Source organism: Paenarthrobacter sp. 10L412, from assembly GCF_056395565.1.
This window is the reverse complement of record NZ_JBFTJT010000016.1, coordinates 1-112983: the sequence shown is the minus strand read 5'-3', so window position 1 is coordinate 112983 and position 112983 is coordinate 1. Positions and strand designations below refer to the sequence as shown.

109 protein-coding genes, 7 tRNA genes, 1 other RNA gene and 1 riboswitch (1 of these 118 only partly in view) are annotated in these 112983 nt (G+C 61.3%); of the genes, 35 read left to right on the top strand and 82 right to left on the bottom strand.

Annotation, left to right across the window (positions count from 1 at the left end):
* The 3 genes from AC1DD7_RS20515 to AC1DD7_RS20505 all read right to left on the bottom strand — a co-directional run.
* Nucleotides 1-2000, bottom strand: the 5' portion of a protein-coding gene (locus tag AC1DD7_RS20515) for a DNA polymerase III subunit alpha (protein ID WP_477516367.1). It extends 1534 nt beyond the left edge of the window; the window shows 2000 of its 3534 coding nt (coding positions 1-2000); it begins with the start codon at nucleotides 1998-2000; its stop codon lies beyond the left edge, outside the window.
* A 3-nt stretch (nucleotides 2001-2003) separates the two neighbouring features.
* Nucleotides 2004-2354, bottom strand: coding sequence for a DUF6504 family protein (locus AC1DD7_RS20510; RefSeq protein ID WP_477516366.1), 351 nt, complete (start codon nucleotides 2352-2354; stop codon nucleotides 2004-2006).
* 109 nt (nucleotides 2355-2463) lie between these two features.
* Nucleotides 2464-3519 (bottom strand): FAD-dependent monooxygenase, encoded by a 1056-nt coding sequence (locus tag AC1DD7_RS20505; RefSeq protein ID WP_477516365.1) that lies wholly within the window; start codon nucleotides 3517-3519, stop codon nucleotides 2464-2466.
* A gap of 58 nt (nucleotides 3520-3577) precedes the next feature.
* Between AC1DD7_RS20505 and AC1DD7_RS20500 the strand changes: the two genes are divergently transcribed.
* Both AC1DD7_RS20500 and AC1DD7_RS20495 read left to right on the top strand, forming a co-directional pair.
* Complete coding sequence (locus AC1DD7_RS20500) at nucleotides 3578-4117, top strand: TetR/AcrR family transcriptional regulator (RefSeq protein ID WP_477516364.1); 540 nt, start codon at nucleotides 3578-3580, stop codon at nucleotides 4115-4117.
* Between the two features lie 45 nt (nucleotides 4118-4162).
* Nucleotides 4163-4552 carry a hypothetical protein gene (locus AC1DD7_RS20495; RefSeq protein ID WP_431115413.1) on the top strand — a complete coding sequence of 130 codons (390 nt, stop codon included), beginning with the start codon at nucleotides 4163-4165 and terminating at the stop codon, nucleotides 4550-4552.
* Here the strand turns inward: AC1DD7_RS20495 and AC1DD7_RS20490 are convergent, their stop codons facing one another.
* The gene (locus AC1DD7_RS20490) at nucleotides 4553-5299 is read right to left on the bottom strand and encodes an SOS response-associated peptidase (RefSeq protein ID WP_477516374.1); all 747 of its coding nucleotides are present in this window, start codon (nucleotides 5297-5299) and stop codon (nucleotides 4553-4555) included.
* Between the two features lie 166 nt (nucleotides 5300-5465).
* Here AC1DD7_RS20490 and AC1DD7_RS20485 point away from each other — a divergent pair, with 166 nt between their 5' ends.
* Nucleotides 5466-5723 (top strand): mycoredoxin, encoded by a 258-nt coding sequence (locus tag AC1DD7_RS20485; protein ID WP_017197512.1) that lies wholly within the window; start codon nucleotides 5466-5468, stop codon nucleotides 5721-5723.
* A 41-nt stretch (nucleotides 5724-5764) separates the two neighbouring features.
* Here the strand turns inward: AC1DD7_RS20485 and AC1DD7_RS20480 are convergent, their stop codons facing one another.
* The 4 genes from AC1DD7_RS20480 to AC1DD7_RS20465 all read right to left on the bottom strand — a co-directional run bounded on the left by AC1DD7_RS20480 (nucleotide 5765) and on the right by AC1DD7_RS20465 (nucleotide 10277).
* A complete protein-coding gene (locus AC1DD7_RS20480; protein WP_477516373.1) occupies nucleotides 5765-8092 on the bottom strand; it encodes an FdhF/YdeP family oxidoreductase in 2328 nt (775 codons plus the stop codon).
* 91 nt (nucleotides 8093-8183) lie between these two features.
* On the bottom strand, nucleotides 8184-8954 hold the full coding sequence (locus AC1DD7_RS20475) for a lipoate--protein ligase family protein (protein ID WP_477516363.1): 771 nt from the start codon (nucleotides 8952-8954) through the stop codon (nucleotides 8184-8186).
* Nucleotides 8954-9757, bottom strand: a complete 804-nt coding sequence (locus tag AC1DD7_RS20470) for a thioesterase family protein (RefSeq protein ID WP_477516362.1) — start codon at nucleotides 9755-9757, stop codon at nucleotides 8954-8956. The genes AC1DD7_RS20475 and AC1DD7_RS20470 overlap by 1 nt, the downstream gene beginning before the upstream one ends.
* A 31-nt stretch (nucleotides 9758-9788) precedes the next feature.
* Nucleotides 9789-10277 (bottom strand): DedA family protein, encoded by a 489-nt coding sequence (locus AC1DD7_RS20465; RefSeq protein WP_477516361.1) that lies wholly within the window; start codon nucleotides 10275-10277, stop codon nucleotides 9789-9791.
* 107 nt (nucleotides 10278-10384) lie between these two features.
* Here AC1DD7_RS20465 and AC1DD7_RS20460 point away from each other — a divergent pair, with 107 nt between their 5' ends.
* A complete protein-coding gene (locus tag AC1DD7_RS20460) occupies nucleotides 10385-11347 on the top strand; it encodes a hypothetical protein (RefSeq protein WP_477516360.1) in 963 nt (320 codons plus the stop codon).
* On the opposite strand, the gene AC1DD7_RS20455 is transcribed toward AC1DD7_RS20460, so the two are convergent.
* Together AC1DD7_RS20455 and AC1DD7_RS20450 are read right to left on the bottom strand one after the other, a co-directional pair.
* Nucleotides 11348-12856, bottom strand: a complete 1509-nt coding sequence (locus tag AC1DD7_RS20455; protein ID WP_477516359.1) for an FAD-dependent oxidoreductase — start codon at nucleotides 12854-12856, stop codon at nucleotides 11348-11350. It lies immediately after the preceding gene.
* A gap of 78 nt (nucleotides 12857-12934) precedes the next feature.
* On the bottom strand, nucleotides 12935-13423 hold the full coding sequence (locus AC1DD7_RS20450; RefSeq protein ID WP_477516358.1) for a DNA alkylation repair protein: 489 nt from the start codon (nucleotides 13421-13423) through the stop codon (nucleotides 12935-12937).
* A 61-nt stretch (nucleotides 13424-13484) separates the two neighbouring features.
* On the opposite strand from AC1DD7_RS20450, the gene AC1DD7_RS20445 reads away from it, so the two are divergent.
* Nucleotides 13485-14588, top strand: a complete 1104-nt coding sequence (locus AC1DD7_RS20445) for a PDDEXK nuclease domain-containing protein (RefSeq protein ID WP_477516357.1) — start codon at nucleotides 13485-13487, stop codon at nucleotides 14586-14588.
* Between the two features lie 2 nt (nucleotides 14589-14590).
* On the opposite strand, the gene AC1DD7_RS20440 is transcribed toward AC1DD7_RS20445, so the two are convergent.
* Nucleotides 14591-15622, bottom strand: coding sequence for a dienelactone hydrolase family protein (locus AC1DD7_RS20440; protein WP_477516356.1), 1032 nt, complete (start codon nucleotides 15620-15622; stop codon nucleotides 14591-14593).
* 69 nt (nucleotides 15623-15691) lie between these two features.
* Here AC1DD7_RS20440 and AC1DD7_RS20435 point away from each other — a divergent pair, with 69 nt between their 5' ends.
* The gene (locus AC1DD7_RS20435; RefSeq protein ID WP_477516355.1) at nucleotides 15692-16969 is read left to right on the top strand and encodes an HNH endonuclease; all 1278 of its coding nucleotides are present in this window, start codon (nucleotides 15692-15694) and stop codon (nucleotides 16967-16969) included.
* Nucleotides 16970-17136: 167 nt separating this feature from the next.
* Here AC1DD7_RS20435 and nrdF read toward each other — a convergent pair whose 3' ends face one another.
* The 4 genes from nrdF to nrdH form a co-directional block, all read right to left on the bottom strand.
* Nucleotides 17137-18111 carry a class 1b ribonucleoside-diphosphate reductase subunit beta gene (gene nrdF / locus AC1DD7_RS20430; RefSeq protein ID WP_431115430.1) on the bottom strand — a complete coding sequence of 325 codons (975 nt, stop codon included), beginning with the start codon at nucleotides 18109-18111 and terminating at the stop codon, nucleotides 17137-17139.
* 121 nt (nucleotides 18112-18232) lie between these two features.
* Nucleotides 18233-20374: a class 1b ribonucleoside-diphosphate reductase subunit alpha gene (nrdE, locus tag AC1DD7_RS20425; RefSeq protein ID WP_442018947.1), complete on the bottom strand. Its 2142-nt coding sequence runs from the start codon at nucleotides 20372-20374 to the stop codon at nucleotides 18233-18235.
* 11 nt (nucleotides 20375-20385) lie between these two features.
* A complete protein-coding gene (gene nrdI / locus AC1DD7_RS20420) occupies nucleotides 20386-20856 on the bottom strand; it encodes a class Ib ribonucleoside-diphosphate reductase assembly flavoprotein NrdI (protein ID WP_477516354.1) in 471 nt (156 codons plus the stop codon).
* 62 nt (nucleotides 20857-20918) lie between these two features.
* Nucleotides 20919-21161, bottom strand: coding sequence for a glutaredoxin-like protein NrdH (gene nrdH, locus AC1DD7_RS20415; protein ID WP_011775022.1), 243 nt, complete (start codon nucleotides 21159-21161; stop codon nucleotides 20919-20921).
* Nucleotides 21162-21555: 394 nt separating this feature from the next.
* On the opposite strand from nrdH, the gene AC1DD7_RS20410 reads away from it, so the two are divergent.
* Together AC1DD7_RS20410 and AC1DD7_RS20405 are read left to right on the top strand one after the other, a co-directional pair.
* A complete protein-coding gene (locus AC1DD7_RS20410; RefSeq protein WP_431115432.1) occupies nucleotides 21556-22521 on the top strand; it encodes a LysR family transcriptional regulator in 966 nt (321 codons plus the stop codon).
* Between the two features lie 50 nt (nucleotides 22522-22571).
* A complete protein-coding gene (locus AC1DD7_RS20405) occupies nucleotides 22572-23078 on the top strand; it encodes a DUF2004 domain-containing protein (protein ID WP_477516353.1) in 507 nt (168 codons plus the stop codon).
* A 72-nt stretch (nucleotides 23079-23150) separates the two neighbouring features.
* Here AC1DD7_RS20405 and metE read toward each other — a convergent pair whose 3' ends face one another.
* The 8 genes from metE to AC1DD7_RS20365 form a co-directional block, all read right to left on the bottom strand.
* The gene (metE, locus tag AC1DD7_RS20400) at nucleotides 23151-25490 is read right to left on the bottom strand and encodes a 5-methyltetrahydropteroyltriglutamate--homocysteine S-methyltransferase (RefSeq protein WP_477516352.1); all 2340 of its coding nucleotides are present in this window, start codon (nucleotides 25488-25490) and stop codon (nucleotides 23151-23153) included.
* A 79-nt stretch (nucleotides 25491-25569) separates the two neighbouring features.
* Entirely contained in the window at nucleotides 25570-26538 is a 969-nt protein-coding gene (locus tag AC1DD7_RS20395; RefSeq protein WP_477516351.1) for a methylenetetrahydrofolate reductase, read from the bottom strand.
* 369 nt (nucleotides 26539-26907) lie between these two features.
* Complete coding sequence (locus AC1DD7_RS20390; protein WP_477516350.1) at nucleotides 26908-27618, bottom strand: hypothetical protein; 711 nt, start codon at nucleotides 27616-27618, stop codon at nucleotides 26908-26910.
* Nucleotides 27615-28637, bottom strand: a complete 1023-nt coding sequence (locus AC1DD7_RS20385; protein WP_477516349.1) for a vWA domain-containing protein — start codon at nucleotides 28635-28637, stop codon at nucleotides 27615-27617. The genes AC1DD7_RS20390 and AC1DD7_RS20385 overlap by 4 nt, the downstream gene beginning before the upstream one ends.
* Nucleotides 28634-29617, bottom strand: coding sequence for a vWA domain-containing protein (locus tag AC1DD7_RS20380; protein ID WP_477516348.1), 984 nt, complete (start codon nucleotides 29615-29617; stop codon nucleotides 28634-28636). Before AC1DD7_RS20380 ends, AC1DD7_RS20385 begins: the two co-directional genes overlap by 4 nt.
* Nucleotides 29608-30078, bottom strand: a complete 471-nt coding sequence (locus AC1DD7_RS20375; protein ID WP_477516347.1) for a hypothetical protein — start codon at nucleotides 30076-30078, stop codon at nucleotides 29608-29610. Before AC1DD7_RS20375 ends, AC1DD7_RS20380 begins: the two co-directional genes overlap by 10 nt.
* Entirely contained in the window at nucleotides 30068-30994 is a 927-nt protein-coding gene (locus AC1DD7_RS20370; RefSeq protein ID WP_477516346.1) for a DUF58 domain-containing protein, read from the bottom strand. The genes AC1DD7_RS20375 and AC1DD7_RS20370 overlap by 11 nt, the downstream gene beginning before the upstream one ends.
* Before the next feature lie 10 nt (nucleotides 30995-31004).
* A complete protein-coding gene (locus tag AC1DD7_RS20365; protein ID WP_477516345.1) occupies nucleotides 31005-32012 on the bottom strand; it encodes an AAA family ATPase in 1008 nt (335 codons plus the stop codon).
* A gap of 105 nt (nucleotides 32013-32117) precedes the next feature.
* Here AC1DD7_RS20365 and AC1DD7_RS20360 point away from each other — a divergent pair, with 105 nt between their 5' ends.
* Nucleotides 32118-32321: a hypothetical protein gene (locus AC1DD7_RS20360; RefSeq protein ID WP_431115441.1), complete on the top strand. Its 204-nt coding sequence runs from the start codon at nucleotides 32118-32120 to the stop codon at nucleotides 32319-32321.
* On the opposite strand, the gene AC1DD7_RS20355 is transcribed toward AC1DD7_RS20360, so the two are convergent.
* The 5 genes from AC1DD7_RS20355 to AC1DD7_RS20335 all read right to left on the bottom strand — a co-directional run bounded on the left by AC1DD7_RS20355 (nucleotide 32318) and on the right by AC1DD7_RS20335 (nucleotide 37965).
* Nucleotides 32318-33136 (bottom strand): carbohydrate ABC transporter permease, encoded by an 819-nt coding sequence (locus tag AC1DD7_RS20355; RefSeq protein ID WP_477516344.1) that lies wholly within the window; start codon nucleotides 33134-33136, stop codon nucleotides 32318-32320. The genes AC1DD7_RS20360 and AC1DD7_RS20355 overlap by 4 nt on opposite strands.
* Nucleotides 33133-34002, bottom strand: a complete 870-nt coding sequence (locus AC1DD7_RS20350; RefSeq protein ID WP_477516343.1) for a carbohydrate ABC transporter permease — start codon at nucleotides 34000-34002, stop codon at nucleotides 33133-33135. The genes AC1DD7_RS20355 and AC1DD7_RS20350 overlap by 4 nt, the downstream gene beginning before the upstream one ends.
* Before the next feature lie 38 nt (nucleotides 34003-34040).
* Complete coding sequence (locus AC1DD7_RS20345; protein ID WP_477516342.1) at nucleotides 34041-35396, bottom strand: extracellular solute-binding protein; 1356 nt, start codon at nucleotides 35394-35396, stop codon at nucleotides 34041-34043.
* A 33-nt stretch (nucleotides 35397-35429) separates the two neighbouring features.
* Nucleotides 35430-36629, bottom strand: a complete 1200-nt coding sequence (locus AC1DD7_RS20340; protein WP_431115445.1) for an ROK family transcriptional regulator — start codon at nucleotides 36627-36629, stop codon at nucleotides 35430-35432.
* 208 nt (nucleotides 36630-36837) lie between these two features.
* Nucleotides 36838-37965 (bottom strand): class I SAM-dependent methyltransferase, encoded by a 1128-nt coding sequence (locus AC1DD7_RS20335; protein ID WP_477516372.1) that lies wholly within the window; start codon nucleotides 37963-37965, stop codon nucleotides 36838-36840.
* A gap of 211 nt (nucleotides 37966-38176) precedes the next feature.
* Here AC1DD7_RS20335 and AC1DD7_RS20330 point away from each other — a divergent pair, with 211 nt between their 5' ends.
* A complete protein-coding gene (locus tag AC1DD7_RS20330; protein ID WP_431115447.1) occupies nucleotides 38177-38554 on the top strand; it encodes a cupin domain-containing protein in 378 nt (125 codons plus the stop codon).
* 94 nt (nucleotides 38555-38648) lie between these two features.
* On the opposite strand, the gene AC1DD7_RS20325 is transcribed toward AC1DD7_RS20330, so the two are convergent.
* Nucleotides 38649-38721: transfer RNA gene (locus AC1DD7_RS20325), tRNA-Ala, on the bottom strand.
* 384 nt (nucleotides 38722-39105) lie between these two features.
* Between AC1DD7_RS20325 and AC1DD7_RS20320 the strand changes: the two genes are divergently transcribed.
* A complete protein-coding gene (locus tag AC1DD7_RS20320; protein WP_431115448.1) occupies nucleotides 39106-39696 on the top strand; it encodes a ScbR family autoregulator-binding transcription factor in 591 nt (196 codons plus the stop codon).
* Nucleotides 39697-39779: 83 nt separating this feature from the next.
* Here the strand turns inward: AC1DD7_RS20320 and AC1DD7_RS20315 are convergent.
* The 13 genes from AC1DD7_RS20315 to AC1DD7_RS20255 all read right to left on the bottom strand — a co-directional run bounded on the left by AC1DD7_RS20315 (nucleotide 39780) and on the right by AC1DD7_RS20255 (nucleotide 53088).
* Nucleotides 39780-39852, bottom strand: a tRNA-Ala gene (locus tag AC1DD7_RS20315).
* Nucleotides 39853-39968: 116 nt separating this feature from the next.
* Nucleotides 39969-40373: a ribosome silencing factor gene (gene rsfS / locus AC1DD7_RS20310; RefSeq protein WP_216925495.1), complete on the bottom strand. Its 405-nt coding sequence runs from the start codon at nucleotides 40371-40373 to the stop codon at nucleotides 39969-39971.
* Nucleotides 40374-40430: 57 nt separating this feature from the next.
* Nucleotides 40431-41591 (bottom strand): hypothetical protein, encoded by a 1161-nt coding sequence (locus AC1DD7_RS20305; protein WP_477516341.1) that lies wholly within the window; start codon nucleotides 41589-41591, stop codon nucleotides 40431-40433.
* Between the two features lie 7 nt (nucleotides 41592-41598).
* Nucleotides 41599-42300, bottom strand: coding sequence for a nicotinate-nucleotide adenylyltransferase (gene nadD, locus AC1DD7_RS20300; protein WP_477516371.1), 702 nt, complete (start codon nucleotides 42298-42300; stop codon nucleotides 41599-41601).
* 4 nt (nucleotides 42301-42304) lie between these two features.
* Nucleotides 42305-42544 (bottom strand): hypothetical protein, encoded by a 240-nt coding sequence (locus AC1DD7_RS20295; RefSeq protein ID WP_224090660.1) that lies wholly within the window; start codon nucleotides 42542-42544, stop codon nucleotides 42305-42307.
* An 82-nt stretch (nucleotides 42545-42626) separates the two neighbouring features.
* The gene (locus tag AC1DD7_RS20290) at nucleotides 42627-43991 is read right to left on the bottom strand and encodes a glutamate-5-semialdehyde dehydrogenase (protein ID WP_477516340.1); all 1365 of its coding nucleotides are present in this window, start codon (nucleotides 43989-43991) and stop codon (nucleotides 42627-42629) included.
* A complete protein-coding gene (proB, locus tag AC1DD7_RS20285) occupies nucleotides 43988-45166 on the bottom strand; it encodes a glutamate 5-kinase (protein ID WP_477516339.1) in 1179 nt (392 codons plus the stop codon). The genes AC1DD7_RS20290 and proB overlap by 4 nt, the downstream gene beginning before the upstream one ends.
* Nucleotides 45156-46742, bottom strand: coding sequence for a GTPase ObgE (obgE, locus tag AC1DD7_RS20280; RefSeq protein ID WP_431115452.1), 1587 nt, complete (start codon nucleotides 46740-46742; stop codon nucleotides 45156-45158). Before obgE ends, proB begins: the two co-directional genes overlap by 11 nt.
* A 133-nt stretch (nucleotides 46743-46875) precedes the next feature.
* The gene (gene rpmA / locus AC1DD7_RS20275; RefSeq protein ID WP_021470683.1) at nucleotides 46876-47139 is read right to left on the bottom strand and encodes a 50S ribosomal protein L27; all 264 of its coding nucleotides are present in this window, start codon (nucleotides 47137-47139) and stop codon (nucleotides 46876-46878) included.
* 59 nt (nucleotides 47140-47198) lie between these two features.
* Nucleotides 47199-47507 (bottom strand): 50S ribosomal protein L21, encoded by a 309-nt coding sequence (gene rplU / locus AC1DD7_RS20270; RefSeq protein WP_477516370.1) that lies wholly within the window; start codon nucleotides 47505-47507, stop codon nucleotides 47199-47201.
* Nucleotides 47508-47885: 378 nt separating this feature from the next.
* On the bottom strand, nucleotides 47886-49436 hold the full coding sequence (locus AC1DD7_RS20265) for a bifunctional hydroxymethylpyrimidine kinase/phosphomethylpyrimidine kinase (protein WP_477516338.1): 1551 nt from the start codon (nucleotides 49434-49436) through the stop codon (nucleotides 47886-47888).
* A riboswitch (TPP riboswitch) is annotated at nucleotides 49428-49526 on the bottom strand. It overlaps the preceding gene by 9 nt.
* A gap of 125 nt (nucleotides 49527-49651) precedes the next feature.
* Nucleotides 49652-52837, bottom strand: a complete 3186-nt coding sequence (locus AC1DD7_RS20260) for an Rne/Rng family ribonuclease (RefSeq protein WP_477516337.1) — start codon at nucleotides 52835-52837, stop codon at nucleotides 49652-49654.
* 56 nt (nucleotides 52838-52893) lie between these two features.
* Nucleotides 52894-53088, bottom strand: a complete 195-nt coding sequence (locus tag AC1DD7_RS20255; protein WP_431115456.1) for a hypothetical protein — start codon at nucleotides 53086-53088, stop codon at nucleotides 52894-52896.
* Between the two features lie 228 nt (nucleotides 53089-53316).
* On the opposite strand from AC1DD7_RS20255, the gene AC1DD7_RS20250 reads away from it, so the two are divergent.
* A complete protein-coding gene (locus AC1DD7_RS20250; RefSeq protein ID WP_431115457.1) occupies nucleotides 53317-54036 on the top strand; it encodes a vitamin K epoxide reductase family protein in 720 nt (239 codons plus the stop codon).
* Between the two features lie 78 nt (nucleotides 54037-54114).
* Here AC1DD7_RS20250 and ndk read toward each other — a convergent pair whose 3' ends face one another.
* The 4 genes from ndk to ileS are packed head-to-tail and all read right to left on the bottom strand — an operon-like array spanning nucleotide 54115 to nucleotide 59716.
* The gene (gene ndk / locus AC1DD7_RS20245; RefSeq protein ID WP_431115458.1) at nucleotides 54115-54534 is read right to left on the bottom strand and encodes a nucleoside-diphosphate kinase; all 420 of its coding nucleotides are present in this window, start codon (nucleotides 54532-54534) and stop codon (nucleotides 54115-54117) included.
* A 41-nt stretch (nucleotides 54535-54575) separates the two neighbouring features.
* Nucleotides 54576-55028, bottom strand: coding sequence for a DUF4233 domain-containing protein (locus AC1DD7_RS20240; RefSeq protein ID WP_477516336.1), 453 nt, complete (start codon nucleotides 55026-55028; stop codon nucleotides 54576-54578).
* A gap of 2 nt (nucleotides 55029-55030) precedes the next feature.
* Nucleotides 55031-56392 carry a bifunctional folylpolyglutamate synthase/dihydrofolate synthase gene (locus tag AC1DD7_RS20235; RefSeq protein WP_477516335.1) on the bottom strand — a complete coding sequence of 454 codons (1362 nt, stop codon included), beginning with the start codon at nucleotides 56390-56392 and terminating at the stop codon, nucleotides 55031-55033.
* 3 nt (nucleotides 56393-56395) lie between these two features.
* A complete protein-coding gene (gene ileS / locus AC1DD7_RS20230; protein WP_477516334.1) occupies nucleotides 56396-59716 on the bottom strand; it encodes an isoleucine--tRNA ligase in 3321 nt (1106 codons plus the stop codon).
* A 341-nt stretch (nucleotides 59717-60057) separates the two neighbouring features.
* On the opposite strand from ileS, the gene AC1DD7_RS20225 reads away from it, so the two are divergent.
* Complete coding sequence (locus tag AC1DD7_RS20225; protein WP_477516333.1) at nucleotides 60058-61116, top strand: endonuclease/exonuclease/phosphatase family protein; 1059 nt, start codon at nucleotides 60058-60060, stop codon at nucleotides 61114-61116.
* 19 nt (nucleotides 61117-61135) lie between these two features.
* Here the strand turns inward: AC1DD7_RS20225 and AC1DD7_RS20220 are convergent, their stop codons facing one another.
* Nucleotides 61136-61915, bottom strand: a complete 780-nt coding sequence (locus tag AC1DD7_RS20220; RefSeq protein ID WP_431115463.1) for an SDR family oxidoreductase — start codon at nucleotides 61913-61915, stop codon at nucleotides 61136-61138.
* A gap of 22 nt (nucleotides 61916-61937) precedes the next feature.
* On the bottom strand, nucleotides 61938-62309 hold the full coding sequence (locus tag AC1DD7_RS20215; protein WP_477516332.1) for a DUF488 domain-containing protein: 372 nt from the start codon (nucleotides 62307-62309) through the stop codon (nucleotides 61938-61940).
* Nucleotides 62310-62359: 50 nt separating this feature from the next.
* On the opposite strand from AC1DD7_RS20215, the gene valS reads away from it, so the two are divergent.
* Nucleotides 62360-64981, top strand: a complete 2622-nt coding sequence (gene valS / locus AC1DD7_RS20210) for a valine--tRNA ligase (protein ID WP_477516331.1) — start codon at nucleotides 62360-62362, stop codon at nucleotides 64979-64981.
* Nucleotides 64982-65367: 386 nt separating this feature from the next.
* Nucleotides 65368-66243: an Fpg/Nei family DNA glycosylase gene (locus AC1DD7_RS20205; RefSeq protein ID WP_431115467.1), complete on the top strand. Its 876-nt coding sequence runs from the start codon at nucleotides 65368-65370 to the stop codon at nucleotides 66241-66243.
* A gap of 52 nt (nucleotides 66244-66295) precedes the next feature.
* On the opposite strand, the gene AC1DD7_RS20200 is transcribed toward AC1DD7_RS20205, so the two are convergent.
* From AC1DD7_RS20200 to AC1DD7_RS20175, 6 genes are all read right to left on the bottom strand, one after another.
* Complete coding sequence (locus tag AC1DD7_RS20200) at nucleotides 66296-66925, bottom strand: mycothiol-dependent nitroreductase Rv2466c family protein (protein WP_477516330.1); 630 nt, start codon at nucleotides 66923-66925, stop codon at nucleotides 66296-66298.
* A gap of 82 nt (nucleotides 66926-67007) precedes the next feature.
* Nucleotides 67008-68297, bottom strand: a complete 1290-nt coding sequence (gene clpX, locus AC1DD7_RS20195) for an ATP-dependent Clp protease ATP-binding subunit ClpX (protein WP_431115469.1) — start codon at nucleotides 68295-68297, stop codon at nucleotides 67008-67010.
* 182 nt (nucleotides 68298-68479) lie between these two features.
* A complete protein-coding gene (locus AC1DD7_RS20190) occupies nucleotides 68480-69139 on the bottom strand; it encodes an ATP-dependent Clp protease proteolytic subunit (RefSeq protein WP_431115470.1) in 660 nt (219 codons plus the stop codon).
* A gap of 39 nt (nucleotides 69140-69178) precedes the next feature.
* Nucleotides 69179-69802: an ATP-dependent Clp protease proteolytic subunit gene (locus AC1DD7_RS20185; protein WP_275964122.1), complete on the bottom strand. Its 624-nt coding sequence runs from the start codon at nucleotides 69800-69802 to the stop codon at nucleotides 69179-69181.
* A 254-nt stretch (nucleotides 69803-70056) separates the two neighbouring features.
* Entirely contained in the window at nucleotides 70057-71439 is a 1383-nt protein-coding gene (gene tig, locus AC1DD7_RS20180; protein ID WP_477516329.1) for a trigger factor, read from the bottom strand.
* 70 nt (nucleotides 71440-71509) lie between these two features.
* Nucleotides 71510-71584, bottom strand: a tRNA-Pro gene (locus AC1DD7_RS20175).
* Nucleotides 71585-71734: 150 nt separating this feature from the next.
* Here AC1DD7_RS20175 and AC1DD7_RS20170 point away from each other — a divergent pair.
* Nucleotides 71735-71808 (top strand) — tRNA-Gly (locus tag AC1DD7_RS20170).
* A 117-nt stretch (nucleotides 71809-71925) separates the two neighbouring features.
* Here AC1DD7_RS20170 and AC1DD7_RS20165 read toward each other — a convergent pair.
* The 3 genes from AC1DD7_RS20165 to AC1DD7_RS20155 form a co-directional block, all read right to left on the bottom strand.
* The gene (locus AC1DD7_RS20165; protein ID WP_431115473.1) at nucleotides 71926-72828 is read right to left on the bottom strand and encodes an Fpg/Nei family DNA glycosylase; all 903 of its coding nucleotides are present in this window, start codon (nucleotides 72826-72828) and stop codon (nucleotides 71926-71928) included.
* On the bottom strand, nucleotides 72828-73310 hold the full coding sequence (locus AC1DD7_RS20160; RefSeq protein WP_223933158.1) for a ribose-5-phosphate isomerase: 483 nt from the start codon (nucleotides 73308-73310) through the stop codon (nucleotides 72828-72830). Before AC1DD7_RS20160 ends, AC1DD7_RS20165 begins: the two co-directional genes overlap by 1 nt.
* 73 nt (nucleotides 73311-73383) lie before the next feature.
* Nucleotides 73384-74394: a hypothetical protein gene (locus AC1DD7_RS20155; protein ID WP_477516328.1), complete on the bottom strand. Its 1011-nt coding sequence runs from the start codon at nucleotides 74392-74394 to the stop codon at nucleotides 73384-73386.
* Between the two features lie 132 nt (nucleotides 74395-74526).
* Here AC1DD7_RS20155 and pepN point away from each other — a divergent pair, with 132 nt between their 5' ends.
* Nucleotides 74527-77106 carry an aminopeptidase N gene (gene pepN, locus AC1DD7_RS20150; protein WP_477516327.1) on the top strand — a complete coding sequence of 860 codons (2580 nt, stop codon included), beginning with the start codon at nucleotides 74527-74529 and terminating at the stop codon, nucleotides 77104-77106.
* A 54-nt stretch (nucleotides 77107-77160) separates the two neighbouring features.
* Nucleotides 77161-77640, top strand: a complete 480-nt coding sequence (locus tag AC1DD7_RS20145; protein ID WP_477516326.1) for an OsmC family protein — start codon at nucleotides 77161-77163, stop codon at nucleotides 77638-77640.
* A 16-nt stretch (nucleotides 77641-77656) separates the two neighbouring features.
* On the opposite strand, the gene AC1DD7_RS20140 is transcribed toward AC1DD7_RS20145, so the two are convergent.
* Entirely contained in the window at nucleotides 77657-78649 is a 993-nt protein-coding gene (locus AC1DD7_RS20140; RefSeq protein ID WP_477516325.1) for an NAD-dependent epimerase/dehydratase family protein, read from the bottom strand.
* 87 nt (nucleotides 78650-78736) lie between these two features.
* Between AC1DD7_RS20140 and AC1DD7_RS20135 the strand changes: the two genes are divergently transcribed.
* A complete protein-coding gene (locus AC1DD7_RS20135; RefSeq protein WP_309929868.1) occupies nucleotides 78737-79399 on the top strand; it encodes a mechanosensitive ion channel family protein in 663 nt (220 codons plus the stop codon).
* Between the two features lie 34 nt (nucleotides 79400-79433).
* Nucleotides 79434-79847 carry a globin gene (locus AC1DD7_RS20130; protein WP_477516369.1) on the top strand — a complete coding sequence of 138 codons (414 nt, stop codon included), beginning with the start codon at nucleotides 79434-79436 and terminating at the stop codon, nucleotides 79845-79847.
* A gap of 2 nt (nucleotides 79848-79849) precedes the next feature.
* Here the strand turns inward: AC1DD7_RS20130 and AC1DD7_RS20125 are convergent, their stop codons facing one another.
* A complete protein-coding gene (locus tag AC1DD7_RS20125; RefSeq protein WP_477516324.1) occupies nucleotides 79850-80521 on the bottom strand; it encodes a DUF8185 domain-containing protein in 672 nt (223 codons plus the stop codon).
* Between the two features lie 63 nt (nucleotides 80522-80584).
* Between AC1DD7_RS20125 and AC1DD7_RS20120 the strand changes: the two genes are divergently transcribed.
* Nucleotides 80585-81490 (top strand): acyl-CoA thioesterase, encoded by a 906-nt coding sequence (locus tag AC1DD7_RS20120; protein WP_477516323.1) that lies wholly within the window; start codon nucleotides 80585-80587, stop codon nucleotides 81488-81490.
* 108 nt (nucleotides 81491-81598) lie between these two features.
* Here AC1DD7_RS20120 and ettA read toward each other — a convergent pair whose 3' ends face one another.
* Together ettA and AC1DD7_RS20110 are read right to left on the bottom strand one after the other, a co-directional pair.
* A complete protein-coding gene (ettA, locus tag AC1DD7_RS20115; protein ID WP_224164549.1) occupies nucleotides 81599-83281 on the bottom strand; it encodes an energy-dependent translational throttle protein EttA in 1683 nt (560 codons plus the stop codon).
* Nucleotides 83282-83363: 82 nt separating this feature from the next.
* Nucleotides 83364-83807, bottom strand: a complete 444-nt coding sequence (locus AC1DD7_RS20110; RefSeq protein ID WP_477516322.1) for a DUF6993 domain-containing protein — start codon at nucleotides 83805-83807, stop codon at nucleotides 83364-83366.
* 148 nt (nucleotides 83808-83955) lie between these two features.
* On the opposite strand from AC1DD7_RS20110, the gene AC1DD7_RS20105 reads away from it, so the two are divergent.
* The gene (locus AC1DD7_RS20105) at nucleotides 83956-84402 is read left to right on the top strand and encodes an SRPBCC family protein (protein ID WP_477516321.1); all 447 of its coding nucleotides are present in this window, start codon (nucleotides 83956-83958) and stop codon (nucleotides 84400-84402) included.
* 70 nt (nucleotides 84403-84472) lie between these two features.
* On the opposite strand, the gene AC1DD7_RS20100 is transcribed toward AC1DD7_RS20105, so the two are convergent.
* A tRNA-Arg gene (locus tag AC1DD7_RS20100) sits at nucleotides 84473-84545 on the bottom strand.
* Nucleotides 84546-84766: 221 nt separating this feature from the next.
* Here AC1DD7_RS20100 and AC1DD7_RS20095 point away from each other — a divergent pair.
* On the top strand, nucleotides 84767-85324 hold the full coding sequence (locus AC1DD7_RS20095; protein ID WP_477516320.1) for a single-stranded DNA-binding protein: 558 nt from the start codon (nucleotides 84767-84769) through the stop codon (nucleotides 85322-85324).
* A 69-nt stretch (nucleotides 85325-85393) separates the two neighbouring features.
* Nucleotides 85394-85993, top strand: a complete 600-nt coding sequence (locus AC1DD7_RS20090; protein ID WP_477516319.1) for a GNAT family N-acetyltransferase — start codon at nucleotides 85394-85396, stop codon at nucleotides 85991-85993.
* Nucleotides 85994-86062: 69 nt separating this feature from the next.
* Here AC1DD7_RS20090 and map read toward each other — a convergent pair whose 3' ends face one another.
* Nucleotides 86063-86830 (bottom strand): type I methionyl aminopeptidase, encoded by a 768-nt coding sequence (gene map / locus AC1DD7_RS20085; protein ID WP_477516318.1) that lies wholly within the window; start codon nucleotides 86828-86830, stop codon nucleotides 86063-86065.
* 185 nt (nucleotides 86831-87015) lie between these two features.
* On the opposite strand from map, the gene AC1DD7_RS20080 reads away from it, so the two are divergent.
* Nucleotides 87016-87702, top strand: coding sequence for a DNA alkylation repair protein (locus AC1DD7_RS20080; protein WP_431115487.1), 687 nt, complete (start codon nucleotides 87016-87018; stop codon nucleotides 87700-87702).
* A gap of 38 nt (nucleotides 87703-87740) precedes the next feature.
* Here AC1DD7_RS20080 and mptB read toward each other — a convergent pair whose 3' ends face one another.
* Nucleotides 87741-89297, bottom strand: coding sequence for a polyprenol phosphomannose-dependent alpha 1,6 mannosyltransferase MptB (gene mptB / locus AC1DD7_RS20075; RefSeq protein ID WP_431115488.1), 1557 nt, complete (start codon nucleotides 89295-89297; stop codon nucleotides 87741-87743).
* Nucleotides 89298-89446: 149 nt separating this feature from the next.
* Here mptB and orn point away from each other — a divergent pair, with 149 nt between their 5' ends.
* The 4 genes from orn to AC1DD7_RS20055 all read left to right on the top strand — a co-directional run bounded on the left by orn (nucleotide 89447) and on the right by AC1DD7_RS20055 (nucleotide 91870).
* A complete protein-coding gene (orn, locus tag AC1DD7_RS20070; RefSeq protein WP_224090726.1) occupies nucleotides 89447-90082 on the top strand; it encodes an oligoribonuclease in 636 nt (211 codons plus the stop codon).
* A gap of 132 nt (nucleotides 90083-90214) precedes the next feature.
* Nucleotides 90215-90287 (top strand) — tRNA-His (locus tag AC1DD7_RS20065).
* A gap of 136 nt (nucleotides 90288-90423) precedes the next feature.
* Nucleotides 90424-90996: a peptide deformylase gene (gene def, locus AC1DD7_RS20060; RefSeq protein WP_477516317.1), complete on the top strand. Its 573-nt coding sequence runs from the start codon at nucleotides 90424-90426 to the stop codon at nucleotides 90994-90996.
* A 4-nt stretch (nucleotides 90997-91000) separates the two neighbouring features.
* Nucleotides 91001-91870 carry an acyltransferase domain-containing protein gene (locus AC1DD7_RS20055; protein ID WP_477516316.1) on the top strand — a complete coding sequence of 290 codons (870 nt, stop codon included), beginning with the start codon at nucleotides 91001-91003 and terminating at the stop codon, nucleotides 91868-91870.
* On the opposite strand, the gene AC1DD7_RS20050 is transcribed toward AC1DD7_RS20055, so the two are convergent.
* The 4 genes from AC1DD7_RS20050 to rnpB form a co-directional block, all read right to left on the bottom strand.
* Nucleotides 91855-92655, bottom strand: coding sequence for an HNH endonuclease family protein (locus AC1DD7_RS20050; RefSeq protein ID WP_477516315.1), 801 nt, complete (start codon nucleotides 92653-92655; stop codon nucleotides 91855-91857). The genes AC1DD7_RS20055 and AC1DD7_RS20050 overlap by 16 nt on opposite strands.
* A gap of 122 nt (nucleotides 92656-92777) precedes the next feature.
* On the bottom strand, nucleotides 92778-92987 hold the full coding sequence (locus tag AC1DD7_RS20045) for a hypothetical protein (RefSeq protein WP_477516314.1): 210 nt from the start codon (nucleotides 92985-92987) through the stop codon (nucleotides 92778-92780).
* A 71-nt stretch (nucleotides 92988-93058) separates the two neighbouring features.
* Complete coding sequence (locus tag AC1DD7_RS20040; protein ID WP_431115493.1) at nucleotides 93059-94546, bottom strand: glyceraldehyde-3-phosphate dehydrogenase; 1488 nt, start codon at nucleotides 94544-94546, stop codon at nucleotides 93059-93061.
* Nucleotides 94547-94830: 284 nt separating this feature from the next.
* Nucleotides 94831-95222: RNase P RNA component class A (gene rnpB, locus AC1DD7_RS20035), an RNA gene on the bottom strand.
* 57 nt (nucleotides 95223-95279) lie between these two features.
* On the opposite strand from rnpB, the gene AC1DD7_RS20030 reads away from it, so the two are divergent.
* A complete protein-coding gene (locus tag AC1DD7_RS20030) occupies nucleotides 95280-96044 on the top strand; it encodes a YaaA family protein (protein ID WP_477516313.1) in 765 nt (254 codons plus the stop codon).
* A 1-nt stretch (nucleotide 96045) separates the two neighbouring features.
* Here AC1DD7_RS20030 and AC1DD7_RS20025 read toward each other — a convergent pair whose 3' ends face one another.
* Both AC1DD7_RS20025 and AC1DD7_RS20020 read right to left on the bottom strand, forming a co-directional pair.
* On the bottom strand, nucleotides 96046-96783 hold the full coding sequence (locus AC1DD7_RS20025; RefSeq protein WP_477516312.1) for a zinc ribbon domain-containing protein: 738 nt from the start codon (nucleotides 96781-96783) through the stop codon (nucleotides 96046-96048).
* 90 nt (nucleotides 96784-96873) lie between these two features.
* Nucleotides 96874-97785, bottom strand: a complete 912-nt coding sequence (locus AC1DD7_RS20020) for a Nif3-like dinuclear metal center hexameric protein (RefSeq protein WP_431115498.1) — start codon at nucleotides 97783-97785, stop codon at nucleotides 96874-96876.
* A gap of 124 nt (nucleotides 97786-97909) precedes the next feature.
* Between AC1DD7_RS20020 and msrA the strand changes: the two genes are divergently transcribed.
* From msrA to epsC, 3 genes are all read left to right on the top strand, one after another.
* Complete coding sequence (gene msrA, locus AC1DD7_RS20015; RefSeq protein ID WP_477516311.1) at nucleotides 97910-98434, top strand: peptide-methionine (S)-S-oxide reductase MsrA; 525 nt, start codon at nucleotides 97910-97912, stop codon at nucleotides 98432-98434.
* A 66-nt stretch (nucleotides 98435-98500) separates the two neighbouring features.
* Complete coding sequence (gene cysK / locus AC1DD7_RS20010) at nucleotides 98501-99436, top strand: cysteine synthase A (protein ID WP_431115500.1); 936 nt, start codon at nucleotides 98501-98503, stop codon at nucleotides 99434-99436.
* A gap of 41 nt (nucleotides 99437-99477) precedes the next feature.
* Nucleotides 99478-100062, top strand: coding sequence for a serine O-acetyltransferase EpsC (gene epsC / locus AC1DD7_RS20005; RefSeq protein WP_223933212.1), 585 nt, complete (start codon nucleotides 99478-99480; stop codon nucleotides 100060-100062).
* Between the two features lie 5 nt (nucleotides 100063-100067).
* Here the strand turns inward: epsC and AC1DD7_RS20000 are convergent, their stop codons facing one another.
* Together AC1DD7_RS20000 and gndA are read right to left on the bottom strand one after the other, a co-directional pair.
* Nucleotides 100068-100901 carry an oxidoreductase gene (locus AC1DD7_RS20000; protein ID WP_477516310.1) on the bottom strand — a complete coding sequence of 278 codons (834 nt, stop codon included), beginning with the start codon at nucleotides 100899-100901 and terminating at the stop codon, nucleotides 100068-100070.
* 112 nt (nucleotides 100902-101013) lie between these two features.
* A complete protein-coding gene (gene gndA / locus AC1DD7_RS19995; protein ID WP_477516309.1) occupies nucleotides 101014-102450 on the bottom strand; it encodes an NADP-dependent phosphogluconate dehydrogenase in 1437 nt (478 codons plus the stop codon).
* A gap of 250 nt (nucleotides 102451-102700) precedes the next feature.
* On the opposite strand from gndA, the gene AC1DD7_RS19990 reads away from it, so the two are divergent.
* A complete protein-coding gene (locus AC1DD7_RS19990) occupies nucleotides 102701-103429 on the top strand; it encodes a FadR/GntR family transcriptional regulator (protein WP_216925444.1) in 729 nt (242 codons plus the stop codon).
* Here the strand turns inward: AC1DD7_RS19990 and AC1DD7_RS19985 are convergent.
* From AC1DD7_RS19985 to AC1DD7_RS19975, 3 genes are read right to left on the bottom strand one after another with little or no spacing between them, the layout of a single operon-like run.
* Nucleotides 103426-104475, bottom strand: coding sequence for an L-idonate 5-dehydrogenase (locus AC1DD7_RS19985; RefSeq protein WP_431115503.1), 1050 nt, complete (start codon nucleotides 104473-104475; stop codon nucleotides 103426-103428). The two genes, AC1DD7_RS19990 and AC1DD7_RS19985, sit on opposite strands and share 4 nt — an antisense overlap.
* Nucleotides 104475-105245 carry an SDR family oxidoreductase gene (locus tag AC1DD7_RS19980; RefSeq protein WP_431115504.1) on the bottom strand — a complete coding sequence of 257 codons (771 nt, stop codon included), beginning with the start codon at nucleotides 105243-105245 and terminating at the stop codon, nucleotides 104475-104477. The genes AC1DD7_RS19985 and AC1DD7_RS19980 overlap by 1 nt, the downstream gene beginning before the upstream one ends.
* A 48-nt stretch (nucleotides 105246-105293) precedes the next feature.
* A complete protein-coding gene (locus AC1DD7_RS19975; protein WP_477516308.1) occupies nucleotides 105294-106193 on the bottom strand; it encodes an NAD(P)-dependent oxidoreductase in 900 nt (299 codons plus the stop codon).
* An 85-nt stretch (nucleotides 106194-106278) separates the two neighbouring features.
* On the opposite strand from AC1DD7_RS19975, the gene AC1DD7_RS19970 reads away from it, so the two are divergent.
* A complete protein-coding gene (locus tag AC1DD7_RS19970; protein ID WP_477516307.1) occupies nucleotides 106279-107346 on the top strand; it encodes a D-2-hydroxyacid dehydrogenase in 1068 nt (355 codons plus the stop codon).
* A 99-nt stretch (nucleotides 107347-107445) separates the two neighbouring features.
* Here the strand turns inward: AC1DD7_RS19970 and AC1DD7_RS19965 are convergent, their stop codons facing one another.
* The 7 genes from AC1DD7_RS19965 to AC1DD7_RS19935 all read right to left on the bottom strand — a co-directional run bounded on the left by AC1DD7_RS19965 (nucleotide 107446) and on the right by AC1DD7_RS19935 (nucleotide 112435).
* A complete protein-coding gene (locus AC1DD7_RS19965; RefSeq protein WP_477516306.1) occupies nucleotides 107446-108804 on the bottom strand; it encodes an MFS transporter in 1359 nt (452 codons plus the stop codon).
* A 158-nt stretch (nucleotides 108805-108962) separates the two neighbouring features.
* Complete coding sequence (locus AC1DD7_RS19960) at nucleotides 108963-109757, bottom strand: IclR family transcriptional regulator (protein WP_431115508.1); 795 nt, start codon at nucleotides 109755-109757, stop codon at nucleotides 108963-108965.
* A gap of 248 nt (nucleotides 109758-110005) precedes the next feature.
* Nucleotides 110006-110296, bottom strand: coding sequence for a hypothetical protein (locus AC1DD7_RS19955; RefSeq protein WP_477516305.1), 291 nt, complete (start codon nucleotides 110294-110296; stop codon nucleotides 110006-110008).
* Between the two features lie 135 nt (nucleotides 110297-110431).
* Nucleotides 110432-110507 (bottom strand) — tRNA-Val (locus tag AC1DD7_RS19950).
* A gap of 55 nt (nucleotides 110508-110562) precedes the next feature.
* A complete protein-coding gene (locus AC1DD7_RS19945; RefSeq protein ID WP_477516304.1) occupies nucleotides 110563-111492 on the bottom strand; it encodes an NAD-dependent protein deacetylase in 930 nt (309 codons plus the stop codon).
* 23 nt (nucleotides 111493-111515) lie between these two features.
* Nucleotides 111516-112019, bottom strand: a complete 504-nt coding sequence (locus tag AC1DD7_RS19940; RefSeq protein WP_477516303.1) for a peroxiredoxin — start codon at nucleotides 112017-112019, stop codon at nucleotides 111516-111518.
* Nucleotides 112016-112435 (bottom strand): DUF3052 domain-containing protein, encoded by a 420-nt coding sequence (locus AC1DD7_RS19935; RefSeq protein WP_431115512.1) that lies wholly within the window; start codon nucleotides 112433-112435, stop codon nucleotides 112016-112018. The genes AC1DD7_RS19940 and AC1DD7_RS19935 overlap by 4 nt, the downstream gene beginning before the upstream one ends.
* Nucleotides 112436-112983 lie beyond the last annotated feature (548 nt).

The window sequence follows — 112983 nt, the reverse complement described above, 5'->3', positions numbered from 1 at the left end:
TAGGTGGGCTCGTCGTCGAAAGGCACCGCATTGAGATCAATCCTGCCGTCCTGGGCAATATAGTCCGGACCAGCGCCTCCCGCCTCCACCGGATGGTGTCCAGCAGCCACTACCTCCGCTTTGGACGGATGAAGGCGGATAACCTCCCGCACCGCAAACGCCATGGCACTTTGCATCCGCACACCCAGGACATCCAGTTTGAGCATGCCCATGGGATCCATGTCGTGTTTGTCGAACTGGCTCATGGGCAGACCCAACCCGCTGGGCTGTACCGGGGTTCTGTCCAGGAGCGTGGCATCGCCAAGGATCACACCGCACGGGTGCATGGAAATGTGCCGGGGAAGGCGGTCCAACCTTTCAGTGAGATCCACCAGCAGGTCCAACTGCTGGTTTTCCTCCATGCCCCCAGGCCCTTCACGGCCAGCCTCCACCCGTCCGGCAAATTCACGAAGTTCAGGTTTTTCAACCAATGCCTCCCTGAATTTACGTGCGGAGAAGCGCCACAACTGCTTGGCAATTTCGCCGATTTCACCGTCGTCCATGCCAAGGGCCATGCCGGCATCGCGGACAGCACCACGGGCCCGGTAACCGTTTTGCATGCTCATCAGGGTCACCCGTTCGGCTCCGAAGCGCTCGAAGATCTTCCGGTAGACGTTGTGCCTTTCGGCGCTTTCGACGTCGATGTCAATATCGGGAAGGGTGGATCGGCGACCCGAGAGGAACCGTTCAAAAATAAGGTCATGGCGGATGGGATCCACTTGGCTGATGTCGATCAGATAGTTGACCAAGCTGGAAGCCCCGGAACCTCTGGCAGCTACCCGGACGCCCATCTCGATGATCATTCTGGATACTTCCGCAACAGTGAGGAAGTAGGAGGCAAAGCCGAGTTTGTCGATGATCCCCAGCTCATGCTGCAACCGCGAGCGCATCTGCATTTCCGCATCGCCGTTGATGCCGGGGAAGCGCCGGGTGATTCCTGCCTCGCATCGTTGGGTGAGTTCCACCATGGGGTCACGGTCGATGCCGATGATGGAAGCTTCGGGAACAACGGGCTTTTTCCATCCCATGTCCAGGACGGGATCGATGCGGCATTTGTCGGCGAGCGCTTCTGTGTTGGAGAGCAGCTTGTTCAGCCCTGCTGCTCCTTGACCTGCGGCGCCCATGATTTCCTTGCCGAGTTGGAGCATTTGTTGGGCGTTTTTCAACCAACCCTGCCCGGTTGGTTGGAGCAGGCCCGTTGGTTGCAGCAGTGGGGCCGATGAGAGTTCGGGGAGGGATTTTAGTGTGCGTGCAGAGTCCAGGACGTCTGCGGTGGGGGCGCCATCCTGGGCGCAGTAGCGGACGGCGTTGCTGAGGATGGCGGGGATGTTGTATTCAAGGGCGAGTTTGAGCATGCGTACAGCGTGGGATGTGCTGAGGGGTTCTCCAGGGGCGCTGAGGTGGGATACGGCTTCGGCGACGATTGTTCCGGGAGGCATGGCGTCGATCCATTGTTTGAAGAGTGTCCGGGGGCGAAGATATTTCCGCCCTCCCATGGCGTGGCCTACATCGGAGTCCGGTCCTATGAGGACGGTTAGCACGGGTTTGAGGGTTTTTGGGTCCAGTGTGCGTGATGCGAGTTCTGCCCGTGTTACGGCAACGGGCACTACTCCCCCGGCTTTACCGGAGGTGCGGGCATGGGCGTCTGAGACGAGTCGGCAGAGGGCGCGGTAGCCGGCGCCGTTGTTGTTGCCGTGGGCGAGTACGACGACGCGGCCCGCTACTTGGGTGCGGTGGTCGCCGTCGTCGTCGAATATGGCGAGGTCCACGCCGATGATGGGGTCTATACCGGCGTCCATGCATGCTTTGAGGTGTTTGATGGTGCCGTACAAGCCGTCCCGGTCAGTACAGGCGAGCGCTGTTGCGCCGTCTGCTGCGGCTGATTGGGCAAGTTCGTCTGGCCAGGAGACGCCGTAGTGGGCGCTGAAGGCTGTGGAGACGTGCAGGTGTGTGAAGCTCAAGGTTCAGGCGGCTTCGTCTGGTTCGACTGCCTGGGCCGGTGCGGCATCGTGGATACGCAGGAGCCGCCAGCGGCCGCTGGCGAGGTGGCGGACGAGGTCAAGGGTGATGGTTTTGGTTTTGCCGGTTTGCCCTTCGTCCTGCGGGCGCTGGAGTTGGACCCGCCAGATCTCGTGATCCACCAGGCCTGCGCCGCTTCCCAGTGGTGCCCGGCTTTCTTCTACCCACCATTGGCGTCGTTCATACCATCTGAGGGGTTCGTTGGTGACGAGGTAGTGGGTTCCTTTCCACTGGATTTCCTGCGGCTGGCCTGTATCCGTGCAGATGACGTCCACGGACTCACTGAAAAGCCCCATATCCACACTCCTTGCCTGTGAGCATCACCCTGGATCAGTGATGATCGTAAGATCATCGTTCGAATGTATGTTCGAATATATCCAGTTTACGTCGCCCCTCCGACAAAACCTACTGGGAAGTTTTGCTCCTTCCGGGCCCTTTGGACTTTCGTTTGGCAGCAAGGTCGAGCAGCTTGTCGCGCAGGGGTTGCGCACCTTCTGCGAGCGCCACGCGCATCATCAGGGATGAACCGATGCGGTATTGCTGGGTCCGTAGCACGCGTTGACGGTTGTAGGCATCGAGGGCCCGATCCAGGGGCAGGGTGTTGACCAGCTTGCCCAAGGTGACGGCGTCTATCAACGACTCACAAGCGCCTCGCCCAAGGTTGGGCGCCATGGCGTGGGCCGCATCGCCGATGAGGACCACATTGCCCCGGGAATAACGCCATAGCGGCGGGGTGGTCCAAATGCGTTGTGCCAATGATGTTTCGGGCACCGCTGCTTGCAGGACATGTTGGATACCCTGCGAGTGCCCGGCGTAGCGGCGGCGCGCCATTGCAAGGGCTTCGCCGACGTCAATTCCCTCGGGCCCCATCCCGGAGCGGAAGGATGCATACCAGTTGGTTCCGCCGCTTGAAGGGCCTATGCCAAAGAGGTCCCCGCGCCCCCAGTACTCACCTATGGTTTCACTTCCCGGCTCTGCGGCAATGACGCCTCGAACGGCGAGGTAGGGCGTCAGCTTGGCCGCACGCGATTGGCCCCACACGGAGCGCCTCACCATGCTGTGCACTCCGTCTGCCGCCACTATCAGGTGGGCGTCGCTTGGAACCGCGTCCAGCTTTTCGATGCGTCGTTGGACTGTTGGGGGTACGGCTGAGTCGAGGAGGCGCAGGAGCGTGTGGCGGGCGACACCCACAAGGTTCTGCCCTTCCACGCTTAACCACGGCACCCCTGTGGCGCTCCGGAGCGCGCCGCCCCTGATGATGGGGCTGTTTTCCCGGACGGCGCCAAGGATCCCCAATGAGGCCAGTGCCTCCTGGGCTTCGGGCCACATGGCCAGGGTTGTTCCTACTGCCGGGAGGCCGGCCCGCTGTTCGTACACGGTGACGTGGAACTGACTGGGATCAAGAGTTCCTGCCAGGGCTAGGCCTGCTATGCCACCACCGACGATATCCACTTTTTTCATGGTGCCAATGTACTACTACATTTGTAGTAATTGGGAGGTTAAAGACTAGACTTTCGCCATGCCGGACAGACGAACCGATCTTGCCGACGCCGCCCTCGCCGTGGTGGCCGCCAAAGGCCTGAAGGGACTCACCCACCGGGCCGTTGACGCCGAAGCCGGCGTGGCCGTCGGAACGACCTCCAATTACTTCCGCAACCGTGCCGCTTTGGTAGCTGCCGCCGTCGACCGCGTTGAAGAACGGGACTCGCTCCTGCTGCAGCAGCAGGGTGGGTCCGAATTCCCGACGTCGGTAGCTGCCTTGGCGGAACAGCTCGCGGGAGCGCTGCTCGGGCTCGTACAAAACCACGCTGAACTGACCCGGGCACGATTCACCTTTGCCCTTGACCAACCCGAGGTGGTGGCCGCCGGGCACCGGAGGATGCTTTCAGCTCTTGAACAGATGCTCGATTCCCTGGGAATTCCTGACCCAAGGGCCCGCGCAGAAGCCGTATCGGACTATGGCGACGGGTTGGCCATGCACCTCCTGACGGCACGCCGCGGCCAGGCGATGGACCAAACCACAGTCGCAGCCAACGTCCGGCGACTCTTGGAGGGATGAAGCAAAGGGGTGGACGCGGGCGGGTCCACAGAGCAGGATTGTGGCATGAGTACCAATGACGCACTCCTGAAGCAGGTCAGTATCTCCGCCGCCGATGACAACCTCGTTGCGAGATTCGAAATCGAAGGCAACATACCGGGCTCCGGCGCTTATGTCGTGGGCCTTGTTGCTGCCAGCGAGGACTATTCCTCCCAACGCAGGCTCGGCATTGAGTTCATGAATGGAGAAGCGATCTCGTTCTACTCCTTCAACCACTCACTCAGTGCCGAGGAAAACTATGACATCAAGGGCGTGGAACACTCCGGGAACGTAATCACCGGAAACTTCCCGATGTCCGCCATCCATGGGCTCAGCAAAGGCCACGTCATGACGGCCTTCAGCGAGGCGGACGGCCGCGAGTTCCAAGCCGGCGTCCCGGTGACGGAATCGCTCTAGCTAGAAAAGGCCCTCCACCGGTTCAATGAGTTCCGGTGAGTTGTTGCGGACATTTCCGACCGCTTGCCCCACAGCGTCGAGCGTCCAGTCAGCAGCGGCATCGTGCGCCCTTGAGCGGACCATGTCCACCAAACCGGCCGCATCGTCCTGGCGTGGATCCAGCCAGGCCTCCATCGTTTCCCTGCTCATGGGCAAGGGAACCCGGTCATGCAAAGCAGTCAGCTCGTCAAAGACAGAGGCACTGCGGCGGGTGCGGGCCGATTCGGACGTCGGGGTGTCGGCGGTGATGATGGACATGGACAACAGCCACCGGTCGGGGTCGTCGTTGGACATCGATTGGTCCCGCCACCACTCATACAGGCCGGCGAAGACCAGCCCCTCGCCATTCGCCGGATGCACGTAGTACGGCTGCTTGGACTTTCCCTCGCCCTTCTTCCACTCGTAATACCCATCTGCGGGAACAGCGCAGCGCCTGGCCGCAGCAGCTTTTCGGAACGACGGCTTCTCCAGGAGAGTCTCACTGCGGGCATTGATCAGGCGAGCGCCGCCTTTGGGATCTTTCGCCCATGAGGGGACCAGCCCCCAACGTGCAACATGCAACTGCCGCTTCAAACCATCGTCCACGAGCCTTTCCAGCACAATCGGAACAGCATCCGTTGGAGCTACATTCCACGATTTTTCGAGGGCGATCTCGTTTTCAAGTTCGGCATCAAAGTCAGCCAGCAGATCGCCCACGGCACGGGCCATTACATAACGTCCACACATGGGAACAGTCTGCCGTGTCGCCCAAGGACACACCAGCCCGGAATGTGACGTAACCCCGATTCCCGGCCTCACGGGAATTATTGGGCTGCGGGTTACGGTTGATACCAACGAATCACCCGTGGAAACGACCAATACTGAGGAGAGCTCTGTGGACTTCACTCCCGACTCCGGCACCATCACCATGTTCTCGACCACCTGGTGCGGCTACTGCAACCGCCTGAAGAAGCAGCTCGACGCCAAGGGCATCGGCTACACCGAGATCAACATCGAAGAAGTAGATGGCACGGCCGAACTCGTCGAGCAGCTCAACGGAGGCAACCGCACCGTCCCCACCGTCCTGTTCCCGGACGGAACCGCAGCAACCAACCCTTCTGCTTCCGAAGTAGAAAACCGCCTCGCAGCCTAAAGAGACCCGGTCGCCTAAAGCACCCCGGTCGCCTAAGGCATTCACTTCCGCTGTCCGGCCGCCGCCTCGAAAATCGGGGCGGCAGCCGGTTCAAGACGAATAATTACAGACTTCGACGCCGGCGTATTGCTGCCTTCCGCTGTCGAATCCAGCGGCACCAACACATTCGCTTCCGGATAGTAGGCAGTCGCACAGCCCCTGGCACTGGGGTACGCCACTAAACGCAACTGTCGAAGCACCCGGTCAACGCCGTCGTCGGCTTCGCTGTGCACATCCACATAGGCGCCATCCTGGAAACCCAACCCCGCCAGATCCTCAGGGTTCACCAACAAGACCATGCGGCCCTTCTTGATGCCACGGTAACGATCGTTCATGGAGTACGTGGTCGTATTGAACTGGTCATGGGACCGCACCGTCTGAAGGAGCAGTCTCCCCGGCGGTACTTCAATGGTTTCCAGCTCATTGACAGAAAACATGGCCTTTCCCGTTGCTGTGGGGAACGTCCGCGAATCCCTCGGGCCATGCGGAAGCACGAAACCGTCGCGCTCGCGGATGCGGGTATTGAAGTCATCAAATCCAAGCACCACATGGGAAATGTGGTCACGGATGCTGTCATAGTTGCGCCTCAGACCCGCCCAATCCACCGGAACCTTGTGATCAAGAACCGCCTCGGCCAGCCGGCTGACGATCGCCACTTCAGAGAGAACGTCCGGGGCGATGGGTTCCAGCGTCCCGGCGGAGCGGTGCACTGCGCACACAGTGTCCTCTACGGTGACAAACTGCTCAATCCCGTCCTGCTTGTCGATTTCGGTCCGGCCAAGGGTCGGAAGGATCAGGGCCTGCTCGCCAACCACAACATGTGAGCGATTCAGTTTGGTGGAAATCTGGACTGAAAGCCTGGTCCGACGCACAGCCTGCTCAGCAACCGCGGTGTCCGAGATCGCATGCACGAGGTTCCCGCCCAGCGCGATGAGGACCTTGATCCTGCCGTCCCGCATTCCACGAATACTGTCCACCGAATCAACACCGGCCTTCCGTGGCGGCTCAAAGCCAAACTCATCCTGCAAGGCGTCAAGGAACCGCGGCGGCATCTTCTCCCAAATGCCCATGGTCCGGTCACCCTGGACATTGCTGTGTCCACGGATTGGCGAAGGGCCAGCGCCCGGTTTTCCAATGTTGCCGCGGAGCAGAAGGAGATTAATGATCTCCTTGATGGTGGGCACTGCCTTCTTATGCTGGGTCAGTCCCATGGCCCACGTGATGATGACCCTGTCCGCGTGGATGTACCTGTCAGCGAGTTCATCGATTTCTGCGCTGGTCAGGCCTGTGGCGGCAAGAACGTCCCGCTCCTGCAAAGTTGCCAGGTGAGCAGCGAATCCAACAAACCCCTGGCAGTGCTCATCGATGAACGTGCGGTCCAACACCGAACCGGGCGCAGCGCTTTCAGCATCCAGGACGCGCTTGGAAACAGCCTGCAACAGCGCCATATCTCCGGCGAGCCGGATCTGCAGGAACTGGTCAGCCAAGTCAGTTCCCTTCCCAACGAGGCCGCGGACACGTTGGGGGTTGCGGAAGTTGATCAGGCCAGCCTCGGGCAACGGATTAACAGCGACAATGGACGCACCCGCGAGCTTGGCTTCCTCCAATGCGGTCAGCATCCGCGGATGGCAGGTTCCCGGGTTCTGTCCCATGATGATGATCAGATCCGACTTTGCGAAATCCGTATACGTGATGGCCGATTTGCCCACCCCGATGGTCTCGCCCATGGCCACACCCGTGGACTCGTGGCACATATTGGAACAGTCAGGAAGGTTGTTGGTTCCAAAAGCCCTGACGAAAAGCTGGTACAGGAACGCTGCTTCATTGCTGGTGCGTCCACTGGTGTAAAACGTGGCCTCGTTTGGATCATCGAGGGCGTTCAACTCGTTCGCAATGATGTCCAAGGCCCGCTCCCAGCTAACGGGTGCGTAGTGGTCCGACCCTGCCGCCTTGTATACGGGCTCCACCAACCGGCCCTGCTGCCCCAGCCAGTACTCGGAACGGGATTCCAGGGAACTCAGCGGGTTTCCGGCCCAAAACTCCGTGGGGATCCTCAGAGGCTCCGCCTCCCACCCGATAGCCTTGGCGCCGTTTTCACAGAATTCGGCAGCCTTGCGTTCCGGCGGATCAGGCCAAGCGCAGCTCATGCAGTCGAAACCGTCTTTTTGGTTGACCGCCGTAAGAGTCTTCCATGCGCGGGAAGGGCCCATGTGAGCCATCGCGTGGGGAAGGGTTTCGCTGAGGCTGGGCAAACCGGCGGCCGACCTCTTGGGTTCGCTGACGCTCAAGTCGACGTCGGTATCCTGAACTGGGTGCTTCTTCCGGCCCATCATTCCACCAGGTTTCGTGTGGTTAGGTTCCTGATCCCCTCAGCGTAAACCCGGCCCCCAGCGTGCTCAACTAACCAGAGAGCGTGCTCAACTAAACCAGAAGACTGCGGAAGTCGCCGTCCACCACGTCTGCGTAGCCGCGGTAAGCGTCAACAACAGCGTCCTCAACAGTCTTGACGTCCAGGTGGGGCAGCAGGTCATTTGCAGCACCGGCGGTGGCAGGATCCCAATCCAGGCCAAGCGCGCCGTAGCTCGCCGTCAGGACGTCACGGATGGGACCGGAGTTCTCCACCACAATCACGGAGCTGAACAGCCAACCGCCGGACACCACCCGCTGGGCTGTACCAATCAGCTTGATGCGATGGGCGGGAAACTCCGCGTCCTCCCCGTGCACGCTGAACTCCCCGGGGCAGTACTCCCCCGGGATCTCTCCGACGGCGGCATGGACGCCGACGCTCCGGAGGGCACCTGCCAGCAGCTCACCGAACTCGGCGAAGCGTGCCTTCGCACGGACGATCGCGTCAGGGTGCGGCTCAATATGATCGATCACCAGGGTGCCCTGGTGGTAAGCCGCCGCACGTCCACCGGCTTTCCTCACGAGGGGCTCGAAGCCGAGCTCCCGGCAGGCATCCTCGGCGGCGCTGAAGCCCGGCAGGTTCGCGTCGCGCTGGCCAAAGGCAACGGTCGGCTGCGGGCGGTACAAGCGCAGGGAGGGACCCAGTTGCCCGCTGCGGGCCCGCTTCAGCAGCTCCAACGCAAAATCAAGATCCTCTGCGGCGCCGAGGGATTCCTCTTGGCGGTAGACGGTGAGCTTGGAGCGCTGAGCGAGGCCGCCGGCGGGGTCATTCCGTGCTTCGCTCATCAGCTTTTCCTCAGCGTCAGGATTTGTTCGGCCCTGCCAAAAGGTCCGTTGATGTCATGGAGCACGCTGGACGTCAGGCCGATGCCATCGGCACCGAAGGAGACTTTGTTGTCCACCCCGAGCCACTCGCCCGAAGGAGCACGGTACATGTGGATCTGCAGATCCACATTGGGGAAGATATAGCTGTTCTCTCCCGGCTGGACCCGTGCGGCGATGCCATTGGCTGTATCGACCAATCCCATGAGCCGGGCAAGATCGCTGCTGTCTTCCTTGTCCGTCAAAGGATGCATGGTCCGGATCCACACCCTGCCTGAACCTGGCCGGTGGCCTTCGGCGATGCGCATTTCGAGGGAACGGATGTAACCCCCGGGCCAGACGCTGGCACCATCCCACAACTTGCATTCGTCCGGCGCGGGCATGGCCTCGTCTTCGAACGCCGCCACAGCACTTGTATCGCTGGTGATCATGCGCCACGCTGCGGCGCGGATGGCCACGCGGCCCCCAGCGGAAAGCTCAGCCTGGATAAGTTCAATGGTTCGTCCAGGCCGCAGGGTTGAGGTGGTCACCTGAAACTCGCCGCCGGGTATCAGTCCGAGGATCTCGTAGCTGATACGCGCCATGCGGACGTCGTCGCGGGGCTCATGCCTCAGGAGGGCGTCAGCCATGATGCCGGAGGCAGGTGCCATGTGTTGTTCGTGCGGATTCCAGGCACCTTGAGCATGAATCGTGGAGCAATAGCGGCCCTCCCCCAACGATTCGTAGTAGAAGTTGCCCTCCGCCAGTTCCGGTAGTGAAGTTGTCAACGCGAGCCTTTCGCCGATCCAGCAGTAGAACTCAGACCACTGTATCTGCTGATTTGGCAGCGGACCGACGCCGTCGGGCAACCACCACCCACACGATCACGGCGACCGCAGCGGTCACCAACAGCCCGGCACCAACCGGCGACGCCGCAGCTACCGCAAGCCACGCCTCAAGTGCAGCGAGTCCGATAGTTGCGTACAGCACCGCCCAGATGATGGAGCCCACCACTGCAGCGGGGAGATAACGGCGCAACGGCATCCGTGCTGCACCGGCGGCCAGATTAACGGCGGTCTGCAGGCCGATGGTCAGGAAGGACAGCACGACGGCGTACGGACCCCAACGCTGAATGAGGGCTTGGGCCCGGGCTGCCTTGGGCTGTTGGAGCGACGCCCCGAAGCGGGTGTGCGCGAAGCCGGCAACTGCCCCACGACCCAGCCAGTACGTGACATTGACGCGGATCATGACAATCGCGAAGAGCGCCGCAAGCGCGACGCCAAAGGGCAAGCTCATGATCTGGTCCACGTGACTTAGGCTACCCTAAGCGCCGCTGGCTTCTGGACCAGATCCCGCGGGCAAGTGCCCGGGGGGCTACCGGCCAGGGGCGGCACAAGCGCACCTAGGATGAAGTCATGGATCTCCGCGATGCCGCCCGACAGTTATACGCCGTGCTTCCGCGTGAATTCACGGCGGAGCGGACAGCCTTGGCACGACAAGCAAAGGAGGCAGGTGAGAAGGACCTCGCGAAGGAGATCGGCAGCTTGCCAAAGCCCGCGGCAGGCGCCTGGGCCATCAACATGCTTGCCGTCCACCAGCCCGAGGTGATTGACGACGTCGTGCGTTTTGGCGCTTCCCTCCGTGCAGCACAAGAGGAGGGAGACGCTGAAGCCTTCCGTGAACTTGGCCAGCAGCGCCAAGGCCAACTCACCTTGGCCGTGCACGCCGCAAAGGACCTGGCGAGCGGGCTGGGAGCGCCGCTCAGTGCGGCTGGTGCTGCCGACGTCGAGCAGACGCTTCGGGCAGCAATGGCCGACGCCAGTGCCGCAGCCGCGGTGACGACCGGACGGCTGGTGCGCGGACTAAGTAGCAGCGGCTTCGAGTCCGTGGACCTGACAGATGCCGTCGCTGCAACAAATCCCGATGAAATCCCGGATGTAGGCGAACTGCCAAAAGTGAAGTTGCCCGCCGAACCCAGACCGGCACGCCAGAGCAAGAAGAAACAAGAGCCGGAGCCGAAAGAGAAAGCACCTGCGGAAACCCCAACATCCCTGGCCGAACGCCGGGCCCAAAAGCGCCAGGCCGCGTTGGAAGAAGCCCGCACCGAGTTTGAGGCAGCCGATCAGGAAGCCAGGGAGGCCGAAGACGCCGCATCCACAGCGTGGAATGTTGTCAAGGAAGTCGCGGGCAGGCGCTCGGATGTCGAGGCCGAGATCGCCGAGGTCAAGAAGCGTTTGGCTTCCCTCGAAGCTGAACTGATCGGCATCACGCGGGACGCGGAAGCCGCTGAGTCGCAGAAGAAGCTGGCAGTCCGCGCCGCCACCCAGGCGCGACGCACCGCGGACCAGGCCCGGCGGCGCGTCAAACGGCTGGCGTAGTCAGTCCTTCTTCTTTAGTGGCGACTTCTGCAGGTTGTGGGTTGCCGGTCCTTCGAGATACTTGCCGTCGGGTGCGTACCTGGAGCCGTGCAGGGGGCAATCCCAGGATTTCTCGGCGTCGTTCCAGCTCAGCAAACCTCCCAAGTGGGCGCAGCTCGCCGAGACCATACAGACGTTGCCATCAACGGTAGACACAGCTGCCGGCTCACCCTTGTAAAGTCCGACGACGCCGCTCCCCTCCGGTGGTCGGGTCTGGTCCGTGATTTCCGGATTGCTCCTGACCCTGGCTTTGTCCTCAACCATGCGTTTGGCGACGCTGGCATTGAGGCGAACGGCTTCCAATGCTCCCTGGGGCGACGTAACGCGGTGGTGAATGACGCTGGCCCAATCAGACTGGCCGCCCAGAATATCCGAAGTAATGGACAACGCGGCAGCGACTCCGTTGCTCATGCCCCACTTGTTGTAGCCAGTGCCGAAAAAGATCCGGCCGTGGCCCCGGGGCATCTTGCCGAAAAAGGGAACGAGGTTGGTTGGCCGATAGTCCTGGGCAGACCACGTATGGGTGACCTCCGCGCGCGGATAATGCTGGTTGGCCCAGGCGAGAAGGTCGTCCAGGTGGGCCTTGGGTGAGGCCGCCCGGCCGCCGGTATGCCCATAGCCACCTACCAGCAACAACTCACCTTCCGGCGTCGGGTGAGTGCGTTGGGAACGTGTGGGTGGATCAATGCTCAGGTACATTCCGCTCGGTGGCGGGGTTTCGCCTGGAAGCCGAAGAGCCGCAGCGTATGACCGGTTGGGTTCGAGCTTGGCGAAATAAAGTCCGCGGTCCAGGATCGGCGTGCCAGTAGCAATGACGACGGTGTCCGCAGTGAAGGCGCCTTTTCGCGTGGATACTTCCACGGGAAGGTCAGAACCTACATTCTGCACCTGGACACCCTCAACAATTATTCCGCCGTGCTCCCGGATATCCCTTGCCAGCGTTTCCAGGACTTCCATGGGATGGATCTGCGCCTGGTCATCGAGTTCCAGTGCCTCAACCACCGGGAATGGCAGCCCGGGATCACGGCTGAAGTGCACGTCCAAGCCGGCGTCCCGTGAAACCGCAGCCTCCTTGCGCAGCCGCTGGCCGCCGTCGTCGCTGGTTGCGAACGTGACTGCCGTCCGGCGCTGAAACGGGACGCCCTGCTCTTCCAAATACCGCATGAGCCACGCCTGACCAGTGCGATTCGCTTCCACATAGGCTTGCACCACTTTCAGCGAGTACTGGCCACGCAGCGCCGAGAGTGCCCCTCCTTGCAGGAGGCTTAGTTTGCCCGTGGTGTTGCCGGTGGTAGCGGCGCCCAAGGTCCGCGCTTCCAAAACTGCCACGCGCTGGCCCGATCGGGACAACAGCAAGGCCGTCACCATTCCTGTGAGCCCTGCGCCCGCCACTATCGTGTCAAAGTGCTTATCATCGGGGATTGCATCGGACGTGAAGCTGGATTCCCTGTCCAACCACAGCGATTTCATCGAACAACCTGCCTCTCAATTCACGGAATTGGTGCCTGGCATGCGTTGATGAAACGGTAAGCCGGTGGCTGCGGCTAATCAAGAGTTCGAGTTGTCGGTGGCGAGTTGCGCGGCCCGGCGGAGCCACGGATCAGTGTCCCGGGACCAGCGTTCCACAACGCGTGCGGCGCGTTCCTTCGCCTGTCCTTCAAGCCTGGCGAGCAGGGGTTTGACCACGTCCACCGCCAGAGGACCGGCCAGTTCCTCCGTGCCGGCCTGCCTGATGAAGCCCTCAATGCGGGTCAGGTCCGTGTTGACCAGGATTCCTACCTTGGTTTGCAGCAGCACAACCGCAGCGAGCCTGCGTTCAAAGACCGGCTCATCCCACAGTTCCGAACTCAGGGCCGTGATGTCGTCATGGCCTAGATTCTTGTGCCGCTTCAGGGCGTCCCGCACCGTTCCCCTCACTGCACCAACCGATGCCCCGTAGACCTTCATTCCACCCAGGCGCCCGTGGGCTTCCATGGCCTTCTCCCAGGACGATTCACGCTGCAGCGTGAAGTCCACAAATTCACCCGCTTCACTCACCAGTCCATTCTGTCAGTGCCTCCCTTTAGCGTGAGGGCAATAGCAATCGACAGGAGAGATTATGCCTTCGCAAGAGCTCGTCACTGCAGCCACAGAAGCATCAGCGTCGTTCCCGGGCGTCCCGGCCGCGACATCCATGCCCGACTGGTATCCCGCGCTGCTCAACACTGTCGCGCAGGAGGTCCGGACAGGCCGCACCCGCGCTCTGGCGGCAGCGAACAGCGAGCTGCTCAATTCCTACTGGAGCATCGGCCGGCAACTTGCCGAGCGCGAATCGCAGGAGGGCTGGGGTGCCAAAGTGGTCACCCGATTGTCCGCTGACATCCGAACGCGCTTCCCCGACGCAAAGGGCTTCTCCCCCAGGAACCTGCGGTACATGAAGAGCTTTGCCCAGGCTTGGCCTGAGTTTCCAATGTTGCAAGCGCCGCTTGCAACATTGCCCTGGTACCACCAGATCGCACTCCTGGAAAAGCTCGACGACGCCGCCACGCGCCTCTGGTACGCAGCGGCAGCTGCCCAACGTGGATGGTCGCGCAACGTCCTGACGCACCAGATCGAGACCCGCCTGCACGAGCGTTCCGGGCAGGCCATCACCAATTTCAAAACCACCATGGTTCCTGCCGATTCAGACCTCGCCCAGCAGGCCACCAAGGATCCGTATGTCTTTGATTTCCTTGCAATGACAGACCGTCGGAGCGAACGGGAACTGGAGCTTCAACTGGTGCAGCACGTGGAGAAATTCCTGTTGGAACTGGGTCAAGGCTTCGCCTTTGTTGGTGAACAGGTGCGATTGGAGATCGCCGGCGACGAGTTCTTCGCGGACCTGCTCTTCTACCATTTGAAATTGCGGTGCTACATGGTCATCGAGCTCAAGGCCGTGAAGTTCGAACCCGGGTTCCTGGGCCAGTTAGGCATGTACATGGCAGCCGTTGACGATCTGATGGCCCATCCCGATGACAAACCGACGATCGGCCTGCTGCTATGTAAGGAAAAGAACAGCGTGGTTGCCGAGTACGCCCTGCGTGGATTCAACGCCCCGGTGGGCATCGCGGAGTGGCGGACCTCCATTGCCGAATCCTTGCCCGACGAATATGTTGCGAGCCTCCCCAGTATCGAGACGTTGGAGGCTGAACTGGCCAGCCAGGCACGTGATCTGCCGGACTGACCTCATACGTTGTCCTTGAACCAGGCCAACGTGTCGTTCCAGGCCGCCGTGGCCTGGGCCTCGTTGTAGCGGTCGCTTGTGTCGTTATGGAAGGCATGGTCCACGCCCGGGTACACCTTGAGCTGATGCTTGACCTGCGTCGCGTCCAACGCATCCTTCAACTGCGGCATGGAACCGGTGATGCGCGCGTCCTTTTCAGCGTAGACACCGAAAACGGCAGGCTTTATGGTGGGGACCTTTGCAAGGTCCGGGGCGGGCCCGTAGAACGCAGAGGTTGCCTTCAGCCCCGGGATCTCTGTCGCTCCCTGCCAGGTGATGCCGCCACCGAAACAGAAGCCGATCATGGCAATGCGGCCCTTTTCCACGAAATCCTGGCCGTTCAGATACTCGAATGCGGCTTGGAAGTCGCCAACGTGCCGCTGGGCGCCGGCCTTCGTGAGGGCACCCGGAACAGCGTCCGGATCCATCGATGCGGTGCCGCCCTCCCGGCTGAGGAGGTCCAGCGCCAGAGCCGCGTAGCCTTCCTTGGCAAAGCGCCGGGCGACGTCCTGGATGTGTGGCGTGAGGCCTCGGTTTTCGTGACAGATCAGGACGGCCGGACCCGGCTTGGCGTTCTCGGACCTGGCCAGGTACGCACTGATTTCAGTCCCTCCGGAATCGAACTTCACCGTGGCGGTTGCCAGGCCCGCCGCCCCTTCCGGCACTGTCAACGGACTCTTGGCATTTGGGACGGCTGTCGTTTTTCCCGATGTTGCTGACGCGGTGGGCGTTGGCATTGGATCGCCGGTCTTTGGCACCTCGTCCGATGTACAGCCCACCAAGGTCATAGCCGCCGCGGCCGCGGTCATGCTTCCCATGATGAACGCCACACGCCTGGTGAACGTCCCGTGGGACATGTCGCCCGAGCGGTAATCGTCGTAGAACTCTTCGATCAAGTACTTTTCAAACTTCTCAAGCTGAACCATGACGTCCTCCCGAAGTTGGGCAGTATCTTCCTCTGATGGAAAGACGCGGGCAAGGGCAGGAGGGTTCACCTACGGATTCGATCTGCTGTGTTCGTTCCCGGCGCTAAAAATGTCGGTGGCTACTGACATGGTAAAAATATGAGCCGGAGTCAGCAGATACAAGCCACCCAAGCGGTCGCTTCGCTGCCTGAACGTGCTCATGCAGGCAACGTCAGCGGTGACCTGATAGATCAGCTGCGTGTTCTTGAGGACATGAAGTCTGCGATCTCAAGTTTGCAAGCGAAAATAGCCGTGGCCTTTGACCTTGCCCAGCGCCAAGAGCGCGCAGAGTCCGGAGTTCCAGCGGCTGAACGAAGCCAAGGTGTGGCAGCACAGATCGCGCTCGCCCGGCGTGAATCACCAAACAAGGGTTCCCGGCTTCTGGGACTGGCCAAGGCGCTGGTGTCGGAGATGCCGCGCACTATGGCCGCCCTGGAGTCGGGAAAGCTCAACGAATGGCGGGCCACGCTGCTCGTGAAGGAAACAGCGTGCCTCAGCGCTGAAGATCGTTGCGCCGTGGATGAGGAACTCGCCCCGGACGCGGGCACGTTCGATGGTGCCGGCGACAAGACCATCGTCGCCGCCGCAAAAGCAGCGGCCTATCGTCGTGATCCTCGCTCCGTGACGCAGCGGGCTGCCCACGCGGCGTCCGAAAGGCACGTGAGCCTGCGCCCGGCGCCGGACACCATGACGATCCTCACGGCGCTACTGCCGGTCGCCCAAGGCGTTGCCGCATACGCCGCGCTCACCCGCCATGCAGACTCAGCACGCTCCGACGGGGACAGCCGGCCCCGGGGACAAGTCATGGCGGACACGCTCGTCGAACGCATCACCGGCACCCCCGGCGGGATCTGCGGGATTGATCTGCAGCTCGTCATAACCGACCGCACCTTGCTACAAGGGGACAGCGAACCCGCAAGACTTACTGGCTACGGCGTCGTGCCCGCAGAATGGGCCAGGGAGCTCCTAACCAGCGGTGAGAGGAAGACAGATCAAGACGTCAGCATTTGGCTGCGACGACTCTTCACGGCACCAAGCACGGGCGAGCTCCTTGCCACTGACTCGAGGGCACGCGTCTTCCCCACGGGCATGAGACGGCTCATCGAAACTCGCGACCACACCTGCCGCACGCCATACTGCGACGCCCCCATCCGCCATTACGACCACATCCTGCCGTGGGCCGAAGGCGGTAAAACCACACTGAATAACGCGGCCGGGCTCTGCGAACAATGCAACCACACCAAGGAAAACCCCGGGTGGAGCGTGAGACCGGAACCCGCAGAGAGACACACGCTGAAGGTGACCACGCCCACAGGGCATAACTACCACTCAACGGTTCCACCACTGCCAGGCTATGAACGAACCCGAGCTGATTGAGAGAGTTTCGGTTCAACTGGCGGGGTCGTACTGGAACTGCCTGAGTTCTTGCGCGCAGCGGGGGGTACCTTGTGCCCTGGACGTAAACGCCCGCAGCCTTGCCAACGACAAAGCCCCTCACGCCGGCACGGCGTGAGGGGCTTTGAAGATACAAGAACTGAATCCGTTTAGAACTCCCAGTCCTCATCCTCCGTGTTGACAGCCTTGCCAATCACGTACGAGGAGCCCGAGCCGGAGAAGAAGTCGTGGTTCTCGTCAGCGTTCGGGGAGAGTGCCGAAAGGATGGCCGGGTTCACGTCGGTGACCGAAGCCGGGAACATGGCTTCGTAGCCCAAGTTCATGAGGGCCTTGTTGGCGTTGTAGTGCAGGAACTTCTTGACGTCCTCGGCCAGGCCGACGCCGTCGTAGAGGTCGTGCGTGTACTGGACTTCGTTTTCATACAGCTCGAACAGAAGCTCGAACGTGTAGTCCTTGATTTCCTGCTTGCGGGCCTCGGAAACCTTCTCCAGGCCCTTCTGGAACTTGTACCCGATGTAGTAACCGTGCACGGCTTCGTCGCGGATGATCAGGCGGATGAGGTCGGCCGTGTTCGTCAGCTTGGCTCGCGAGGACCAGTACATGGGCAGGTAGAAGCCCGAGTAGAACAGGAAGCTCTCCAGCAGCGTTGAAGCCACCTTGCGCTTCAGGGGGTCATCGCCCTGGTAGTAGTCCATCACGATCTGCGCCTTCTTCTGCAGGTTCTCGTTTTCGAGCGACCAGCGGAAAGCGTCGTCAATCTCCTTGGTGGAGCACAGGGTGGAGAAGATGGAGGAGTACGACTTCGCGTGTACCGACTCCATGAAGGCGATGTTGGTGTACACGGCCTCTTCGTGTGGCGTCAGCGCATCCGGGATCAGCGAAACAGCGCCGACGGTGCCCTGGATGGTGTCCAGCAGTGTGAGGCCGGTGAAAACGCGCATGGTGAGCTGCTGCTCATCCGGCGTCAGCGTGTGCCACGACTGGACGTCGTTGGACAGCGGCACTTTCTCGGGCAGCCAGAAGTTGTTGACCAGTCGGTTCCAGACTTCCACGTCCTTGTCGTCCTGGATTTTGTTCCAGTTGATTGCTTCGACGTGGCTAAGCAGCTTGACCTTTTCGGTCATTTCATCCCCTTTAGCGTTGGGTTCTTTAAGGTAAGCCTACGACGGCGGGTGGGAACCCGCCGTCGTAATCTTTAGTTTTCAGCGCGGCAGTCGCCGCCGGAAATCAACCAATCCAAGTTGATTAGAGCGCGCAGCTGACGCAGCCCTCCACCTCGGTCCCTTCGAGAGCCATCTGGCGGAGACGGATGTAGTAAAGGGTCTTGATGCCCTTGCGCCATGCGTAGATCTGCGCCTTGTTGATGTCGCGCGTGGTGGCGGTGTCCTTGAAGAACAGCGTCAGGGACAGGCCCTGGTCCACGTGCTGCGTTGCAGCTGCGTAGGTGTCGATGATCTTCTCGTAGCCGATCTCGTACGCATCCTGGTAGTACTCCAGGTTGTCGTTGGTCAGGTACGGAGCCGGGTAGTAAACGCGGCCAATCTTGCCTTCCTTGCGGATTTCAATCTTGGCGGCCACCGGGTGGATCGATGACGTGGAGTTGTTGATGTAGCTGATGGAACCGGTGGGCGGAACGGCCTGGAGGTTCTGGTTGTAGATACCGTGCTCCATGACAGAAGCCTTCAGCTCGCGCCAGTCATCCTGGGTAGGAATGTGGTGGCCGGCGAAGAGCTCGCGGACGCGTTCCGTCTCCGGAACCCATTCCTGCTCCGTGTACTTGTCGAAGAACTCGCCGGAAGCGTAAGTGGACTTTTCGAAGCCGCCGAACTTCTGGCCGGTCTCGATGGCCAGACGGTTGGAGGCGCGCAGAGCGTGGAACAGCACCGTGTAGAAGTAAATGTTGGTGAAGTCCAGGCCCTCTTCGGAACCGTAGTGGACGTGCTCACGGGCAAGGTAGCCGTGGAGGTTCATCTGGCCGAGGCCGATCGCGTGGCTCTGGGCGTTGCCCTGGGCGATGGACGGCACCGAGTTGATGTAGGACATGTCCGAAACAGCGCTGAGGGCGCGGATGGAGGTCTCGATCGAGAGTCCGAAGTCCGGCGAGTCCATGGTCTTGGCGATGTTCATGGAACCGAGGTTGCAGGAAATATCCTTACCCACGGTCTCGTAGCTGAGGTCTTCGGCGTAGATGGACGGCGAGGAAACCTGCAGGATCTCCGAGCACAGGTTGCTCATGGTGATCTTGCCGTCGATCGGGTTGGCCCGGTTCACGGTGTCTTCGAACATGATGTACGGGTAGCCGGACTCGAACTGGATCTCCGCGAGGGTCTGGAAGAACTCACGGGCGCTGATCTTGGTCTTCTTGATCCGGGAATCGTCAACCATCTCGTAGTACTTCTCCGTGACGGAAATGTCGGAGAAGGGGACACCGTAGACGCGCTCGACGTCGTACGGCGAGAAGAGGTACATGTCCTCGTTCTTCTTGGCGAGCTCGAACGTGATGTCCGGGACCACGACACCCAGGGAGAGCGTCTTGATGCGGATTTTCTCGTCAGCGTTCTCACGCTTGGTGTCCAGGAAGCGGTGGATGTCCGGGTGGTGCGCGTGCAGGTACACGGCACCTGCACCCTGGCGGGCACCAAGCTGGTTGGCGTAGGAGAAGCTGTCTTCGAGGAGCTTCATCACGGGGATGACACCGGAGGACTGGTTTTCGATCTGCTTGATCGGGGCGCCGTGCTCACGGATGTTGGTGAGCGAAAGGGCTACACCGCCACCACGCTTGGAGAGCTGCAGCGCGGAGTTGATGGCGCGGGCAATCGACTCCATGTTGTCTTCGATGCGGAGCAGGAAGCAGGAGACCAGCTCACCGCGCTGGGCCTTGCCTGCATTCAGGAAGGTGGGGGTTGCGGGCTGGAAACGGCCGTCGATGATTTCGTCAACAAGGCGGCTGGCAAGTTCTTCGTTGCCGCGGGCAAGGTGAAGGGCAACCATGCAGACGCGGTCTTCGTAGCGCTCAAGGAAGCGCTTGCCGTCAAACGTCTTCAGTGTGTAGGACGTGTAGAACTTGAAGGCGCCAAGGAAGGTCTCGAAGCGGAACTTCTTCTTGTATGCACGGTTGAAGAGTTCACGGATGAAGTTCATCGTGTACTGGTCGAGGGTTTCGCGCTCGTAGTACTGGTTCTTCACCAGGTAGTCGAGCTTCTCTTCCAGGTCGTGGAAGAACACGGTGTTGTTGTTCACGTGCTGCAGGAAGTACTGGTGCGCGGCTTCACGGTCGGCTTCAAACTGGATCTCGCCGTTGGGGCCATACAGGTTCAGCATGGCGTTGAGCTCGTGATAGCCCAGGCCCTTATAGGCCTCGGGCAGTGGCTTCTTGGCCGTTTCCACAGCGCCCCCGGTTACTTCTGTTTCTGCGACAGTAGTGTCCAAAACTTTTCCAATCCTTGATTGACCCGATCGACGTCTTCCGGCGTCCCCATGAGTTCAAACCTGTAGAGATGCGGCACGTTGCACTTGGCGGAGATGATGTCTCCCGCTGCGCAATAGTTGTCCGCGAAGTTGGTGTTTCCTGCACCGATAACACCACGTATCAGTTGCCTGTTCCGTGGGTTGTTGAGAAACCTGATGACCTGCTTGGGCACTGAACCCTCCCCGTTCGTCCCACCGTAAGTCGGCAGGACGAGGACAAAGGGTTCAAGTGCTTGAAGCGGGGCATCATGCGCATAGAGCGGGATGCGCGCTGCATCCCTGCCCAATTTCTGGACAAAGCGCTTGGTGTTCTCAGATGTCGAGGAAAAGTAGATGAGGTGACTCCTCGTGGTCACAATATCCGTGTCACTGCGCACGGATGCCGTTGCCAGCGGTGCCATGGGAGTCACCTCGACTACATAGGAATTCTTGCTTGCTGTGGTGGCGAAGTCCGAAAGGAAACTTAGGCCACGGAGGAAACGGCCTGGGCCAGTTCCTCGATCTTGTCCGGGCGGAATCCAGACCAATGGTCCTGCTCGGTCACGACGACGGGAGCCTGCATGTAACCCAGCGCCTTGAGGCGTTCGAGCGCCTCGGCATCCTGGGAGATGTCGACACTCTGGTAGGCAATGCCCTTCTTGTCGAGTGCCCGGTAGGTTGCGTTGCACTGAACACAGGCCGGCTTCGTGTAAACCGTAACGGTCATGATCCCTGTCCCCTTAGTTGAAGTCTGTCGCTCTTCGTATCTGGCGGGCTCAACCGGAACTGAATACTGAATCCGATACCGGCCCGCAGGCTGCTGTGGCAGCCAACACGCTTATTTAGTCTTGTGCTGGTTTCCCGCTCAATCCGTAAACCGATACTACATGTAGTGCAAGCGCCTCGCCGGGACCCCAAGATGATGTATTACAAGTATGTCATTCAATCCACCGCTCGTCCACAGGCAAGGGCTCTCAAAATGTCCGTAATTCCGCCATATTGAGAGATGTCATCCACACCCTGTGGACTACTTAGCCACATTTAATCTCCAGCGTGTCGCCGGGTTCCGGCGTGTCGTGACACTTTGAAAATGTGGCGTGGCGAACAGCTAAACTCTCCTGATGGTCAATCTCCTCCACCTCCGGACGCTGATGGAAGTAACCCGCTTGGGTTCTTTCGCTGCGGCTGCCGCGCAGCTTGGCTATACAGCCTCCGCCGTTTCCCAGCAGATGGCCGCACTGGAACGCGACACCGGCGTGGAACTTTTCCAGCGTTCGGCGAGGAGCGTCATTCCCACCGAGGCGGCCATCACCATGACGCGGCACGCCTCAAAGGTGCTGACCGATGTCGAAGCACTGATGGCGGCAGCATCAAGGACCAACGATGCGCCGGCCCAGGAATTGCGGCTGGGCATCTTCCCAAGCCTTGCCACTTACGTGCTCCCGGACATCCTGAAGAATGAGCGGTGGAACGGACTCGGAATCGAGCTGCGGGTATCAGTCGCTGAGCCGGCACAGACCATCCAGGGACTGCGCAGTGGCGGAGAATTGGACGTCGCCCTCGTGTACCAGGTGGGCCAGTCCGGATTGGCCTGGCCACATTCCCTGGAGCGGCAATGGATCGGCGACGACGACTTCCGCGTGGTGCTGCCCGCTTCATGGAAAATCCGTGAGGATGCCGAGATTGAAGCCGCGCACCTCTCGGACATGCCGTGGATCGTCCACCACCCAGGCACCAGCGACGCCCTCGTGATCGAACGCTTGTTTGCCAGCTGCAACCTGCACCCCCGCGTCGTGGCTTACAGTGACGATTTCCACGCCAGCCTGGAGATGACCGCGGCGGGCCTGGGTGCCTCGCTGGTACCGGAACTGGCGCTGCGCAACAGGCCACCCGGCGTCGTGGTCCTTGACGTCCCGGACATCCGGCTGGCGCGTAACGTGTTTGCGCTGCTCATCAATGAAAAGCGCACAGCGCAAGTCCAACTGTTTACGCAGCTCCTGGCTGACACCCTCCGCGGCACCTCCGAAAAGAGCGGTTTGCATCCCCTGAAATCAGCGCCTGTCAAGGGTCCGCAGCGTCGGAGGTGAATTCTTCCCAATTGCTGGAACCGGCCCGATGTTGGGGTTAGATTGATCACATGGGCAAGGTAGCAAGCACACATTTTGGGGAGATCGAGCTCAATCACGGGCGTGAACATTGCTTCGTGACCAAACACGAACTCGGCGGCAATCAGCTTGAGCTGGACCTCAACGTCACGGCGCATGACCATTTCGACGAGGCTGCCATGCACAAGGTGGACTACCGCTTGCGCTTCCTGCCGGAGCTGGTTGACCAGGTCCGGGAGATGATCGCCGAAGAGCTGGACCAGGACGGCACCAATCCGCAGCAGTTCCTGCATTTCCATAGTTCCCAGCTCAAGGAAGAGCAGCTCGAATCCGTTTTCGGGGTCAGGGACAAGTCCCAGCTCACCAACGACGTCTTCCTGAAAGCCCTCAAACTGGGTCATGTGGCCATCTACCCTGGCCAGCCCGAGCGCTATTTCGTCCTGGACTTCACCCTCGGCTCGCACTTCACGGATGAGCTGCTGGTAGTGGCCGCCGATGAAGACGGCGTGGTGGATGACGAAATCCTTTGGGAGTCGTGAGGGACTGAGTCTTTAAACGCCCGACGGCGGCCGGTCACCTTTCGGTGACCGGCCGCCGTCGTTGTGGCTGGCTTACTTAGCGGTTTCGAGCAGCGTGGCGCGAACCGTCTGGGTTGCCTTGACCAGGTTGCGCAGGGACTCTTCGGTCTCGGCGTAGCCACGGGTCTTCAGGCCGCAGTCCGGGTTGACCCAGAGCTGGCGCGAGGGAACGTGCTTGACGGCGGTGGCCAGGAGTTCGGTGACTTCTGCTTCACCCGGAACACGCGGCGAGTGGATGTCGTAAACGCCCGGACCAACGCCGCGGCCGAAGCCGTGGGACTCGAGGTCGTGGACGACCTCCATGCGGGAGCGTGCAGCTTCGATGGAGGTCACGTCTGCGTCGAGGCCGTCGATTGCATCGATGATCACACCGAACTCGGAGTAGCACAGGTGGGTGTGGATCTGGGTGGAGTCGGCAGCACCGGCCGTGGCGAGGCGGAAGGAGTCAACGGACCACTTCAGGTAGTCGGCGTGGTCTGCCTTGCGCAGCGGGAGGAGCTCACGGAGGGCGGGCTCGTCCACCTGGATGACCTTGATGCCGGCTGCCTCGAGGTCAGCAATTTCGTCGCGGAGTGCCAGGCCAACCTGGTTGGCGGTCTCGCCCAGCGGCTGGTCATCGCGAACGAAGGACCAGGCCAGGATGGTGACAGGACCGGTCAACATGCCCTTCATCGGCTTGCTGGTCAGCGACTGCGCGTACTCGGCCCAGGCAACCGTGATCGGGGCGCTGCGGGTGACGTCGCCCCAGAGGATGGACGGACGGGTGCAGCGGGATCCGTAGGACTGGACCCAGCCGTGGACCGTCACGTCAAAACCTTCGAGGTTCTCCGCGAAGTACTGGACCATGTCGTTGCGCTCGGGCTCACCGTGAACCAGGACGTCGTAGCCCAGTTCTTCCTGCAGGTCCACAACGCGCTTGATCTCGTCCTTCATGAGCTTCTCGTACTGCTCGTTGGTGAGATCGCCCTTGTTGTTGCGAGCACGTGCGGAGCGGATCTCGGACGTCTGGGGGAACGAACCGATGGTGGTGGTGGGCAGCGGCGGAAGGTGCAGTGCCTCTTCCTGGGCAGCTTCACGAACCGCGTACTCGGAGCGGTTGAAGTCCGCAGCGGTCAGTGCCTGGGTGCGGGCGCGGACGTCGTCGCGGCGAACGCCTTCGGCGGTTGCGCGGGAAGCGATCACGGCGGATGCTTCGTCGATGGCAGCCTTGGCCGACGCGGGGTCCGCCAGGTAGGAAGCGAGGGTCTTGACCTCCACTGCCTTCTGGTCGGAGAAGGCGAGCCAGCTGCGCAGCTGCTCAGACAACGCGGTTTCCTCTGCGACGTCGTGCGGGACGTGCTGGGTGGACGTGGACGTGCTGACGGCCAGCTTGCCGGCCGCAGCCTTCAGCTCATCCAGCTTCGCGGCTGAAGCGGCGAGGTCGTTGCGCCAGATGTTGTGACCGTCAACCACACCGGCAACCAGGGTCTTGTTGCCCAGGCCTGCGAGGGCAGCTGCAGAGGGAACTCCACCCTTGAAGACGTCGATGTGCAGGGCGTCGATGTTGGTGGCAGCAATCGTACCGAGCTGGCCGTCAAGCGAACCGTACGGGGTGGAGACAAGGATCTGCGGACGCTTCGCGGCAGACGTGAGGACCTCGTAAGCGCGGGCAACGGCTGCTTCGATCTCGGCGGCCGGCGTGTCCTGGTCAACAACCAGGGCCGGCTCATCGAGCTGAACCCAGCTGGCGCCAGCCTCGGCGAGCTTCTCAAGCAGCTGCACGTAAACGGGCAGGATGTCCTCGAGGCGGGACAGCGGGGCGAAACCGGCCGGGGCGTCGTCGGATGCCTTGGAGAGCAGCAGGTAGGTGACCGGGCCAACAATGTACGGACGGGTCTCAATGCCATTGGCAAGTGCGAAGGCGAACTCGTCAACCTTGGCGGTGGAGGCGAGCGTGAACTCGGTTTCCGGGCCGATTTCCGGTACCAGGTAGTGGTAGTTGGTGTCGAACCACTTGGTCATTTCCAGCGGCTGCTGTTCCTTGTTGCCGCGTGCCAGCGTGAAGTAGCCATCGATGTCCAGCTGGCCCTCAGCGTTGAGGAGCTTACCGAAGCGTGCCGGAACTGCGCCCAGGTGCGCAGTGGTGTCCAGCACCTGGTCGTAGAAGGAGAAGGTACCCGGAACAGCGGCAGCTTCAGTAAGGCCCAGGTCCTGCAGGCGCTTGGCGATGGTGAGCTGGATGTCCTTTGCTGCTGCGTCCAGTGCTGCGGCGTCGATCTTGCCGGCCCAGTAAGCTTCGACAGCCTTCTTGAGCTCGCGGCGACGGCCGATGCGAGGGTAGCCGAGCAGCGAGGCTGCCGGGAACGGAGTGGCGGGCGTGTTCTGTTCAGTCATGGGAATTCCTTGATGAAGTGGTTTGAAAAGGTTGGTGTCTTGGGTGGCCGGGAAGAGCCGACGGGTTGGTGGCAGGCTGTTAGCTTGCGTATTCCTGGCGCAGGGCCATGGTGTTTACGCGGCCAGCAGGGCGGGATGGCCGCGGCAGCGCCAGCTTGTCCAGCACGTCCAGGGCGTCGGCGTGCTCATTGAAGGTGTACAAGTGAATGCCTGGCGCACCGGCATCCAGTGCCGCATTGGCCAGATCCACAGTGGCTGCGACGCCGATTCGCCGACGGTCGGCTTCAGTGTCCACGGCAGCCAGGCGCTCCATGAGTTCCACGGAAGGGTCGACGCCGGCCAGCTCGCCGAGGCGCTTCAGGCGCCGGAGGCTGGTGAGCGGCATGACACCGGGGATGATCGGGATAGTGACCCCGGCCCGACGTGCACGGGTCACAAGGTCCGAGTATTCGTTCGCGTGGAAGAAAACCTGCGTGATCGCGAAGTCCGCACCGGAACGCTGCTTGGCCAGGAGAACTTCGACGTCGTGTCCCACACTTGGCGATTCAGGATGCCTGGTGGGGTACGCGGCCACTCCGACAGCGATCTTGCCGGCGCAAAGGAGTGCTGAACGACGCTGCTCCACGCGGCGGATCAGTTCGATCAGATCCTGGGCGTAGCGGAGTGAACCGCTGGCAGGCTGGCTTCCATCTTTGGGAAGATCGCCGCGCAGTGCAAGGATGCCGCGGACGCCGTGGTCCAGGAGCTCACCGATGATCTCCGCGAGTTCAACCGGCGTGTTGCCTACACACGTCAGGTGGGCCAAGGGCCGAAGCGTGGTTTCGAGCAGGAGTCGGTTGATGAGGTCAACGGCGGTGTCCCGGTTGGATCCACTGGCACCGTACGTCACGGAGACGTAGTCCGGCTCGGTGGCTTCGAGTTCACGGATAGTGGTCCACAGGGTTTCTGCGGCCGCCGGGGAGCGAGGGGGAAACAGCTCGTAGGAAAGTGCTACGGGTGCCGTTCCGGCGAGGTTGGGATGTACGTCAATAAGGCTTGGTGGCGACATTTGCGTCCTTGGCTGTTCGTCATCGAACGTCACCCAATGGATCCAGGGGAACCATTGATTGCATGATCGATGAATTGAGTTTGGGATACACGAAAGAACTCCAGCAGGACGCAGCCGCGACTGGTACGCCTGGAATGAAGCTTTCCGTGTGCAAATGTCAGGCCCACATGGGGGCACCCACACCCTCCTCACCGCCCTTGCGGGGCGGATCCAACGGAGGATCGCTGACACGTTACCGCGGTAACTTGTTTATGACTCTAGGTCGTGGGCAAGGAGGGGTTCAACTCGGCCACCGAATTAAGACGCAGTTTTACGATCCGTGAAGAAGGATTTGTGAACTTTGTTCGCCAAAAGACGCCGTAGAAACCTTCACCACGGCCTGTCTACGCCCGAGTCGTTCCCGGGACCGCGCAGGTACTCCTCGCGTTCCTGCCCTTCTGTCCGCTCCCGTTGAGCCTGCTGCGCGCTCTCGCCCAGCTTTTGCAGTTGCTCCTGCTGTTGCTCGGACGGCGAATCCTTGGCGGGCTTCTCCGCCTCGGCCCTGCCGTCGGAGTCCCCAGCTATCTTGGCTTTGAGCCGATCGGCAGCTGAGTCCAGGGCATTCCCCTCCCCTGACGAATTTGCGGACCCCTCCTGGCCACACTTGGCAGGTGCGGACTCGACGACGTCCAACGCTTCACGAAACAACGTGGCTGCCATCGGCTTATTGCCTGCAGCCAAGGCGGCATCCCCCAGTTTCTCGATACTCAACACCAGATTGACCCGCACTTGGCATTCATCCTGGCCGGCACCGGCATCCAACGCCGCCTCGAAGTCCTTCCGTGCCACCGTGAAGTCGCCGGCCAGAACATGGGCGTCGCCGGATGCAAAGTAGGCTTTGTGCGGCTCGAACAGGTTTGCAGCATGCAGCAAGGAAGAGGCTCTGGCTGCACCATCCTGATCGGCCATTTCGAAGGCCTGTGCAGCGTACCCGCCCAAGGCACCTACGCTCAGGAGTTTCGCTGCCACGGCGAGCGCCAGCAGGGCCGGCGGGGCGGACCACAGCGCGAGGCGGCGGCTCCGGCGTCGTGCTTTGTTCATGCCACTGGCCCCTTCGTTTTCGTGCGCAAGCTTTGACCCCGTACTTCCCGTAGCGCGATGAGATGACGCAGGGGTTCGTGAAGGGCCAGCAGGAATCCGGCGAGCGCCAGGAGCCAGTAGAGTTCCACGCGGCCGGGTCCATCGTTGTTGGTAGGCGTGAGGGCTCCGGGCTGGGCTTTGGCAAGCATGTCAGCCGTGGGTTGGTTCCCGGTCCGGTGGACATATGGGACATGGAGCTGAGTTGCGATGTTTTTCAGTTGCCCTTCGTCGATCCTGGACACCGCGTCCTGGCCCGAGCTCTTGTCCTGTACGTACCCGGCTTCGGTGTCCGAGGGGTCTTTCATCCGGCCACCCTGCCCGGTGCCGTAACCCAGCACGGCTCCCCCGCTTACGCTGCTCGCATCCACCGGCAGCGGCACTGGTGCCTCGGCGGCCGTGTTCTCGCCGTCCCCGGCGTAGAAGACCAATGCTGGACGTCCTGGGTGCTGCTCCCGGGCGGCCGCCAGCCTGTCCTTGAGCAACGATCCTGCGCCCGTAATGCTGCTGCCGTTGGCGTACCGCGGGTTTTGCGGCTGCAGCGTTGTCATGGCGGTTTGCAGCGCGGTGGCGTCCTGGCTCAACGGCATGCGGACGGTCGCTTTGTTGTCGAACGTGATGAGGGAAAACCTGGCTCCCGCTAGTTCCTTGGCGATCGCCATCACGTCGCGTGTTACCCCAGACAAGCGGGTGCCTGTGCCGCTGTAATCCTCAGCAGCCATGCTGGTACTGGTATCGACAACGAAGAAGACGTCCACGTCCGCGACCGCGGTCCTCGCTTCACTGCCGGGCCACCCTGGTCGCAGTGCGGCAAGGACCAGAAGCACGACGGCGGCGCCCCGGATGGCGGCTGGCCGCACCGACCCTCGTGGTCCAGTGCTGCCGGGTCCCGGCCCGCGAGCGATGGCCCACAGGGTGAAGGCTACGACGGCGACGCCTATGGCAGCGAGGAGCGCCCACGGAATAATCGGTTGAAATGTCACGGGTTCAGCCTCCATCCCAGGATCACCATTCCGGCACCTGCCAGCAGCGCGACGCCAAGCGGCAGCGCCGGGCTGTCGCTCACCGCAACCTGGGGTGCGGCCAGGTAGCTGCTGGCTTGCGTCTCCTGCACTTTCTGGACGATCCCGGGCACCGCGTCAGGGCTGTCCAGGGTGAAGTAGCTGCCCCCGGTTCCTTCGGCAACCGCCCTGAGTTGGCCGCCGGGCTGATCAGGTTGATCTCCGTAGTCGAAGTCGCCGGGGTTCAGTGCGTACACCTTGACGTTCTTGCTCCGGGCAAGCTCGCCGGCCTGCTGCAGGGTGAAGATGGGGTCACCGGAGAGGAAGTTGTCGGTCGCCAGCACAACAGACCGCGAGCGCTTGGCGTCGCCGGACTCCGATTCGACGTCCGGGAAGCTTTGCACGCAGGATGCCAGGCCATCGCCGATCAGGGAGGATCCTCCCCCGTTCCATGTCCCGTCGAAGAAGGATCCTGCCCCGCTGTCCAGGGCCTTCTGAGCTGCGGTGAGCTGTTCGGCGGCGTAGTCGTAGTCGTCTGTCAGCGGGAACAGTTGGACGCTGCTGCTATCGAAGATCACCATGCCGATGCGCTCGCCATCGAATTCCCGGGCGAGTTCCTGGAACACCTTGGCGATGGCAGCGTCCGTACTGGTCATGGATCCTGAAACATCCAGGCAGAGGATGATGTCGCGGTTCCGGATTTCGGGCTGTTCCGTGGTGCGCTGGGCGGGTCTTGCCGCTGCTGCGGCTGTGGCTGCCAGGAACAGCGCACCCAAGGCTATGGCGAGGACCGACGTGGCCTTGTACCGCCGCAGGGCCTTATGGTACTCGGGAAGATCGGTCAGTCGCTCGCCGTGTGCCACTGGCCGGCCCTTTTGCGGTCGACGCCGGATCAACAGTCGGGCGGCTATCACCAGTGCCAGGGCGGCGAGGGGAAGAATCCACCAGTACGTCAGCTCCACGCCTGTACCACCTGACGTGCGGTCTCTGCGGAGTCCCGAACGGATTGCATGGCTACGGGCGCGAATTCGTTGGGGTAGATCAGAGCGATACCCACGGCGAACTCATCCAGTCCGTTGCGGCGCAATTCCTCCAGTGTCATGGAAGTGGCCGGAAGGCCTGTGGCTGCACCCGCAAACTCCCGCACGAGGAGGCTGAGTCGCTGGTGGGCGTCGCGCCCGGGGAGGCGGCCGGCGTCGGCCTCTTTTTCGAGGGTATCTATTGCTGACAGGCACCTGGCCCGCAGCGTTTCCAGATCGTGTGACTCCCCACGCCCGCTTGCCGGAGTTTTTGGGGTTGCTTTGCGGACGGGCCACAGTATCCATCCGTACCAGCACGCTACGAGCAGCAGCAGCACCAAGCCCAGCCAAAGCCACAGCTGCTGATATTGAAGGGGTGCGTAGAAGCCGGCGTTATCCTGCACGGTTGCTACCCTTGGCGGACTTCGCGCCCGAGCGGTGCTTCTCCAGGAGCGCGAACACCGCCGGGAGGACGTCGGCGGTGGCGCCAACCGTCTGCTCAGCAATGCCGAGCCTGCGGAAGAAGGCGCTGCGCTCCTCCCCACGCTTCCGCATCGCGGTGGCATATGCGGCACGAACAACGTTGTTCCCCGCCAACGGCGCAGGGATCCGCTGCCCGTTCCCGACGTCGAAACTGGTCTCCTGCGCAGGCGCCGGATGCCCCGATTCCTTGGCCAACCCGGCGTCGAGGATAGTGAGCCACAGGACTTCATGCCGGGCCCTCAGGCGCCGGAGCAGCATTTCGGTGTGGGCGTCGGGCCTGAACTCATCGGCGAGAACGGCAATGAGCAGGCGGCCCTTCAAGAACCTCAACGCGTAGTCGAGTTGCTCTGTGATGGCGCTCGCCGGCCCGTCCAGGGAAATGCCGGCATCCACTTCCCGGAGCAGCCGCTCCAGGTGCTCTTCACCGCTCTGGGGCGGGAGGTACCGGGAAGTGACGGCCGAGCCGTGCAGGAGTCCGACGTCGTCCCCGTGCCTGCAGGCGAGATAGCCCAGCACGCCTGCAGCATCAACGGCAATGTCTTTCTTGGATTCACCGGAGGCAGCGTGGGCTGCCATGTTCCGTCCTGTGTCCACGAGCAACAGCACCGAATGACGGCGGACGGCCACATAGCGTTTAACCAGGGGTGATCCGTGGCGGGCAGTGGCTTTCCAATCAATGTCCCTGACTTCGTCGCCGGGTACGTACGAGCGCAATTCGTCGAAGTCCAGGCTGCGGCCCTTGAAGACAGAACCGTATTCGCCATCCAACAGGGTGAGGGTCCTGCGGTGGGCGAAGATGAACATCTTCGACTTCACGCGGCGGAGGAGGCTGGGCATGCGGTGTCCGCTACGGCGTCTGCACGGACGCGAGCACTGCATCGATGATGGTTTCCACGGGGATCCCTTCAACCACGGCATCGAACCCGAGCACTATTCTGTGGCGCAGGATCCTATGGGCCAGTTTCTTGACGTCCTCCGGAATGACGTGATCCCGCCCGCTCAGGAGTGCCAACGCCCTCGCCGCCTGGCTGAAGGCAATGCTCGCCCGCGGACTTGCACCGAACTCGATGAGGTTGGCCAAACGGGGCTCCAGGTATTGGGAGGCATGACGGGTCACGTAGGCCAGGCCAACGATGTACCTGATGATGGCAGGATCAACGTAAACCCTCTTGACGAGTTCCTGCACCTGGACAATGGCGTCAAGGGACGCGGCCGCTGGTGGCTTCTGCGCTGCGCTGAACACCCCGGCATCTATCCGCCTGATGACTTCGGCTTCCTCCGCTGGGCTCGGATAGTCCAGGACGTCCTTGAGCATAAAGCGATCCATCTGTGCTTCCGGAAGGCGGTAGGTTCCCTCCTGCTCAATCGGGTTTTGCGTTGCCAGCACCAGGAAAGGCTCCGGCAGAGGATAGGACTCGCCACCAATGGACGTCTGCCGTTCCTGCATCGCCTCCAGCATGGCGCTCTGCGTTTTGGCGCTGGAACGGTTGATCTCATCAAGCAGCACAATGTTCGCGTGAACGGGTCCCAGCTGGGTGACGAACGTGCCTTTGGCCGCATCAAATATCTGGGTGCCGGCGATGTCGCTGGGCAATAGGTCCGGAGTGCATTGGATCCGGCGAAAATCCGCACTCACTGATTCCGCAAGAGCTTGCGCCGCTGTGGTCTTGGCCAGACCCGGAACGCTTTCCAAAAGGACATGTCCGCCCGTCAGGAGGCCGATCATCAGCGTCTCCTGCAGCCTGGACTGGCCCACCACTTTGGTCTCAAAGCCGCGGATAATGCTGCCGACGAGCTGCTGGGCACGGGCCAAGTCCGGTGCATCGATTCCGGTCGTGGCGGTGTTCTGAAGCACTCGTGGTCCCCTCGCTGGCGTGAATCACTCTATCCAAGTCTCCCCTGAACAAGCTCGCAATGGGGAGCCCTCCCCATGTGCGCTTCTGAGGTCTATCCTTTTGCCATGCCTCAGCTACCAGCCCGCTATGAGCAGTACCTCAACGACCAAAGCCAGCGCGTCATCGACGCCGTCCGTCCAGTTCTGTTGCAGTCCGCCGCAGACCAAAGGCATGGAGTCCGGATTATCTACAACACAGGCCCCACCGGGCACCAGGCTCATCTGGATGAGTCGATACCCTACGGCGAAATAGTCGAGGACATCGACTAGCCCTTCACCGAGCCGGACAACGCGAAGGAGCTTCCCACGCTCCGGGATACCAGCACGTACAGCAACAGCACCGGCACTGAGTACAGGATGGAAAACGCCGCCAGCTGCCCATAGGCTATGGCGCCATGCTGGCCAAAGAAGCTGAAGATGGACACCGCGGCTGGTTGCTTGGCTATGGAGAGCAACAGGATGAAGGGGACGAAGAAGTTTCCCCATGCCTGTATGAAAACAAAGATGAATACGACGCCCAGGCCCTGCCTCATAAGAGGCAGCACGATGGTCCGCAGGGCCGCCATGCTTGATGCACCATCCATCCATGCCGCCTCCTCCAGTTCCAAGGGAACGGAGTCCATGAAGTTCTTCATCATCCAGATGGCCATGGGCAGGGTGGTTGTAGCCATGAAGAATATGGTGGCCATCATGGAATCGAGCAACTGGAGCTGGACGAACAATCCATAGACGGGCACCATAATGGCGGTCACGGGCAACGACGTCCCGAAAAGCACCGAGTACATGAACGGCTTGTTGAACCTGGACTGGTAGCGGGACAGCGGATAGGCAGCAAGGACTGCTGCCACCAGGTTGACCGCCGCTGTTCCGGCCGAGAGAAGGAAACTGTTGGTCAAGGGCTGGAACAACAATTCCGGCGTGAACACCGCACCAAAATTATCCATCGAAGGCGCCGACGGCACCGCGGTCTGGTAGCCGGCGTGAGGATCGACGGCGGCCAGCAGCAACCACAGCAATGGCGCCACAAAGCAGAAACCGATCACGGCCAAAGCGATATCTGCCGCAAGCCGCGGCCTGGACATCATGGCTTCTGCTCCCTGAGCAGGCGGACATAGACAGCGCCGAAGACCACTCCCAACACAATCAATACCGAAGCAACGGCCGTGCCATAACCAATATCCCCAAATTTGAAGGCCTCTTGGTAGGCCAACACCGGCAAGGTGGTACTGGCATTGGCTGGGCCGCCGGCCGTCATCACCCAAATGAGCGTGAACACGGCCAACGTCTGCAGGGTAATCAGCATCAGGTTGGTGGCGATGCTGCTCCTGATCAGTGGCAACGTGATGAATGCCAGTCGCTGCCAGCCTTGGGCACCATCCATCAAGGCAGCCTCCGAGACATCCTGTGGCACGTCCGCGAGGGCGGCCCTGTACACAAGCATGGAGAACGCCGTTCCCCGCCACGTGTTCGCCAGGATAATCGCGACAAGTGGGAACGTGTACAGCCAGTCCGGCCCCTGCCCGCCAAAGAAGGCCAGCATCTGATTCAGTGTGCCCTCACGGTTGAAGTACGCATAGGCCGCGAAGGCAGCCACGATCTCCGGGAGTACCCAGGCCGCTACCACCGCCGTTCCCACCCACGAGGAAACTGCCTTACGTGAGCGCGTCATGAGCAGCGCGATGAGCAGGCCGAGCACATTCTGGCCGAGCACGGCTGAGGCTGCGACGAAAACAACGGTCAGCCATGCCGCCAGTGGAAACGCGTCATCGCTGAACATCCGGACATAGTTCTCCAACCCCACCCACTGTGGATCCCGGGCCGCCCGGCCTGAAAGAGCGGCATTGGTGAACGACGCATAGAAGGACCAAGCCACCGGGGCGAGCAGGAACAACAGGAGCAGGAGAACGGACGGAACAACCGGCAGCAGCCGCAGGTAGCGGCGAATCGTCATTTCCCTGCTGTCATTTCTTTGATGTCATCTCATGCCCGTCATCTGTCCAGGACCTTGTCATCGCCAACAACCTTGCGCACCGTGGCGTCATACTCCGCTGCGGCATCTTCAGGGCTTTGCTTTCCAGTGATGACAGACTCGGTGGCTACCTGGACCGCCGTCGAGATCCTCGGGTAATCGGCGGTGGCAGGGCGGTAATGCGTCACCTTCACCAACTCCGACACGTCCTTCACGAACGGATTCGCCGAAAGGTAGCTCGATTCCTTTGCAACATCCGTGCGCACCGCTATCTGGGAGTTGTTAACGTCAAAGGCCAAGGCATTCTTCTTGTTCAGGGCGGTGGTGAGGAACTTGAACGCAAGCTCAGCGTTCTTGCTCTTGGCACCGACTGCAAGTGTCCAACCACCGGACATGCTGACGCCACCGGGTTCCTGTCCGTTCCGCGTGGGGAACATGGCCACACCCATGTCCTGCTCATAGCCTGCCCACTCATAGGGCCCGCCCTTTTGCCAGAACGACGGCGCATACGAGCCTTCCACGGTTGCCGCCAGTTTGCCCTGCGGGAACCACTCGCCAAAGACCTTCTTCCAGACATTGGCGTCGAGGGCTTCAGCCGGACTCACTGCAAGTTTTTCGTCGTAAAGGGTCTTCAGGAAAGCCAGCGAGTCAGTAAAACCCTGGGAGCCCACCACCCACTTCTTTTCCTTTTCGTCGTACAGCGTGCTGTCAGTCCCATAGAGGAGTTCGTAGAAGCTCTGCATGACGGTGCCCTCGCCCGTACCCTTGCCGGCGTACATATTGAAGGGAATCACGGTTGGGTCCGAGGCTTTGATGGCACGTGCCGTGGACAGGATGTCTTCCCACGTTTTGGGCTGCCACGGGACCGGAATTCCGGCCTTCTGCAGCACCGCCTTGTTGTACCAGATAGCACGAGTGTCAGTGCCGAGAGGCACCGCGTAAATGCCACCGTCGTCGGCCCGGCCGGCAGCTTTGGCCGCTTCATTGAACTGGGACCAGTCATCCCACTTTTCCAGATAGCTGTCCAGCTTAAGGAGGTAACCGGCGTCGACGTCGGAACGCACCTTGAACGTGTCCTCATAGAAGACATCCGGCGCGGTGTCCGGGGAGCGCTGGGCCAAAGCGAGCTTGGTGCCGTAGTCGTCATCGTTGGCTTGGATCGGTTCGAGGTTGACCGTCACCGAAGAGTTGGCCGCCTCGAATTCCTTTTTGGCGTCCTGCATCACGGCATCCAGGGCCGTGAAGGAGTCCGATTTCTGGTAGACGATCTTCAGTGTCTTGTTCTCGGCAGTTGGCGGCGTCGAGGAACACGCGGTTGCAGCGAGAAGAGCGGCTACGACGGGAAGGACGGTGGCAAACCTCATGGGGCGGCGCATTTATGCTCCAATCGAGTCAACGTGGCGGAGTAGTTAGCCCTCCAGCAGGAGCCGTTGGGCGCGTGGTGCCAGCGTGTGCTCCAGGACGAGGCAGGCTGCACCAATAGCGCCCACATCCTCACCCACACCGGAACCCACAACTTCAATACCGTGGATCATGCGGGCCGCACTGTTTTCAGCGATCAGGCCCGGAACACGCTCCAGGAAGTACTTTGACATCCGCCCCCAGAAAGGACCGCCGAAAACAACGCGTTCCACGTCAAGGGTGTTGGTCACCACCGAGACAGCACGGGCCACGAGGGTGGCTGACTTATCAAGGATGGCGATGGCTTTTTCATCGCCGGCATCGGCTTTGTCACACAACAAGGCGTAACGTTCCTGTACCTGCGGGCCATCTGCGTCCTCGCCGTGGCTGTCCAGCACACCGGCCGCCTCGGCCTCAGCCACCAGGACCTGTGGGATACACGAGGACTTCACGCAACCACGGAGCCCGCAGTCACATTGGGGCCCCATCGGATCAACGATGATGTGGCCGATTTCGCCCGCGTTACCGGACGTTCCACGGACCACTTCATCGTTCAGGACAATGCCGCAACCAATACCGGTGCCCATATACATGAAGACGAAACTGCCGGCACCGCTGGCACCGCCGGCCCAGGTTTCGGCCACTGCGGCGCTCGTTACGTCTTTGTCCACCAGCGTCTCCAGGCCGGTGGCCTCCGTGAGCGCCTCGCGGATACGCACCCGGTTCCATCGGGTCAACAGCGGCGGCTCCACAACGGAACCTTCATCGAGGTCGATCGGGCCCGGGACGGCAACGCCGAGCCCCGCGATCTTGGATGCGTCCACGCCCGATTCCTCAATGAGGACCTTGATCTGCTGGGCGATGCTCGTGATCACCGCCGCCGGGTCACCACCGGGAGTAGCCATCCGCGAATGCCTGACGACATCGCCCAGGAGGTCCAGGACAACGAACGTGATGACTGCAGGGTCAAGGTGGACGCCTACCGCATACATGCCCGATGGGTTCAGCCGCAGGATTGTCCGCGGCTTGCCTGGGCCAGTACCCTCTTTGCCTGCTTCCACAATCAAGTGCTGGTCTAGCAGGCGGCGGGAAATATTGGAGATGGTCTGGGGGGACAGTCCAACAATCTGTGCCAGTTCAACACGGCTGAGCCCACCCGAGGACCGCCGGATCGCCTCCAGGATGACCGTCAGATTAAAGTCACCCATGCGGGGTAGATTCGTTCCGCGCCTCGGTGTGGGCTGCCGGATCTCAGTCACTGATTCCCCTAGTCGTTTTCGAAAAAACATCATCGTACTTCGTCTTTGTCTGAATCGTACGATACCCATGCTCACACGGGTATGCGCACACGCAGGCAACGGTGTCAGGGCTTGGTAACGATGACACTAAATTCCCGCCTGGAAGCGCGGGACCGGCTCATCCACGACTCCGCGTCACCGTGAACTTCGGGTTCCGGCCCTCCTCCACGGTGGGACCTATAAGCCGCTCAAGGGAGGGACGGTATTGCAGGTGGCTGTTGTACACAGTCCACAGCTCGCCGCCGGGCGCGAGAACGCGGGCGGCCGCTTCGAACATCTTCAGGGCAGCGCCGGCATGCACGCTGGCTCCAAGATGGAAAGGTGGATTCAACAGGACAAGATCCGCAGTGCCTGCATCAAACGTTGACAGTGCGTCGTCGTGGATCACGGAAATCCGGTCTTCCAGTCCATTGGCAGCCGCCGTGGCCATAGCTGATGCCACAGCCGCCGCCGACTGATCAGTTGCTATCAGGCTCGCCCCCGGCTGGTGCCGTGCAAACATCGTGGCAAGAATGCCGGTCCCACACCCCAGATCCACAACCCGTCGCGCTTCCGGCATCCGGTCCAGGAAGGTCAGGAGGTAACGGGTTCCGATGTCAAGGCGTGCACCGGAAAATGCAGCACCATGAGCACAAACCGTGATCCCCAATTCCGGCAGCTGCTCCACAACAGGGTAGGGAGGCTCACTGGAAACCGGTTTGGGATTGCTGGCCACCAACACCCTGGACTTCTGGCGGGCAAGCTGCGGTTGGACAGATGAGAAATAGCGGTCCAGCACTTTGTTCATACCCAGGGACATGTGCTTGACGCGACCCCCTGCGAGCAGGACCGCATCCGGCGCTGCATAGCGGGCAACGGCGTCGGCGTTTTCCTCCAGCTCCGCCAGCGATTTCGGCAACTGCATGAGCACCAGATTGGCGCCCTCCAAGAGTTCAGCGCCCAATTCGTGGGAACTGAACCGTCCCTGCAGGCCAGCTGCTTCCGCGTTGCGCTGAAGCGCAAGCCTGCCGGTGTAGAGATCCTGGTTAACGCGGACGTGCCCGACGCCGCTCCCCGCCAAAGCGCCCAGCGTCAGGGCACCATACCGGTCGCCGATGACAACAGCTTTGGTTTGCGGATGGATATGCTCCGAGGCCACCTGAAGCAACAGCCTGTCTGTGGCGTCATATGCCTGAAGGTTGTCCGCCTCGACATCGGGGAACCTGCGCAGCCCGCCGAACAACGGCTCCAGTTCCTGTGCGGCCACGATCACGTTCTCGCTTTCCTTAAATTCGTTCGCTTTAGTGTCTCGACTTCATGCTGCCTCTGGAGGAATGTGGATGATGCAACATGCCAAGCACCTGTTGCCGTATCGGATGGCGAACCCATACCCTGTCGGCTACAGGCACCGGTCCCGCCCCGCCCACGAGCCAGGCCCCGGGACCGCACTTAACCGGCTCCCTCCCTGAGAGCAAACCATGAGTGTCAATGTTGTCACGCAACTCCAAGTGAAGTCACTTAACTCCCCCGACGAAACGCGCAGCCCGGACAAGACGACGGTTGAAATCGTTACTGTCGGAGACTACACAATCGGCCGGACTACCTTTGAACCCGGCTGGACGTGGGACGACTGCATCAAACCTGTAGTCGGAACAGACTCCTGCCAATTGAGCCATGTCGGCTTCTGCGTTTCCGGCGCCCTCGAGGTGGAAACCAACGACGGTGGACAAATCAGCATTTCCGGCGGCGATTCCTACACGATCCCACCGGGACACCACGCCCGGGTAGTAGGCGATCAGCCCTTCCAAGGCATCGAATTCCTCAGTGCGGCCGAGTTCGGCGTCCGCCCGGAGTAGGAATCCGGCCCGCTAACCCGTTGATGCAGGCATCCCGCAAAGGAACCAGAAAGCAAAAGACCCCGCTCACCCGAGCGGGGTCTTTTATCCGAAGTGGAGCTGAGGGGACTCGAACCCCTGACCCCCTGCATGCCATGCAGGTGCGCTACCAGCTGCGCCACAGCCCCGGATCTCGTTGATTTCCGCGGGAAGATTTCCCTTCCCGCCGAAGCAACTCGTCAATACTAACCACAATCCCCCGAGAAGCGAAATCACAGCAGCGTGATGCCCATCACGGGGATCAGCGGGCGTTTCTGTCCTGCTGAATCGGCAACCCCGCAGCCGGGGTGCGCTGGATCGCTCCACCGCACCTCCCCCCAACGGCTGCACGGGAGTCCCCCGGTCCAGACCGGCGACTCCATCTGAAGTCTAGAATCATGGGCAGGATAAACCAAACCGTCCAGTCGGTTTTAGCGAGCTGAATTTATGCGCGGTGGTAGCGTAGTGGGGTCCGGCAGCGCGTTTTTGCTTGCCACCACACCTCGAAATAACTGAGAGGCTCCCCACCGCCCATGCAGCAACGTGCGAAAGACACCCGCCTTTCCGTTATTGAAGGCGCCGCCCATGTCTTCGCAGAAGTTGGGTACGGCAATGCAAGCCTGAGCGACATCACCAAGCGTGCCGGAGTCACCAAGGGAGCACTTTACTTCCACTTCACGTCCAAGCGGGAGCTCGCCCTGGCCGTCATCCAGGAGCAGCACGCGCTGGTCCTCGCGGCGGGTGCGGCCATTGTGGCCTCAAGCGTGCCTGCCCTGGAGAAGATCATTGCGCTCTGCAGGATGTTTGGCCGGCAATTACTGGAAGAAGCGATTGTCCAGGGCGGGATCCGCCTGACGTTTGAAGCATCCGCATTTGATGCCGATATCTCGGGCCCCTACCAGGACTGGATTGACACCGTGGAGAATCTGCTCCGCCAAGCCCAAGCCGAGAGTGCAGTCCGGACCACGCTGGATCCCGCCGCCTTCGCCCGCTACCTGGTTGCTTCCTTCACCGGAGTCCAGATGGTTTCCAACGTCCTCACTGCCCGCACGGACGTACTTCGCCGCATTGACGAGATGTGGGAATTCATGCTGCCGGCACTAGAAGCAGGCGCTGACAGCTAGCAGCCGGGACTCGGCAGCTAGTCGAAACCACACAAAAAAGGTTCTGCCCTTCTTCATCACGAAGAAGGGCAGAACCTCAAGAGTGGAGCTGAGGGGACTCGAACCCCTGACCCCCTGCATGCCATGCAGGTGCGCTACCAGCTGCGCCACAGCCCCATATTCTTGCTGCTTCATGATCAACTCTTCAGTCATCCGCGGCGAAGCAACTCAAATATCTTAGAACAGCGTTTCCGAAAATTCCAAATCGGGCATATTCGGATGCCGGCCCATGTTTAGAGCTCTGATTCCCCTGCTGGCGCGGCCTTTGCGGAGGCGTCATCCCCCAGTTCAAGGTCAACTACAGGGCAGTCCTTCCAAAGGCGCTCAAGGGCGTAGAAAACACGGTCCTCGGCGTGCTGGACGTGGATGACGATGTCTGCGTAGTCCAAGAGCACCCAGCGGCCTTCGGAACGGCCTTCCCGACGAACCGGACGAAGGTCCTGCTTCATCAGTTCTTCCTCGATGCCATCAACGATTGCGTTGACCTGGCGTTCTGTGGGCGCAGAGGCAATCAGGAAGACGTCAGTCAGGGCGAGGCGTTCGCTGACATCGAGGGCAACAATGTCTTCTGCCAGTTTGTCGGCCGCAGCACGCGCGGCGTGACGGGCGAGGGTGATGGATTGTTCATGTGCAGACACGGGACTCCTTGTTGTGGCCGATGGCCTGTAAATGGCGTTAGCCGGGTTCTAGCGAAATTAACCGCTGGTGATCATGATGATGCCGACGATGAGCGCGACAACACCCAGCGCCATGACGCCGAGCTGCAGCAGCCTGTTGCGCTGGGCCCGGGCCAAGCCGGCCGTGTTGGCGTCCAAAGGGTCAAGCCCATAGGCCGCGCTGGCAGCAATCGGCGGACGCTGCGTTTCTTCAAGCTGTTCGTCGACGGCGACAGGGCGCTTCCGCGCGTTCCTTGCTACAGCCTCGGCACGGGCGAGGACACCCGAACGGCCACGTGTGCCCTTTCCGTTTGCCGGGGCGTTGCCGATACCAAGGGTGGGACCCGATGACGTCACGAGAGGCACGAATGTGGTGCTGGGGCGCTTCATGACCGGGCGTTCAATGCCGGGAACCTTGACGAACTCCAGTGGCGTGACCATGGCAAGGTTGTTGGCAGTGGACGGGCCGACCGAGGCCGCTGCTGCCGGGGCCTTGGCTTCGGCTTGGTTCTGTTCGGCAAGCTTCTGCTTGGCCGCAGCTCGCTTGTTCAGCACCGCAGCACGCTCGGCAAGGGCAATCTGCTGGGCGAGGACTTCAGGATCGACAGCCAGTGGATCTTGCTCGGCAATGTGCTCAAGCTTGGCGGTTTGATTCTGGACCTGGGCAGCGATCAGTTCACGTACCGCGAGTGCCTGCTCCACAGACATTTCAGATTCTGCGGTACCAGTGCCGGCTGCCGAATCGTCGTCGGAACCCTTGGCGCCCGCATCAGGCGCAGCCTTGGCATCCACGGGTTTAGCGGCTGGCTTATCGGCTGGTTTGCCGGGTGCTTTTCCGGACGGTATGGGGACGATGGGGTTGGCAGAGGTGGCTACTTCTGCCTGGAGTTGCTGCAGGCGAAGCTGGCGACGTGTTGGTGGTCCACCGCCGGAGAGCTGCTCTTCCTTGTCTGCGAGCTCCTTGATGGTACGCAGCGCCGCGCGGTCGCGGGCGCGGATCTGGGAGGACCGCTCCTGCGCGGCGACTCCCACTGCGTCTACAGGTGCGTCGGCAACACGACGATTACGACCAGTTACAGCATTCTCCGCTGCGTCCACTACCTGGGGTGGTGTAGCTTCGGCCTGCGGCTCCTGGTTCTCTTCGCGGGCGCGGCGAAGCTCACGCCTGCTGCGTATGGGTCGCTGTTCCTGGCTGCTCATTCAAAACTCATTCAGTACGTGCTTGGTCGTCTGATCCGGATAATGCCGGGGCCAGCTCCCCTGCCCCTGGCTGCCCTGGCCCTGATGGCTTGGTCCCAGAGTCCGCGGCGTACAGACCATACTTGGCGATGTACTGCACCACGCCATCGGGGACGAGGTACCAGACGGGGTTCCCGGCACCTACGCGTGTTCGGCAATCCGTTGAAGAAATCGCCATAGCTGGAACTTCCAGGAGGCTGACGTCTTCCCTGCCCATGCCGTCCAGTTCGTGGCCAGGGCGCGTGACACCAACGAAGTGCGCCAAAGACCAGAGTTCGTCAACGTCCTTCCAGGACAGAATCTGGGCCAAGGCGTCAGCTCCAGTGATGAAGAACAGATCAGCGTCGGGTCGCTGGACCCTCAGATCGCGCAGGGTGTCGATGGTGTAAGTGGGTCCGGGGCGGTCAACATCAACCCGGCTCACCGTGAACCTCGGGTTTGACGCCGTGGCGATCACGGTCATCAAATAGCGATGCTCGGGTTTACTGACCTGCTTGCTGGACTTCTGCCAAGGTTGCCCAGTAGGCACGAAAACGACTTCGTCGAGATCGAACTTGGCGGCAACCTCACTTGCAGCCACAAGGTGGCCGTGATGGATGGGATCAAAAGTTCCACCCATCACGCCCAGCCGGAGCCTGCGCTCCGACTCCCCGCGCGGAGTTGCGGCGATAATGTTAGTGGCCCTGCTTGTGGGTGTGCTTGTTCGGGTGCTGGCGGTGCGGATCCGAGTGCTCTTCTACAGCCTCGTGACGGTTGCCGAGGTTGGTGTAGGAGAGAGCAACGAACATCAAAACCAGCAGGAGAGCAAACATGCTGACTCCGAAGACCCACGGCTCGGCCCAGAGCGGGGCGGGCGCTTCGTGGCCGCCTTCTGTTTGGGCTGCTATGGACGTGGCGATCTGCTGAAACAGCATCTTCTCCCCTAGTTGGTTCTCAAGGATTTTCGACGGCGGGACTCCCCGCCGTTCCGGACTTCTGTTCTATGTTACCGCGTAGCTAGCTGCGGATCTGGCCTTCGCCTTGGACGATCCACTTGGTTGTGGTGAGTTCCGTGAGGCCCATGGGCCCGCGGGCATGCAGCTTTTGGGTGGAAATGCCCACTTCTGCTCCGAGCCCGAGCTCGCCACCGTCGGTGAAACGCGTGGAAGCGTTGACGATGACGGCAGCCGAGTCGATCTCAGCGATGAATCTTTCGGCGTTGGCCAGGTTGTTCGTCAGGATCGCTTCGGTATGTCCGGTGGTCCACTTTCGGATGTGATTAACGGCATCATCAAGGTTGTCCACCATGGCTACAGCGAGGTCCAGGTCCATGTACTCGGTGGCCCAATCGTCGTCGTCGGCCGGAACGGATTCAACGTCCTTGCCCAAGGCGGCGGCAATCCGCTCATCCACGTGGAGCCTGACTCCGGCAGAGCGAAGTGCGGCGGCAACGGCAGGCAGCACGGTGGAGCCCGAGTGGACGAGGAGGGTTTCGACGGTGTTGCAAACGCTGGGACGCTGCGTTTTCGCATTCAAGAGAATGTCAACAGCCATCTCTTCATTTGCCGATTCGTCGATGAAGATATGTACATTGCCTTCACCCGTTTCAATGACGGGCACGGCAGAGTTGGCCACGACAGTCTGGATAAGGTCCCGTCCACCGCGGGGAATCAGAACGTCAACGCGGCCACGGGCACGCATGAGCACGTTGGCGCCCTCACGGCCGTACTGGTCCACGGTCTGAACGGCATCGGCAGGCAGGCCTACCGAGTCCAGAGCTTCCCGAAGAATCTGCACCAAGGCCTCGTTGGTGTTCGCAGCTGCCGATCCGCCACGCAGGATGACGGCGTTACCGCTCTTGAGCGCCAGACCGGCAATATCCACCGTGACATTGGGGCGCGCTTCATAAATAGCGGCAACAACGCCCATGGGGACATTGACCTGGCGCAAGCGCAAGCCGTTGGGAAGGGTTTGGCCGCGGACTACGTTACCGACGGGATCCGGCAGGCCGGCCAGGTTCTCCAAAGCCGCAACCAAGCCATCAATGCGGGCAGGCGTCAATGTCAGCCTGTCCAGGAGTGCGGCAGACGTACCATTGGCACGGCCTGCGGCGACGTCCTTCGCGTTTGCTTCCAGCACGTGCTTCCGGCGCTCCTGAAGAGCGGTCCCGATGGCACGCAGGGCGCGATCCTTCCAGGCCCGGTTGGCCTGTCCCATGCGTCGGGCAGCCTTGCGGGAACGGTCTGCAATCGCGTGCACCGCGGTTTGGACGTCTTCCGGTGACAACGGAACGCCGCCTGCCACAGGGCTCTCCGGCGTCTGGCCGGCGGCACCGGAAACGTCGGAAATCACAGGGGCGTCAGGGGTCAGCGCTTCAGTCATGTTCCAAGTTTAGATGAGCGGGCGGCCTGAAGGAGTACGAGGTCGTCAACATGAACAACTTCGCGGTCGTAGCCCCTGCCCATCGCCTGCCCGAGCTCCTGTGTGGTGCGGCCAAGCATGCGGGGAAGCTCATCCGAGGAATAGTTCACCAGGCCACGCGCCACAACGGTCCCGTCCGAGGCCACCATTTCCACGGGGTCACCGGCTTCAAAATCACCGCTGATGTCCGAAATGCCCGCAGGAAGGAGTGACCTGTGCCGGTCGCGCACGGCTTTCACCGCGCCGTCGTCGAGCATCAAGCGCCCGTGAACCGTTGCCAGGTGCGCCAACCACAACAGGCGCACGGGCTTGCGATTGCCATTCACGGCGAACCACGTTCCCACGTCCTCCCCCGCAAGGGCTGCTGCGGCGTTCGCCGTGGACGTCACCAAGGCGTGGATGCCCGAGCCCGCGGCAATGGACGCTGCCTCCACCTTGGTCATCATGCCCCCGGTGCCAACACCTGCTTTGCCCGCCTTGCCAATGGTCACGTCTTCGAGGTCCTGCGGACCGCGAACCAAGGCGATCCGCTTGGCGCCATGGGAGGGCGGCCCGTCGTAGAGGGCATCGACGTCGGAGAGCAACACGAGCGCGTCGGCACGGACCAGGTGGGCCACCAAAGCCGCGAGGCGGTCGTTGTCGCCAAAGCGGATCTCGTGGGTTGCGACGGTGTCGTTCTCATTGACGACGGGAACGACACCAAGATTCAGCAAGCGATCCAGGGCCCGGAACGCGTTGGTGTGCTGCGTCCTGCGCATGAGGTCGTCAGCCGTCAGCAGGACCTGGCTGACCGTGACGCCATGCGCGCTGAAAGCTTGCGTATAGCGCGCCATCAGCAGGCCCTGCCCCACGCTGGCCGCAGCTTGCTGCGTCGCAAGATCTTTCGGGCGCTTGGCCAGCCCCAGCGGAGCAAGGCCAGCTGCAATAGCACCCGAAGAAACGAGGATGATTTCAGTGCCTGCGTTTCGCTTGTCCGCCAGCGCATTAACCAGCGAGGTCAGCGATTTCTCGGAGATGCCACCCTGGATACTGGTCAGCGAGGACGAGCCAACTTTGACCACAATCCTCTTGGCAGTGGCCAGGGCCTGGCGCTCAAGAACCTCTTCGTTCGGAATTTCGACGGTCCTAGTCGTCATCACCGGTATCCAGGTTGCCTTCCGTCACAGGCTGGGCACGACGGCGGCTGACGGACTCAGTCCAGATGCCTGCCTTGCGCTCGGCTTCCAGTTCGGCGCGGGCAGCAGCCTTGGCTTCGCGGCGCTCAAGCTGTTCATCGCGCTTCTGTGAACGCGTGGGACGGTCGCCGATGTCGGCAACGCGGATGTCGGTACCGCGGGGAGTAGCCAGCAGTTCGGCACCGGCCATCATGGTGGGCTCCCAGTCGAAGACCACGCCATCGTCCTCACCGATGACCACGGTATCGCCAGGCTTGGCGCCAACCTTGAAGAGCTCAGTCTCGACGCCGAGCTTGGCCAGGCGATCAGCCAGGTAGCCGATGGCTTCCTCATTGGTGAAGTCGGTCTGCTTGACCCAGCGGACAGGCTTCTCGCCGAGGACGCGGAACAATGGCTCGAGGTTCTTCTCCTCGCGGCGGATCCGGAATCCGCTCTCGTTGACGGCGCGGGGACGAAGGACAGGCGGGGCAACCTTGGGAGGCGCAGTCTCAACGGCGTCCCGTGCAGCCTTGACGATCTCTGCCATGGCGAAGCCAAGCTGGCGCAGGCCTTCATGGCTGGTTGCCGAGACTTCGAAGACCCGGTAGCCGCGTGCTTCGAGTTCCGGACGAACGAACTCAGCCATGTCCTTGCCGTCAGGAAGGTCCACCTTGTTCAGGACAACAAGCTTGGGACGTTCGTTCAAGGGCACAACCTCGCCGTCGACGCCGGCGTAGCTCATGTCAACGGCGTACTTCTCGAGTTCCGCCTCGATGATGGCGAGATCGGAGAGGGGATCACGGTCCGATTCCAGGGTTCCGCAGTCCAGGACGTGAACCAGGGCCGCGCAGCGCTCGACGTGGCGCAGGAAGTTGTGGCCAAGGCCCTTGCCCTCGCTGGCGCCTTCGATCAGTCCGGGCACATCGGCGATGGTGAAACGGATCTCGCCAGCCTGGACGACGCCAAGGTTGGGAATGAGGGTGGTGAAGGGGTAATCGGCGATCTTGGGCCGGGCAGCTGACATCGCTGCAATGAGGCTGGACTTTCCTGCGGACGGGAATCCGACCAAGGCGATATCGGCGATGGACTTCAGCTCCAGGACGATGTCGCTGGATTCGCCTTCGATGCCAAGCAGCGCAAAGCCGGGTGCACGGCGCTTCTGGGAGGAAAGTGAAGCGTTTCCGAGGCCTCCCTGGCCACCTGCAGCCGCAACATACTCCGTGCCCTCGCCAACGAGGTCAGCCAGCACTTCGCCGTCCTTGGTCTTCACCACGGTGCCGTCCGGCACGGGAAGGATCAAGGTTTCGCCGTTCTTGCCGCCGCGCCAATCGCCCATGCCAGGGCCACCGTTGGTGGCGTGGCGGTGGGGGGCGTGGTGATAATCCAGCAGGGTGGTGGTCTGCGCGGACACCCGAAGGATGACGTCTCCACCATTGCCACCATTGCCACCGTCAGGTCCGCCGAGTGGCTTGAACTTTTCCCGCTTGACAGAGACACAGCCGTGGCCGCCGGTTCCGCCGGATACGTGCAGGACTACCCGGTCTACAAAGCTCGCCACGTGAATCTCCTCTTGCTGTTGCCAGCGCTGTTGCAAAAACCAGAGCGCCATAAGCGCCCTAATCGATTGTAATGCGGTTAAAAGAACGGTGGAGCGGGCCGTTTGGCCCGCTCCACCGGTTCAGAACTTGTTGTTACTCTGCAGCTGCAGCAGCAACGATGTTCACTACGCGACGGCCGCGGCGAGTACCAAACTCAACCGCACCGGCCTCGAGTGCGAACAGGGTGTCGTCGCCACCGCGGCCGACGCCTGCACCGGGGTGGAAGTGGGTTCCACGCTGGCGAACGATGATTTCGCCTGCGGAAACTACCTGGCCACCGAAACGCTTGACGCCGAGGCGCTGTGCGTTGGAGTCACGACCGTTGCGAGTGGAGCTCGCGCCTTTTTTGTGTGCCATGTGAAATGCCTGCCTCTAAATTTCTGGGGAAACTGAAAATCTGAACAGAGTAACGAAAGTTACTTGATGCTCGTGATCTTGATCTTGGTCAGTTCCTGACGGTGACCCTGGCGCTTCTTGTAGCCGGTCTTGTTCTTGAACTTCTGGATGACGATCTTGGGACCGCGAAGGTCCTCAAGGATCTCAGCCGTGACCGTGACCTTGGCCAGGTCCGCGGCAGCGGACGTGACCTTGTCGCCTTCAACCAGGAGCAAGGCGGGCAGCTCAAGCGTGCTGCCGGCTCCACCGGGGACGCGGTTAAGCGTTACGTAGTCTCCAACGGAAACTTTTTCTTGGCGGCCGCCTGCGCGGACAATCGCGTACACCACTTGGGTACTCACTTCTCTCGACGTTTCTTACTAAATTTGCGTGCGGAACCTTGAACCGGAATCAGGCTTGGTTCGCGCTGTGCCTCAACGCCGTGGACTTCAGATCGAAGCCCGCGAGTCATCCCATGAACAATTCCAAGGGGCATAACCCAAGTGTTGGCGTAAGCACCGAAGATCAAGATTACGCTAGTTTGACCTTCAGCTGCAAATGAGGCCGGGTCCGGAGGCTATCGGGTGACTTGCGTCACCAGTTGTAACGGACTCTCCCGGCACCGTGCCCATACAGCCTACAGGATTTGCGCGGGGATACTGCGGTTTGGCCCGCGACGCGCTGGAGCTTTGTGAATTTGTTCCACGCGGCAAGCTCGGAAGCCCTGCTCAGGCGAAGAGCCTGGGGGCATCAAAGAAGGCAGTTTCGTAGCGGCAGGACTGGGCGAAGGCGTCAACCATGGCCTTGCGTTCCTGCACAGTGGCGCCAACTGCCGCAGCATCGGTAAAGTCGATCGCCTTCCGGGTTGCGGCAGCAAACTCTTCATCCGCGTACGTCTTCAACCATGCGGCGTAAGGGTGGTCGCTGGGAGCGCCTGCTTGGATATACGCCGCGTGAAGTTGCTGCCCTACCTCCGCGTACAGCCAGTAGCAGGGCAGGATTGCCGCCAGCAAAACGGCGTAACTGCCCGAAGCCGACGTCGCCAGTAGATGGTCCACGTACGACCTTGTCACGGGTCCGGTCTCTGTCGAAGCCGGACGCGTGCTCAGCCAGTCCCGGTGGAGCTCGGACTCCACTTCAAGGCAGAGTTGCGATGACTTTGCCCAGAAGAGCTGCTCTTCTTCAGTGGGGGCAAGTGCACCTGCGCGCGCCAAAACCCGGGAGTAGCCGTTCAGGTAGATGGCATCCTGGGCGAGGTAATAGTTGAAGTGGGGCTCCGGAAGACGCCCGGACTGCAGGCCCTGAATGAAGCCGAGGCCGTAGATTGCGTCCAATTCCGGTGCAGCTTCGGCCCACAGCCGCGCGGCAAAGTCGCCGGACTTCCCTGCAGGATTCAGCGCCGGCTCCATGTGGTGGAAGTGGTGGACCGGCCCGCTGCCCTTGCCTACCTCGAGCCGGTCGGCCGCCGTCAGGGCCTGCAGCAGCCACGGCTTGACCTCTCGGAGTGATGCCTCCCAATCGTCCCTGCGGGCTTGGACCGTGGCCAATGCCGAGGAGAGTGAGCACCCCGTTCCGTGGCTGTTCCTGGTATCCACTCGGGGCCCAGGCACCTCGATGACGTCCTGCCGAAGCAAGCCACTCGTATTGACCAGCGCATCCGGACAGTCGTTTCCTGCCAAATGGCCGCCCTTCACCAAAACCGTCGTTCCACACTCAGCAGCCAGTCGCTTGCCTTGGTCAAGCGCCGTGGCCCAATCCCGGGCTTCGGGCTCACCCAACAACATCGCCAGTTCGGGAAGGTTTGGCGTGATGAGATCCGCCAACGGCAAGAGGCTGCGCAAAGATGCTTCTGCGCTCTCACGCAGAAGACGGTCGCCACTGGTGGCCACCATCACCGGGTCAAGGACCACGACGGCGGGACGCACCTCTTCGAGCCAGTTACGGACTTCGTCGATGACGGCCGCGTCACCCAACATCCCGATCTTGACTGCATCAATGTCAATATCGCTGCTGATCGCGTCCAGTTGCTGACGCAGGAACTCCACAGGCGGAACATGGACTGCGCTGACGCCCAGGGTGTTCTGGGCCGTCAAAGCTGTGATGGCAGCCATGCCATAGCCGCCGTGCGCTGCGATGCTCTTCAGGTCTGCCTGGATTCCGGCGCCGCCAGAAGGATCCGAGCCGGCAATGCTGAGCACCCGCGGATGTGGCCGGGCCGGGACTGCTCCGATACCAGCGGGGTAGACAGGGTAGACAGCGGAATTCGACGATGAAGCCATGGTGGACATCCCTTCGCCGGTGCTAACCGGACAGGTTCAACGGGTCTGGATCTCAGCCAGGCCCATCGCCCGGCACCCCGTGTCAGTTTCCTAGCGTAGCCCGGAAGCCCCCCGGCCCGGGAACCGGACGGCCTCGGGGAATGGATGTGACTGTCAACAACAAAAGAGTCCCGCAGCATCCGCCGTAAACGGATGCTGCGGGACCCTGTCAGTGCCTACAACTCGGAAGCAGGAACTCCCACCCCAAGGATGATGGGCTCGTCAGCTACCTTCTTTTTGGCAGGCTCTTCCGCTGCCGGCGCCTTGGCTTCATGGGCCGATCCACCTGCGGCGGCAGCAGTTACATCGTGGTGTTCCACACTGGTTTCGTTTGCGGAACCCTGCGCCCTGCTGGCACTGCGGTTCCTTCGGCCGCGACGGCCACGGGAACGCGATGAATGATCGTGCTCATCGGTAGTGACAGCATAAGCGCTGCCCGGGGAAACGGCGGAAGCAGTCGCGGGTTCGGACACCGAAGTCCTCGGCTCTTCCTCAGCAGCCGGTGCGGCGCCGAGGTGCGAAAATGCCTCGGCCAACAGGTCCAGGCTCATGGCCGGCTTACCGGCAGGTGGTTCCTCATGGTGTTCCACAAACGGAAGAGCCACTTCTTCGCCACCAAAACGCAGAACAGGAGTGGAGCGTGCTTCCCGGACCGCAGCCTCATGACTGGCGGCATCAGGTGCAGCCGGTACCCCGGCATCGCCGGTTGCAGCTTCAGGGGCGGATTCATCGGTATGACCCTGCTGGCCTGCTGCGCGGGCCAGCTCCTCCGCACGGTGAACCTCGTCATCGTGCAAGTGGGCGGCATGCGCTGCAGCGGCTATGGTGGCAAGAGCTGCCCTGGTCGCCTCAGCCTTCGCCTGGCGGGCCGGGTCCACGGACTCCGTGGCTGCCGGAGCCACGGGGGCGGCAGGCGTGCTGTGGACCGTAGGGGCAACTTCGGTCATTGCCGGTCCCCCACCCTTGCCGCGGCGACGCTTGCGATCAGTGCGCGCAGCAGGCTGTTGGGTGGGTTCGGCGTGCGGACGGTGGTGCTCGGCGGCAACGACGTTGGCGCGTCGGTGTTCCACGGGCTCATCGTGGGTGACGACACCACGCCCGGCACAGTGCTCGCACTGTTCACCAAACACCTCAAGAAGGCCTGTTCCCATGCGCTTGCGCGTCATCTGCACCAGGCCCAGCGACGTCACTTCGGCCACTTGGTGCTTGGTGCGGTCACGGCCAAGGCATTCCACCATTCGGCGGAGCACCAGGTCGCGGTTCGATTCGAGGACCATGTCAATGAAGTCGATGACGATGATGCCACCGATATCGCGCAGGCGAAGCTGGCGAACCACTTCCTCGGCCGCTTCAAGGTTGTTCTTGGTGACGGTTTCTTCCAGGTTTCCACCGCTGCCGGTGAACTTACCCGTGTTGACATCCACCACGGTCATGGCTTCTGTGCGGTCGATGACCAGGGAACCACCAGACGGAAGGAAAACCTTGCGTTCCAGCGCCTTGTGGATCTGTTCGTCGATCCGCCAGGCAGCGAAAATGTCCTGGTCCTTGGTCCACTTCTCAAGGCGGCCCACCAAATCGGGAGCAACGTAGGTGACGTAAGCCTCGATGGTGTCCCAGGCGTCGTCGCCGGAAACGATCAACTTGGAGAAGTCTTCGTTGAAGACATCCCGGACAACCTTGATAGTGAGGTCAGGTTCTCCGTAGAGCAGCTCCGGAGCCAGCACCTTGGTGGAGGACGCCTGCCCTTCAATGCCTTCCCACTGCGCGCGCAGACGGTTGATGTCGTGCGTCAGTTCTTCCTCGGATGCACCTTCAGCGGCTGTGCGCACAATAACGCCGGCGTTCTCCGGTAAGCGGTCCTTAAGGATGCGCTTGAGGCGGTTGCGTTCGACGTCGGGCAGTTTGCGCGAGATACCGGTCATGGAACCGCCCGGCACGTACACAAGGTAGCGGCCCGGCAGGGAAATCTGGCTGGTGAGGCGGGCGCCCTTATGGCCAACGGGGTCCTTGGTAACCTGCACCAGGACGGAATCACCGGACTTCAGCGCATTCTCGATCCGGCGCGGCTGGCCCTCAAGGTTCACTGCGTCCCAGTTCACTTCACCGGCATACAACACCGCATTGCGGCCCCGTCCGATGTCAACAAAAGCAGCCTCCATGGATGGCAGAACATTCTGGACCTTGCCCAGATACACGTTGCCAATGAGGGAGTCCTGCTGGGTCTTGGACACAAAGTGCTCAGCCAGTACGCCGTCTTCAAGGACCGCGATCTGGATTCTGTCGTCGCGCTGGCGGACGATCATCTGGCGGTCCACGGACTCGCGGCGGGCAAGGAACTCAGCCTCTGTAATCACCTGGCGGCGGCGTCCGGTCTCCCGGGATTCGCGGCGGCGCTGCTTCTTGGCCTCAAGCCTGGTGGAACCCTTAACGCTGGTAACCCGGTTCGACGGGGCCGTCTCAGTGATCGGGCGGGGCGCGCGGACACGGGTCACTGTGTTGGGGGGGTCATCGTCAGAGCCGCCCGTCAGTTCGAGATCCTGGTCACCGCGGCGACGACGTCGACGACGACGCGACGTGACGCCCTCTTCGAGCGCTTCCGCTACCGGAGCATCTTCTTCATCCTCAGTCTCGGCGCCGTCTTCGGACTCGGTCTCATCCCGTTCTGTTCCGCGGCGGCCACGGCGGCCGCGGCTCCGGCGACGACGACGGCTGCTGGAATCCTCCAACTCGTCAGTTGAGCCGGTTTCCGGAGTTTCTTCTTCAGCCTCTTCGGCCTTTTCCTCGACCGCCGGACGTGCCACGGTGCTGAGGTCAGGGGCCTGGAAGATCATGGACGTAATGGACACCGGCTCCAGGAACAACGACGTTGAACCGGGGGCGGACTCCTCGGGTGCTTCAGCTTCTTCCTCGGCGGGAACGGCGTCCGGGGTGGCCGGCGCAGGCTGGGACGCGGCGTCCGGCGTCGTGATTTCTTCAGTGGTTTCCACAGCGGCTGCAGGCGTCTCAGCGGCCGTTGCGTCAACGTCCTTGGGCTTGGCAGTCCGACGACGGCGGACCGGCTTTTCAGGGGCAGGTTCGGCATCGGTTTCCGGCTGGGACGCTACTCCGGCTTGGTCGTCAAAACCGGGGAGGGGCTCGGCAGGCACTGTTGTCTTGCGCGCGCGGCTACGGCGCGCCGGCGCCTTGACAGCTGCTTCGGTCGGTTCAGTACCGGTGGGTTCGCCGGCTGCTTCTTCAGTAGCGGCTGTTTCGACCGCCTTGGGCGCAGCCTTGCGCCGTGTCCGGGTGGTCTTCTTGGGCGCTTCCGCAGTTTCCGCGGTAGCTGCCTCGTCATTAACGGCTACAACCTGGTCATTATCCATATGTGGCAACACTCCTGCCCCAGCGACGCCGCCACATCCGGCGCCCAGTGGGGCAATTATTTGTCAAAACCCTCAGGCGTTGACAGAAGTCGGTAGTATTCCTTCCGGTTCGCACCATCATTGGGGTGCGGCAGCCCTGGAAGGCCGGTGGCTTTGCTCTGAAACCCGTTGTTCTGCTGCCACAACCAGGTGCCGTCCATTGTCATGGCGGGCAAGCCGAGGATCACGTGATCCAGGCAGGCCCTGCTCATGCTGGCGGTCTTGGGAACAAGTCACCGGACCGGATTCCGAATGTGGATCGGCTTCCGGCCATGTTCATTCTCTCACACCCCTGCACATTCGAAGCGTAGGAGACTGTGTCGCACGGTGGGGAAAGTGCCTGCACAAGCTGGGGACCACGTCCAGCCTCCGGCGTTACAATCCTCACAAGAGCCGTTCCCGGACTGGCCGGGTCATTGTCGAAAAGGATTGCGTCCGCGATGCCAAGCACCGCCAGGGGAAACCTGGCCAATCAAGCCTCCACCCCTGCGGGTGGGAAGACCACGGAGCCAGGATTGCAGCGCGCGGCCCGGCCCGACTATGTGCCTAATTCCCTGCCTGATTCCCTGGCCAAGGCCGTGCAGGACAAGCCATTTGCCTGGCTCCTGCTGATCACCGGCGTCATCGGCTGGCTGGCTTCGGGGGCATTGGTCCTTGAGAAGCTGGAGGTACTCAAGGACCCCAACCACATCACGCTCTGCGATGTGAATCCGTGGGTTTCCTGCGGAGCCGTGATGCAGACACCGCAAAGCTCCGTTTTCGGGTTCCCCAACATGTTCATCGGGATCGTGGCCTTTGCGGTGATCATCACCACTGCCATGGGACTCCTGGCCGGGGCAAGGTATTCACGCGGGTACTGGCTGGGCTTGCAGGCAGGCGTAACCCTCGGTTTCGCTTTTGTTGTGTGGCTGTGGTCTCAGGCCCTGTATGTCATCAACGTGCTGTGCCCGTTCTGCATGGTGGTGTGGGCAGTCATGATCCCCATGTTCGTCTGGGTGACCATCCGCAACATCTCCCATGGAGTCATCAAAGCCCCGCCTGCACTGGCCAAGGTCCTGGGCGACTCCGGATGGATCGTTGTGGCACTGCTGTACGTAGCTGTCATCGCCACGATCTTCTTCGCCTTCATCCACGTCTTCGCGGGTACCTCGGGCTACTGAGCCAGATCCTTAAGGAAAAAGTTAGGGCCAATGTTCATGGCGAACATTGGCCCTAACTGTTAACTCGGCGAGGCGTAGTTAGTTCGCGAACCAGATCTTGATCTCACGCTCGGCGGAGTCAACAGAGTCCGAGCCGTGGACGAGGTTCTGCTGGACTGCCAGGCCCCAATCACGGCCGAAGTCGCCGCGGATAGTGCCCGGTGCCGCAGTAGTGGGGTCAGTGGTGCCCGCCAAGGAGCGGAAACCCTCGATCACGCGGTGGCCCTCAAAGACAGCCGCAATGACCGGGCCGCTGAGCATGAATTCCACCAGTGGCTCGTAGAACGGCTTGCCCACGTGTTCTTCGTAGTGCTGCTCCAGCAGCTCGCGGGTCGCGTTGACCTTCTTCAGCTCAGCCAAGGCGTAGCCCTTGGCTTCGATCCGGGCGAGGATGCTTCCGCTAAGGTTGCGGGCGACGCCGTCGGGCTTGATCAGGACAAGGGTCCGTTCAATGCTCACAGTTGCTCCAATGTGATGGGCGGGTGGGTTTCCCAGCCAGTTTACGGGGTTTCCGGACCTGCCTCGTCACGATGCGTTGCATCCCATTCAGCCTGTTCCCGGTCCCGCTGTGCCACTTCACGGTCGATCCTCATCCCCGTTCGGATTCCGTACCACCAGCAGATGGCGAAGAGGACGCCGACGATGAACATCATGGGCTCGGCGATCCCGGTCAGGATCAGGAGGAGCTGCAGCCCCCAGCCGAGGCCGATTCCCCAGGGCTTGGACAACACGGCACATGCAAGGACCAGGACTACGCTGAGCGTGATGCCCACGCCCAGGATGATTCCAGGAGCCACTTCGCCACGCTTTAAGCCAAATACCACCAACGTTCCGAAGAAGGCTACGAAGGCTTCAAGCAACAGCACGGTGGATGCGAACATCACCTTGGTGGACCGGCGCTTTTTGGGCATGCCGGGGCGCCATTCACGCTGGGCCTTGGTCAGCTTTGCCACGGTCAGGCACCTTCCTTGCCAAGCAGGATGCGTGCCTCAGCCACCAGGGTGATGGAGCCGGTGACCAGGACGCCGCCGGAAAGGTCATCATTGGACTCGGCTCGTTCTACGGCCCACTCCAGGGCATCATCAAGTTTCTCGGCGATGTGGACGTTGTCCTCGCCAAAGCCAAGATCGACGGCGAGTTCGGCCAGTTCCGCTGCAGGGACGGCACGCAGCGAGTTGGACTGGGTGAAGCAGAACTCCTCTGCCAGGTCGCCGAGCTGTTCCTTCAGGGTCTTCAGGATCTCCTCGGCGTCCTTCTCCCGGAGTACTCCTACGACCACCACGAGCTTGCTGAAGCTGAAGGCCTCATGGATGGCCTCCGCAGAGACCCGGATCCCTTCGGGGTTGTGGGCGGCATCCACCACGATGGTGGGGGCTGTCCGCACCACTTCCAGGCGGCCAGGGGACGTCACATTGCCGAAGGCTTCCTTCAGGACATCTATATCGAGCTCTTTCTCTCCGCCACCGAAGAACGCTTCCAGTGCGGCTACAGCAACGGCGGCATTCTCTGCCTGGTGGGCACCATGCAGGGGCAGGAGGAGGTCCTCGTAGCGACCTGCGAGGCCTTGGACCGTCAGGACTTGTCCGCCCACCGCTACGCTGCGAGACTCCACGCCAAATTCAACGCCCTCGAAGCGGAACGGTACGTCCACCTCGCGGGCTTTTTCCAACAGGACCTGGGCAGCGTCCACCGGTTGGGCAGCGCTCACCAGGAAGCCACCGGGTTTGATGATCCCGGCCTTCTCATAGGCGATGTCCTCGGTGGTGTCGCCCAGGAGATCCGTGTGGTCCAGGGAAATGGGCGTGATAACAGAGACTTGGCCATCGCCCACGTTGGTGGCATCCGTAATGCCGCCCAGGCCAACTTCCACGACCGCCACATCTACCGGCTGGTCAGCGAAAATCGCGAAGCCAAGGATTGTCACGCACTCAAAGTACGTAAGCCTGGGCTGGTTCTCAGCTATGAGCTCGTTGTCCACGATTTCCAGGTAGGGCCGGATCTCATCCCAGATCCGAACAAACGTCGCATCTGATACGGGCTCACCATCAATGCTGATGCGCTCGGTGACTTTTGAAAGATGCGGGCTGGTGTAACGGCCTGTGCTCAACCCGTGTGCACGTAGCCCGGCCTCAATCATCCGGGCCGTGGAGGTCTTGCCGTTGGTTCCCGTGACGTGGATGATCGGGAAAGCCTTGTTGGGCTCCCCGAGCACGTCCATGGCCCTGAAAAGCGGCGCCAACCGGGGTTCCATCTTGTTTTCAGGTGCACGGCCAAGAAGTTCGGCGTACACGCTTTCCACTGAGAATTCGTCGGTCATGATTCAGGCCCCTGCCTTTGCTACGGTGACGCGCGGTTCCTCGGCGCTGGAGAGAAGGACTTCCAATTCCAGGGACAGCGTCTCAGTCTTGACGAGCTCAGCGTTGGCTTCCAGCGCATCAATGACGTCCTGCTGCGCCTGGACAGACGTGCGGATGCGGTCGCTGACATTCAGTCCAGCATCCTTGCGTGCTTGCTGGATGGCACGAACCATGTCCCGGGCCAATCCTTCCGCAGCAAGCTCCGGAGTGACCTCGGTGTTCAGGACGACGAATCCACCACCGGGAAGCACCGAGACGGCCTTCTGGGCGGCAGCACCGCCGTCGGACGTTTCTCCTACCACAGTCTCCAGGCTGTATTCATGCGGCTCAAGCTCGAGTCCCCCAGCCACCACGACGCCGGAATCGTTCACGGACCAGTCACCGGACTTGGACCCCTTGATGGCTTGCTGCACGTTCTTGCCAAGGCGCGGACCAGCAGCCCGGGCGTTGACCACCAGTTTCTGCTCGATGCCGAATTCCTCCGGCGAAGCCGAAGCAGCGTCCAGCAAGCGTACCGAGCGAAGGTTCAGTTCATCAGCGACGACGGCGGCGAAGCCTTCCAGCGCATCTGCACCAGGTGCCACAACCGTCAGTTCCTGGAGCGGCAGGCGGACCCGCAGGTTAGCGGCCTTGCGCAGGCTTGAACCGGTGGAGCAGATCTGCTGCACGCGGTCCATTGCTTCAACCAGTTGCGGGTTGGACGGGAACAGCGAAGCGTCAGGCCAGTCAGCCAGGTGCACAGAGCGGCCACCTGTCAGGCCGCGCCAGATCTCCTCGGTCACCAGCGGCAACAGGGACGCCGAGACCCGGCAAACAGCTTCCAACGCCGTGTACAAGGCATCGAATGCGTCTTCGTTCTCGTCGAAGAAGCGCTGGCGGCTGCGACGAACGTACCAGTTGGTCAGCATGTCCAGGTAGCTGCGGAGTTCATCGCAGGCCCCGGAGATGTCGTAAGAATCCAGGCTTTCGGTCAGGCTGCGGACGAGGTCCCCGGTGTTGGCCATCAAATACTGGTCCAACGTGTCGGAGTAGCCGTCGTAGCGCAGCTTCGCTTCGTACCCAGCGCCGCCGTTGGCAGCGTTCGTGTACAGGGTGAAGAAGCTGTAAACATTCCACAGCGGCAGGATGACCTGGCGGACGCCGTCGCGGATACCCTGCTCGGTGACCACCAGGTTGCCGCCGCGAAGGATCGGGCTGGACATCAGGAACCACCGCATGGCGTCGGAGCCGTCACGGTCCAGGACCTCGGAGACGTCCGGATAGTTCCGCAGACTCTTGGACATTTTTTGGCCGTCGGAGCCCAACACGATGCCATGGCTGATGACGTTGCGGAAAGCGGGACGGTCAAACAGCGCCGTGGACAGGATGTGAAGCATATAGAACCAGCCGCGGGTCTGGCCGATGTACTCCACGATGAAGTCCGCAGGGTTGTGGGTGTCGAACCATTCCTCGTTCTGGAACGGGTAGTGCACCTGGCCGTAGGGCATGGACCCGGAGTCGAACCAGACGTCCAGGACATCTTCGACGCGGCGCATGGTGGACTGCCCCTCTGCCGGCGTACGGGGGTCGTCCGGGTTGGGGCGCGTCAGCTCATCGATGAAGGGCCTGTGCAGGTCCACTTGTCCTTCGTTGTTGACCGGCAGGCGGCCGAACTCCGCTTCAATGTCAGCCAGCGAGCCGTAAACGTCCGTACGCGGGTACTCAGGATCATCGGACTGCCATACGGGAATCGGCGAACCCCAGTAGCGGTTACGGCTGATGGACCAGTCGCGGGCGTTGTCCAGCCATTTGCCGAACTGGCCATCCTTGACGTTGCCCGGGATCCAGTTGATCTCCTGATTGAGCTCGGACATGCGGTCCTTGAACTTGGTGACCTCGACGTACCAGGACGATACGGCCCGGTAGATCAGCGGGTTCCGGCAACGCCAGCAGTGCGGGTAACTGTGCTCGTAGCTGGCCTGGCGGACCAGTCGGCCGTCCGCGCGGAGGACCTGGGTGATGGGCTTGTTCGCATCAAAGACCTGCAGTCCCACAATGGAGGCCAGTTCTCCGTGCGCAAACAACGGCAGGAACTTCGCGCCTTCGTCCACGGAAAGGACAACGGGGATGCCGGCGTCCTCACAGACCTTCTGGTCATCCTCACCATAGGCCGGGGCCTGGTGCACGATGCCCGTACCGTCCGTGGTGGTGACGTAGTCCGCCACCAGGAAGCGCCAGGCGTTTTGGGTGCCGTACTTCTCAGCATCGGCGAAGTCGTTCCACAGCGGCTCGTACTCAAGGCCCGCCAGCTCGGCGCCTGTATGCGTTGACACGACGGCGGCAGTCGCGGCCGCTACGCCGTCGGCACCATCTCCGTACCCCAAATCCTTGGCGTAGGTTCCCACAAGCTCAGCGGCCAGAAGGAAGCTGCCCGTGACCGGCGCCTCCACGGACGCAGCCTTGACGCCATTCGGACCGGCGGGCAGGACGGCGTAATCGATGCCAGGCCCGACGGCGAGCGCCAGGTTGGTGGGCAGCGTCCAGGGCGTCGTGGTCCAGGCAAGGGCCTGGACGCCTGCGAGCGCCTGTGAGAGTTCGGACGTGCCCGCCTTGATGGGGAAAGTCACCGTGACGGTCTGGTCCTGGCGGTTCTTGTAGACGTCGTCGTCCATGCGGAGTTCGTGGTTGGAGAGCGGGGTCTCGTCCTTCCAGCAGTAAGGGAGCACGCGGTACCCGTTGTAGGTGAGGCCCTTCTCATGCAACTGCTTGAACGCCCACAGCACTGATTCCATGTACTCGACGTTGAGTGTCTTGTAATCGTTGTCGAAGTCCACCCAGCGGGCCTGGCGGGTGACGTAGGCCTTCCATTCGTTGGCGTACTTCATCACGGAGGCGCGGCAGGCGTCGTTGAATTTATCGATGCCCATGGCTTCGATCTGGGTCTTGTCTGTCATGCCCAGCTGCTTCATGGCTTCCAATTCAGCAGGCAGGCCGTGGGTGTCCCAGCCGAAGCGGCGTTCCACGCGCTTTCCGCGCTGCGTTTGGTAGCGCCCTACGAGGTCTTTGGCGTAACCCGTGAGGAGGTGGCCGTAGTGCGGGAGGCCGTTCGCGAAGGGAGGGCCATCGTAGAAGACGAATTCGTTGCTGCCGTCTTTGCCTGCATCACGCTGGTCGATGCTTGCCTGGAACGTGCCGTCTTCATCCCAGTACTTGAGGATGCGCTCTTCGATTTCCGGGAACTTCACGGAAGCGGACACGCCCTGCGTGCCTGAAGGAGACGCTGAGGCCTTGGGGTAGTGGGTCATCTCATATCCTGTGATAGCTGGTTGACTGTCAGGATGCGAGGACGGCTCCAGTGTTTGCTGTTGCCGCGGTACCACCTCACTTACCGGGACCATGGCGCCCGTGGTGGGGGCAACGGCCGGTTCCGGCCTCTCATTACTGCTGTGACGGGCTTACCCGTCCGGTTCTACTGGGCCCTGATCGCCGCTAGCGCGTTCAGGGATGTTCTTCCGGAAGCTCACCGGTGATGGCCGGGTCAACGCTGGTCTCCCAAGTCTAGCGGCAGGAGAGCCCAGTGCTCCACTCGCAGGATCATCCTTCGGGTGGACCAGCTGGATGCCCTCGGCTGCATAGACTCAACCCCATGACCAACCCCGCCTCTGTCCTTCCCGCCGCAGGCCCGGTAAAACGCTGGCTGGGTCGCCGGGCATCCCCCGCATGGTCGGTCCTGGCTCTGCTCTTGGTGTTGGCTGTGGCAGGAATGTCTTTGTTCAGGGCGGTCCCCGCAGAGTGGCCGCTGGTGGTGGTTCAACTGTTGTCGTTCACCCCGTGGATGGTGCTGCCCTCGGTACTGGCGATGGTGCTTGCGTTGGTGGGGCGCCAACTGTGGGTCCTCATCACGACGGCGGCCCTGCTGGCTCTCCAATTGTTCTGGCTGTTTCCGTTGGACACCGGAAGGGCAGAAGCAGTTCCTGCCGGGACCGCGACCGTTTCCGTGAAGGTGATGAGCCTCAACACTGAATACGGTGAGGCTGACGCAAGTGCCATCGTGAAGCTCGTCCGGGACAACGGTGTGCAACTCCTGACCCTCCAGGAGCATACGCAGGGGCTGGAAGACCGCCTACGCTCCGAAGGCTTGGAGTCAATACTGCCGAACCTTGTCAGTGAACCCAACGACGACGCTTCCGGTGGCGCTGTGTATTCCGTGTTCCCCCTGCAGCCGGAGGGGCTCCTGCCAGATACGCCATTCCGGATGGACGTCACGCGGGTCCTCATCACGGATCCGGGCAGGGGTTCCAAGGCCACGTTGAACCTCACGAACGTTCATGCTCTGCCCCCGGTTGATGAGCGGATCCAGCAGTGGCGCAGCGACCTCGTCCAGGTTGCCCGTCAGGCCTCCCGGCCGGGGCATCACCTGCTGATGGGCGACTACAACTCCACCTACGATCACTCCGAGTTCCGCGCCTTGCTTGACCCTGCCATGGGCGGTGGACAGGACGGCAAAAAGCTCGTCGACGTCGGAACGGCCTCCGGCGGACGGTTCTCTCCCACCTGGCCGATGGAGGGACCACCTCTTCCGGGAATCGTGATCGACCATATGGTTACTTCGCCGCGGATCAGCAGCAGCGGCTACGCGGTCCACCCGGTTTCCGGTTCTGACCATGCTGCCATTGTGGCAACGCTGGTTTTCCCCGCCGGCTAGCAGGCGGGGGCGTCGCGCTTCAGCTTTCCTTGCGGATGAGCTTGTGGTTGGCCGCCTGTGCCACAGGGCGGATAACGATTTGGTCCAGATTGATGTGGTGGGGCAGCGAGACGGCGTACTTGACGACGTCGGCCACGTCTTCTGCCGTGAGGGGCTTTTCGACTCCGGCGTAGACCTTGGCGGCTGCGTCCTTGTCGCCCAGCCGGTTAAGGGCAAATTCCTCAGTGTGGACCAGTCCCGGCGCTACCTCGATGACCCGGATGTTGTGACCCACTTCTTCCAGCCTCAGGGCGTTGGTCATCGCATGCTGGGCAAACTTTGCTGCGTTGTATCCGGCGCCGCCTTCGTAAGCAGCCAATCCGGCGGTGGATGTCAGGTTGAGGACAGTTCCTTCCCCGTCCTCCCTCAGCATCGGAAGGAATGCCCGGGTGATCTTCATGGTGCCCAGGACGTTGACCTGGTACATCCACTCCCAATCCTCAGTATCGGCGTTCGCGATCGTGTCCGCGCCCCGGGCACCGCCGGCAATGTTGATGAGGGTATCGGCTCCCCCGGCTTTGGAAACGGCTTGCAAAAGGGCTGAGACGTCGTCGTCGCTGGTGATATCGGCCGCGAACGGAATGGCGCCGGTTTCGGCACCCAGCGCGCCCAAGCGGTCGGCCCTGCGGGCAACCGCAAAGACCTTCCAGCCTGTGGAGGCCAACGCCCGCACCGTGGCCTCGCCGATGCCCGTGCTCGCGCCGGTTACTACTGCCGTCTTGTTCTGAACTGGATGAGCCGTCTGTGCTGCCAAAGTCATGGCACCACACTATCCGCAGGCCTCAAGCATCTGCTCGGCCGAGCAGGAAGTCGCGTAACACCACGGCATGGTTGACCTGCGGATCCCGTGCGGCATAAAGCAGGGTGACCCGCGGATTCGACGCCGCCAGTTCCAGCAGCGTCTGAACTGCCGGATTGCCGTCCAGCTCAGCCTCGTACTGCTGCCTGAAACCGGCGAAGCGTTCCTGCATGTGGGCGAACGTGGTCCGCAACGGCGGCGATGGCGCAACTTCCTTGAGCCAAAGATCCAAGTGTGCCTTGTCTTTGGACACCCCGCGCGGCCAGAGACGGTCCACCAAAACCCGGAAGCCGTCGTCGTCAGCGGGTTCATCGTAGATGCGTTTGAGGACGAAAACGCCCTGATGGCCAGTCATGACCGCATGCTACGGCAAGCCGCCGCCCTGGGCCATGAAACAATTGCCCCATGGCTGAATCAACGCAGGGTACAGACACGCCCGCCACCGCCCCCATCAACGTTCCCGACAAGCCGGCCCTTGAAGGCCTGGAGGCCACGCTGACGCAGCGCTGGCTGAACGAAGGAACCTACAAGTTCAATCCGGACACCACCCGGGAGCAGGTCTACTCGATCGACACTCCCCCGCCGACCGCCTCGGGCTCCCTGCATGTGGGCCACATGTTCTCGTTCACCCAGACAGACGTCCAGGCCCGCTACATGCGCATGACCGGAAAGAACGTCTTCTACCCCATGGGTTGGGACGACAACGGCCTGCCTACCGAGCGTCGCGTCCAGAACTACTACGGTGTGCGCTGCGATCCCGCCATCCCCTACAACGCCGACTACCGTCCTCCCGCACAGCCGGCCAAGAACCAGCGCGATTTCGACGTCGTTTCCCGGCAGAACTTCATCGAGCTGTGCGAGGAACTCGCTGTCGAGGACGAAAAAGTCTTCGAGAACCTCTTCCAGACCCTCGGTTTGTCCGTGGACTGGGACCTGACCTACCGCACCATCGACGACACCTCCCGTGCAGTATCCCAGCGGGCCTTCCTCGCCAACCTCTCAGTCGGCGACGCTTACATGGCCGAGGCGCCCACGCTGTGGGATGTTACCTTCCGCACCGCCGTTGCCCAGGCTGAGCTGGAGGACCGCGAGGTTGCCGGCGCCTACTACCGCTACCCGTTCTTCACTGAAGACGGTGAAAAGATCTTCATCGAAACCACGCGCCCGGAGCTTCTTGCCGCGTGCGCCGCGCTGGTGGCAAACCCCGACGACGAACGGTACAAGCCGCTCTTCGGCAAAACAGTGAAATCCCCGCTGTTTGACGTCGAGCTTGAAGTCAAGGCCCACCCGCTCGCCAAGGCGGACAAGGGTTCCGGTATTGCGATGGTGTGTACCTTTGGTGACCTGACCGACGTCACCTGGTGGCGTGAACTCCAGCTGCCCACACGCGCCATCATGGGCCGCGACGGCCGTATCATCGCCGAGACCCCTGAATGGATCACCACCGACGCCGGCAAGGAAGCCTACGCTGCGATCGCCGGCAAAACGGCGTTCTCTGCCAAAGAAGCAGTCGTAGAGCTCCTCACTGCAGCAGGCCTGCTGGACGGCGAACCGAAGAAGATCACGCACCCTGTGAACTTCTTCGAAAAGGGCGACAAGCCCCTGGAGGTAGTGACCTCACGCCAGTGGTACATCCGCAACGGCGGGCGGGACGAAGAACGCCGCGAACGCTTGATCGGCCGCGGGCAGGAAATCAACTTCCACCCCTCCTTCATGCGCTCCCGCTACGAGAACTGGATTGCGGGCCTGAACGGCGACTGGCTCGTATCGCGCCAGCGCTTCTTCGGCGTGCCCATTCCCGTCTGGTACCCGCTGGATGCCCAGGGCAACCCGGACTACGACCACCCCATCCTGCCCTCGGATGACATGCTCCCCGTGGATCCCGCCGCAGATGCAGCCCCGGGCTTCGAGGAAACCCAGCGCGATCAGGCCAACGGCTTCACAGGTGACGCCGACGTCCTGGACACCTGGGCCACGTCCTCCCTTACCCCGCAGATCGTGGGTGGCTGGAGCCGTGACGAGGAACTGTTCTCCAAGGTCTACCCCTTCGACCTCCGCCCCCAGGGTCACGACATCATCCGCACGTGGCTGTTCTCCTCCGCTGTCCGTGCCGACGCCCTGCAGAAGAGCGCGCCCTGGAAGCACGCAGCGATCTCCGGGTGGATCCTTGACCCGGACCGCAAAAAGATGTCGAAGTCCAAGGGCAACGTGGTTGTCCCCACGGACGTCCTGAACGAGTTCGGCTCGGACGCTGTCCGCTACTGGGCAGCCTCGGCCAAGCTCGGCGCAGACACGGCCTACGAGATCGCGCAGATGAAGATCGGCCGTCGGTTGGCCATCAAGCTGCTTAACGCGTCCAAGTTCGTGTTGAACCTTGGGGCTACCGAAAACTCCGTGGTGTCCAGCGATCTCTCCGTGCTGACCAATCCGCTGGACCGGGCACTGCTCGCTCAGCTGTCCGACGTTGTCGCCCAGTCCACCAAGGCCTTCGAAAACTACGACTACGCCCGGGCACTGCAGATCACCGAGTCATTCTTCTGGCAGTTCACTGACGACTACGTCGAGCTGATCAAGGACCGCGCCTACGGTGCGGCCGGGGAGTCGGAGCAAGCATCCGTGCTGGCCGCCCTGGCCACCACGCTGGACTCCTTGCTGCGCCTTTTCGCGCCATTCCTGCCCTTCGCGACCGAAGAGGTGTGGAGCTGGTGGCGCACCGGCTCGGTTCACCGCGCCCACTGGCCTGCCGCACTGGAAATCGCCGACGGCGACACCACGATGCTTGGCACTGTAGGCGTAGCACTCAGTGGCATCCGCAAGGCCAAGTCCGAGGCCAAAGTGAAGCAGCGCACTGCAGTACTCTCGGCATCCATAACGGCCAACGAAATGCTGGTCGCGCAGCTCAAGGCCGGACTCGGGGACCTGAAGGCAGCCGCGAACGCCCAGGAAATTGCGCTTCAGTCCGGCGAGGGTGAGCTGACCGTCAGCGACGTCGTCCTGGCACCAGCAGAGGACACGCCGGCCGTCTAGAAGTTCAGGCCCATTTTTGGGCAGCCCGTTTTGGGCAGTCCGTTTTTGGGCAAAGGGGAAGCCCCATCAGCGTTTTGCCGTTGGTGGGGCTTCGACTTTTCGGCTGTCTGGTGACGGCTTGACAGTCTGGCGGAATCCTCGGAATTTCAGGTCTTACTACCTCGTCACTGGTAGCTTGCTTCCAACTTTGCCAAAGGCTGCGTTGGTTGCATATCACTGAATCTTTGGTTTCCGTGTCCCTCTTCTTTCGAAGTGGGTAAGAACCATTGTGGTCCCGCCGGGGAGCATGCACAAGGGGCCCGGCATAACTACAATCCTGTAGTTCTGCCGGGCCCCTTCACATAGCTTTTCCTGCGGCCGGGGCAAAGCTATGGCAGAGTATGGTCATGCCGGAACTTCCCGAAGTGCACGGCCTGTGCACGTATCTGGACACCCAGCTCCACGGAGCTGTACTGAACAGCGTCCGCATTAACTCCATCGCCGCCCTGAAAACCGCTGATCCGCCTTACAGCGCACTTGAGGGCCGCACCATCCAGGGCACGAAGCGCTTCGGAAAGTTCATCAGCCTCGATGCCGACGGCCTGTTTCTCGTTTTCCACCTGGCAAAGGCCGGCTGGGTGCGCTATACGGAGCATCCCTCATCAGCGGGGCTGCGCATGGGCAAGAGCAACATCGCGGCAAGGCTACTGCTGCACCGGGAGGCCGACGATGCGCACATTGGCCTTGACCTGACAGAAGCCGGCACCAAGAAAAGCCTGGCCATCTACGTGGTCCGGGATCCCTTGGACGTTCCCGGAATCGCAACCCTGGGCCCCGAGCCGCTCAGCCCCGACTTCGACGAAGATGCCTTGGCAGCAATCCTTAGGTCAAGCTCCCAACAGATCAAGGGACTTCTCCGCAGCCAAAGTGTTATCGCAGGGATCGGCAACGCCTACAGCGATGAGATTCTGCACGCTGCCAAAATCTCTCCCTTTGCCATCGCCAAGACGCTCGACGGCGAAACCGTGCAGCGGCTCTACGATGCCATGCAGGAAGTCCTGGTGGGTGCCGTGAATGCGGCAGCCGGAAAGCCTTCCAGCGAATTGAAAGACACCAAGCGAAGCAATTTCAGGGTGCATGCCAGGACCGGGCTGCCGTGCCCTGTTTGCGGAGATACTGTGCGTGAGGTGTCCTTCGCGGACACCTCACTTCAGTACTGTGCCACCTGCCAAACCAACGGAAAGATCCTCGCGGACCGGCGCACATCACGCTTCCTGAAGTAGGGCGCTGAGCCCCGGGCTGGATGGAAAAGTTCCCTGGTTGAACCAGGGCTCCCTAGTTGAACTCGGGGCTTTCGGTGCGGCTGCGCTTAAGCTCAAAGAAGTGCGGGTACCCGGCAAGGGTTACTGTGGCATCCCAAAGCTGTCCCGCCTCTTCGCCCCTCGGAATCCGGGTGAGTACGGGGCCGAAGAAGGCCGTGCCATTTACGGCGACCACGGGTGTTCCGACATCCTGGCCTACCAAGGAGATGCCGGCCTCGTGACTGGCTCGCAGCTTGGCGTCGTACTCCTCTGAGTCCGCGAAGCGTGCCAGCTCAGCAGGAAGGCCTACCTCTGCCAGCGCTTTCTGGATCACGGAAGTACGGTCCTTGTTGCCTTCATGGTGGATCTGCTCCCCCATGGCGTCGTACAACGGCTTGATGTATATGCTGCCATGGAGCTCCTGGGCGGCAATGATCACGCGAACAGGACCCCAGCTATCGTCCATCATTGCCCTGTAATTCCCGGGAAGGTCGCGGCCCTCATTCAGGACGGACAAGCTCATGACGTGCCATTCAGTCTCAATACCCCGCACTTGTTCCACCTCGCCGATCCAGCGCGATGTGATCCATGCGAAGGGACAAACGGGATCGAACCAGAAATCGGCTTTGTTGACGGACTGCTCAGGCAAATTCTGTTCGGGCACAGGAAACTCCTCGACGAGAGTGAAAACGGGCGTGGGGCGACGCAGAATAAGTGAAACCGCCGCTTATTAGGCCAACGGGTGGCTAGGCCGACTTATTCCGGCGCTTCGCTACGACGTCGTGGCCAATCATGGTCGGCTGGGCCTTGTTATCCACGACATCAGCGGTGATGACCACAGTTGCGATGTCATCCCTGCTCGGGAGATCAAACATGACTGGCAGCAACACTTCTTCCATGATGGCCCGCAGGCCACGGGCGCCCGTGCCGCGCTCAAGAGCTTGGTCAGCGATGGCATCCAGCGCGTCGTCGTCGAATTGCAGCTCCACACCATCCAAGTGGAACATCTTCTGGTACTGCTTCACCAAAGCGTTCTTGGGCGTGGATAGGATCTGGATCAACGCAGCACGGTCAAGATTCGAGACGGTGGTGATCACCGGCAGGCGGCCGATGAACTCCGGAATGAGTCCGAACTTCAGCAGGTCTTCGGGCATGACTTCGCCGTAGGTGTCCACGTTGTCCCGGACCTCGTTGAGCGGCGCTCCAAAGCCGATGCCCTTGCGCCCTGACCGGGAGCCGATGATGTCCTCGAGACCAGCAAATGCGCCTGCCACAATGAACAGCACATTGGTGGTGTCGATCTGGATGAATTCCTGGTGCGGATGCTTACGTCCGCCCTGTGGCGGCACGGAGGCAACGGTGCCTTCGAGGATCTTCAGCAGGGCCTGCTGGACTCCTTCGCCCGAGACATCCCGGGTAATCGAGGGGTTCTCGCTCTTGCGGGAGATTTTGTCGATCTCGTCAATGTAGATAATGCCTTGTTCGGCTTTCTTGACGTCGTAATCGGCGGCCTGGATGAGCTTGAGCAGGATGTTCTCGACATCCTCGCCGACGTAGCCTGCCTCCGTAAGCGCCGTGGCATCGGCTACAGCGAACGGTACATTCAGCCGGCGCGCGAGCGTTTGCGCCAAGTACGTCTTGCCACAGCCGGTTGGGCCAATCAGCAGGATGTTGGATTTGGCGATCTCCACATCCTCGTGATGCGGGCCCTCACCAAGGCTGCCCGCCTTGGGAGCATGACCGGCCTGGATGCGCTTGTAGTGGTTGTAGACGGCAACCGCCAATGACCGCTTGGCAGGTTCCTGGCCGATGACGTATTCCTGCAGGAAATCGAAGATCTCCCTGGGCTTGGGGAGTTCAAAGCTGCCCAGGTCCGAAACTTCCGCAAGTTCTTCTTCGATGATCTCGTTGCAAAGCTCGATGCACTCATCGCAGATGTAGACACCGGGCCCGGCAATCAGCTTCCGTACCTGCTTCTGGCTCTTTCCGCAAAAAGAACACTTCAGCAGATCCGTGCTCTCGCCAATCCGAGCCATGTGGGAATCCCTTCGTTACATGCGGGTGATGCGGCACCGTGCCGTACTCAAGTGTGCGGCCTGGCCGGGGTTGGCACCACCGTGACACCATCCACTCTAGGTCACAATGGGCTGCTTGGGTGGAAACAGAACGCCGGTGCGGTTCATATTTCGCGAACCGCACCGGCGTCGATTTCCGTATGCTACCGGGCGATTGCCTGGGGCTTGATCTTGCGGGAGTCCAGCACCTGATCGATCAGGCCATAGTTCATGGCCTCGGCCGCAGTGAGGATCTTATCGCGCTCGATATCGTTGTTGACCTGCTCGGACGTGCGGCCGGAGTGGTGTGCCAGCGTGTCCTCAAGCCATGTACGCATGCGCATGACTTCAGCAGCCTGGATCTCGAGGTCGGATGCCTGGCCGCCCTGGCCGCCGGACAAAGCCGGCTGGTGGATCAGCACGCGTGCGTTCGGCAGCGCCAGTCGCTTGCCGGGAGTTCCCGCCGCAAGCAGGACAGCAGCCGCGCTGGCTGCCTGGCCGAGGCACACCGTCTGGATCTCCGGACGAATGTACTGCATGGTGTCATAGATCGCCGTCATGGCCGTGAAGGAACCACCTGGCGAGTTGATGTACAGGGTGATGTCGCGGTCCGGATCCGTCGATTCAAGGACCAGAAGCTGGGCCATGATGTCATCGGCAGATGCGTCGTCAACCTGGACGCCGAGGAAGATGATGCGGTCCTCGAACAGCTTGGTGTACGGATCCTGGCGCTTGAAGCCGTACGGTGTGCGCTCTTCGAACTGGGGCAGGACGTAGCGGCTGGTTGGGAGATTACCGGCAGACCATCCGAAGTTGTAGTTCATGTCATTACTCCTGGGGGTTTCAGTGGTTCTTGGTGCCGGTTAGTTTTCGGAGCCTGGCTCGGAGTTCGACTGGTTAGCCGTTCCACCGCCACCAGCTACCGAGCCCGCGTGAGCCGAGATCTTGTCGAAGAAGCCGTACTCCAAGGCCTCGGTGGCCGTGAACCATTTGTCGCGGTCATTGTCCTTGAGGATGGTCTCTACAGTCTGGCCTGTCTGTTCAGCCGTGAGTTCCGCCATGACCTTCTTCATGTGCAGGATCAGCTCGGCCTGGATTTTGATATCCGAGGCAGTGCCACCGATTCCACCGGAAGGCTGGTGCATGAGGATGCGGGCGTTGGGGGTGGCGTAACGCTTTCCCTTGGTCCCGGAGGAGAGCAGGAACTGGCCCATGGAGGCAGCCAGGCCGGTGGCAACAGTGACAACATCGTTGGGGATGAACTGCATGGTGTCGTAGATGGCCATGCCGGCCGTCACGGAGCCACCGGGTGAGTTGATGTAAAGGTAGATGTCCTTCTCGGGGTCTTCAGCCGAGAGGAGGAGCAGCTGGGAGCAGATGGCGTTGGCGTTCTCGTCACGGACTTCAGAGCCAAGCCAGATGATGCGCTCTTTCAGCAGGCGGTTGTAGATGTAGTTGTCCTGGGCTGCGGGATCGACAGTTGCCATCCGGGGAGCCTCTGATTGCTGTGACATAAGTACTTACCTCTCGCTGGTGCCAGTGACCTCACTGAACTTCACTACTTGGACACTAACCGTTTTCAGGGACGATTTGTTCGCCGGAATCGCGCTGTTCGCTGACGGCGCACGATTGGAGCGGGCCCGCAGATCCAGCACGCTGATTGTATGCGGGCTTGTCCGTTCAGGGCTTAAAACAAACCGACCCCGGATCTGCTGATCCGGGGTCGGTTGATGCTCTTTGACTAGAACTTCACAGCTGCGGGGTCATCGCTGGCGACAACATCCGCTTCCTCGCCGGCCTCGACAGTTGCTGCCTCATCAGCAGCAACTTCACCGGCTGGGCGGACGAAATCGCTCAGGTCAACCTTGTTGCCTTCAGAGTCAACAACCTCGGCCTGGCCCAACACAACGGCCAGTGCCTTGCGGCGGCGTACCTCGGAAACCATCATGGGGACCTGGCCGCTCTGATCGATGATCTGGGCGAACTGGTTGGGATCCATGCCGTACTGGCTTGCCGTGCTGACGATGTAGTCGATCAGCTCGTTCTGGCTGACGTCAACCTCTTCCTTGTCCGCAATGGCGTCAAGGATGACCTCGTTCTGGAAGGCGCGCTCAGTGTTTGCCTTGACCTCGGCGCGGTGCTCCTCGGTGTCGTGGTCACCTTCGCCGTGGGCGTTCTCCGGGTTGAAGTGAGCTTCAATCTGCTCTTCGACAACCGAAGCCGGAACGGGGACCTCGACGAGCTCTACAAGCTTGTCCAGAACCTTGTCGCGGGCCTCAACACCCTGTCCGACAACCTTGGAATCGGCAGCCTGCTTGGCGAGGTCCTCGCGGAGCTCATCAAGGGTGTCGAATTCCGAGGCCAGCTGTGCGAAGTCGTCGTTGGCTTCAGGAAGCTCGCGCTCCTTGACGGCCTTGACAACAACCTTGACCTGGGCTGCCTCGCCGGCGTGGTCGCCGCCAACGAGCGTGGTGTCGAAGATTGCTTCTTCGTCTGCGGACAGGCCGGTCACGGCCTCGTCCAGGCCCTCAAGCATGGTGCCGGCACCAACCTGGTAGGACAGGCCGGAGGCCGAATCGATTTCTTCGCCATCGATCGTGGCGGTGATGTCGATCGTGAGGAAGTCCTCGTTCTGGGCGGGACGCTCCACGGACTTCAGCGTGCCGAAGCGGCCACGCAGTTCATCCAGGGCGTTGTCGACGTCTTCAGAGGAGGACTCAGCCGCAGCAACCTCAACCTTGATGCCTGCGTAGTCCGGCAGCTCGATCTCGGGGCGAACGTCAATCTCCACCTGGAACTTAAGCTCGCCATCGGTTGCGGACGGGTCCGGAACCTCGGTGATCTCAACTTCGGGACGGCTCAGGGGGCGAACACCCGTTTCCTGGACAGCGGCCTGGTACCAGCCGTTGAGGCCATCGTTGATGGCGGTTTCCAGGACGTAGCCACGGCCAACACGCTGGTCAATCAGCTTGGACGGAACCTTGCCCTTGCGGAATCCGGGGACCTGGATCTGCGAAGCAACGGTCTTGTAAGCGGCATCGATGCTCGGCTTCAGTTCCTCAAAGGGAACCTCAACATTGAGCTTGACCCGCGTGGGGGTGAGGTTCTCGACAGCGCTCTTCACAGTCTAAGTACTCCTGAATTTGTGGGTATGGGGTTCTGCCGCATCCCTGAGGCGGACACGAAACACAGAGTCGGGGTGACAGGATTTGAACCTGCGACTTCCTGCTCCCAAAGCAGGCGCTCTAGCCAAGCTGAGCTACACCCCGAATGCACAGGACAGTCTACGGGCAAGCGGGCCCGGAATGCACATTTGACACCGCCGCCGGAATTAGGTTTAGTTGTACCCGGCTTCAACAGCCACCGGGAAGATGTCCTGAGCGAGAGATCCATACAAGGATCCAGCAGGAGATCCATCCGGGGACGTAGCTTAATGGTAAAGCCTCAGTCTTCCAAACTGATTACGCGGGTTCGATTCCCGTCGTCCCCTCCAGTAAAAAGCCCCAATCCCTAGGATTGGGGCTTTTTTCGTTATTGCAACCGGCAGCCGCTGTTACGACCGGCAGCCGCTGTTACGACCGGCAGCCGCTGTTACAACTGACAAGTGCTGTTACAACTGACAGCCAGGGCACCAATACAGTTTGCGGGCGCCGATTTCGGCCATGCCTACCAGCGTCCCGCAAGCGCGGCAGGGCTGCCCTTCGCGCTTATAGACAAAGTGGGCATCGGCGTCGGGCGCGGCGCCGTTACCGGTCCACAGAGCTGGCGGTGTGGTGACAATCCGACCGTCGCGGACGCCGTCGGACATTGCAACGACGGCGTCATCCCACAACTTGCCCGCCGTGGCAGCATCAATCGTGTTTCCAGGAGTCCATGGATCCACCGCCTGACGAAAGAGGACCTCGGCACGATAAATATTGCCGATCCCCGCCAGCACGGATTGGTCCATCAACAGCAATGCCACGGCCGTCTTGCGGCGTCGCAACCGGCGGATGAACTCGTCCCGGTCCCCCGGCCGGTTACGCAGCGGATCAGGGCCCAGCCGGCCCAGTACAGCTTCTGCTTCATGGGACGTAACAGCGGCGCAAGTGGTGGCTCCACGAAGATCGGCCCAGCCGTTATCCGACACCAGTCGGGCGCGGACGGCACCCACCGGGGCGGGCGGCCCGGCGTAGTCCACCTCAGCACCGGACTCCACCTCGGCACCAGATGAAGCAGTCTCGCGCTCACCGATCCGGCGGGGCGCGCCAATGCTGGAGGCTCCCGTGAAGGAGCTATCGCCGCCAAAGCTCCAAGCACCATAAAGACCAAGGTGAACGTGGAGGAAAAGATCGTGGTCGAACCTCAGGAACAGCTGCTTCCCATGGGCAACCGCCTCAACCATCACATGACCGCTCAGAAGCTCCGCACCGGCCGTGAACCGCCCCTGCGGACTGGAAACCTCCAAACGCCGGCCGCCAAACACATCCTGGAATTGGCGGGCCAGCCTATGGACGGAGTGCCCCTCAGGCACTACTCGACGATCTCGCCGGTGGTCTCGTAAGCCGCAATCTTGCCGATACGGCGGATGTGGCGTTCATCATTGCTGAAAGGTTCCTGCAGGAAGGCCTCAATGAGTTCGGTTGCTTCTTCCACCGTATGCTGGCGGCCGCCAACGGCCACTACGTTGGCGTCGTTGTGCTCGCGGGCGAGCTTCGCGGTAGAGAGGTTCCAGGCCAGCGCGGCACGTACGCCCTTGACCTTGTTGGCGGCAATTTGTTCACCATTGCCCGAACCACCCAGAACGATGCCCAGTGCGTGCACGCCTGCTTGCTGGTCAGCCACCACTGCAACTCCTGCGTTGATGCAGAAGGACGGGTAGTCATCCAGGGCGTCATATTCCTTGGGTCCGTGGTCCACAACCTCGTAGCCCTTGGCGGTGAGGTGGCTGACCAAGTGGGCGCTGAGTTCCATGCCGGCGTGGTCTGTGGCGATGTGGACGCGGGGTGTAGTCACAGGAAGTCCATTCTTTCTGGCGCGCCGGTACGGCACCTGGCCGGGCGCGGCGATGTGGGATGCGCTACCTAGGTTACCGCGCCCCGGGTTGCTGGGGTTGCCCGCCGTGGTGGGCCCGCTCGGCTGCCCGGTTCAGGATGCCGGCGAGTTCGTCCGCGGTTGCCGTGGTCCCTGCACTGAGCGCAACCCTGGCTCCGTTAAGTTTCCTTACGACGACGGCCGGTCCGCTGCTTACCAGCATCGCAGTTGCGTCGTCATGATGACGCCAACCCCATCCACCAAAGTCTGCGGCTTTCACGTCAGCCGGAGCTGCTGCCGCGATGTCGACGGCGGGAACGGTCAGGACCGGCACGATCCCACCTGCGAAGACCTGCAGCCCTCCCCTGTCCGCCCGGACGCGGGCGAAGAGGAAGCCGGCACCAACCAACGCGGCTGCGGCCACCAAGGCTCCCAGCCATGGGACGGCTATCGCGATCAGCGCGGCTGGAAACAGCGTGGACACGATGATCATGATGAAAACTGAACTGCGGGCATGGACCCACATGCGCAGCGTATCCCGTGCGAGGTCCGGGTCTGTGACATGCAGACGTGCGGCCTCAAGGGCTTCGTCATCCTCCCGCGTCCACCGCGGATCCGGTTTGAAGGCGAACATGAGGACCACTCCCAAGGACACGGCCGCCCCACTGCCCATGGCAAGTACGATCGGATCAACGTGGGAAACCCGTGCGTCCCCCAGTCCCGATTGTCCTACCAGTCCGGCAGCCAGCACTGTTGTCACGAAGAGACTCACCATGAGGCCAAGTCCCATCATGACCCGGCGCATCACCACCGGCCGCGAAAGCGGCACTGCTTGCAGGAAAGCGAGCCAACCGAAAAAGATGATCAGGGCTGCGCCGCCGGCTACATAGGCGCCGAAGGGAGCAAAGGCGCTGCCGCCGTCGGCATTCCACATCACTGCTACCGGATCGGGAAGATCGTTTCGCACCATCTGTGCGCACACAACGAAACCTATGGCCAGCAGCAACGGAAAGGCGAGTGCAAACCTGAGTGCGCGGATATCAAGAGACTCCCGGAACGTTCCCATGGTCCAACGCTACTCCGTGCCGGCGACACTGTGGTGGCACCTCCTTGCCATCAGCGCTTGGAGTGAAAGAATGGCTTCACACCATCGACCGGACCTGCCCCGGCCGGCCATCCCAACCTCTGGAGGCACCACTTGCCAGGCCTTAACCTGACGCGCGACGAAGCCGCGCAGCGCGCTGAAATACTCAATGTCGAGTCCTACAACGTCACCTTGGATCTGACCAAGGGCGCCGCGGTCTTCGGATCCACCACCGTGGTGAAGTTTTCGGCAAAGGCTGGCGCCTCGACGTTTATCGACGCCGTAACCGAGAGCGTTTACAGGGTCACGCTTAACGGCACCGAACTGGATCCCGCCGAGGTATCTGATGGCATCCGCATCCAACTTCCAAACCTCGCTGCCGAGAATGAACTCATAGTCGTCGCCGATGCGCGGTACATGAACACGGGCGAGGGCCTGCACCGCTTCGTGGATCCGGTCGATGGGGAGGTCTACCTCTACACCCAGTTTGAGGTTCCGGATTCCCGGCGGATGTTCGCTGTCTTCGAGCAGCCGGACCTGAAGGCCAGCTTCACGTTCCACGTCACCGCTCCTTCACACTGGGACGTCGTCTCCAACTCCCCCACGCCGGTACCGGTTGAGACTGATCCGGGCGAGGACGGCGGAGCCAGTGCCGTGTGGGAATTCGCTCCCACGCCGCGTCTGTCCTCGTATGTCACCGCCCTGATAGCCGGACCGTACCAGTCCGTCCGTTCCGAGGTGACAAGTTCGGATGGCAGGGTCATTCCGCTCGGCGTCTTCGCGCGCAAATCCCTGATGCAGTATCTGGATGCGGACAACATCTTCGAACTGACCCGCCAGGGCTTCGAATTCTTCGAGGCACAGTTCGGTTGCCCGTACCCGTTCTCAAAGTACGATCAGCTGTTCGTCCCGGAGTTCAATGCCGGTGCGATGGAAAACGCAGGTGCCGTGACAATCCTGGAGGGCTACATCTTCCGCGGCAAGGTTGCCGGTGCACAGATCGAGCGCCGGGCCATCACGGTCCTGCACGAACTCGCGCACATGTGGTTCGGGGACCTGGTGACCATGCGCTGGTGGAACGACCTCTGGCTCAACGAGTCGTTCGCCGAGTACATGTCTCACCTGGCCGCCGTGGAAAACACTGCCTTCGACCGCGCGTGGACCACGTTCGCCTCAGTGGAGAAGTCCTGGGCCTACCGTCAGGACCAACTGCCCACCACGCACCCGATCTTCGCGGAAATCAACAACCTTGAAGATGTGGAAGTCAACTTCGACGGCATCACCTATGCCAAGGGCGCCTCTGTATTGCGGCAGTTGGTGGCCTGGGTTGGACCCGAGCAGTTCATGTCCGGGGTGCGCACCTATTTTGCCAAGCACGCCTGGCAGAACACCGAGCTTGCTGATCTCATGGTGGAACTGGAAGCCGCAAGCGGCCGTGACCTGGACGTTTGGGGCAAGCTCTGGCTTGAAACCGCCGGCGTGAACACCCTCGCTCCCGAGGTGGACGTGGACGCCGACGGCACCATCACCGCGTTCAGCATCCTGCAGTCCGCAATCGATGAACAACCAACGCTGCGTCCCCATCGCCTTGCGGTGGGCTTCTACAACCTTTCCGAACAGGGCAAGCTGGAGCGGACGCATCGCGAGGAACTGGACGTCGAGGGCCCCCGGACCGAAGTCCCCGCCCTGGCTGGCCTCGCACGCCCGGACCTCATCCTGCTCAACGATGACGATCTCGCCTACGCCAAGGTGCGCCTGGATGCTCACTCGCTGGCCACAGCGAAAGCACATCTCAAGGATTTTGCCGCCAGCCTGCCCCGCACGCTGGTCTGGGGTTCCGCGTGGGATGCAGCAAGGGATGGAGAAACTCCTGCGCGCGGCTACGTGGAACTGATCCTGGCAAACATCGCAGAGGAAACAGACTCATCGGTGATCCTCGTCCAACTGCGGCAGCTTGCCACGACGCTGACCTACTACGTGGCAGCCGGGCACAAGCTGGAGGCAACGATCTCGGCTGCCGACAAGCTGTGGGACCTCGCGGCGGCGGTGGAAGCCGGCTCGGATGCACAGCTGCAGTTCGTGAAGTCCTACGCGCAACTTGCACGGAGCGCAGATCAGCTGGACCGTATCCAAGCGCTCCTGGACGGGACCGACACCCTTGAAGGCCTCACCGTTGACCAGGACATGCGGTGGGAGCTGCTAACCGCTCTGGTGGCCGGCGGCAGGCAGGGCCAGGAGCGCATCGACCAGGAACTCGCCCGCGACAACACCTCCACCGGCCAAAATGCCGCGGCACAGGCCAAGGCCGCTATTCCCACAGCTGAGGCCAAGGCTGCGGCGTGGGATTCCATCGTGGTCAAGGGCGAACTCTCCAACGCCCTGCAAGCCTCGGCGGTGGCTGGCTTCATGCGGGTGCCGGACACCACCCTGCTGGAGCCCTACGCGGAAAAGTACTTTGACGCGGTACCCGGGATTGTCAAAGAACGCACGCATGCGTTGGCCCAGCAGATTGTCGTGGGCCTCTACCCGGCACAGCTCACAACCCGGGCAACAGTGGACCGCACGGACGAATTCCTCGCGGACCTGCCCGAAGAAAGTGCAGCGCTGCGCCGCATGATGCTGGAAAACCGGGACGCAGTGGCGCGGGCGCTCCGTGCCCGGGCAGCGGACGTGGACGTGGACGTGAACGCCTAAGAAGTCCGTTGGGGCCTGTGCTGGCACCGTTTGGCATTTGGCTAAACTGTGCGCATGGGCCTCAACGAACACCACTATGCATTGACCGTCCGCTGGACTGGAAACCTGGGTGTGGGTACAGAAAGCTACCGAGGGTACTCGCGGGATCATGACATAGAAATTCCCGGGCTGCCCGTCGTCAAAGGTTCCGCAGATCCAACGTTCCATGGCGACCGCACACGCTACAACCCGGAGCAACTCCTGCTTGCTGCCTTGGCGCAATGCCACATGCTCTCGTTCCTGCACGTGGCGGTAAGACATGGGGTTGTAGTTACCGGCTACGAGGACAACGCCGAGGGCGTCATGAAGCTAAATCGTGACGGCAGCGGTCAGTTCGAGAGCGTGACGCTCAAGCCGCACGTCACCATCGCGGACCCGGCTCATTCGGCCTTGATGGCGCAACTTCACCACGAAGCCAACCAGGTCTGCTTCATAGCCCGCAGCGTGAACTTCCCCGTTCTGCATGAACCAATCACGACGTCGGCAGCGGCCTGAGGCTGCTGAACCCGCCCTAGCTCTGTTGTTCCCGCAGGAGTCCTACCAGCCTGCGTTCGGTTTCACGGCTTAAGCCTGCCTTGCGCTCCCTTTCCAAGCCCAGGCTTCGCTCATAGTCCAAGGCGTCCCGAAGAGTCTCCTGCCACGGGCGCAATGCCATACCGAGCGCCTTCGCGGCTTGATTGCTTCGCGATTGGAAGCCATCGTGGTCTGCCGGCAACCAGAGGGGAAGTGAGTCCGGCCCGGTCCAGTAGTCGACGCCTTGCTCCACCAGCCAGTCTTCGTCGGCCTGGACAGTTTCCTGGCCCAGCGCCGTGCGGCTGGATTCCGAAATGTACTCACTGAACGGAACTACATCTCCCAACGCGTTGTACGTGCCCGTCAGGCCCATCTCCGCCCCTTGAATGATCCACCTGGCGAGGTCACGGACGTCGATGATCTGGGTGGCGTCATCTGGAATGTTCGGCACTAGAACAGGCCCAGCATTGGCTGCGAAGCGCGCAGGCCAATAACCGTAACGGTCAGAGCCGTCCCCTGGCCCTCCAATGAGACCTGCCCGCACAATGTGGGCTTTCTGTCCCACCAGTGTGAGCGTCATATGCTCGATCGCAGATTTTGATTCACCATAGGTTTCCGGAGTGCCGGCTTGTCCTTCAGGCAAAGGTTCAAGGAGCGCCGCGTTCTCGTCAGCACCAGGAATAGAATGATCCGCATACACCGAGCAACTGGACACGAAGGTCCAATGGCGCGCACTCGATCCCAATGCTTCAAGGGCATCCCGGGCCTGAACAGGATCCCTGGAAACGTCGATAACCGCGTCCCAGCTGCTGTTCACGTCCTCATAGGCTGCACTACCCAAGGCGCGGTCGCCACGGACCCAGGCCACGCCGTCGGGCGGGTTCGCCTGGGTGCCACGGGCAAGGCACGTGACCTCGTGCCCCAAGGCAAGCGCCTGCTTTGCGATTTCAGCTGACAGGAAGGCAGTACCGCCAAGGACCAGGATGCGCATACCGTCACGCTACGGCGATAGGGTTGGACGTGGACAGAGTGTTCCGCGCCCGGCGAACACGGGCCGACGACAAGGAGTTATTCCACCTTGACCTCCATCCCCCTGGCGGAAACCATCACCATCGAACCGGAGAAAATCGACTTCGTTTCGATCCTCATCACCTTGGGCGTGGGCCTGCTGGTGTGGATCGTTGCGCGATTCATCATCCTGCGCATCACGCGGCGAGTGTCCGCGGGCAGTTCATTCTTCAAGAAGCCCCACTTCAAATGGGTGCAACCGGCAATCCGCGCACTGGATCACGAACGCCGATCACAGCGCGCCGAAACCATCGGCACTTTGCTGACCAGCCTCGTGAGCGTCGTGGTTGTGGTGATCGTGATCATTTACGTCCTCAAGTTCATGAACGTGGACGTCGCGCCCCTGCTGACAAGCGTGGGAATACTGGGTGTCGCTATCGGTTTCGGTGCACAGCAGCTGATCCGTGACTTCCTCGCCGGTATCTTCATCACCATCGAAGACCAGTACGGGATAGGCGATGTGATCGTCACCAGCGAAGTGATTGGTACCGTTGAATCAGTGGGCCTGCGCATTACGCGGGTCCGCGCTGAGGACGGAGCCATCTGGTATCTGCGAAACGGTGAGATTCTGCGCGTGGGCAACCGCTCGCAGGGAGACTACGTTCCGTTGGAGTCGCCGGAAACCGACGACAATGATGCTGCCAAGAAGGCTGAGGAGAAGGCCAGTGAGTGACACGAACCCCCAGGCTGGTCCACGACGCCAGCTGATGCAGAACGATCCCTTCAGCCAACCCAGCTACACCGACAGCTTCTATGCAGCCGTGGGCGGGCACGATACTTTCGTGAAGCTGATTGACGTCTTCTACGACGGCGTTGCGCAGGATCCGCTCCTGCGGCCCATGTACCCCGAAGAAGACCTGGAACCGGCCAAACGGCGCTTCCTCATGTTCCTTGAACAGTATTGGGGTGGTCCCACTACTTACAGTGAGGAGCGCGGCCATCCACGCCTGCGGATGCGCCACATGCCCTTCCGCGTCACGCCCGAAGCGACTGACCGCTGGCTCTTCCATATGCGGACAGCAGTGGACTCGCTCGGGTTGTCGCCCCTTCACGAGGGAACCCTGTGGGACTACATGGAACGCGCTGCCCTGACCATGGTGAACAGCCCCTCTGCCGTCTAAGGCTAGAAGCCCAAACCCAAGCCTGCGCCCGTGCGGACCAGTACATGGCCACGAGGACCACTTAAGCGGAACCACCGTCCATTGCGGAACAGCTGCTGTTCGCCTTCGCCCAGGAATCCCAGGGCGAAGGCAGCGAAGGCCGCACCCGCAGGCAGGTCACTGAGGCCGGGGAGCTCTCGTCCCCACACGGCGGCCCGGGCTGTATTCACAACGGCAGCTCCGGCGGCAGTGGGCACCACGCCAGCCACCTCTGCAATGCCGGATTCCGCTGCTGACTTCAGGTCGGCGTCGAGCACCGTCCCCAGGATTTCCCAACCGCTCCTGGGCGCGCCGACGCCAGCCCATGACTCCGAAACCGTCGACGGCGGAATGGGCAACTCGACGTCGTCGGCACCCGAGCGGGCAAGACGGTCCATGACGGAGGCGAGCGTCACAGTGACATCGGCCTGCGCGGGTTCTGCAAGCGCCATGGTCCGTAACCCAAGGATTGTGGGAGTTGATTCGCCCAGGATGCGTGGCCTGAGCACACACACGTACGCGGCCAATACCTGGCCAGCCGCCTGAAGGCGGATGGCGCCGTCATCGATGCTCTTGGCACGCGTGACGTACGTCCGCAGGTCAACGAGGTCGCGGGGATCGGCAAAGCGGAAGGACTGGGTCAAGAGGTCTGTCACAGCATCGACTCTACCGGCATGTCCGCGGTTGAGAGGGGTCCGGGGGCCGTCTAGAGTCGAACCATGACTGACACGAACGCTGGCCTCAAGGTTGAGGCACCCGCAGAAGATCCGACGGAAGTCCTGATTGGCCTGTTGGACCTTGGTGACTTCGACGGAGCCCGGACCAATGAGGATATCTTCCTTGGACCTTCCCAAAAACAGCCCCGGCATCGTGTCTTCGGCGGCCAGGTTCTGGCCCAATCCATGATGGCTGGGATGCGAACCGTGGAACCGGATCGGGTGGCGCACTCCATGCATGGCTATTTCCTGCGTCCCGGTGACGCCAATAAGCCCATCACGTTCGGTGTGGAACGGCTGCGTGACGGTCGGTCCTTCTCGGCGAGGCGCGTTCATGCTTATCAGGACGGTGTCCCGATCCTTTCAATGATTGCCTCGTTCCAGGTTCAAGACGAGGGCCTGGATCATCAAGCGACAATGCCCGAAGGCATTCCAGACCCGGAATCCTTGCCCAGCACGGCTGAGTTGCTGGCTCAATTCGACCACCCCTTGGCACGGCACATGTCCTCGGAGCGGCCGTTCGACGTCCGTCACATCGACCCCGCACTTTACGTGTCACCGCCAACCGAGCACGTGGCCACGAATGCCGTCTGGATGAAGACGATGGGGCCATTGCCCGACGACCCCAAGCTGCACCTGGCCGCGTTGGCATACGCCAGCGACTACACCTTGTTGGAGCCCATCCTCCGCAAACACGGCCTCGCCTGGATGACACCGGGCATGAGCGTCGCAAGCCTCGATCACGCCATGTGGTGGCACCGGCCGGTCCGGGTGGACGAGTGGTTGCTGTACGTCCAGGAGTCCCCCAGCGCGCAAGGGGCACGTGGGTTGGCTACCGGGCGGATATTCAACCGCGAAGGCCTGCACGTTGCAACCGTGGCACAGGAGGGGATGGTCAGGATTCCGTAGGCGGTTGGTGTGCTGAAGGGTTAAGACGCAGTGTTAAGCCAATGAGGGTTAAAGCAAAGAGGCCGGTCCCTGTTGGGACCGGCCTCTTTTGTGCCTGTGGCGACCCGGTTAGTCGCGGGTCAGGCGGCGGTGCGTCACGCGGTGCGGCTTTGCCGCATCAGCGCCGAGGCGCTCCACCTTGTTCTCCTCATAGGAGTCGAAGTTACCTTCGAACCAGTACCACTTGGAGGGGTTCTCGTCGTCACCTTCATAGGCGAGGATGTGGGTTGCTACCCTGTCCAGGAACCAACGGTCGTGCGAGACCACCACGGCGCAGCCAGGGAACTCGAGCAGGGCATTTTCCAGGCTGCTCAGGGTTTCGACGTCGAGGTCGTTAGTGGGCTCGTCGAGGAGCAGGAGGTTGCCACCCTGCTTAAGGGTCAAGGCAAGGTTGAGACGGTTACGCTCACCACCGGAGAGGACACCAGCCTTCTTCTGCTGGTCCGGTCCCTTGAAGCCAAACGCCGAAACGTAGGCACGTGAAGGCATTTCGACCTGCCCGACCTGAATGTAGTCATGGCCTTCGGAAACAACTTCCCAGAGAGACTTATTGGGATCGATGCCGCCACGGGACTGGTCCACGTAGGAGATCTTCACGGACTCGCCGATCTTGAGCTCACCATCGTCCAGGGGCTCCATGCCAACGATGGTCTTGAACAAGGTGGACTTGCCCACACCGTTCGGGCCGATGACGCCGACAATGCCGTTCCGGGGCAGTGAGAAGGAGAGGTCCTCGATCAGGACACGATCGTCGAAGCCCTTCTTCAGGTTCTTCGCCTCGATGACCACGGAACCCAGGCGCGGGCCCGGCGGAATCTGGATCTCTTCGAAGTCGAGCTTGCGCGTGCGCTCGGCCTCTGCAGCCATTTCTTCATAGCGGGCAAGACGGGCCTTTGACTTGGTCTGACGGCCCTTGGCGTTGGAGCGCACCCATTCAAGTTCTTCGGTAAGGCGCTTGGACAGCTTTGCGTCCTTCTTGCCCTGGACCTCAAGGCGGGCCTTCTTCTTCTCCAGGTAGGTGGAGTAGTTACCTTCGTACGGGTAAAGGTGGCCGCGGTCGACTTCTGCGATCCACTCAGCCACGTGATCCAGGAAGTAACGGTCGTGAGTCACGGCAAGGACGGCACCGGGGTACTGGGAAAGGTGCTGCTCAAGCCAAAGAACGCTCTCGGCGTCCAAGTGGTTGGTGGGCTCGTCAAGGAGCAGAAGGTCCGGCTTCTGGAGCAGAAGCTTGCACAGCGCTACGCGGCGGCGCTCACCACCGGAGAGGACAGTGACATCGGAATCAGCCGGCGGGCATCGCAGGGCGTCCATGGCCTGCTCGAGCTGGGAATCAATATCCCAGGCATCGGCAGCGTCAATCGCTTCCTGCAACTTACCCATCTCATCCAGGAGAGTGTCGTAGTCCGCATCCGGGTTGGCCATCTCTTCGGAGATCTCGTTGAAACGCTGGATCTTGCCGTAGATCTCGCCAACGCCTTCCTGGACGTTGCCAAGGACGGTCTTTTCCTCATTCAGTGGCGGTTCCTGCAAGAGGATGCCCACGGTGTAACCGGGGCTCAGGCGGGCCTCGCCGTTTGAAGGAGTGTCCAGCCCGGCCATGATCTTCAGGATGGTGGACTTGCCAGCACCATTCGGGCCTACGACGCCAATCTTCGCGCCAGGGTAGAACGACATGCTGACATCGTCCAAAATAAGTTTGTCGCCAACGGCCTTGCGAGCCTTGGTCATCGTGTAAATGAATTCCGCCATGCCCTTAAATCTAGTGGGTAGGCGGACAGATCTCACATTCGGTGCTATTGGGCCCTGCCAGCAGCTCCTTGGGGCAGTGCTGCTAGCGGACGCTGCCCACGAAGCATTTCCCGGTGGCAAGTACTGGCAGAACGCTTATCACGACCCCTCCATCCCGGATCTGGCCCATGACGCAACTATCCCCTGCGAGCGCCGCAGCTTCCAACGCATCGACATCAAGACCTGTGGGCGTCCGGCTGACGGACACTTCCACGTTGGCTTTGGGAATGCCCGCCGATACCAGGGCTGCGCGAACGGATTCCGCATCCGGCTTGGGGTTGGCGGCCACGATTTTCTTCAATGCAGCCTCCACGGCCGTGCTCGTGGCCACTACTTCGGGGTCCATACTCGTTTCGCCGCCGGGCTGTTGGGATGCGGGGCTTGAAGAGGTGATGCCTGCGGTGGGTGTTTTGGGGGACGCGGCACATGCAGGCAGCGCTAGCGCAGCAACAATGACCAGTGCCGTCCCGACAGCCTTAGCGTTCAACTGAAAATTTCTTGCACGACTCGGCTGCTCCACCCTGGTTCCCCTGCTCATCACAAAGCCATTCTGCCATTCCCATGGGCGGCGGGCGGGCGTAGCGTGGGCCACGTGGTGGCGCGCCTGGACCGGCGGCCGCGGGAAGGAGAAACCCATGGAAGGAAAAATTCCCTACGCCGAGGCATCGATCACCGTAGCCGCCCCGCGCGAGCAGGTATGGAAGGCTCTTACGGAGCCTGGCCTCATCAAGGAATACTTCCTTGGAACCAATGTCGAAACGACGTGGCGGGTAGGCGATCCCATCACTTACTCCGGCGAGTACAACGGCAAGGAATACGAGGACAAGGGCGTCATCCTTGCCTTCGAACCATTGCAGCTCTTGAAGACCACTCACTACAGTCCATCATCGGGACTTCCCGATTCCCCCGGGAGCTATCACACGGTCGAATACCGGTTGGACGATGCGGACGAAGGAACATCTGTAACTATTTCGCAGGGCAACAACAAGAGCGAAGAAGAAGTGGAGCATTCCGCAGCAACATGGCGCATGGTTCTTCAAAACCTCAAGGAATTTCTTGAGTCGCAGCCCAAACTTTCTTGAGTCAGGGGCAAGGAGCCAGGCAGTTAAGAACCAATCCCCCGGAACCCTGTAGGTTCCGGGGGATTTCTCGTGCCCCAGGAGGGAATCGAACCCCCGACCGGCGGATTAGAAGGCCGCTGCTCTATCCCCTGAGCTACTGGGGCGCACAGGCGCCAATACAAGCCTATGCCGCTGGCGCCACAAAGAGTTTACAGTGCATTCGCCACTGCAGCCTGCCAGCCACGCCTACAGACACTTCCCCTCCACAACAACCCTGCGAGCCGGAGTTATTCACATAGGCCACGACCGCACTCCCCTACCTGGGTTGCAATGGATGAAGCTAAGAGGGCCGGACGGGCACTTTCCTACATCGAGAAGGACCACCATGAACGACACCATTACTCTTCGAGGCTTTGTAGCCTCGGAAGTCAAGAGCTCGACCACTACACGCGGTACGTCCACTGCTTCCTTTCGTCTTGGGACAACTGAACGCCGCTATGACCGGGTCAGCAATACATGGGTGGACGGGAATACCAACTGGTACACCGTGCAGTCGTTTCGCTACTTAGCCGGCCACGTCGGCTGCAGCGTGAAGAAGGGTCAACGCGTCATCGTCGTCGGAAAGCTACGCCTGCGGCAGTGGGAACACGAGGGCAGGATCTACCATGTGGCAGAAGTCGACGCGGAATCAGTCGGGCACGATCTCATGTGGGGCTCTGCGAACTTCACCCGGATGAACGGGACGTCGGCTCCAGCTGACTCGAACCCGTCCGGCGAGGCAGCCGGGAAGCTTGGAGATCCGGGGACTGAGTGGGAGTCCGGCGACAACGAACAAGCGCCGCCGGAGGAGGAGACAGAAACAGTCGACGTCGATGATCCGGACGGCGCCGGTCCGTTGGTGGTGAACACCACCACAGGTGAGTTGGTGGGTGCCGGGGCTTGAACTTCCGTGTCGGGGGACCGCGATGAAACTCGTGGGACCAGCCCCGCGGGTGGAGATTATTCTGGGTGCATGGCATACGACGCAGCAGCTCCCCGGCTGGAGACCGCTCCTGCATCCTGGGAGGCCGTGGAGGAATTATTCGGGGTCAAGGGCGAGCCATCCCGGTGTTGGTGCCGCTGGTTCGCCCTCCCCGGCAAGGAGTTCAGGTCCAAGGCACCAAACGAACTCAAGGAGCTCCTGCGGGCACGCTTCGACGAGGATCCAGAGCCAGGGGTGCTGGCATTCCGGGGTGGTCAGGCGGTCGGCTGGTGCGCTGTGGAACCGCGGGCAAACTATCCCCGCATAGAACGGTCGCAGCTTCTTCGGGCAGCGGACCTGCCGCCCGTTGACTTTGGAACTCTTTGGTCGGTGAGCTGTTTTGTGGTTTCACCGAATCATCGGCGATCAGGTGTTGCCGGGACGTTACTCCGGGCAGCCGTGAACCATGCCTTCAATAAGGGCGCTACTACCCTTGAGGCGTATCCCATCGACACCAGCCCTCGTCCAAAGGCTGGTCCGTCCGACTTGTATCACGGCACGGTTTCGCTGTTCATTGAAGGCGGGTTCTCCGTGGTTTCAACTCCCATTCCCGGGCGCGCCATCGTTCGCCTCAACAACAAGGCCGTATAAGAATCCCACAGAAGAAACCAAGGCAAAAACCCAAGGCGCTGCCAGAGTGGTCAACTGACTTCGAGGGAGCTACGGCAGGGTGAGGATCATTGGTCCATCAGCTGTGATAGCGACGGTGTGCTCACTATGGGCGGCTTTGTTTCCGCTGGCTGAGCGCAGAGTCCACTCATCGTCATCGTGGTAGTAGTCATCCTTACCGCCCAGGATGAGCATTGGTTCGATGGCGATGACCAACCCGTCTTCAAGCTTGATGCCCCTGCCCGGCCTGCCGATGTTGGGGACCGGCGGTTCAGCGTGCATTGTGCGGCCGATACCGTGGCCCCCGTGATCGGCCAACAAACCGTATCCAGCACGTTTGGCCTCGCCACCGATTGCATAGGCGAGGTCGCCCATCTTGTTGCCCACACGGGCAGCTTCGATACCCCGGGCGAGCGCAGCGTCGGTGGCATCGATCAGTGCCTGGTCCACCGGATCTGCCGTCCCCACGATGAAGCTGATGGCAGCATCTCCGCACCAGCCTTCAAGGAAGGCGCCGCAATCCACACTAAGAAGGTCCCCGTCCTGGAGGACGTAGCCATTTGGAATTCCATGCACCACCGCATCATTGACACTGGCACAGATCACCCCGGGAAACGGGACGGCTGCCCACCGCGGGTGGTAATCCAGGAAGGCCGGTTTGGCCCCCGCGCCTTCAATAACGTCCGCAGCAACCTCATCCAGTTCCTTGAGGGAAACACCGACGTCCGCATGCTCCTTGACCGCTGCCAAGGCCTTGGCCACCACCCTGCCGGCCTCGCGCATCACCGAGATCTGATCTGGTGTCTTCAGCATGGACATGGGATTCCTCCGTTTTTGCTGGGCGGGATCATTCGCTGTTCGGGATCATTGGATGTTCGGGATCATCGTGGGACCCGCTGGCCATTGGTTCCACTCTACGTGGGGCAGGTGGCTGCATGAGGTGGAGAACAAAGGGGAGTTCCCGGTTGAATACTTCCCAGGACGGCCGGTCATAGAGTTGGGGCATGGAGAACAAGGACTTGCTTGAGGCCATCCGGTCAACACTTCGCTCCGCCGGGGACGCTGAGCGTGCCCGGGGAGCCCAGGCCTATATGAAGTCGGATATGCCCTCGTGGGGGATCCGGGTTCCTGAGGTGCGCAGGATCGCCAAGGCCGCAGCCAAGCAGTTTCCCATCTCTTCACCGGTCAGCCTTCGCGAGGCCGTTCTTGATTTGTGGCGGAATGCCCAGGCACGCGAAGAACGATATGCAGCCATTGAGTTGACGGGCCTGCCAATGGTCAAGGAAGACCTTGCCATGCTGCCGGTTTATGAGGAAATAATTCGCACTGGCGCCTGGTGGGACCTCGTCGACGGAGTGGCCCACCGTCTCTGCGCACTCCTGCTTGCCCACAGGTCCACCATGACGCCTCTTTTGCTCCAATGGTCCACGGACCAGGACATGTGGATCCGAAGGGCGTCCATCACTGCCCAATTGGCAGCCAAGGGCCTGACGGACCCGGGACTGCTGGCGGCTGTTATCAAACCCAACCTTGCCGACAAGGAGTTCTTCATCCGGAAGGCCATCGGATGGGCCTTGCGGGAGTACAGCAAGACAAACCCTGAGTGGGTCAGGGCATTCGCCGCAGAGAATGCTCCTGCCCTCAGCCCGCTCTCCACACGCGAAGCAATACGGCTTCTTTCGTCCCATTAAGCATCCCACCATGAGCGGTCAGAAGACTCAGGCAATCCTCAGATGATCGGGCGCAGGCCTGGCTCGTCGCGCTTACGGAAGAGGCTCTTCGTCTTCGGATCCACGAAGATCAAGTAAACGGCAAACAGGAGCGCGATGATGGCTGCCGCGTTCCGCGCCAGTGTCAGGGCAAGGCCAAGATCCTCGCTCTGAAGGTAGGGGAACACATCCAGTTGGTCTGAGATGGCGTAAACCATGAAGAACGACACCACGAAGTAGACCGCCTTCACCTGCCAGTCATTGCGTATGCCCGTCACCGCAAACAACGGAATCAGCCACACGACGTACCACGACTGGATCATCGGAGCCAACAGGACGATCGCCGCAAAGGCCAAGGTGAGCCTGCGCATCAGGCGGTCGTGTTCTCCCCGGAAGACCTGCCAGGCGATGGCTCCCACCATCAGCACTTTTCCGGCGTCGTAAACCCACTTGGCCATGCCCCAGCCGTCAAGTCCAAAGACGTTGAAGATCGACGCGACAACGAGGCCAATCAAGCCGATGGGTGCGTACCAAATCCAGACGCTCCCAGGGGCCGACAAACCCTTCACCCATCCAAACCCAAACCCGTTGACCAGGCTCATGGCGTACAGGAGGCCAAAGGTCAGGGCGGCTGTCAGGAACCAGAAAAGGATCTTGCGCGGCCATGACGCACCCTTGCCCGCCCAAAGCAAGCCAATAAAGGGCAGGAAGACCACCGTAATTGGCTTGACCGAAATGGAGAGTGTTACCAGCACCAGGCCCAGGACCACCCGGCGGGTGGCGCAGTAGTACAGGCCTGCCAAGGCCAGCCCAATCATGAGGGCGTCGTTATGGACACTGGCAATGAAGTTGGTGAGAAAGAGGGGGTTGGCGGCTGTCAACCATAGTGCACGGTGCGGATTGACGCCGTGGAGTTCTGCCAGCTTGGGTACGTAGATGATGCAAAGTATGACGCCCGCAACTGCCACCAGCCTGAACAGCATGATGCAAGCCTCAGGTTGGACATTGGTCACCCAAACAACAAATTGTTCGATCCAAAGGAAGAGCTGACCGTAGGGAACGGGAGCTTCCGTCCACATCTTGTCGGCACCCAATTGGAAGTAGTTCGGGAGGGCGGAAATCCCGTTCTCATAGGGATTCATTCCCTCAACCATGAGTCTGCCTTGCCCGATGTAGGCGTAGACGTCCCTACTGAACAGCGGGACAGTGAACATCATGGGCAGTCCCCAGGCCACCACAGCCTGCAAGGTGGCCTTGCGGGCTTGGAGTCCCCAGACCCGGACACGTTGCCCCAGGCGCAGCCAAGCCCGGACAAGCAGCATGCCACCAACAGCCAGCAGGACGATGGACAGCGCGACGCCCACACCTTCGGTACGCATCCAGATGAAAAGCGGAAGCCGGCGAAGTTCAGACACTGGAGCGAGCCAGCCAACGCCCAGCGAGCCGAAGACAAGGAACATCGAACCAATGAAACCGGCGATCAGCGGGGACCTGGCGTTATCCACTTCGCTGGCAGCAGCATCCGCAGGCGGCGCTTCTTTCCCTGCCTTCTGGGCGGCGGGTACAGGCACCGTCATGTGGTCTTCATCCAATCGTTTGCCCGTTGCGTTCCGGGACAGAAATCTGAATCTCTGGGGGCTGTCCACGACAGGAAGAAAGGACACTGCCGTGCTCAAAAATCCTACCATCGGAGCAGTTGGAACCGCCTGAACGATAGGCTAGGCGCGTGCCTATTACTAATGAACGCATCGTCTGGATTGACTGCGAAATGACCGGCTTGGACCTCAAGAACGACGCCCTGATCGAGGTTGCGGCGCTCGTGACGGACTCCGAGCTCAACATCCTGGGCGATGGCGTGGACGTCGTCATCAAGCCCGACGACGCCGCGCTGGAGCAGATGAACGACTTCGTTCGCGACATGCACACGCGCTCCAAACTCCTTGACGAACTCCCCCACGGCAAGACGATGGCCGAGGCCGAGGCGCAGGTGCTTGAGTACATCGAGAAGTGGGTTCCGGACCCCCGCAAGGCCCCGTTGGGAGGCAACTCGGTGGGCACGGACCGGATGTTCCTGGCCAGGGACATGCCGAACATTGTGGAGCACCTCCACTATCGCGTCATCGATGTCAGTACCATCAAGGAACTCTCGCGCCGCTGGTTCCCGCGGGCCTACTTCCAGTCGCCGGCCAAGCATGGCGGACACCGCGCACTGGGAGACATCAAGGATTCCATCGATGAGCTCCGCTACTACAGGCAGGCCGTGTTTGTCCCAGCGCCGGGACCGGATACTGCCACAGCCCAGCGCATCTCCAAGGACATCACGGCCACTGCTGAGACTCTGGGTTCAACAGAAACTATGTGATCTGCGCCATTTTTGAAGGTTTTTTCGTCGAAACCGGCAAAAGTGGACTTTTCACCCCAAAACAGCAGGTAAGCTATTTGTCGTTGCCTTCACGGAATGCCGGTCATACGGACTTACCGGAAAAGGCACATGGTGGGCGTAGCTCAGTTGGCAGAGCGCCTGGTTGTGGTCCAGGAGGTCGCGGGTTCAACCCCCGTCGCTCACCCCGCCGAGATTGGCTCAAAAGCCGGTTTCCACAAAGGCCGCACCGGTTATCCGGTGCGGCCTTTGTTTTGTTTTGGCCCGTCTGCAGTCCCATGGGTTGCTTCCGGAACACAGCGATCGACTAAGGAAGAGCTGACATGACCGTCCTGCCAGTGACCATTTGGGGCGAACCCGTTTTGCACCGTCGGGCAAGCGAAGTCGAAGTATTCGATGACGATCTCCGAAAACTCATCGCGGACATGTTCGAAACCAATGAAGCCGCGAACGGAGTGGGCCTCGCCGCACCCCAGGTGGGAGTCGGGAAGCGCATCTTTGTGTATAAGTACGCCAACGACGACGACGCGCCTGAGCAAGGCGTTCTGGTCAATCCCGTCTTGACCCTCTCAAAGATCTCCGGAGCCCTCCCGGACCCGGAAGAGCACATAGAGGGCTGCCTGTCCTTCCCCGGAGAGCACTACCCTCTGCAGCGCGCCGAGTGGGCCCGTGTCCAAGGCTTTGACGGTGACGGAAGCCCTGTCGACTTCGAAGCTACGGGCTGGTTCGCCCGAGTCATGCAACACGAGTACGACCATTTGGACGGCAAGCTTTACGTAAACCGCCTTGTGGACCGATATGCCAGGAAGGCAATGAAGCAGGCCAAGAAGAACGGTTGGGGCGTTCCCGGACTGACATGGATGCCTGGCGTCGACCCTGATCCTTTCGGACACTGATCCGATGAACCAAGAACGCCATGCAGAGGTGTTTCAGCTCCTGGACATTACAGGCGAGGACGCCATGGAATGCGCCGCGCTCTTGGACGGAAACCCCAGTGGCCTCGTCGTGGAAGCATTGGAGCTGCTGCAGCAACGGCTTGGCACTTTTCCGGCCGATAGTATTTCGCCCGACGCAGTTTCGCCCAACCCGATTTCTCCCGGCCAGCCCCGCGAGACCGTCTGGGTCGAAGCACTGCTCCGCTTCGCGCCCAGAGTCCACGCATACCATTTGGAGTTGGGAATCAGCGCCGACGTATCAGCAGCCACCCTGGCTGACGCGGGGCTCCAGCTCCGCATCAACCGCCGCGTCCATGGACATTTCGGTTTGGACACCTGGAGCTGGCTGACGTTACATATGGCGGGGAATCTGTTCCGGCTCGGCCGGTTGCAATTCCATTTGATTCGAAGCGGGCGTGACGACGGGCCAGCGGGCAACGTGGCATACACATCCGGTTGGGTCCTGGGCGTCCACATTCCTGAGGACGGCGGCCTCTCCCCCGCGCTGGTCGACGCCAGCTTTGACGAGGCGCGCTCGTTCTTTCCCCACTATTTCCCGGATAAGCCGGCCACTGTGGCCACGTGCGAGTCCTGGATGCTGGATCCTTACTTGGTTGAAAGGCTTCCAAACAGCAACATCGCATCCTTCGCCCGCCGTTTCACGCTGGATCGGCGCACCGATGCCCCCACGGATGCCGTGTACTTCACGTTTCGGCAGCGGGGGCTGGAGAACCTGGACAAACTACCCCGGGAAACTTCGCTCCAGCGCATAGTCCTTGAGAGAATCGACGACGGCGGTACCTGGCAACTGGGACACGGTCACCTGACGCTGTAAATGGTCTGCTGATCCGGGCAAGAAGAGAGGACGCGCATCATGGCGTCCTTCTCCGCCTGCGTAACCCAGAGCTTGTAGGCTGCCTTGACGGAGATCTGCCGTGCTACGTAATGACACCGGAAGTTCTTGTTCGGCGGGAGCCAGGTGGCGGCGTCGCCTGCGCCCTTCTTCACATTCTCGGGCCCATCAGCGGCAATCAGGTTCAACGGATCATTTGCCAGCCTTTGGCGTTGCTGGACGGTTAATTGCTTGGCACCCTTCTGCCATGCGTCGGCCAGGGCAACAATGTGGTCAATCTGAACATCAGCGCTGGTGTCCTGGCCCCGACGGAAGGTCACGTGGGCGCCCGTGTAGGGTTCCTGAAACTCTCCAATGGCAACCTTGCATGAGGAACCGTTGGTGAACTCCACTGACGACAGGTCCCTGCGCAGGATGTCGTTCCTGGTATCGCACCCGTTTCGATCGGCATCCAGCCACGCCTGGCCGAATGCGGTTCGCTCATAGTCTTCCTGGGATGCCCGTCCCTTAACTTCCAGCTGTGCCAGTGCCGCGCTTGCCTTCTCCGCGGGAACGGCTTCGATGCCGGTAATGGGTTTCATCCAAGCCGGATTAAATACCGGCGCATCACTGGGACCGGAGACCCATGGCTCGGCCGCGTTGAACTGGCCCGTGGTGAAGAACCAAGACAGTCCTGCCACCAGGGTTGCGGCCACTAATCCTAGAATGGCCCAGGCTTGGCGGGATCGTCTGCGCGCGCGTTTGTAGGCAGACCAGGTGATACTCAAGGGGCTCCGTCCAGTCGGGGTGGGTGGTGTCCTTCGAGCGTAGGACACGCCACCGACAGTCAGAGCCGATATCCACAGTGTGTAGGAGAAGTCACACTGCAGTGACGGGGAACTTCCCCGGGTTACTGCTCACGCATAACGCGTTGGAGGTCTTCAGCAGCCACCTCCAGCAGCGTACGCAATTGCTGGACGCGTTCGTCGCTGACGTCCCCGGCGGCGTTTGCTGCCATGGCCTGGTCCAGCAGTTTCTGTGCCTGCTTGTGGTTGGCCCGTGCTACATCCAGCGCGTGTTCCAGCGTTGTCTCGTGTTCCAAAGTCGATTCATTTTCCATGAACCCATTTTGGTCAGGTTTCCCGGCTGATACCAGTAACACAGCCGGGAAACCCGTGAATACTTCCCGGCTTAGGCGTTGGCTGCCTCAAGGACTGCAATAGGCGCCACGATGTCGCGGGCGGGGAAGGACGGCGGGTTGACGCCGGCCATTTCCTCCATGACGCGGACCACCTGGCAGGAGTAGCCGAATTCGTTGTCGTACCAAACGTAGAGCACGAGGTTCTTGTCGTTGGAAATAGTGGCCAGACCGTCGACGATGCCTGCGCGGCGGGAACCAACGAAGTCGGTGGAGACAACGTCCGGCGAGTCGATGTAGTCGATCTGCTTGCGCAACGGCGAGTGCAGCGACATTTCGCGGAGGTAGTCGTTGACCTCATCGCGTGTGGTGCCGTTCGCAAGGTTGAGGTTCAGGATCGCCATCGACACATCCGGGGTAGGTACGCGGATCGCGTTACCGGTGAGCTTGCCCTGAAGTTCCGGAAGCGCCTTGGCAACAGCCTTGGCTGCGCCTGTCTCCGTGATAACCATGTTCAGCGCTGCCGAACGGCCGCGGCGGTCTCCCTTGTGGAAGTTGTCGATGAGGTTTTGGTCGTTCGTGAACGAGTGCACCGTTTCAACATGGCCGTGGATGATACCGAATTTATCGTTGATGGCCTTCAGTACCGGAGTAATGGCGTTGGTTGTGCACGACGCAGCCGTGACGATCTTGTCGTCATCGGAGATGTCGGACTGGTTGATTCCGTGGACGATGTTCTTCAGATCGCCCTTGCCCGGAGCCGTCAGCAGGACGCGCGAAACGCCCTTGCTCTGCAGGTGCTGGGACAGGCCCTCCGCATCGCGCCAACGTCCGGTGTTGTCCACTACCAGGGCATCCTTGATGCCGTAGGCGGTGTAGTCCACGGTGGCGGGGTTGTCGGAGTAGATGACCTGGACCTGAACGCCGTTGGCGGTGATGGTGTTGGCTTCTTCGTCCACGCGGATGGTTCCTTCAAAGGAACCGTGTACGGAGTCGCGGCGCAGGAGGCTGGCACGCTTGACGAGGTCGTTCTCGGCGCCCTTGCGGACAACGATGGCACGCAGCCGCAGGCCATGCCCGCCACCGGCCTTTTCAATCAGGATGCGGGCAAGGAGGCGGCCGATGCGGCCAAAGCCGTACAGCACGACGTCGGTGCTGGTGCGGTCATCAGCGCCACGCTTTCCGACGATTTCGGCGAGCTCTGCCCGCAGGAACTCATCCAAGGAGGTGCCGTGGCCCTCGACGCGGAACTTCTCCGTGAGGCGGGCAATGTCGATTGCAGCCGCACCGAGTTCCAGCTCAGCAAGAGCGTTCAACAGGGGTGCGGTTTCTTCGAGCAGCAGCTCGGTGTTGCTCATCCGGCGCGCAAAGCGGTGGGCCTTCAGGATGTTCATGGTCGACTTGTTGATCAGGCTCCGGCCGTGGATGCTCGTGACCACGTTGTTTTCCCGGTACAACCGGCCGATCACCGGAATCATGGCCTCGGCGAGAGCCTCCCGGCCCATCCACTTATCAAGACAAGAATCTGACGTCTGGCTCACAGAACTACCTTCCTTGGGTCAACCACATACGTCCTCGTATGCAGATGGCGGCCGCCCGGAGTAATCCTGCGGCACGGGCACTGGCCGGGCTTCGGTCCACCCACAGCGCCTTGAACGATTGCAAAGAAAAGACCGCCGGCTGCGAACGCAGTCCCGGCGGCAGAACATCTACGTTCATAACAAGTCTAAGGCGGAAGGGCGCCCTCTTGGGTGCCGGGGGGCGTGAAATCACTCACATGGCAGTCACAATGGACGTCATATGCCCGGGACCTCAGTGGCAAATGTGGATGGGTTGACCGATACGCCGGGTTCTGTCATCCTTTGCCGTTGCCGGCAAAGGAGTGGCGGCCATCCATCTACGAACGCCGTTGCCGACGCCCTCCAGCAGCCTACCCGGACACTCGGGCGAGCAGCCCTCAAACGTGTCCTGTCTGGCCTTGCTCCGGGTGGGGTTTACCTAGCCTCCCCGGTCACCCAGGGAGCTGGTGGTCTCTTACACCACCGTTTCACCCTTACCTGCCGCGTGCTGATGCAAGCACCACCACGCGCAGGCGGTCTGTTTTCTGTGGCACTGGCCTGCGGGTTACCCCGAGTGGGCGTTACCCACCACCCTGCTCTGCGGAGCCCGGACGTTCCTCGAGCCACTTCCGTGACGCGCGACCGCCTGGTCAACCCATCCGCCGTACAGTCTACCGGCGTCGAGGGTTGCCTCGGTCCCCGGTAATATCGTCTGGTGCTGATTCTGCTGCCGCCTTCCGAAGGCAAGACCCCCGCCGTCAAAGGTCCCGCCGTCGAATGGGAGTCGCTCAGCTTTCCGGAGCTCAACCCGTACCGGGCCAAGGTCCTGGAATCGTTGGGCACCGTCAGCGCGCACGAGGACGCCCTGGCATTGCTTGGCGTCGGCGCCTCGCTGAAGGACGACGTCGAACGTAATACCCGGCTGCACGCAGAACCGGCGGCGCCGGCCCACCAGGTGTACTCCGGAGTCCTGTATGACGCGCTCGGCTTCAATTCCATGACGCCGGCCCAACGACGCAAGGCAACCGAATCGATTTTGGTGGTTTCGGCACTGTGGGGTGCCATCGGTTTTGGTGACCATGTGCCGGCTTACCGGCTGTCCATGGGAACGGCACTGCCCGACGTCGGACGCCTCGCCTCCTTCTGGAAGCCGAACCTGAATGAGGCCCTCGCGAAACGGGCTGAAGGAGAATTGCTGGTTGATTGCCGTTCCAGCACGTATGCAGCGGCGTGGGCTCCCCCAGCAGCGCAGACCGTCACAGTGAATGTTTTCAACGAGGCAAACGGCAAACGCACGGTGGTCAGCCACTTCGCCAAACACACGCGGGGTGAGTTTGCCAGGCATCTGGTGACCAGGCGCGGGAAGGCGCCCGCATCACCTGATCAACTGCTGAAAGCGGCCAAAGAGATCTGGCGGGCGGAACTCGTCCCCGGCACGGCCCGCAAGCCACACGCCCTTAACATCATTCTGGGCAGCTAGGTCAGTTCCACTCGGCCGAACGGACCAGGATGCATCCGGAGTCTGGGCAAAAAACGATGTCGTCGTCAGCCGCAGCTTTGACTTCAGCGAGGTCGCCGGGGCTGAGCATCATCCCTGAACCTTCCGATTTACCGTGGAAGAGCCTGGCGGCGCCGACACCGCGCCTGGCAATCGTCTTCTCATAGACTGCAAGCATTCCGGCGTCCAGGGCCTCCGCGAAAGCGGCACGTTGCCCGCGGACCACGGTTTCCTCGGCCGCGATCTCAGCAATCGCTTCATCCAATTCGGCGCGAATGCCGGCAAATGAACCCTGGATGTCATCCACGATTGCCTGTTGCGCGGCCTGGCGTTCCCGCAGGGCGTCCAAACGCTCCAGGATTTCAAGCTCAACGTCCTCCAGGTCGGAGCGGCGCTTGTTAAGGGATGCGATGTCACTCTGAAGCGCCACCAGGTCCTTGGAGAGACCGGTTCCGCTGTTGAGCCTGGCTTCGTCACGTTCGATGCGGGAGGCGACCTGCTCCACGTCCGCTTCGGAACGACGCAGTTCAGCTTCGGCGTCGTGCAGTGCCATCTTGGCAGCGCCAAGTTCACCATTGGCTACGTTCAGTGCATCCTGCAGGTCAGCTATCCGCGGATCCGTTTCCAGCACCTTCCGGCGGCCGGCCAACGATTTGAGCTTGGCATCCAGTCCCTGCAGTTCAAGCAATTTCAGTTGTTCTGCCGGTGCTGCTTTCGCCACGCTTACCTCCGCTTGTATCGCTTCCGGGCCTGGGGATCAGTTCCGGCTGGACGGCCCATGTTCATTGGGATCGTCCGTATCTTCTAGACTCTAGTCCCCGCCGGGAGTGAGTATGAAGTCCCAGGGATCGCTGTTGGTGCTGCTCACGCGGATCTCGACGTCGTAGCCCTGATCACCCAGTACATTGCCGAGCGCTTCCGCGGCTACGGGCAGCCACAGCCATTCGCTGGCAAAATGCGAGACGTCAATGAGGTACGGACGGCCGTTGACGGCACCTTCCCGCGCCTCCGACGCCGGATGGTGCCGCATGTCCGCTGTCACATACACATCTGCGTTGCTGGCCCTGACGGCGTCGAACAAGCTGTCCCCAGCCCCACCACAGACGGCGACCCGCCGCAGCAGACCGTCCTTGTCGCCGGCCACGCGAACCCCTCCGGCCACCGCGGGGAGCATCCCAAAGACGCGGGCAGCGAAATCACCCAGGGTCATGAGCTCAGGAAGATCACCAACCCGGCCAATGCCTTCCTCGGGCAAGCCATTGGCGGCAGGGGTAAGTGGAGCAACATTTTCCAGGCCAAAAGCGTCCGCCAACACGTCCGATACGCCCCCGACGGCGGAGTCACCGTTGGTGTGGACGGTCAGGAGTCCGGTGCCTGCTTCGATAAGCCGGTGCACGGCCAAGCCCTTCGCGGAGGTGGCCGCGACGGAGTTCACGCCTTTGAGCAACAACGGATGATGCGTAATCAGGAGCCCGGCACCCCATTCAATGGCCTCGTCGATGACAGCCAGGGTGGGATCCACGGCAAAAAGGATTCTGGTGATCGGCGTGTTGGGGCGGCCCACCACGAGGCCTACCTCATCCCAATCCTCAGCCAAGGACTCCGGCCAGAGTTCCTCAACAGCAAGCAACACCTGGCCAAGGGTCGGGTCCCCGCTTGCTTCCACCGTCCCGGCGTCGTCGCTGGAATCCGCATCAGAAATGGCGGTGTCTACTGCTTCCATACTCTTATTCTTACCTACTGGACCCGATGGGGCAGTTTTGGTTGCTGCCGTACCTGCCCAGCGGCGTTATTGTCCCGTAAGGTATTGCGGGAATCATCAGGCCCTCCAATCCATTGAAGAGATCATGAAAACTTTTGTACTTGGTGGTGGATGCTTCTGGTGCCTTGATGCCGTGTACCAGAAAACCCGCGGTGTCAGTTCCGTGGTCTCCGGCTACACGGGAGGCCATGTCCGCAACCCTGACTATTACGACGTCTGCTCGGGAACGACCGGTCATGCAGAGGTGGTTGCGGTGACATTCGATGAATCCGTGGTGCCGGAGGAAGTCATTCTGGACATGTTCTTCGCGTTGCACGACCCCACCACGTTGAACCGGCAAGGCTACGACACAGGCACCCAATACCGCTCGTCAATGTTCTACACCACGACGGAGGAAAAGATCCTCTTCGAAGAAGCCATCGAGCGTGCCCAAGCACTCTGGGCCGATCCGATCGTGACGGAAGTGAGCCGGCTACCTGAGTTCCATGAGGCAGAGGAAGTCCATCAGAACTATTACGCCAAATTCCCGTACCAGGGTTATTGCCAGGTCATCATCAATCCAAAACTGGCCAAAGCGCGGAAATATTACTCTGCATGGCTAACTGCTTAGCAGGGTTTCCATGCGGCTGGTTAGGCTGACCTCAGCATTCCCTCTTCAGAGATAGGCATAATCTTCATGGCAAGGATCTACGACGACGTCACCCAGCTGGTCGGCCGCACTCCGCTGGTCCGTTTGAACCGGCTGACCGAGGGCCTTGAGGCCACCGTTGCGGTCAAGCTTGAGTTCTACAACCCGGCCAACAGCGTGAAGGACCGCATCGGTGTGGCCATCATTGACGCCGCCGAAAAGTCCGGTGCCTTGAAGCCGGGTGGAACAATTGTGGAAGGCACCTCCGGGAACACCGGAATCGCGCTTGCCCTTGTTGGTGCCGCACGCGGGTACAAGGTCATCCTGACCATGCCTGAGACCATGTCCACCGAACGTCGTGTCATGCTTCGCGCCTATGGTGCAGAGATCGTGCTGACTCCGGGTTCCGAAGGCATGCGGGGCGCTGTTGAAAAGGCCCAGGAAATTGTTGCCAACACCGAGAACGCCATCTGGGCGCAGCAGTTCGCCAACCCGGCCAACCCGGAGATCCACCGCAACACCACTGCCGAGGAAATCTGGGCGGACACAGATGGCGAAGTAGACATCTTTGTTGGCGGCATCGGTACCGGCGGTACCGTGACCGGCGTCGGGCAAGTCCTTAAGGAGCGCAAGCCCGAAGTCCAGATCATTGCCGTTGAGCCCAAGGACTCCCCCATCCTTAATGGCGGCAGCCCCGGTCCCCACAAGATCCAGGGCCTGGGCGCCAACTTCATCCCGGAAGTCCTTGACACCAACGTCTACGACGAAGTTCTCGACGCCACGCTTGAAGACTCGGTTGCCACCGCCCGCGCCTTGGGTTCCAAGGAAGGCGTCCTCGCCGGCATCTCCGGCGGCGCCGCAGTATGGGGCGCACTGGAAGTGGCCAAGCGTCCCGAGAACAAGGGCAAGCTGATCGTCGTGATCGTGCCGGACTTCGGAGAACGTTACATCTCCACTGTGCTCTTTGACGATATCCGCGGCTAACACTTCGCCCGCAAGCATTCATTTCCTGTAGAAAGGTCTTTGTGAGCTTCTTCGCAAGGCTTAAGGAAGACCTCGATGCCGCCCGGTCACATGACCCGGCGGCTCGAGGTTCTTTTGAGAACTTTTTCGCCTACTCCGGCCTGCACGCCATCTGGGCTCACCGCGTGACCCACAAGCTCTGGCAAAACCCGGCACTTCGCTTCCCTGCCCGCCTGATCTCCCAGTTGGCGAGATTCCTGACGGGCATCGAGATCCATCCCGGCGCAACCATCGGCCGGCGTTTCTTCATCGACCATGGCATGGGCGTCGTTATCGGTGAAACTGCTGAAATCGGCGAGGACGTGATGATCTACCACGGTGTGACGCTCGGCGGCCGGTCCCTTGCCAAGGTCAAGCGCCATCCCACCATCGGGGATCGTGTGACCATCGGCGCAGGCGCCAAGGTCCTGGGTCCCATTACGATCGGTGCAGACAGCGCGATTGGCGCGAACGCCGTAGTGGTGAAGAACGCTCCCCCGGAGTCGATCATCACGGGCATTCCGGCCACATGGCGGCACCGCGACGCGAAATCCGAAACCAAACCGGCGGTTGACCCGGCTGAGTACTACATCGAATACCGGATCTAGCTGAGTTAGCCGGTAAACCTCTTGTAGGAGTTCCAGAGAACGGCGTCAAAGACGCGGTCAGGAAGAACCCTCCGTAAGGCCAGGACGCTCCAGGCTCCCCTACCCACCGGGTAGCGGGTCTTGGGGCGTTTTGCCGTTGACGCGCGAACTATTGCTCTGGCCACTACCCTCGGAGGCGTAGATATCAGCTGTCCGGATGTTGACGCCAAGGCTGCTGCCATGACGTGGGCCTGCCCCTTGTATGGACCTCTACCGGACGCCGATAACAGGCCTTCCCCGGCAATGGTGCCCCATTCGGTGTCTGTTCCGGCAGGTTCAATAAGGACGACGTCGATGCCGTGCGGTTTCAACTCAAGCCGCAAGGAATCGCTCATCCCCTCCACCGCGAATTTTGTCCCGTGGTACCAAGCGCCCAAGGGCTCATAAATTCTTCCGCCGATGGACGAGACGTTGATGATCCGACCGGAACCGGCTTGCCGCATCCTGGGAATAACGAGTTGAGTCATCCTTGCCAGACCCATCACGTTCACCTCGAACTGGCGCCTGCCTTCGGCCAAGGGAACCTCTTCCAGGGAGCCGTAGGAGCCGTACCCTGCGTTGTTCACCAGGACATCTATGTGCCCGTGTGCGGCTTCAACAAGCGCCACAGCTGAGGCCATGGAGTCCTCGATGGTGACATCCAGGTGCATGACGGTGATTCCCTGTGCCTTAAGCGGATGCATCTTCTCCACCCGACGCGCGCCGGCGTAGACAATGAACCCTTCGGACCTCAGGGCACGCGCCGTCTCGAAACCAATGCCGGTAGACGCCCCCGTGACGAAAGCGATGCGTTCGGTCATGGCACTGGCTCCTTGGCTCGTGGCACCCGCGCGATGGCCCAGTACCCGTTCCGGCACGGCAAAGGCCGGCTCCTCCCAGCGTATCGGGGAAGAACCGGCCTTGCGGTGGAACTTAGTGGGTGTCGACGGCCGAGATTTCGGACTTGTCTTCGCCCCACAGCGTGTGGAACGTACCTTCGGCATCAACGCGGCCGTAGGTGTGCGCACCGAAGAGGTCGCGCTGGCCCTGGATCAGCGCAGCGGCAACGCGCTTGCGGCGCAGGCCGTCGTAGTACGCCAGCGAGGAGGAGAAGACCGGTACCGGGATGCCCAACTGGACAGCGGTGGCCACAACGCGGCGCCAGGCCGGGAGAGCCTCGGCGATGGCCTTGGTGAAAGCCGGCGCGAACAGCAGGTTGGCAGGCTTCTCCTCGGCAGCGTAGGCCTTGGTGATGTCCTTGAGCAGTTCGGCGCGAATGATGCAACCTGCACGCCACAGCGAGGCGATCTCGTCCAGCTTGAGGTCCCAGCCGTACTCCTTGGCAGCGGAGGTCAGCATGTCCAGGCCCTGGGCGTAGGAAACCAGCTTGGAGGCATACAGTGCCTGGCGGACGTCCTCAACGAACGTCTCGGGGATCTCCACGGAAGCCTCTTCGCCGGCCAGCAGTTCCTGGCCAAGCTTGCGCTGCTCGGCCTGTGAGGACAGTGCGCGGGCGAAAACGGACTCGGCGATGCCGGAAACCGGGGAGCCGAGTTCCAGGGCGGAGATGACCGTCCAGCGTCCGGTTCCCTTCTGGCCTGCGGCATCCACGACGACGTCAACGAACGGCTTGCCGGTCTTGGCGTCAACGTGGCCCAGGACCTCGGCGGAGATTTCGATCAGGAAGGAGGACAGATCGCCCTTGTTCCACTCAGCGAAAATCCTGGACTGCTCGGCGGGCTCAATGCCGGCGCCGGAGCGGAGGAGATCAAATGCTTCACCGATGACCTGCATGTCGGCGTATTCGATGCCGTTGTGGACCATCTTGACGAAGTGGCCGGCGCCGTCGGTGCCGATCCACGCGCAGCACGGTTCGCCGTCGACCTTTGCCGCAATCTTCTCCAGCAGCGGGCCGAGGGCGTCATAGGACTCCCTGGAGCCGCCGGGCATGATCGAAGGACCGTTCAGGGCACCTTCTTCGCCACCGGAAACGCCGACGCCAACGAAGTGCAGGTCCTTCTTGGCCAGCGCGGCTTCCCGCCGGCGGGTGTCCTCATAGTGCGAGTTCCCGGCATCGATGATGATGTCCCCGGCGTCGAGCAGCGGTTCGAGCTGCTCGATCACGTTGTCAACGGGAGCACCTGCCTTGACCATGATCAGGACACGGCGGGGCTTTTCGAGGGAATCGACGAGTTCCTGCAGCGTTTCCGTGCGGATGAAGTCGCCGTCCGTGCCGTGCTTTTCCAGGAGGGCGTCGGTCTTTTCCACGGAGCGGTTGTGGAGAGCCACGGTGAAGCCGTTGCGGGCAAGGTTGCGGGCCAGGTTGGCGCCCATCACCGCAAGGCCGGTGACACCGATGTGTGCTGACATCAAAACTCCAATTCGATCGTGTACAACGTGTACAAACAGTCCTGCGGGCACGCAGGAAGCGATTTCAAAACCAGGGGCTGTAATAAACCATACGTATTTAAGCCATGAGCAGGAAAGCGGCGCCCACGTTTTGGAACGGCGCCGCGTCATAAACAGTCTATGATGTGCGGGACTTCCGCGGACTCCGACGGGTGCCGAAAGGCATGAGATGCTACACGCGGAATGTCTTCGCCCCACTATGCTTACGTCTATGTCAACCAGCCTCCACCACCGCGCCGTAGAGCATCTGGGAACCCGGATTGTGGGCGGCGCCCTTCCCACCGGCCACGTCATGCTGGCCGAACATTTGGAGGACGAGCTCAACGTTTCGCGCTCGGTGGTCCGGGAGGCCGTCCGCGTCCTGCAGTCGCTGGGCTTGGTGGAGACCATCAAGCGTGTCGGAATCCGCGTCCTCCCGGCACATCGTTGGAATCCCTTTGATCCGTTGGTCATTCGCTGGCGCTTGGCTGGCGAGGGCCGCGGCGCCCAACTGAGGTCGCTCGCGGAGCTGCGTTCCGCCGTCGAGCCTGTTGCTGCGGAACTCGCAGCTGGAAACGCTCCGGAAACCCTGCGCCGGGAACTCGTGGATATTTCACTGGCGATGAAGGAAGCCGGCGACGCCGGAGACATGCCTCGCTTCCTTGACCTCGATATCCGGTTCCATGCACTGGTGCTGTCAGGCTCTGGAAACGAAATGTTTGCCAACCTGATTGGCCAGGTAACAGAGACCCTCACGGGACGTACGGTGCACGGACTCATGCCGGAGCACCCGCAGAAGCAGGCGCTGCAGTGGCATATCGACGTCGCCCACGCCATCGACGCCGGTGACGGCCAGCAGGCCAGGGATGCGGCCGGAAAAATAATGCGCCAAACGATCGCGGAGCTGGCCCCCAGCTGGAACGACCAGCCCCGCGTCTTCGTACCGGTGGCGAAAAACTAATCCTGGAAGTTCAGCAGGACTTTGCCGGACTCGGCTGAGTTCCTGGCTACTTCGAATGCCTCGAGGCCGTGTGCGAGGTCGAATTCGTGCGTTATCACGGGGTCCACGAACAGGGACCCGTCGGCCAACGCTGCGATGACGTCGTCGATTTCGTTGTTGAACCGGAAGGATCCCAACAGTTCCAGTTCGCGGGTGATGGCCAGGGAGATGAAGACCGGCTGCGGGCCCGAGGGCAGCAGCCCCACCATCACCACTTTCCCGCCGCGCGTGGCTCCCTTGATCGCCGAGGCAAGACCGTGATGGCTGCCGGAGGACTCAATGACGACGTCGGCGTCCACTGCTGCGATGGCGTCCGCTTCGTCACCCTTGAGGACCGCATCGGCTCCGACGGCTTGGGCGATTTCCAGCGGTTTGTCATGCATGTCGACGGCAACAATCCGGGCCGCGCCAGCGCGCTTCAGGACGGCGACGGTCAAGGCACCGATCGGGCCGCTGCCGATCACGAGGGCCGTCTTTCCCGCCACGTCGCCAGCCCGGGCAACCGCATGCCAGGCCACGCTGGCCGGTTCCACCAGCGCCGCGGTCCGCAGATCCAGGGTTTCCGGAAGGGCACGGAGCATCCTTGAGGGAAGGGTGGCGTAGCGGCTAAAGGCGCCGTCGGTGTGCGGAAACCGTGCCGCACTGCCCAAATACGTGCAGCCCGGAGAAAGGTTGGGCCGCTCTTCCGGGTAGCGTGCCCCGCCCGGGCCCGGCGTCGCCGGGTGCACGGCCACCGGGGTGCCGGCCACAGGGCCGCTGCCATCGGGCGCCTGCTCGAGGACGACCCCGACAATTTCATGGCCCAGGACCAGCGGGGCCTTCAGGATCGATTCCCCCGCGGCACCATGCAACCAATAGTGCAGGTCCGAACCGCAGATCCCGCCGTAAGCGATCTCCACGATCGACTCATCCGGCGCCGGGGTCCTCAGCGGGACGTCTTCGATCCGCAGGTCCCCCTTGGCATGGGCGACGACCGCGGGGCCGGAGGCTGGGAGGGTGATGCCCATCAGACCACCACCGTCATTCCGCCATCGACGAAGATCGTCTGGCCATTGACAAAATTGGACCCCTGGGACGCAAGCCACACAACAGGCCCGGCCAGGTCAGCGACCGTGCCCCATCGGTGGGCAGGCGTCCTGCCGAGGATCCAGGAATTAAACGCTTCGTCATCAACCAGGTTCTGCGTCATTTCCGTATGGATGTACCCCGGAGCGATGCCGTTGATCTGCAACCCCGAAGCGGCCCATTCAGCAGTCATCGCGCGGGTCAGGTTACGCAGCCCGCCCTTCGCCGCCACATACGGGGCAATCGTAGGGCGGGCAAGGTCCGTCTGGACCGAGCAGATGTTAATGATCTTCCCCCGGCCCCTGGGAATCATATGCCGGGCCGCTTCCCGGCCCACCAAGAAGGCGCTGGTCAAATCCGTGTTGATCACCCGGTCCCAGTCCCTGACATCCAGGTCAAGCATGGGAACCCGGTGCTGGATCCCGGCATTATTGACCAGGATGTCCAGCGGGCCAACGTTGGCCTCGATCCACGCCACTCCTTCGGCAGCCGAAGCCGCGTCCGTCACATCAAACGCCCGGCTGTGGACCCTCCCCGCAGGGTAGTCAGCCGCCAGAGCCTCACACGCCGCTTCCAACCGTTCGGGGTTGATCCCGTTCAATACCACCGTCGCACCAGCATCAGCCAGGCCCCGGGCCAACGCGTTACCAATCCCCCGGCTCGAACCCGTCACCAACGCCACGCGCCCACTCAGATCAAACAATCCACTCATGTTTCTTTAGCATTCCTTCTTGTCTGGACAGGTTTCTTTGGCCGGCATTTAGTTGGCAGCCGAGGACATGGCAAGATTGGCTATCGCTTGGCGAACGACGGCGAGGTCCTGATCGCCAAGTCCTTGGCGTTTAAGCTCGCCGTAAAGCTCGATGGCCGCAGAGGCCATGGGTACCGGGGAGCCCACACTTTCGGCGCTTTGGATCACGAAGGCCAAATCCTTGTGCATGAACTTGGCCGGTCCGGTGGGGGCATAGTCCTTGGCCGCCAAGCGTGGCCCGACTATCTCCAGCACCCGGCTTCCGGCCAAGCCCCCTGCGAGGACCTCATACAGGGCGGCAACATCCATTCCGGAGCGCTCGGCAAGTTCAGCAGCCTCGGCAAGTGCCGCCGTCGTAGTCCCGACGATCAGTTGATTACAAGCCTTGGCGAGCGAGCCTGATCCCAGTGGGCCCATCCGGCGGACTGTTGTCCCCATGGTTTCCAAGAGTGGCTGAAGCCGTTCAAAGTCCGCTTCGGACGCTCCTGCCATAATGGCCAAGGTTCCGTTTTCGGCGCCTATAGTGCCGCCGCTTACTGGCGCATCAACCACCACAGCATTTCCACTGCTGGCCTGATGGACTCTTTCGCCGAACTGCCGGACATCCGTTGGCGAAACGCTGCTCATAATCACGACGGCGGTCCCCGGCTGGGGCGGTTCCGACCCCCACGCATCGAGCAAGCCTTCTGCTGCAGATTCAATGAAGGGCAAATCGGGGAGCATGAAAACGATCGCCGGTTCGTCCCGGAGTTGGGCAACGGTCCCCACCCGGCTGATGCCGGCAAGGCCTTCAAAAACAGCCTCGGAACGGTTCCACGCCTTGACAACCCATCCTGCTTCAGCGATGTTGGCCGCCATGGGAGCTCCCATGAGTCCCAAGCCTACGAAACCCACACGTTTGCTGGTCATGTCGTGAAGAACCTCACTTCTTTGTGTCCATCAAAAGTTTGTCCCAATCAAAATCAACTGTTCAATATCCTAGCCTCCATTCAGTATGATGAACACTATGACGACTGATGAACTTACCATCGCGATCGCTGTACCGCTCGAAGTTGAGCATGTGGAGCGTATTCGCGCCGTGGATCCTTCCGTAACTGTCCTGTACGAACCAGATCTCCTTCCGCCCGAGCGCTTCCCTGCCGACCACAGCGGGGACCCGGATTTCAAGCGGACGCCAGAGCAGGAAGAACGCTACTGGGCCATGCTCAACCGGGCCCAGGTTCTGTACGGCTTCCCTAACGAAAGCCCCGCCGGCCTTGCCCGGATTGCCCGGAGCAATCCCCACCTTCAATGGATTCACGCCATGGCCGCTGGGGCCGGCGGAGCCGTTAAGGCTTCGGGGCTGGATACTGAGACGCTCCGAAAATTCCGCGTCACTACGTCGGCCGGAGTCCACGCGTTGCCGCTCGCGGAATTCTCCGCCTTTGGCATCCTTAACGGCTTCAAGCGCGGCGCCGAAATGGCCCAGGACCAAGCGGCCAAGGTTTGGCCCGAATTGCGAACACCCACCAAGTTGGTCAACGGATCCAAGGTGGTCATTGCCGGGCTTGGCGAGATCGGCATGGAAACCGCACGTATTGCCCGTGCCCTGGGGATGAAGGTCAGCGGCACCAAACGCAACGTAGAGGCCATAGAAGGCATCGACAAGGTCACCAACAATGACGGCCTTGCGGGTCTGGTTGCCGACGCTGACGCTGTAGTGAACACCCTTCCCGGCACTCCATACACAGAGAAGCTGTTCAGCACCGACATCTTCTCCGCAATGAAGCCGGGTACCGTGTTCGTCAACGTTGGCCGTGGCACAGTGGTGGACGAGGACGCCCTTCTTGAGGCCCTCAACAGCGGCCAGGTTGGCTATGCCTGCCTGGACGTCTTTGCCGTCGAGCCGCTCCCGCAGGACAGCCCCCTGTGGAACCACCCCAAGGTGCTGGTATCGCCGCACACGTCTGCACTGAGCTCCGCCGAAAACCGCCTCATCGCGGAACGCTTCTGCGGCAACCTCCGCACGTTCCTGGACGGTGGCGACCTTCCCCACCTGGTGGATCCGGTCCACTTCTACTAGGCCCAGTAAGCTCTGATGCAAAAGGCTCCGACCCCAAGGGGTCGGAGCCTTTCTTGCGCCGATGTTTTTCTGCGCCAATGCTTGGCAGCTGCCAGTGGGCTACTTCGCGTCCTCAAGGGAAAGAAGGTCCCGCCCAGCTGTTTCAGGCGTAAAGAATGTGGTGATGAAGGAAATCAGCGCCAACACGAGCGAGTAGACCGCGAGAACAACCCAGGAGTTATGCGTGGCTGCCAGGAGGATGGCGCCGAGCAGGGGCACAAGGCCGCCGGCCAGCACTGCGGAGATTTCCCTGCTGAGCGCAACTCCGGTGAAGCGGTACTGGGAACCAAACAGTTCAGGTAGCAACGGGCACTGCGGGCCAAGCATGGACTGGACACCCAGCGCGATACCAACCACCATGACTGCCCATACGAGGGTCACGTTTCCGAGAGTCACCAGATAGAAAGCGGGGATGGCAAAGACCGCCTGGAACAAGGCACCATAGCGGTAAACCCGAACGCGGCCAAAGCGGTCAGACAGTGCTCCGAAAGTCACCACCATGACGGCTGCGAATCCAGCGGCAATCAGAAGTCCCACAGGGCCAATGAACTTGTCCCCAGGGAAGACACCTTCCTTGACCGACATGAAGGAGATCAGCAGAGCCGAATAGATGGAAGAGTTGCCGTTCTCTCCCATACGGAGTCCTATACCAACCAGCACGTTCCTTCTGGAGTGCTTCCAAAGTTGGCCGACAGGGTTCTTGACCACATTCTTGTGCTTCTCCAATTCCTGGAATACCGGGGTTTCCTTCAACCTCAGGCGAATGAAGACGGCAACAATGATCAGGACAAAGCTGGCAAGAAACGGCACCCTCCAGAGCCACGCCTCGAAAGCATCCCTATCCGCCAGCTGCAACAGTGCGAAAGTTCCGGCGCCCAGGAGCGTGCCGAGCTGAATGCCCACGAATGGCAGCGACGCGAAGTACCCGCGACGCTTCGGCGGAGCCACTTCTGATATCAGGGTTGTGGCTCCAGCCTGTTCCGCTCCGGCACCCAAGCCCTGGATGATGCGCAACGCCACCAGGAGTACAGCGCCGAGCATTCCGGCCTGCTCGAAGGTGGGCAGCAGGCCGATGGCAAAGCTTGCGAGTCCCATCATGCCAATTGTCAGCAGGAGGACCATTTTGCGGCCAAACCTGTCTCCGATGAATCCGAAGAAAATACCGCCGAACGGCCTGGCCGCAAATCCGACGCCGTAGGTGGCAAAGGACGCGATCAAAGCCCCACTCTCACCCAAGGGTTTGAAGAACAGAGGCCCGAAGATCAAGGCCGAGGCCAGGCCATAAATGTAGAAATCGTAGTACTCCAGGGCAGAACCCACGGAGCTGGCCAGCGTCGCCCTGCGAAGCTGTTCCGGCTCAACCACTGCATCGTCAGCCTCAGCTGCGAGCTTTGCATTAGTACGAGTTGTCACAAGCACTCCCTCAAAATCACCCCAGGCCCCCGTTGGCCCGGCGAGATAGCGATGGCATCACCGCCAAGATCACTATGGTGAACAGAGTACAGCTTGTTGAACGCAGTGCCAAGATTGAAATCAGATTTATTCAAAACCCGACGATTGTGACGTGCAGCACCGCATCAACCCATCGGATTCCCCAGGGAACGGGCCAGTTCCTTGAGTTCCTTGACCATGAGCGCACCCTGCTCCTCTGAATACGTCGCTTTCAGTGCAGTGACTGAGAGCCCCAGGCTGGGACCATGTGCACCGTGGGTGGGCACCGGAACGGCAAGGCACACCACGCCTACGGTGGATTCTTCGTCTTCAAAGGCAAAACCCTGCTTGCGGATCGTGGCGATCTGCGCCTTCAGTTCCTCGGCAGTGCGCAGTGAGTTGGGCGTCATGACCGGAAGTTCCATGCCATCCGGGAACATGGCATCGATGTCGTGATCATGCAATTGCGCCAGGAGCGCCTTTCCTACACTGCAGAGGGAGACCGGCATCTTGTCGCCTATGTTGGAGGTCAGTCGAACTGCAGGATGACCCTCATAGCGGGCAAGGTAAATGACATGGTCCCCGTCCAACATGGCAATGCGGACAGTTTCTCCGGACAGGGTGGGTGCCTGTTCACAGTACTTGTAGAACTCCTGCACTTCGTCCAAACGGCTCAAGTAGGCTGCGCCCAGCTCCACGAGCTTTCGCCCCAAGCCAAAGTCCGCGCCCTGCCTGGTAATAAGCCGCGCTTCTTCCAGTGCCAGCAGCAGATTGGACGTGGACGATTTAGGGATTCCCAACTCCCTGGACAGATCACTCAGGGTGAGGCGGCCCGACGGCGATTCTGCCAATGCTTCCAGAACGGCCGCGGCGCGGGTGACCGCAGGTGCCGGCGATGAGGCGCCCAGTCCTTCGGACCGGGCAGTGCGGGAATCGGCCATGATTCTCCTTCGTCATATCAAACCGGACGTCGTGTCTAACGGCTGTTCATTCAGCTGAACACTACCCATCATAGTGTGATTGCCTGCTGTCCCGCCGGGAGGAATGGGGACTTTGTCGACACACAAGGCCTTAAGGAGGGCTTTACTTTCCAAACCGAAAAGTTCGCTGTATATTCATTTTCGAGCTCTCCACCGCGGCATCCCCCAATAGTCGTGGTGGAGAGCTCATCCATTTCCCGGCGCGAATCCTACGCAGCCGCCCGCTCCTCGCCACGCAGGTACCAGCCGCCACCGCTTCCGTCGCGCACGAGTTCCCAGGTTGCCAGGCTGGACATGGCGTTGCTTCCCAGCCGCACCTGGACTTGCAAGACCTCAACATCCACGCGGCCCTGCCCCCGGGGCATGCGCTTGGAGCTCTCCCACCACGGCACCCTCTCGAACCATCGGAATGGCTCTTCGGCAATCTGCCATTCCCGGCCGCCCCGGACCACCGTAGTTGCCGTGCCGCCCCCTGTAGTGCGGATGTATACCTGTTCCATAAGCCAGACATTAGGCGTGGGCACTGACTTTTTTGTCCGGGCTATTTGTGTCCTGGCTCTTTGTGTCCTGGCTTTTTCGGGAAAAGGAAAACCCCGCCATCTTCGAACCTTGCGGTCCTGGATGACGGGGTTTCTTGGTGGGTCCTACCGGGATCGAACCGATGACATCCACGGTGTAAACGTGGCGCTCTACCAGCTGAGCTAAAGACCCAAAGTTCAGTATCAGTGCCTTAGCGCTTCAACCAACGAACAATGACTCTACATGATCATTCGGGCGAAACACCAATCGAGTCCTCCGCTACAGGAAGGTCAGGCAAATTCCGCGCGAGATAATCCAGGGCGCCGCTCACTCCCACTTCAAGTTTCAGCGCGGCAAATTCGTCACCTCGCGTGATTCCCCTGTTGATGATGACCACCGGCTTGCTTGCCTTCGCCGCATGGCGCACGAACCTCAACCCACTCATCACCGTGAGCGAGGAGCCGGCAACCAAGAGAGCTCCGCCTGCGTCCACCATGGCATAAGCCCGTTCGACGCGGGTTTTAGGAACATTTTCGCCAAAGTAGACGAAGTCAGGCTTCAGCGTGCCGCCGCAGACAGGACAGACTGCCACCACGAATGACTTGATAAGTTCGGGATCTTCCACGGTGGCGTCAGCGTCGGGTGCCATCTCCACCACACCCGCCTCAAGCGCGGCTGCTACGAACCCCGGATTCAGCTCCTCAAGGATGGCGGCGAGGAGCTTTCTGGAAAAAATGTGTCCGTTCTCAAGGCAAATCACCTGATCGAAGCGCCCATGCAGATCCACAACATTAATGCTCCCGGCGTCCTCATGGAGTCTGTCGACGTTTTGGGTGATGAGGCCGGTCAGCAGACCTCGCCGTTCCATGAGGGCGACGGCGGCGTGGCCGGTATTTGGATCAGCATGCCGCAGGTGGGACCAGCCGATATGGTTCCGGGCCCAATACCGCCGTCGATTGGCGGCACTGCCGATGAATTCCTGATAGGTCATGGGGCTCCGTGGCGCTGAACCAGGTCCCCGGTAGTCCGGAATACCCGAATCGGTGCTCAGTCCGGCCCCGGTGAGCATGGCCAGCCGCTTGCCGCCAAGGATGTCCAGGGCCTCCTTCAACGCCGCCTCTTCCCCGGCCTCCAAGGTGGCCGCGATAGCCGGCTCCATGCTGGCGAAGCCAGTCATACCAACACCGGGCCGCACTTGGTTCACCCCCGCTGCACACTCAATTCAGAGAGCGCCTGGCGGTAGCCAGCGAGGTCCCTCGCCTGTCCCCGCGGATTGACCACCACGTAACGGATCAATCCTTCGACATCAATGATGAACGTTCCCCTAAGAGCCATCCCGCTCCGGGGATCAAAGACACCGTAAGCCTGTGCCACAGCTCCATGTGGCCAGAAATCAGCCAAAAGATCGAACTCGTAGCGTTCCTGCTCCGCGTACGCTCGCAAAGCAAATTTGCTGTCTACGGAGATCGCAAGGACCGTGGCGTTCGAGTCTTCGAAGGCGCCGATATTGTCGCGAATCTCACACAGTTCTCCCGTGCAGATGCCGGAGAAAGCGAACGGATAGAACACCACCACAACGTTGCGACCCCTGAAATCCGACAAACGGACCGGCTCGCCATATTGATTCAGCAGTTCAAAGTCAGGCGCTACCTCTCCGATCCCGGGAACGAGCACGGGGGCCGGCGCTTGCTGGACTTCCGTCACTTGTTCTTCTTCGGCACCAGGCGGGTGGCGCTCCAGTCCTTGGATACCGGGGCAGAAGTGGTCAGGTGCAGCCCCGAGGTGGGCGCCGCGTCCTGGATGTCCGCCGGAGAGACGTAGTTGTCGCGGCCGGATTTGGGGGTAAGAACCCACACCACGCCGCCCTCTTTCAAGGTGGTGAGCGAATCCATCAGAGCATCGACCAGGTCACCATCGCCGTCCCGCCACCAGCAAATAACAGCGTCTACGACGTCATGATCATCTTCATCCAACAGCTCAGAGCCCGTGACATCTTCAATGTCGTCACGCAAGTCGAAATCGACGTCGTCGTCGTAGCCGCGTTCCTGAATCAGATCCCCGTCTTTGAAACCCAATCTTTCCGCCACATTTACCGATGTGGCGGCGTCGGCCTCGCTCACGTTTCCTCCTTTTGAAGTGACTTCCATTACTAACAGCCAACACCCTTTGGGCGTGTGCTTCAAGCCATTGTCCCTGCGATGACGCATATTCCGCACTACCTAGGGTGTTTCGAAGCTGTGACAATCACGTGGCATCCGTCACGGAGAGCACCAAGATGTGACATACAACGCCCCTGAAGCCCCACGGCTACGCATCCCAGCGCTGTCAAAGCTAGAGTGGCCATGAGCGCTTTGGCTGCAGGGCGATCGCCCCGAGGAATTCTACTGGGCAGCCATGCGCTCACAAGACCTGCCCGGCGCATCCGACCGGGCTGTTGAAACCGAGATGTCGCACACGACGCGTTCATGACGGGCAGTTACCCTGCCAGACCTGAGGCGCCGATGCATGCGCCTAAAGGAAGGTTGGACGTGGCTGCAGGAGAAGAGACCTCACACATCCTCAGCGGGTTGACTGCCCAGCTGCCTGATCGTGATCCGGAAGAGACCGCGGAGTGGATTGAGTCCCTTGATGCGTTGATCGCGGAGCAGGGCACGGAGCGTGCCCAGTA

Bases quoted from the DNA above. Each gene is read 5' to 3' on its own strand.
- AC1DD7_RS20130 (WP_477516369.1), top strand. From the start codon at position 79,434: ATGCAGAACGATCCCTTCAGCCAACCCAGCTACACCGACAGCTTCTAT.
- AC1DD7_RS20185 (WP_275964122.1), bottom strand. From the start codon at position 69,802: ATGGCAACTGTCGATCCCGCAGCCCAGGACAACTACATCTACAACCGC.
- AC1DD7_RS20320 (WP_431115448.1), top strand. From the start codon at position 39,106: ATGCAGCAACGTGCGAAAGACACCCGCCTTTCCGTTATTGAAGGCGCC.
- AC1DD7_RS20390 (WP_477516350.1), bottom strand. From the start codon at position 27,618: ATGAACAAAGCACGACGCCGGAGCCGCCGCCTCGCGCTGTGGTCCGCC.
- AC1DD7_RS20455 (WP_477516359.1), bottom strand. From the start codon at position 12,856: ATGAAATCGCTGTGGTTGGACAGGGAATCCAGCTTCACGTCCGATGCA.
- proB (WP_477516339.1), bottom strand. From the start codon at position 45,166: ATGACGACTAGGACCGTCGAAATTCCGAACGAAGAGGTTCTTGAGCGC.
- AC1DD7_RS20445 (WP_477516357.1), top strand. From the start codon at position 13,485: ATGCCTTCGCAAGAGCTCGTCACTGCAGCCACAGAAGCATCAGCGTCG.
- AC1DD7_RS20340 (WP_431115445.1), bottom strand. From the start codon at position 36,629: ATGGGTGACTTTAATCTGACGGTCATCCTGGAGGCGATCCGGCGGTCC.
- nrdH (WP_011775022.1), bottom strand. From the start codon at position 21,161: ATGACCGTTACGGTTTACACGAAGCCGGCCTGTGTTCAGTGCAACGCA.
- AC1DD7_RS20260 (WP_477516337.1), bottom strand. From the start codon at position 52,837: ATGGATAATGACCAGGTTGTAGCCGTTAATGACGAGGCAGCTACCGCG.
- AC1DD7_RS20305 (WP_477516341.1), bottom strand. From the start codon at position 41,591: ATGAGCAGCCAGGAACAGCGACCCATACGCAGCAGGCGTGAGCTTCGC.
- AC1DD7_RS20265 (WP_477516338.1), bottom strand. From the start codon at position 49,436: ATGGCTTCATCGTCGAATTCCGCTGTCTACCCTGTCTACCCCGCTGGT.
- AC1DD7_RS20095 (WP_477516320.1), top strand. From the start codon at position 84,767: ATGAACGACACCATTACTCTTCGAGGCTTTGTAGCCTCGGAAGTCAAG.
- AC1DD7_RS20155 (WP_477516328.1), bottom strand. From the start codon at position 74,394: ATGGGAACGTTCCGGGAGTCTCTTGATATCCGCGCACTCAGGTTTGCA.
- AC1DD7_RS20295 (WP_224090660.1), bottom strand. From the start codon at position 42,544: ATGCTGTTTCAGCAGATCGCCACGTCCATAGCAGCCCAAACAGAAGGC.
- msrA (WP_477516311.1), top strand. From the start codon at position 97,910: ATGAAAACTTTTGTACTTGGTGGTGGATGCTTCTGGTGCCTTGATGCC.
- gndA (WP_477516309.1), bottom strand. From the start codon at position 102,450: ATGTCAGCACACATCGGTGTCACCGGCCTTGCGGTGATGGGCGCCAAC.
- AC1DD7_RS20475 (WP_477516363.1), bottom strand. From the start codon at position 8,954: ATGAGCGAAGCACGGAATGACCCCGCCGGCGGCCTCGCTCAGCGCTCC.
- AC1DD7_RS20495 (WP_431115413.1), top strand. From the start codon at position 4,163: ATGAGTACCAATGACGCACTCCTGAAGCAGGTCAGTATCTCCGCCGCC.
- AC1DD7_RS20105 (WP_477516321.1), top strand. From the start codon at position 83,956: ATGGAAGGAAAAATTCCCTACGCCGAGGCATCGATCACCGTAGCCGCC.
- AC1DD7_RS20360 (WP_431115441.1), top strand. From the start codon at position 32,118: ATGCCTCAGCTACCAGCCCGCTATGAGCAGTACCTCAACGACCAAAGC.
- AC1DD7_RS20235 (WP_477516335.1), bottom strand. From the start codon at position 56,392: ATGACCGACGAATTCTCAGTGGAAAGCGTGTACGCCGAACTTCTTGGC.
- AC1DD7_RS20345 (WP_477516342.1), bottom strand. From the start codon at position 35,396: ATGCGCCGCCCCATGAGGTTTGCCACCGTCCTTCCCGTCGTAGCCGCT.
- AC1DD7_RS20355 (WP_477516344.1), bottom strand. From the start codon at position 33,136: ATGATGTCCAGGCCGCGGCTTGCGGCAGATATCGCTTTGGCCGTGATC.
- mptB (WP_431115488.1), bottom strand. From the start codon at position 89,297: ATGACGGTGCCTGTACCCGCCGCCCAGAAGGCAGGGAAAGAAGCGCCG.
- rpmA (WP_021470683.1), bottom strand. From the start codon at position 47,139: ATGGCACACAAAAAAGGCGCGAGCTCCACTCGCAACGGTCGTGACTCC.
- AC1DD7_RS20505 (WP_477516365.1), bottom strand. From the start codon at position 3,519: ATGAAAAAAGTGGATATCGTCGGTGGTGGCATAGCAGGCCTAGCCCTG.
- AC1DD7_RS20215 (WP_477516332.1), bottom strand. From the start codon at position 62,309: ATGACTGGCCATCAGGGCGTTTTCGTCCTCAAACGCATCTACGATGAA.
- AC1DD7_RS20140 (WP_477516325.1), bottom strand. From the start codon at position 78,649: ATGCGCATCCTGGTCCTTGGCGGTACTGCCTTCCTGTCAGCTGAAATC.
- AC1DD7_RS19990 (WP_216925444.1), top strand. From the start codon at position 102,701: ATGTCAACCAGCCTCCACCACCGCGCCGTAGAGCATCTGGGAACCCGG.
- AC1DD7_RS20255 (WP_431115456.1), bottom strand. From the start codon at position 53,088: ATGAGCAGGGCCTGCCTGGATCACGTGATCCTCGGCTTGCCCGCCATG.
- AC1DD7_RS20410 (WP_431115432.1), top strand. From the start codon at position 21,556: ATGGTCAATCTCCTCCACCTCCGGACGCTGATGGAAGTAACCCGCTTG.
- clpX (WP_431115469.1), bottom strand. From the start codon at position 68,297: ATGGCTCGGATTGGCGAGAGCACGGATCTGCTGAAGTGTTCTTTTTGC.
- AC1DD7_RS19960 (WP_431115508.1), bottom strand. From the start codon at position 109,757: ATGGCCGATTCCCGCACTGCCCGGTCCGAAGGACTGGGCGCCTCATCG.
- ileS (WP_477516334.1), bottom strand. From the start codon at position 59,716: ATGACCCACTACCCCAAGGCCTCAGCGTCTCCTTCAGGCACGCAGGGC.
- AC1DD7_RS20395 (WP_477516351.1), bottom strand. From the start codon at position 26,538: ATGTCGCCACCAAGCCTTATTGACGTACATCCCAACCTCGCCGGAACG.
- AC1DD7_RS19970 (WP_477516307.1), top strand. From the start codon at position 106,279: ATGATGAACACTATGACGACTGATGAACTTACCATCGCGATCGCTGTA.
- cysK (WP_431115500.1), top strand. From the start codon at position 98,501: ATGGCAAGGATCTACGACGACGTCACCCAGCTGGTCGGCCGCACTCCG.
- AC1DD7_RS20225 (WP_477516333.1), top strand. From the start codon at position 60,058: ATGACCAACCCCGCCTCTGTCCTTCCCGCCGCAGGCCCGGTAAAACGC.
- AC1DD7_RS20500 (WP_477516364.1), top strand. From the start codon at position 3,578: ATGCCGGACAGACGAACCGATCTTGCCGACGCCGCCCTCGCCGTGGTG.
- AC1DD7_RS20490 (WP_477516374.1), bottom strand. From the start codon at position 5,299: ATGGCCCGTGCCGTGGGCGATCTGCTGGCTGACTTTGATGCCGAACTT.
- AC1DD7_RS19945 (WP_477516304.1), bottom strand. From the start codon at position 111,492: ATGACTGGCTTCGCCAGCATGGAGCCGGCTATCGCGGCCACCTTGGAG.
- AC1DD7_RS20435 (WP_477516355.1), top strand. From the start codon at position 15,692: ATGAGCCGGAGTCAGCAGATACAAGCCACCCAAGCGGTCGCTTCGCTG.
- AC1DD7_RS20250 (WP_431115457.1), top strand. From the start codon at position 53,317: ATGCCAAGCACCGCCAGGGGAAACCTGGCCAATCAAGCCTCCACCCCT.
- AC1DD7_RS20290 (WP_477516340.1), bottom strand. From the start codon at position 43,991: ATGACTGAAGCGCTGACCCCTGACGCCCCTGTGATTTCCGACGTTTCC.
- AC1DD7_RS20370 (WP_477516346.1), bottom strand. From the start codon at position 30,994: ATGCCCAGCCTCCTCCGCCGCGTGAAGTCGAAGATGTTCATCTTCGCC.
- AC1DD7_RS20220 (WP_431115463.1), bottom strand. From the start codon at position 61,915: ATGACTTTGGCAGCACAGACGGCTCATCCAGTTCAGAACAAGACGGCA.
- AC1DD7_RS20080 (WP_431115487.1), top strand. From the start codon at position 87,016: ATGGAGAACAAGGACTTGCTTGAGGCCATCCGGTCAACACTTCGCTCC.
- AC1DD7_RS20020 (WP_431115498.1), bottom strand. From the start codon at position 97,785: ATGGAAGCAGTAGACACCGCCATTTCTGATGCGGATTCCAGCGACGAC.
- AC1DD7_RS20190 (WP_431115470.1), bottom strand. From the start codon at position 69,139: ATGAACTACAACTTCGGATGGTCTGCCGGTAATCTCCCAACCAGCCGC.
- ettA (WP_224164549.1), bottom strand. From the start codon at position 83,281: ATGGCGGAATTCATTTACACGATGACCAAGGCTCGCAAGGCCGTTGGC.
- AC1DD7_RS20350 (WP_477516343.1), bottom strand. From the start codon at position 34,002: ATGACGATTCGCCGCTACCTGCGGCTGCTGCCGGTTGTTCCGTCCGTT.
- AC1DD7_RS20330 (WP_431115447.1), top strand. From the start codon at position 38,177: ATGAGTGTCAATGTTGTCACGCAACTCCAAGTGAAGTCACTTAACTCC.
- AC1DD7_RS20460 (WP_477516360.1), top strand. From the start codon at position 10,385: ATGGATCTCCGCGATGCCGCCCGACAGTTATACGCCGTGCTTCCGCGT.
- AC1DD7_RS19955 (WP_477516305.1), bottom strand. From the start codon at position 110,296: ATGGAACAGGTATACATCCGCACTACAGGGGGCGGCACGGCAACTACG.
- valS (WP_477516331.1), top strand. From the start codon at position 62,360: ATGGCTGAATCAACGCAGGGTACAGACACGCCCGCCACCGCCCCCATC.
- nrdF (WP_431115430.1), bottom strand. From the start codon at position 18,111: ATGACCGAAAAGGTCAAGCTGCTTAGCCACGTCGAAGCAATCAACTGG.
- AC1DD7_RS19975 (WP_477516308.1), bottom strand. From the start codon at position 106,193: ATGACCAGCAAACGTGTGGGTTTCGTAGGCTTGGGACTCATGGGAGCT.
- AC1DD7_RS19985 (WP_431115503.1), bottom strand. From the start codon at position 104,475: ATGGGCATCACCCTCCCAGCCTCCGGCCCCGCGGTCGTCGCCCATGCC.
- AC1DD7_RS20045 (WP_477516314.1), bottom strand. From the start codon at position 92,987: ATGGAAAATGAATCGACTTTGGAACACGAGACAACGCTGGAACACGCG.
- AC1DD7_RS19980 (WP_431115504.1), bottom strand. From the start codon at position 105,245: ATGAGTGGATTGTTTGATCTGAGTGGGCGCGTGGCGTTGGTGACGGGT.
- AC1DD7_RS20090 (WP_477516319.1), top strand. From the start codon at position 85,394: ATGGCATACGACGCAGCAGCTCCCCGGCTGGAGACCGCTCCTGCATCC.
- nrdI (WP_477516354.1), bottom strand. From the start codon at position 20,856: ATGGCACCGCTGGCAACGGCATCCGTGCGCAGTGACACGGATATTGTG.
- map (WP_477516318.1), bottom strand. From the start codon at position 86,830: ATGTCCATGCTGAAGACACCAGATCAGATCTCGGTGATGCGCGAGGCC.
- AC1DD7_RS20405 (WP_477516353.1), top strand. From the start codon at position 22,572: ATGGGCAAGGTAGCAAGCACACATTTTGGGGAGATCGAGCTCAATCAC.
- def (WP_477516317.1), top strand. From the start codon at position 90,424: ATGACCGTCCTGCCAGTGACCATTTGGGGCGAACCCGTTTTGCACCGT.
- AC1DD7_RS20000 (WP_477516310.1), bottom strand. From the start codon at position 100,901: ATGACCGAACGCATCGCTTTCGTCACGGGGGCGTCTACCGGCATTGGT.
- AC1DD7_RS20480 (WP_477516373.1), bottom strand. From the start codon at position 8,092: ATGGGCCGGAAGAAGCACCCAGTTCAGGATACCGACGTCGACTTGAGC.
- AC1DD7_RS20055 (WP_477516316.1), top strand. From the start codon at position 91,001: ATGAACCAAGAACGCCATGCAGAGGTGTTTCAGCTCCTGGACATTACA.
- AC1DD7_RS20145 (WP_477516326.1), top strand. From the start codon at position 77,161: ATGGGCCTCAACGAACACCACTATGCATTGACCGTCCGCTGGACTGGA.
- AC1DD7_RS20510 (WP_477516366.1), bottom strand. From the start codon at position 2,354: ATGGGGCTTTTCAGTGAGTCCGTGGACGTCATCTGCACGGATACAGGC.
- AC1DD7_RS20205 (WP_431115467.1), top strand. From the start codon at position 65,368: ATGCCGGAACTTCCCGAAGTGCACGGCCTGTGCACGTATCTGGACACC.
- AC1DD7_RS20120 (WP_477516323.1), top strand. From the start codon at position 80,585: ATGACTGACACGAACGCTGGCCTCAAGGTTGAGGCACCCGCAGAAGAT.
- metE (WP_477516352.1), bottom strand. From the start codon at position 25,490: ATGACTGAACAGAACACGCCCGCCACTCCGTTCCCGGCAGCCTCGCTG.